Source organism: Marinobacterium sp. xm-d-530, from assembly GCF_013283365.1.
In the GTDB taxonomy this organism is placed as follows: Bacteria; Pseudomonadota; Gammaproteobacteria; order Pseudomonadales; family Balneatricaceae; genus Marinobacterium_E.
Map to the genome: position 1 here is coordinate 1 of NZ_WBYM01000002.1, position 115,343 is coordinate 115,343.

Consider the following 115,343-nt stretch of genomic DNA (forward strand, 5'->3'; position numbering starts at 1 on the left):
TCATGCTCTTTGATCGCCTTAATGATCTGTTCTTCGGTGTAACGCTTCTTCATATCGAGATCTCCATCCCTTTAGGTTAAATGGAAATCTCATCGAGGTCATGGTCTAGTTTTTGGGGGAGAGGTCAGCACTTAGGCGTCATTTGCAACGGAACGCCAGATGGCGGTTAAGCGCACATTCCTGACGTTAATCCAATGTAAAGATCGAAGGTATTTTCCCTGAAGCGGACATGACGCTTGTCAAGCGGAAGGGCAAAGTTCCCGGAATAGCTTCCTGGACTATCTCAAGCTTCATTTCTGGCGTGTAGCGACGCCGGGGTGGAAGTGTGGATTCGAGCACAATAAGTTCCCATTAAAATTTAGGGTAAGCGGATTAAATGGTTGATCTTACCTTTGCATGAGAGTGAGACAGACCGGCATCTCATCGGATTATCTGGTTGATGCTTCACCTACTGCTGGTGCATGTTTCCTTCGCTAATTCCAGCAAGAACCCCACACGCCTCAACTTCCCGGTCATCGTTGCAACTCGCTCTCAGTGAAACGAGTTGTTTCTCAAGCGCTTGCAGAGCGGTTATCTGCGACCGCACATGAGAGATGTGATCATCGAGCAAGGTGTTGACGGCGGTACAAGGCTGATGAGGGTCGTCCTGATAGCTCTGTAGTTCGTGAATCTCAGCCAGTGACAGGCCCAGGATTCTGCAGCGACGGATGAAGGCCAGCCCCTCACCATGCTTCTCGGTATAGACACGGTAACCGTTGTCCTGCCGATCAGGCGGCGGCAACAAGCCCTGCTGTTCATAGAAGCGGATCGTCTGTGTTTCGACCCCTACCAACTGCGCCAACTGACCAATGCGCATCAGCCTCCTCCCCAACGGATTCTTTACTCTATTGACCTTATAGTAGCTTTATAGTTTTAAATGGTACCACAACATTGTTCAAGTGGAGTCGTATCATGAGCAAATCCTGTGGTGGCGCCTGTGGCGGTGATGCAACGTCCGCAGCGGATACCGATATACAGGCCTCCTCCGAGGCGCCAGGGAGATGGGTCAGTGTTTATGCCGTGCCGAAGATGGACTGTCCATCAGAAGAACGAATGATTCGCCTAGCCCTGAACGGCTTTGAGGAGATTCGGGCGCTGTCCTTCGACTTGTCGAACCGCCGGCTGAAGGTCGTGCATGACGGCGAGGTCGAGCCCGTTACCTCGAAACTGAAGACCTTGGGGCTAGGCGCCTCGCTTCAGGAAACCGTCGCTGCAAATCCGGAGACCATCAAGGCCGCCGAGTTTTCGGCAGCATCTGCTAAGCAAGAATCCGGGACCCTGCGCTGGTTGCTCGGCATCAATGCACTTCTGTTCGTGGTGGAAATGACTGCCGGTCTGATCGCCCGGTCCACCGGCCTGATTGGAGAATCCCTGGACAATTTTGCCGATGCGGCGGTGTACGGGCTTGCCCTTTATGCGGTTGGACATAGCGTGAAAATGCAGGTACGTGCCGCGCATCTTGCTGGTGTACTGCAACTGATCTTGGCTGTGGGCGTGCTCGTAGAGGTGGTGAGACGCTTTGTATTCGGTAGTGAGCCTGAATCGCTGGTGATGATGGCTATCGCATTCGTCGCATTGATTGCCAATACCAGTTGTCTGCTGCTCATATCCAAACATCGGGAAGGCGGGGCGCACATGAAGGCAAGCTGGATATTCTCGGCCAACGACGTGGTGATCAACCTGGGGGTCATCACCGCCGGCGCCCTGGTCGCGTGGACCGGTTCCAATTATCCGGATCTGATTATCGGCACCATCGCGGGGGGCATTGTACTTAACGGTGCCAGACGCATTTTGGCGTTGAAGGGTTAAATAATGCTCATTATTGGCAAAAAGCTCTCGCCGTATGCCCTATTGTCCATATCGGGCCTGCTGGCAGCGTCTGATCAGGCTGTAAAGTGGCTGGTGCAGCAATCAATGGCCTATGGCGAGTATGTTTCGGTGACCCCGTTCTTTAACTGGGTGCACCTATGGAACACCGGTGCCGCATTCAGTCTTTTTGCGAATGGTGGAGGCTGGCAGCGCTACTTTTTTATCGGAATCGCGGTAGTGGTCACGATTTTTCTGATCAAGCTGATCCTTGAAAATCGTCATAAAGGAGAAGCCATCGCTTACAGTCTTATCCTCGGTGGCGCCATGGGCAACCTGATTGACCGGGTCTTTCGCGGCTATGTTGTGGATTCCTTTGATTTCTATTGGCGAGACTGGCATTGGCCGGCCTTCAACCTGGCTGATATTGCAATTGTCCTCGGTGCCTTACTTTTCGTTTCCAGCAGCTTGTTGGGTAAAAAAGCAAACACCAATGCCGAGCCGGATGGATCTGACTGACACCTACGCCTATACAACACCATGACCGAACTTCCCGACAACATCCTTCACCTGCCGCAATACCAAGTACTGGGCTGCAAATCAACCGACGACGAAATGCACTTCCAGGTGGACGTGCCCGATCCCATCGCCTGCGAGGAATGCGGCGTGCAGGGTGAGCTCGTACGGTTCGGCAAGCGTGACGTTCCCTATCGTGATCTGCCCATCCACGGCAAGCGGGTCACTCTCTGGGTGGTCCGCCGCCGATACACCTGCCGGGCCTGCAAGACAACATTCAGGCCCCAGCTACCGGAGATGGTGGACGGATTCCGTATGACACTGCGGCTGCATGAGTACGTGGAGAAGGAATCCTTCAACCACCCCTACACCTTTGTGGCGGCACAGACCGGCCTGGACGAGAAGACGGTGCGCGACATCTTCAACGCCCGCGCCGAGTTCCTGGGGCGCTGGCACCGCTTCGAGACGCCCCGCATCCTGGGCATTGACGAGCTATACCTGAACAAGCGCTACCGCTGCATTCTGACCAACATTGAGGAGCGAACCCTGCTCGACCTGCTGGCCACCCGCCGCCAGGACGTGGTGACCAACTACCTGATGAAGCTGAAAGACCGGCAGAAGGTCGAGATCGTCAGCATGGACATGTGGAACCCCTACCGGGCAGCGGTCAAGGCTGTGCTGCCCCAGGCCCGTATCGTGGTCGATAAGTTCCATGTGGTGCGCATGGCCAACGATGCCCTAGAGAAAGTGCGCAAGGGCCTCAGAAAGGAGCTGAAACCGTCCCAGAGCCGGACTCTCAAGGGAGACCGGAAAATCCTGCTGAAACGCGCTCACGAAGTCTCAGACCGGGAGCGCCTCATCATGGAGACCTGGACAGGCGCGTTCCCGCAACTGCTGGCCGCCTACGAGCACAAGGAGCGCTTCTACGGCATCTGGGACGCCACCACACGGCTCCAGGCAGAAGCCGCCCTGGACGAGTGGATAGCCACCATCCCGAAGGGCCAAAAGGAAGTCTGGAGCGATCTGGTCAGGGCAGTGGGAAACTGGCGCGAAGAGACCATGACCTACTTCGAGACGGACATGCCCGTCACCAACGCTTACACGGAGTCCATCAACCGACTGGCCAAGGACAAGAACCGTGAAGGGCGCGGTTACTCCTTCGAGGTGATGCGGGCACGAATGCTCTACACCACGAAGCACAAGAAGAAGGCACCGACTGCGAAGGTCTCTCCTTTCTACAAGAAAACCATCGGTTACGGACTGCCGGACTTCGCAGAGGAACTCAACTACGGAGTCGATCTATCAACCATCTGAGGGTGGTATCAGATTGATGGGGTGAAGGTGCCCCATCAACCATTAAATCCGTATACCCAAAATTGGGCTATTTTCAATTCTGAGCTTGGTCTTCTGATCTGCTGGACAGTGATAGTATATCGCTGTGATATACCGCTACTTCCAAAGAATCTATTCCAATTGCCAGAGCTTCAAAAAAGAGCTCACTACCTTCTCTACATGTAATCTGGTTTCCCCTTCGACGCTACGCGGAGGTATACGATGAAACGCCCGCACGATATCTAATCCAGTAATCATACTGAGAAACATCTCTGCTCCGAAGTCGGGATCCGCGCAGTTGATCAAACCTTCCTTGTGTTTCAGCGTCAACCATTCGCTTAACGCTTGGTGCGCGGCCATCACTCCGCCACTGTAGATATTATGGAGTATCTGCGTATGCTCCTCGGAGATAGATGCCATCATTCTCATCAGATTCATGTGCTCATGACTGACGATAAAATTAAGGAGCAATAATCCAAACTCTGATAAAGCATGGTGACAATCTTTATAGTCATTCGGTGACACTGTCAACGTGCCGTTTATCCTTTGCGACAGCTGTTGTATCACGGCATCAATTAATGTTTCTATGTCCGCGAAGCGCTTATAAAGCGTTACTTTCGACACACCTGCTTGCCGAGCTATCGCTTCCATTGACATCTTAGCTGGCCCCTTAGCGAACATAAGAGCGCAGGCTGCATCAAGAATCGCTGTATCTTTGGAGTGATCTAAAGGCCGGCCGACTCGACTATTGGTAATCAATTTATTTTCCGAATAACTTAATGTACGATACCGTACAGTAAATATTAATCAAATGAGAATAGCAAATATGCGCAAGGTTCTGCCGCCGCTTATACTAGCCCTTCTTCTCGTCGGCTGTGGCGACACCACTCCAACTGAAACGCCAACGACCGATGCACCTTGGGTACGCACGGTGGCGGTTAAGACGGACGACCACGACGAAATCAGAGCATCGGGAACCATTAGAGGGCATTATGAGACTCCTGTCTCTTTTCAGGTTTCTGGGCGCATTCTCAAGCGAGAGGTGGATGCTGGTCAGAAGGTAGCGAGTGGCGCTCTGCTTTTTGAACTCGATAAACGTGACTTAGAGGCTACTATGCAAGTTGCCAAAGCGGAACTTCGAACTGCACAGGTCGCCCTCGCGATCGCTCAAAATGAGCTCGACCGTCAACGCCAGTTAATTGAACGCAACTTTGTTAGCCGACAAACTCTAGAAGCATTTGAGCTCGCACTACAGAACGCGGAAAGCCGTCGTGATTCCGCCAAAGCTGTATTATCTCAAGCCCAAAACGGGCTTAGTTATGCTGAGCTACGTGCAGATAAATCCGGTGTATTAGCCGAGGTTACAGGTGAACCGGGAATGGTTGTTGGAGTGGGGCAACCTGTGGCACTCCTCGTAGAAGATGGTGATCTAGAGGTCGAAGTGTTCCTATCCGACGGCAACCAAGCTCCAGAATCAGGTGTATTAAAGCTACAAGAGCAAGATTTGCCGCTTCGTCTACGTGAGGTAGCTGGTGCAGCAGACCCAGAGAGTAGAAGCTGGAAAGCTAGGTACAGAATAGAAGCCGTGACAGAGGCGTTGAACATAGGGACTGTTGTGCAGGTTGCGCTTAACCGTAACACATCAGATGTCACCTTCGAGGTTCCCCTGGGCGCGCTTGATGAACGCAACCAGGGCCCTCAGATTTGGCAGGTTGTAGGCAATACAGCTCAACCAGTCTCAGTTGAAGTACTGGAATTGAAATTAGAGTATGCGACTATTCGCGCGCCACTAAACAGCGAAAGTCGCGTCATTGCCGTTGGCACCCATCTATTGGAACCTGGAATGGCGGTTAGGGAGCAGGCGCGATGAGTTTCCCCAACCTCTCAGCGCTTGCTGTACGTGAACGCTCAATTACTCTGTTTTTTATAATACTTTCTGTCCTGGCTGGTGTTTTTGCATTCTTCTCTTTGGGGCGCGCAGAAGATCCGGCTTTCACAGTGCGGGTTATGGTTGTCTCCGTTGTATGGCCAGGAGCTGAACCTGAGGTTTTACAAAATCAAGTCGTCGACCGCTTGGAGAAGCGAATCCAAGAGGTCGAATACTTAAGTAAGATCGAGACCACGGTTAGACCTGGTCGAGCAGACTTACAGATAGAGTTTGAGGATTTCTCACCTAGTGAAGTTGTGCCTGATCTTTTCTATCAAGTACGAAAAAGAATGCAGGATGAGGCGCACAACCTACCCTCAGGTGTCATAGGGCCGATAGTAAACGATGATTTCTCCGATGTGTACTTCTCCCTTATAGCTCTAACAGCTCCCGGCATGCCTATGAGGGATCTTAGTCGGGAAGCTGAGACAATCAGGGATCGGTTACAACAGCTCCCAGCCGTTCAAAAGGCGATGATACTTGGTGATCGACCTGAACGTGTGTTTATCGATTTCGATATGGACCGTTTAAATAACCTAGGAGTAACGCCCGAACAGATTTTTGCAGCGATCGATGCAAGTAACACACTCATTCCTGAGGGTTCTTTGGACCTAAACGGGCCGCGTGCCTATCTTCGTACACACTCTGATTTAAGCGACCCAGACAAGCTAGCAGACCTACCGCTCAGAGTTGGTAATGCATTGATACGCCTCTCCGACATCGCAGAGGTGAGTCGTGGATATGAAGATCCGCCAACCTATCTAGTGCGGGCCAATAGCGAAGATGCGATTCTGTTAGGCGTGGTCATGAACAAAGGTGAAAATGGCTTGGCCTTTGGTGAAAGCCTCGCAAACTTTCTCGATAAAGAGCGCTCCAACCTTCCTTTAGGTGTTTCGCTACAGGTGCTCACCAACCAAACGGATGCCATAAGCCAGGCTGTTGACCTTTTCCAGGTAAAATTTCTAGTGGCTGTACTTGTGGTGATGGCGGTCACTGTCATCGCTATTGGCTTCCGAGCAGGTCTTGTTGTCGGCATCGCAATACCGATCACTATCGGTCTGACGTTCCTCATCATGAAAATGGTTGATATCAACCTCGACAGGGTCACACTTGGTGCGTTGATTATCGCCTTGGGACTGCTAGTCGACGATGCAATTATCTCCATAGAGATGATGATCGTAAAAATGGAAGAGGGCTGGGATCGAATTCGTGCTGCAAGCCATGCATGGAATGTTACCGCAGCCCCTATGCTCTTTGGGACCCTAGTTACGACTGCTGGCTTTGTCCCTATCGGTTTTGCTCAATCGGGAGTCGGAGAATACGCCGGCAACATTTTCTGGGTACTGGCATTTTCACTGCTGATATCTTGGGTCGTCGCCGTCACCTTTATGCCCTACCTCGGGGTGAAGTTACTCCCTAACTATCAGAAACACGATGCAGCGAGCCTCTATCAAACCCCGATTTACACTAAACTACGGGCAATCATCACTTACTGTGTACGCTTTCGTAAGACAGTTATTCTAGTTACCGTTGCAGCGCTTGTTATGAGCGCAGCTGTGATGGCGATACTTGTTGATAAACAGTTCTTCCCAAGTTCTGACCGACCCGAGGTATTGGTTTCAGTCTATCTACCTCAAGGCAGTTCAATTAAAACAACGGATGCTACAGTACAAAAATTAGAGAGTGCGTTATCTGAGCTACCGGAGGTTAAGAGCCTCTCCTCTTACATCGGGGCGGGAGCTCCACGATTCTTCATTTCAGCAAACCCTGAGCAACCTGATCCATCCTTCGCTAAGATTATCGCAATAGGTGATGATGCAGCAGGACGCGATAGAATCATGGCCGCACTTAAGCAGAGAATTGCCAACGGCGAGTTTCCAGAAGCTCGAATCCGTGTAACAAGCCTGCTGTTCGGGCCACCGGTTGTCTGGCCTGTCAGCTTCCGTGTCGTAGGTCCTGATCAACAGATATTGCGCGACATTGCCTATAAAGTCAGAGATAAAATCGCATCTAACCCACACACTGTAATTCCGCACCTAGAGTGGGATGAGCGTGCTCCAAGCTTCCATCTTGATATGGATCTAGAGCGACTTCTATTAATGGGACTCACACCTAACGACGTGTCACAGCAACTTCAGTTTCAACTAAACGGAGTCGAAGTTGCCGAGGTACGACAGGATATAAGAAGTGTTCAAGTGGTCGCGCGTAGTTCACGCGACACTATACTCTTACCCGAACAGTTAGAAATCAAGACTCAGGATGGAAAGAAAATTCCGGTTAGGCAGTTGGGCAAACTCACCATTCAATACGAAGAACCTGTTATCAAACGCTACAATCGCGAACCCTTTCTAGCCGTGCATGCCGATGTCGAGGGGGCGCAGCCGCCTGATGTCACTAAAGCAATTTGGGATACGATGCAGCAGATTAGAGATGATTTGCCGGCCGGCTATCGAATTGATATTGGGGGATCAGTAGAGCAATCCGGCAAAGCCGATCAGTCTATCCAGAAGCTGCAACCGCTGATGCTCGCATTAATGCTGATATTTATTATGCTACAAATGCGATCGTTCTCTGGAACCTTCATGGTGTTTTTTACTGCACCGCTCGGGTTAATTGGTGCTGCTGTTGCACTCTTTATATTTGACCAACCCTTTGGCTTTACCGCCCTGTTAGGCTTGATCGGACTAGGCGGTATTTTGATGCGTAACACCATGATCCTGACTCAGCAGGTACAGGATAATTTAGAAGAAGGGTTGGCAGCAGGCAAGGCGATCATCGAGGCAACCGTCTCACGAGCTCGCCCCCTAATTCTGACAGCACTCGCGGCCATCTTCGCTTTTATCCCGCTTACATTCGACCTATTCTGGGGACCTCTGGCCTATGTATTAATTGGCGGGGTTATGATGGGGACATTTATAACACTGCTGTTTGTCCCAGCTATGTATGCATTGTGGTTTAAAGTTGAAGCACCAAAATATGATGATGCGCTTTAAACTGCGATTAAAACAGAGATTCAACGAGTCAACAGAATTGAACTTCAGGCTACTACCCCTAGTTGATTCATGAAGAATTAGAAATGAGGAACAGCTATCGCCTAATCAAAAGTGGAATTCGTAACTTACCAAACTAGATGTATAACGTATCAGCCATAAAATGTGGGAGTCCACCTTTCTCAAAATTTTGTCATTCAAAGCCTCTTTGATTGAATAAATTGAAGGTCCGGAAAGGGCCAAAACTAGCCATTTATGGTAATCCCGGAAATGGCAGAGAAGGGTCGTTAATTGCCAACCAAACTTAATGCACTAATAGTGGTGCATGAACACGTGCATATCGTTCTATCGAATTTTGTTGGCTATGCAAAGCTGTTTGATAAGCTAGTAAGCGCAGTGAGCTTCGTTTAATGGCTCTTAACGAGTAGTTACCCTTATCACTAAGAATAGCGATCTCTTTAGACATGGCTTCTTTAAGATCCTTAGCGTCCATCATCAGCGTTTCTAGTTCGAAGCTTGCTAAGTAATTTGAATCGTTTTGTGAAAGTTGCATACCAATCCCCTTTTTATTGTTGGTGTCATTGCTTGGATAAAGCAAAAGGTATGCCAACTTTTGCAAAAATAAAAAACCCGGCAAAAGCCGGGTTTTCAAATTAAACATCAATTAAGCGTGTTTCTTCCAGTGGTAGTGGTAGTAGACCACCGGAATAACCACTAGGGTCAGGATAGTTGAGATCATCAAACCGAAGATCAACGATACCGCTAGGCCACCAAAGATTGGATCGTCGATGATGAAGAAACCACCCATCATTGCAGCTACTGCCGTTAGTGCAATCGGTAACGAACGAACTGCAGCCGCATTAATCGTCGCTTCTTGGAAGTTCATACCCTCCCTCACCTGCTGCTGAATAAAGTCCACCAGCAGTATCGAGTTACGGACAATGATACCAGCGAGTGCGATCATGCCGATCATAGAGGGCGCTGTGAACTGCTGCCCAAGTATCGCGTGGCCCGGCATGATACCGATAATCGTCAATGGAATTGGTGCCATGATGATTAATGGAATACCGTACGAACGGAACTGAGCGACAACCAGTAGATAGATCATGATCAGACCGACTGAGTAGGCAATGCCCATATCACGGAAGGTTTCAAACGTGATCTGCCATTCGCCATCCCACTTCAAGCTCCACTCATACGGGTCTGAGGGTTCTGAGAAGAAGAAACGATCAATTGGGTTGCCGCTTGGTACGACCTCATCCAGCTTCGATTCAATCTCAAATAGACCATAAAGCGGGCTGTCAGTAGCACCTGCTACGTCACCCGTAACATAAACAACAGGCAGTAGATCCTTGTGATACACACTCTGTTCTACTTGTGTATCGATACGCTGAGTGACATCCGCTAAAGAGACCAAGGTACCTTTATTCGAACGAACCTGAATAGACTCAATCTTAGCGATATTGGCTTTATCTTGTTCACCCAGTTGTAGTGTTAGTGGCACGGGAACACGTGAGTGGTCATCATGCAGGTATCCCAGGCTTTCACCGCGGATCGCACTGTTTAGTGCCGCAACAATGGTCGCATCTGCTACACCAAAGTGCGCGGCACGAACGCGATCAATCGTGAAGATCTCTTTAGTCTGTTGGGCTTCAATGCTGTCATCGACATCGACTACCCCTTCGGTAGACTCAAATTGCGCGCGAACTTGTTTGGCTAGGTCAATTTGACCCTGCTTATCCAGACCATAGATCTCTGCCACTAGAGGTGCCATAACCGGAGGCCCTGGCGGCATCTCAACGACCTTCACGTTGGCGTTGAATTGCTTAGCCGTGTCGGCAAGCAGAGCGCGTGCTTCAAGTGCTATTTCGTGACTCTTACGATCACGCAACGCCTTATCACTTAGGTTGACTTGAATGTCACCCATATGAGGTGCCGAACGTAAGTAGTACTGTCGAACCAAGCCATTAAAGTTAATTGGCGAAGCAGAACCCGAGTAGATTTGGAAATCTTTCAGCTCAGGAAGTGCCTGTAGATCATCTGCCAACTCAGTCAAGACACGTTGAGTCTGCTCTAGAGAGGTTCCCTCTGGCATATCAACAATGACTTGGAATTCACTCTTGTTATCGAACGGTAGCATTTTCAGAATAACCGATTGATTAACCACCAAGTAAACGGAACCACCGATCATCGCCAGTATCGAAACCAGTAGAAGGTAACGATTCAATGCTCCTTTTCCTTGACGCAGCATCGGCGTGAGTAGTTTCACGAATAGACCTTTGAAGCGCGCTTCAGAGTGGCTATTCTCCGCTGAATGAGCTGATTCAACATGACGTCTAAACAGCTTTAAAAAGAGCCAAGGGGTCAAAATGAACGCGACAGCCAATGAGATCAACATGCCAGTTGAGGCGTTGATCGGAATGGGCAACATGTATGGCCCCATCAGACCGCTGACAAATGCCATTGGAAGCAGCGCTGCTATAACGGTAAACGTAGCCAAAATGGTTGGGCCGCCTACTTCATCGACTGCAAGTGGGATTGCTTCGCGAAGTGATTTGACCCCCATCGACATGTGTCGGTGAATGTTCTCTACCACCACGATTGCATCGTCGACCAGAATACCGATCGAGAAGATCAACGCAAACAGCGAGACACGGTTGAGTGTAAAGCCCCAAGCCCAAGAGGCAAAGAGTGTAATAGCCAAGGTTACGATGACCGCGATACCTACTACTATTGCTTCACGAACACCCAGTGCAAACAGCACTAGGACAATGACAGACAACGTAGCGAAGATCAGTTTTTTGATCAGCGTTTGAGCCTTGTCATCCGCCGTTTCACCATAGTTACGTGTAATGGTTGTATCAATATTATCTGGTACATAGATGCCTTGAATCGCATCAAATCGTTTGATCAATGCATCCGCGACTTCAACCGCGTTTTCACCCGGTTTCTTTGCCACCGCAATGGTGATTGCAGGGGTCAATGCAGTCTGATCTGCTGCAGCCTGCCCAGTACCAAAAGAGACGTATTGATTCGGTTGTTCTGGAGCATCGTAGATATTAGCAATGTCGCGAAGGTAAACCGGTGCGCCATTTCGAACGCTTATCACTAGGTTTTTAACCTCTGAGACATCCTGAAGTAGTTGACCTGCTTGAACTCGAATGGCGCTGTTCGCTTTGACGCGATCACCAGTATCGGCTGTCACATTAGCGTATTGCAACTTAGCGCGAACATCATCCAAAGTAACCGAGAGTGCCGCCATCTTGACTGGATCGAAGTCGATCTGAATGGCACGGTTAGCGCCGCCAATCACAGTGATATCGCGGGTTCCTTCAACTCGCTGAAGCTCAGACTGAATCGTATGAGCGACGTTCAATAGATCGGCACTGCTAACTGATTCATCACGACTCCATAAGGTCGCAGCTAGAACTGGTACATCATCAATGCCCTTAGGTTTGATGACCGGTTCACCAATACCCATATTCGGCGGGAAGATATCTCTGTTCGAGTAGAAGGCGTTATAGAGACGGACAATCGCATCGGTTCTTGGCTCGCCGACCTCAAAACGAACCGTCAACAGCGCCATGCCTGGGCTGGAAACAGAGTAGATGTTTTTGACGCCACTGATCTCTGACACCACCTGCTCTGCAGATGTGGTGATAAGCGACTCTACTTCAGCAACACTTGCGCCTGGAAAAGGAATCATCACGTTGGCAAAGGTGACGTTGATCTGTGGTTCCTCCTCACGCGGTGTCACCAGCGCGGCAAAAAGACCTAGCAGAAGACCCACGATCGCCAGTAGCGGGGTAATTTCAGTCGTTAAAAAACTCTTGGCAATTCGTCCCGATATGCCCAGTGTTTGAGTGTCATTACTCTGCACGATTCGCCTCCTTATAAATTGAGGCCGCTTTAATAGGATCAAGTGCTACGGTTTCGCCCTCTGCGAGACCAGAGATAATTTCTACCTGTTCACCAGCAGTTTGACCGGTTCTGATGTATCTAAATTGGAGAGCTGAATCGCCTGAAGCCACATAAACACCTTCCACTTCACCACGAGTCGCTATAGATGACTTAGGCAGAGTCAGCACAGGCTCTTCATCAATGGTAAATTGAACACGTGCTAACTCACCTGGAAGCGGCATTTGAGCAGGGTCACCCGCTGGTAACGTTAGAAGCAGTGTAAAGGTATGACTTAGTGGATCGGCTGTCGGAATTAAGCGTTGATCGACAGGTTCTACAACCTGATCACCCAACACAACATTAACAAACTGACTCTGTTTGGCATCGACCAGGTTGGCTTGCGGGATTTGAACTCGAACACGTAATCTATCCAGTGCAATCCCCTCTATCAATGGTGTACCTGGTTGTACCGTCTCCCCTTCAGAAACTAGCTTGTTAACCACTACACCTGAATAGGGCGCGATTACCTCAGTGTAATCAAAACGAGCACGGGCATTAGAAACCTGAGCTTTTGCTGCATCGAGTCTTGCTTTGGCTGCATCACGTTGTTGGCGAGCGCTGTCTACAGGCGCGATCGCGACCAATTTGCGCTCAAACAGTGCGGTTAAACGATCCAATTGACGAGTAGCTTCATCAAAAGCGGTTTGTGCTTCATTGAGAGAAGCTCTTGCAGCATCCAGCCCTGCGCGCTGTTCACTCTGTGTTAGGCGAGCTATCACACTGCCCTGCTCAACAAAATCGCCATAATCAAAAGGTAATTCTAGAATTCGACCAGAAGTTTGTGCGGCAACAATAGCTCGATTAACCGCTTCCACAGTCCCGTCGAATTCGACCTTGATCGGTTGCTGAATAATTTTGGTCTCAGTAAACGCTAGCTCTTGGGCTGAAGCCAGTTGCGTTAGTGAAATGGTTGTCACTAGGGTGCACGCGGTCACTGCTAGGTTAACGGCCTTTCTGATCTGCATATCAAACACTCTATTCGTTTATAAGGGTTAAGTTCCGGTAATAATATATTAGGCAAAACTAATATAAAAGATTTTTTAATATTTTCTGTACTTTCTGAATGCCCTGCTACACTGAATGAAATTCAATCTATTAACAGAGATTATGAAAGTACTGATTGCCGACGACGATAAAGTCTTAAGAATGCTGATGGAGCGCCAACTTGAGGGTTGGGGCTTTGACGTAATGACCGCGCAGGATGGTGAAGAGGCATTTGAAATTCTGACAACAGAAGCAGAACCTCCACGTATGCTCGTTCTTGATTGGGAGATGCCCAATCTGGATGGCATAGAGCTTTGTCGTAAAATCAGAGCGCTTGAGAGTAATGACCCACCCTACATTGTGTTGGTCACTGCACACTCCGATCAAGAGCACTTGGCAACTGCACTGCAAGCCGGAGCTAACGACTACATCAGCAAACCTACTAAACCCGTTGAGTTGCGCGCACGACTGGGCGTTGGTTTACGAACTTTAGAGCTGCAAAATCGACTCAATATTGCCAATGAGATGCTCGCCTACAAGGCAGAGCATGATGAGCTGACCGGTTTGCAAAATCGCGCCTCTCTGATCGAGCATCTTGATAATGAAATTGAACGAACTAAACGAACCGGTGAGCCATTAGCACTGGCCATTTGCGATATCGACTTTTTTAAACGGGTAAACGATACCTATGGACACCCCGTTGGCGACAGAGTGCTTAAAGAGTTTGCTGATCGAATGAAAGAGACATTTAGACCCTATGATCTAGTGTCACGATACGGCGGTGAAGAGTTTGTTGTCTGCTGTACGGCGCTTGAATCAGATCCTAAAGCGATTTTCGAGCGATTCAGAGAGGTGATTGAATCAACGACCTTCTTAGAGAGCGATCTTTCTTTAGGAGTAACCGTCAGTGTCGGAATTGCGACCTTTGATGGCATCAGCACAATGACAACAAAAGAGATCATGCTGGGGCTGATCAGCGATAGTGACAAAGCACTTTACGCAGCCAAACACTCAGGCCGAAATCAGGTCGTGATGTATGATTCTGTAATACACTCTGACTCTGAAAAATCTGAAGAAGCCCTTACCGATGGCCAGATTTGCTAAACAGTGCATCCCCCATCTGATCAATCGTCATTTTTGCTTTGTTCATGGTGACCTCTACACAGATCTCTTTTGATGCCATGCTGTCAGCACGAATAAACGGCTGTTCCAACCATTGGCCATCAATCTCCTTGGAGATCATGCCACCCACACCATAGCCGCCATCCACTTTTCTCGGTTTGACTGAAACCTTGAACCCTTTGTATTCAAACTCCGAAGCCACCGGCTCTTCAACAGGGTCTGAACGGAGAAGTTTTTTTATAAACTCAATCACTTGGATACCTCTACAGGGGTGACGACCCCCTCAAATTGGATTAAACGTTTAGATAACTCAGAGAGAGCCTCTCTGTCTCGTCCTGTGGTCAGTATCTCTAATTTACCCGCTTGATTGGAGAGAGAGAGTAATTTCTGTTCAGTTAAACGACGTTTAACTTCGAGCGCGATCGATTCCGATGTGTCGATCACCTTAACTGGATGACTGAACAACTCGCTGATCTCTTTCTCAACAAATCCATAATGCGTACATCCAAGCGCTAAGGTATCAATATCGGCTGCTTCAAACTGATCAATATAAGTGGTTAGTAGTGTGCTGAGTTGTTGATTGGTGGTGTTTGGGTTTTCAATTAATTCGACCAATCCAGGGCAGCCAAGTGCTGTAATCGACTCTGCTTGCTGTTTAAGCTGGGAGACCAATCGTTGGAACTTCTGACTCTCTACCGTGTATTGAGTTGCCAGAACGCCAACGCGTTTTGACTGACTCATCTTAATGGCAGGCTTTAGTCCGGGTTCAACACCAATGATCGGTAAGGAGAATAGCTCTCTGCACTCGTGAACAGCAGCAGCGGTTGCTGTATTACACGCGATCACAATCGCCTTGGCGCCCTTCTCAATGAGGTAAGAGACGATCTGAACCACCCTCTCACGGATCACTGCATCGCTCTTATCACCATAGGGTGCATAGCCACTGTCAGCGATATACAGGTAGGACTCATTGGGTAGGTTGTTAAGGCAAGCGGATAAGATACTTAACCCGCCCACTCCTGAATCAAAGACTCCAATCGGAGCGTGTTCATATGGATTCATTAATCGTCAAATACAGATCTAAAGTTACGAATAAGTTTAACGCAGAATGATATGAGATGGTCAGAATAATTATTTTTGTGCAATGCACAAAAAAGTGTTGATTGTTTTTTAGTCAATGTCTAATATGGCGTCAAATGTTGCAGTGCAACAAACTTTTTAGATAGAAACTTAAAGACCTCGGAGGTCACCATGTACAACGAAATGATGAACCAGTTCAAAGCACAGATGGCTCCTTTCACTAAAGCAGCTGAAATCAACAAACAAACTGCTGAAAAACTATTCGGCATGCAGCAAACTGTTGCTACAGAGATGCTAAACCGTGGTCTTGAGCATGTTAAAGCATTGACTGAATCAAAAGAGCCAAAAGCTGCTCTAGAACTTCAGGTTGCTTTCTTTAAAGAGATGGAAGCAAAACTAAACACTGTTGCTGAAGAAGAGATCTCTGCTCTAATGGCTGCAAAAGCTGAACTGACTGAAATCTTCGAAAAGTCTACTCAAGAGATGACAGAAGAAGCGATGGCTCAGTTCTCTAAGTTCGACCTAGCGAAATTCGATCTAGCACAGTTCGACCTTTCTAAATTCGACATGAAAAACTTTGATCTTTCAAACTTCATGCCTTCAGTTGAAGCGGCTAAACCAGCTGCAAAAACAACTCGTAAAGCGGCTGCTCCAAAAGCAACTGCTTAATCGATCAGTCGATACAAAAAAGCCGCTTGAGATACCTCAAGCGGCTTTTTTAGTTTTAGAGATTAGCTTGTTAAATTAGCTAAGCTGAGCTTTTGCCCACTCAACCACCACTGCTTCACCCTCATCCAAGTGAGGCTCGAGTTCGGACAAGCTTTCAACTAGTGCGGAAACAGTCGGTCTAACGATGTTGAGATGACCTACCTTACGACCAGGACGGATCTCTTTACCATACCAGTGCACATGAGCGCCCTGTACCGCCAGCCACTCTGCTTTCCAGTCTCGTCCAAGCAAGTTATACATCATAGAGACACCACGAAACTCAGGGGTGATCAAAGGTAAACCAGCAAGCGCTCTTAAGTGCAATTCAAACTGACTGACACTAGCACCCTCTTGGCTCCAGTGTCCGGAGTTATGGACACGTGGCGCTAACTCATTAACCAATAATTCACCATCGACAACAAAACACTCCATCGCCATGACGCCGATGTAGTCAAAGTCATCCATGATCGATCCCAGCCAACCTTCAGCACTTGCTTGCATCGCAGGGTCATTATCTAACCCAGGAATACTCGCACGCAAAATGCCGTCTTGATGCCAGTTACGCGTCAATGGGTAGAAGACCTTCTCACCCTGTGCATTTCGTGCGCCAACTAACGACACCTCATGTGAGAACGGGATCATCGCTTCAGCGATGGCAATGCCATCCCATTCAGCAAGAATCTCATCACCCTGCTTCCAGCGCCATTGACCACGCCCATCGTAACCACCCATACGAGCCTTTACGACGGCACGCTCACCCAGAGAGGATAGCGACTCGGCAATGGATGCATCGGCACTGTTTAAATCAACCCAAGGGGCCGTTGGGACATTAAGGCGATCTAAGGTCGATTTCTGACGAAAACGATCAATGACCTGATATAGAGCCGCATCGTTGCGAAAGTTTGGGTGGGATTTAAGCTGATTACCGACAGGGTTCTCAGGCCAGTGCTCAATCTCTACCGAGATAACGTCGTCGTCATTCAACTCGACCAGTTGATCACCTATCGGGTGAATAGGTTGTACTTCAAGCTGCAGGGGTGCACCTGCTTGCTGAAGCATTTGACCTAGTTGACCATTACCGGCAATGACAATACGTGGCAACTGCATGCTTAACCTCGTGGATCTGGATTATCTAGAACCGTTTGGCTCTGTTCATTACGCCAATTTTGCAGACGAACGGCGAGCTCTGCATCTGTTGTTGCTAGCATCTGAGAGGCCAGTAGCGCGGCATTAAATGCACCTGCTCCACCGATAGCCAGGGTTCCAACAGGAATACCACGTGGCATCTGAACAATGGATAGAAGACTGTCTTGGCCGCTCAATGCCTTGCTCTGCACAGGCACACCCAGCACAGGCACAATGGTTTTAGCAGCAATCATACCTGGGAGGTGAGCCGCACCACCAGCACCGGCAATAATAACTTTGATGCCATTGTCGGCAGCTTGTTCAGCAAAGCGGAACATCTTATCTGGGGTGCGATGTGCCGATACCACTTCAGCGGTGTACTCGACACCCAGTACATCTAGCATCTTGGCGGCTTCTTCCATGGTTGGCCAGTCTGATTTAGACCCCATAACTATTGCAACGGTGGCGCTCATTCATTTCTCCATATCGAGTTTGATCTCGAAAAATAGGCAGTCGGTATCGACAAAAAAATAAGCGTGAAATTATAGCAAGAAAGAGTCAGCCAGACCTACCCTTTTAAACCAGTGCTGACTGAAAGTTGAAGATCAACACCAGTATTACAAGGCTAACAGGAATACTGGTAATGGTAAGAGCGGCAATACGATCGACAGGACCGCCATATCGAACCGTTAGAACATAACTCATCACAGCAACCGGCATCGACATCTGAATAAGCAGTGAGAGCGCTGCAGTGGTATCGATAGTAATTAGGGATACAACCAGCCAGGCAATCAAAAAACCCGACAAGGGTCGGTAGATGGATAAACCTGCAATGATGCCAACCTGACGGGCACCCCCTATCTTTAAACGGGCTAATGAGCGGCCTAACAACATGACCATAATCGGTATGGCTATACCGGAGATAGAATCTAAAGCACGACTGATAGGCACAGGAATCGTCAAATCCATCGATACCACGATTGCACCTGACAAGAGTGCTAACAGAGGCATATTGGTGACCAGTGAGCGCCAATTGTATTGGCCTGACATGGCGGTGGTTCCTAATGTCCAGTGACTAAGCGTCACAGTTGTTGAAATGATGACCGCAGATGCCAGAGCCTCAGGCCCCAACAGTGCAAAGACCAGTGGAATACCTAAATTGCCCGTATTGGGGTTGACCAGTGTCGAGAGATAGAAGCGCGGTGAGGTGTTAAGCAGCTTGCAAAAAATGGCTATCAGAGTAGCACCGACCGCTAAGCAGAGAGCGGTCACTCCCATCAAATACCCCATCTCTGTGACGGGAACTTTCATCTGAGTCACCGAGGTAAACACCAGAGCGGGCAAGGCGATCTGGCTGGAGAGCATGGCCAAACCAGGGTGTTCTAGGTAGTCCGTTTTTCGTGCCAGAAAGAAACCAAGGACGGCGATCAAAAAAACCGGAGTAATAGCAGAGATAAAAGCTGTAAACATGGAGTCACTATCTTAATGTTGGATGATGATTATACAGTTGTCCGCAAATAGATAGGCAACTATCATTGAGCGATTCTTCTTTAAGCTGGATCAAACATGACTCAGAGACTCTCCCCTTCAACGATTTTCCTGATCGCCAGTGGCTGCCTATTATTGATGATCTCCTTTGGTATACGGTCGAGTTATGGTTTGTACATGCGTCCTATTGAGGCTTCAACCGACTGGGGGCGTGACATCATAGGCTTTGCCCTAGCCTTGCAAAACCTGAGCTGGGGAATTATGTCGGTTTTCACTGGCGGGCTTGCCGACCGTTTCGGAAATCGCAACGTCCTGTTTGGTGGCGCACTGGTCTATGCCCTAGGTGTTTATCTAACAGCTGGTGTGTCGGATCTTTTCACGCTTAATGCAGGATTAGGGTTTCTCGTGGGTGCTGGCGTCGCCGGCACTTCGTTTGGCATCGTTCTTCCTGCTTTAGTTCAATCCGTTCCACCAGAACGACGTGACTGGGTACTCGGTTTGGGCACCGCTTGTGGCTCTGCTGGTCAATTTGCGCTTGTTCCATTGGTTCAGATGTTTATCTCTGATTTTGGCTGGATCAACTCACTGCATATTCTAACGGCTATCGCCATATTGATGATGTTGTTAGCCATTCCTCTGAATGCCAAGAAGAGCTCTGTCATTACAGAGAGCGATCAAGGATTCGCTGAAACAGTGCGATTAGCCGCTGGTCACAAATCCTACTGGCTTCTGGTGTTTGGCTTTTTTGTTTGTGGCTTTCACGTTGCCTTTATTACGGCGCACATGCCGGCCTACTTATCAGATTTAGGCTTCGCGCATCAGGTCGGTGCTTGGTCTCTCTCATTGATTGGTCTGTTCAATATCGCTGGGGCGTTCTGGGCCGGCAATATCTGTCGCAAGCACTCACGATCGAAGCTACTTGTGGCAATCTACGGTGGAAGAACAATTGCTATCGCCCTATTCTTGATATTCCCTATCACGCTCACATCGGTACTTATCTTCAGTGCTGTGATGGGGCTTCTCTGGCTGGCCACTGTTCCTCCAACCTCCGGCATCGTTATGAACATGTTTGGTACACGATACATGGCCACCCTTTATGGCTTCGTATTCTTTAGCCACCAAGTGGGTAGCTTCTCTGGCGTCTGGTTAGGTGGCTATCTCTATGAAACCTATGGCCATTATGAGTACATCTGGTGGGCCGGTATCTTCTTTGGTTTGATGGCTGTACTACTTCACTGGCCAATTGATGAAAAACCACACCCCTCTTTCGTAACCAAAGAGAGTTAAAGTTCGGTTTTTAGGAACCACAAGGATGTATCTTTCGTGACGATAAAAAACAGAGGGAAATACTGATGAGCCACAGAATAGATTACTACCTATCACCGATCTCACCCTTTACCTGCCTAGCCGGTGATCTGTTGGATACACAAGCACCCGCTGAGGTCGTGTATCACCCATTCGATATTGGCCGTCTATTTGCTGCAACAGGGGGTGTGCCGGTTCCTCAGCGATCGCCTCAACGTCAAGCTTACCGTTTAGCTGAACTCGCTCGGATTCAAAAACAACGCGGAATCACCATTAATCTTAAGCCAAAGTTCTTCCCAGTGGATAGTCGTCCTGCCTCTAAACTACTACTTGCAGTTAGAGATGCAGGCTCGGATGTACCAGGTTTGGCTCGAGCACTCTTAAGTGCCGTATGGCAGAGAGATCTGAATATTGCAGAGGACGCTGTGTTAGGTCGACTTCTCGATGAACTGGGTATTGATTCAGCTCTATTAGAGCAATCAAAAGGCTTAGATGATCAGTTGGACAAAGAGACTGACGAAGCCATTGAGGCTGGTGTCTTTGGCAGCCCCTTCTACATCGTTGATGGAGAACCCTTCTGGGGACAGGATCGTCTAGAACAGGCGATCGAAAGAGCCAAAAGTTAAATTGTCGCGGTTTGCCCTTCGGGCAATTCGCTCCTACAAACGGAGCGTTAAATTGTAGGAGCGAATTGGAGCGCAGCGACAAACCGCGATCCATAGGGCCACACCTTCTATCAAGTAATAACGTCAGGTTCTGTGCGTCCTGTAAATTGCTTAATACCGATCAACTGATTCGCCAACTCGATTAAAGGTTTCAAAGCTGCTTGTGTGTCAGTAATCGACTCATCCTGAGTAAACTGATCAAGATAGACACGGAGCGTAGCACCGGCCGTGCCGGTTCCAGATAGCCGAACAACGATACGACCTCCGTTATCGAACAGCATTCTAACTCCTTGATTATGACTGACGGAGCCATCAACAGGGTCTGAGTAGCTGAATTGATCGGCCAGAGTCAGGGTAACGCCATCAAAGGTCTCTCCTGCAAGACTATCCAAAGAGGCTGTTAGCTGCTGCATCATATTGGCTGCACTGTCTGAATCGATTGATTCATAGTCATGGCGGGTAAATAGATCCCTTCCGAATAGAGACCAATGATCTTTAACCAGATCAGAGACCGATTGACCGGTCGCGGCCAGAATATTGATCCAGCATAGAACAGCCCAAAGTCCATCTTTCTCGCGAACATGATCTGAACTGGTACCAAAACTCTCCTCACCACAGAAGCTGATACGGCCATCATCCATCAGGTTGCCAAAAAATTTCCAACCGGTAGGAGTCTCATAACAGTTGATACCGAGTTTTTCAGCCACACGGTCAACTGCACGACTGGTTGGCATTGAGCGAGCGACACCCTTCAATCCATCTTCATAGGCGGGAATCTTTTGTGCGTTCGCGGCTAATACAGCCAAACTGTCACAAGGGTTTACATAAAAATGGTTGCCAATGATCATATTTCTATCGCCGTCCCCGTCCGAAGCGGCACCGAAATCTAACCCTTGTTCATTGACTTGTTTGACCAATTCGGCTGCATGTACAAGATTGGGGTCGGGGTGATGACCACCAAAATCCTCTTTTGGAATCGCGTTGATAACGCTCTCTTTTGGTGCGCCCAACCGGTTGATGAATATCTCTTGTACATAAGGCCCAGTCACGGCATGCATGGCATCGAAACGAAATGTGAAATTTGAACCGCTCAAGAGCTGTTTCATGATTTTAAAATCAAACAACTCCTCCATCAGATCGGCATAATCTGTGACAGGATCAATCACCTTAATCAGCGCATTTCCAATGCTAACCTCTCCAACACTATCAAGATCTACAGGTTCAGCATCAATCGTAAAGTATCGAGTAATGGTTTCCGTCGTTTGGTGAATACTGTCCGTCTGGGTCTCACTTGCAGGGCCACCGTTGGCACGATTAAATTTAATGCCAAAGTCTTCATCAGGGCCACCTGGGTTGTGACTGGCTGACAACACCAGTCCACCGACTGCACCATATTTACGGATCACACAGCTGGCTGCTGGCGTTGAAAGAATTCCTGCTTGACCCACGATTAAGGTTTCAAAGCCATTGGCGATCGCCATTTTAATAATGGTTTGAATTGCCTCACGGTTAAAATAACGACCGTCACCACCGATCACGAGTGATTGGCCTTGGCAGCTCTCTAAAGAGTCAAAAACAGCCTGAACAAAATTCTCTAAGTAGTTAGGTTGTTGAAATACTTTAACCTTTTTTCGAAGGCCAGACGTACCTGGTTTCTGACCAGAGTAAGGTGTTGTTGTGATGACTTTTCTATTCATTAAGACCACATATAGATTAGGTTTAAACCATTAACGATTGGAAAGAGTTAGATAAAAACTAGCAAGATATATGCCGCTTTTTAAACATCATCTTCAACTAATTCTAAGCCGTAATATTGAAGAAACTCAGTAGCCGGCATCGGTTTACCAAATAGGAACCCCTGCACCTGATCAACACCTAATTTAAGCAGTCTATCTGCCTCCGAGGCGTTCTCAACCCCTTCTGCTACGACTGTCAGCCCCTCCGCTTTGGACAAATATACGACCATTTTCGTTAAATGCTCAGACGAGGGGTTTAGATGAATGTCTTTGATAAAGGCTCTATCTAGTTTGATGGTATCGGCGGGTAGGTTTTGAAAATAGGCGAGTGAGCTCATACCGGTACCGAAATCATCCAAAGCGATTGAATAACCTAGCTCTTTCACGGCATCTAAGGAGCGCTTTAAGTTATCCAAAGAGACGTCTGTCTCCTGTTCAGATAGCTCAATCTGTAACTCTCCGGCCCTAAAACCGTACTTTTCTTGGACCTGACTCAACTCGTAGGTGACACGCAAATCCTGAAGATCATTAGCGCTTAAGTTAAATGAAACCGAGATCGGTAGACCCGACTGTTTCATTGTTTCACAAAAATGTGCGGATTGCTCAACGACACTGTTTATAAATGTAAGCCTGTATGGGGAGGACTCAAGAAGATCGACAAAATCTTTTGGTGTTAGCAAACCTTTCTCAGGGTGAATCCAGCGGACCAGTGCCTCCGCACCTACCAGTCTATTGTTATCTTTAATATCGACCTTAGGCTGAAAGAACATCTGTATCTCATGGTTAGCAAATGCCTGAGAGACTTCATAAGATTGAATATCTGTTTGGCCGTTAAGATGATCACGATCTTTCAAATTGAATCGAGCAAAATCTGTTTTCTCTTTGGTGGCACGCACAAATACTGTATCCAAGTTATGCAGTGCACTATCCAGATCAGTTGAGTCATTAGGGGTATCGGTTGAAACAACAATCGGCGAGAGATCCGTTGCCTCTTTTTTTAACTGACGAAGTCCACGCTCAAATGCGTCCCAAAACCGTCGCTCTGACATCAGAACGTAAACCCCATTATCAAGCCTGCCAATGGATGCACCTGCAGGACAAACTTCCCTTAACAACTGATTAAATTGAGTAACGCTCTCTTTAAATTCAATCGAACTTTCTGAACTTTTTCCTACATTATCCAAGATATTTTTAATGTAGACACCATAGACTCTTACAACACCGTCAGGATTCTTATTTTTGAGCCAATCAAAATGCTGATGAATTTGATAATTGTCTATAAATTCAGACGTTAAGTCGCTGTTTTCTTTACACTCTTTATAAAAAACAAGAGAGTAGATACGATTAAACAGCACCGCTACTGAACCATAGACCAGCAAGGAGTAAGAGAGCGTTATTAGATGGGTATAGAGCTCAGAAATCAGCTCCTCTTGTACTCGATAGGAGTCAATAAATAAGAGGAGAGAGAGCCAGATAGGTATGAAGAGTAATACCCATTTTTGAGCCAATACAAAGCGAAGCAATACTGGCAAAAGCGCACCTGACAAATAGGCTAATGCTATATCATCCGACACTAAGGCTAGCGATATTGAACCAGCTCCCATAGTAAGGAAAGCTACAGCTCCACCCCAGCTTAAATGAATACGGTGCACAAAATATTGGATGACTAACAAAGAGAGAGTGAGCGGGTAAAAGTAGGAGCCCGTCAATGAATCTGTGAAAAGCTGCTGAAGCAGAGATAAAAGTGAAAGTGCTAATGATATCAACAGCAACGCATTAATCAGCAACCTAAACAGGCTTCGACGGTTCTTGAACCAGTTACTGCGGTTGTAATCTCGAACTTGCATTAGCCATCACTTTTTCGAATAGATTATTGATTTTATGGTAATCAGGGGCGAATCGCTACCACCAAGTCTCAGGGCTCGATAAGATAGAACCTCTTTGATGACAGGTTTAGATGATGAACGTTCTCGGGATTACCGCACCGCTCTTTACGTTAATGGCTCTTGGGTTTTTAGCCGTTAAATATAACGCACTGTCTAAGGAGGCTATCCCTGGGATAGCCCGCTTTGTTTTGGTTTTTTGCATACCGGCGATCATTGTCGGCAATCTATCTAAGAATAGCCCTGCTGATATCTTTAATAGCGATTACGTATCGATTTATGCTATTGCCGCAGTCGCTACCTTCTTCATTTCGTTGGGTCTGATTCGGAGCGTCAGACAAGGTGATGCTAAACAGTCATCAGCATTAGCCATTGGGGCCGCTATGCCCAACAGTATTTTTGTTGGCTACCCTATTCTGCTGCAGGTCATGCCCGATATGGCCGCTCAAGTATTAGTTGTCTGTATACTGGTCGAAAACCTAGTGGTGCTTCCGTTAGCGCTCCTGACTACTGAGTACTTCTCAGCTGATCATAAAGACAAAACGCTGTTAGGCTCACTAAGCTCAATTTTTAAACGCCTGATCAACAACCCGATACTCATCGCAATAGCGGTTGGCTTAATTTTATCGTTGAGCGGCTTTCAACTGCCGTTGTTCATCGACGAAAGCTTAGGGGTGCTCGCAAAAGCGGCTGGTGGCGCAGCACTGATCGTTATTGGAGGATCTTTAGTAGGAAACTCTATTCGCGATGATTTGAGTACTTTAGGAATGATTGCAGGGGCAAAACTGTTGATTCAACCTGCTCTAGCCCTTCTGCTGATTACCCTCTGGTGGGACTTTGATCGACAATGGCAGATAGCTCTAATTGTCATCACCGCTTCACCCATGTTCACCATCTACCCTATTCTCGCTGCACCTTATGGCGCAGCAAAGACGGCTTCCAGCTCATTGCTGCTGACTACGGTCGCGTCTTACGCGACGCTAAACACTGTTTTGGCGTTTGTGTTGTAGGTTGGAGCGTAATTTGAGGGCGGATGACAGGCTGAAGCCAGTCACCGGTGCTTGCCTTGACATCTTCGTGCCAGTGACTGGCCTTCAGCCTGTCACCTGCTCTCTCAGCGTCTTCCAGTGAAGAAGACAACAAAAAGGCCGCTACAGCGGCCTTTTTAACGACAAGCCAACACTTAATCCAAAAGCTGTTCTAGCTGGTGTAGTGTCTCCATCGCAGGCAATACTTGCTGAACGCTTGAGTTTGGCTCGCGGCCTTCGCGAATTGCAGAAATGAACTCACGATCCTGAAGCTCGATGCCGTTGTTAGAAACAGCAACGCCAGAGAGATCAATTGGGTTCTCGTTACCATCAACCAAATCATCGTAACGGGCGATGTAGGTACCCTTGTCACAGATGTAACGGAAGAAAGTACCAAATGGACCGTCGTTATTGAAAGATAAAGAGAGTGTACACAGTGCACCGCTCTCTGATTTCATACCAATCGACATGTCCATTGCAATGTTAAGTTCTGGGTGAATCGGACCCTGCATCGCTTGTACTTTTGTACACTTCTCGCCAGTCTGGTACTGGAATAGATCCACGGTGTGACAAGCGTGGTGCCAAAGCAGGTGATCCGTCCATGAGCGCGCCTTACCCAGAGCGTTCTTGTTAGAACGACGGAAGAAGTAAGTTTGAACATCCATCTGTTGAATCTTAAGCTCACCCGCTTGGATTTTGTTATGAATCCACTGGTGGCTTGGGTTGAAGCGGCGAGTCTGACCCGACATGGCTACCAAACCCGTGCGCTTTTGTGCCTCCACCAGTTTGATTGAGTCTTCAATGTTATCCGCCATCGGAATCTCAACCATGACGTGCTTGCCTGCTTCAAGACACTGAATAGACTGAGAGGCGTGCATTTGAGTCGGTGTTGCAAGAATGACCGCATCCACATCATCGCGCGCAAGCGATTCAGCAAGATCTGTTGTTGCGTGAGCGATACCACGCTCTTTAGCAAACTCAGCAATGGCATCAGGTTTAGTACCAACGACTGACGTCACAACAACATCCTCAATGTTACTCAATGCATCTAAGTGTTTTAGACCAAATGCGCCCATAGCGCCTGCAACACAAACTCTCATTAGTGTCTCCCTAATTCGAATGGATAAATATTGTCCCTAAGATTATCAAAATGGATCTTTCATAGAACCGTTAAAAATTCTAGACGTCATTCAAAAATGTGAATGTAAGCTTAGACAAAACCGCTTCTAAGATACGGCCAGCCGCAGTAGATCAATAAATTTTTGCTGGGCATTAGTGGGGTTCCATGAGCTGCGACGGGTAATGCCGATTGGGCGTTTAGTGCCTGACATCTCAAAAGGAAGCACCGCCAAATCCCCTTTGGATAACTCAAATTCCAACTGATGCTGAGAGATTAATGTGAGTCGATCACCGCCAAGTAACAGCTCTCGAATCAGCACATGGGAACTGGTTTCGACGATGGATAGACCTTCCCTCTCCTCACCTTGCAGAATCAGTTCTTCAAATAGGTTGCGGGTTGGCGCCCCACTTCTTGGGATAACCCAACCGTAGTTAAGAAGGTCCTCTCGAGTAATCTGATCTATATTGAGAGCGGGATGCCCTTTGCGTGCCACAATTGCTAATGGAGGCGCTATGAGTTCTTCTTGAACAATATCACTGGTTGGGATCGGGAAACGCAACGCACCGACCAAGAGATCCACATCCCCCTGAAGGATATGGGCTAAAAGATCTTCATAGGGCCCATCAACCAACTCTAAAGTGATACCAGGATAAGCTTTGGTAAATTCATTAATCGCTTTGGGCAACAGAGAGGTGCGTGCTAGTGGCATGCTGCCGATGCGCATCCGTCCCACTTCACGACCATCACCAAGGCCTGACAACTCTTGAAGCCCCTGATGAATCTCTGAAATGGCCAACTTGGTTGATTTGGAGAACACTTTGGCCGCTCGTGTTGCCGCAATGCCAGTACTGGTCTTTTCGAACAGCGACAGCCCCATGAGTGACTCGAGCTCACGAGCTGATCGATGCAGTGAAGATTGTGATACACCCAGATTACGACCTGCAACGCTGTAGTTTTGCGCATCGGTAACCGCTACTAGTGCTTTTAATTGGGTCGTCGTCAGCTGCGTCATGATGCGCTCAATCGTCTCCATACGACGATTCGACATGGACGACAGTGCATCGGCCAGACCTAATCTTAGAATAGCAAAGGCGCTGTTGACCCTCGCTTCCCAGACGCCACCAGCTTCAGTCAGATACATCCCGCTGGACTGGCGTTCAAACAGCTTTACACCCAGCAAGCGTTCTAACTTCGCAATGGCTTGAGTCATCGCAGGTTGAGAGAGAAAGACACGCTCTGCAGCCTGACTTATACCTCCTGCATTGGAGACCTCAATGAATACCCGAAGATGTCGTATGTTAGGAAGATTCTTGAACATAAGGGTCATTGTAACCTGATGTGATTTAAATACCTATATCAAAAACAAATACCTAAAAAGTAAAAACTAAATAGCTTAAAAAAGGCGATATAGAGAGGATAGAAAAATAGAAATCCAATTCATTATAAAAGGACGTTTGAGACATGATTATCGATTGCCATGGTCACTACACAACCACACCTCCTGGTGTTGGCGCTTGGCGTGAAGCTCAAAAAGCAGAAGTAGAAAAGAATCCAGATTTTGTTGGTGAAAAAGGCGACTTTGGTGTTACTGATGATGAGATCCGCGAGTCGATCATCAACAATCAGTTAAAACTTCAGCAAGAGCGTGGCACTGATCTTACTATCTTCTCACCTCGTGCTAGCTGGATGGCTCACCATGTGGGTAATGAACACACCTCTAAATTCTGGACTGAAAACCAAAACGATCTCATTCGTCGTGTCTGTGACCTATTCCCAGAGAACTTTGTTCCTGTTGCTCAGCTGCCTCAATCTCCAGGTGTTGATCCAGCTAAATCTGTACCAGAGATCGTTCGTACCGTTGAAGAGATGGGTTTTATTGGTATTAACCTTAACCCAGATCCATCAGGTGGCCACTGGAATGGCAGCCGCCTTTCGGCTCGAGAGTTCTACCCTATTTACGAGAAGATGTGTGAATACGACATTCCAGCAATGATCCACGTATCAGCTGCCTGCAACCACAACTTCGATACGACAGGTTCACACTACCTAGGTGCTGATACCACGGCATTCCAGCAGTTGATGATGTCTGATGTATTTAAAGACTTCCCAACACTTAAGATCATCATCCCTCATGGTGGCGGTGCAGTTCCTTACCACTGGGGTCGTTTCCGCGGGATGGCATTGGATAAAGGTTTCGAACTTGAAGAGCGCGTATTGAATAACGTCTTCTTCGATACCTGTGTCTACCACCAGAAAGGTATCGACTGCCTTCTAGATGTCATCCCAACTGAAAACATCCTTTTCGCATCAGAGATGATCGGCGCGGTTCGTGGTATCGATCCAGAGACAGGTCACTACTTTGATGACACTAAACAATACATCGACGCGACAACTAAAGTGAATGCTGAGCAGAAAGAGATGATCTTCTCTGGCAATGCTCAACGTGTATTCAGTCGTTTGAAGGTTTAAGGAGAGGATTATGGCAGAGAACGTAGTTGTTCAACATATTGAACGTGCTGATTCAGAAGTAATCGCAGGTCTAGCTAAATTGGGCGTTGCAACCGTTCATGAAGCTCAGGGTCGTCGCGGTCTATTAGCGCACTACATGCGCCCAATCTACTCAGGTCGCTCTATTGCAGGCAGTGCAGTGACAATCTCTGGTGCTGCCGGTGATAACTGGATGATGCATGTTGCTATTGAGCAGTGTAAACCCGGCGACATCATGGTGTTTGCGCCAACTTCACCTTCTGTAGATGGCTTCTTTGGTGATCTACTGGCGACCTCAGCTAAATCGCGTGGCGTACAGGGCCTAATCATTGATGGCGGTGTTCGTGATACTGCTATCCTTAAAGAGATGGATTTCCCAGTCTGGTCTAAAGCTGTTTACGCCAAGGGCACCATCAAAGAGACTCTGGGCTCAGTGAACATCCCTCTGGTCTGTGCTGAAGCATTGATCTACCCAGGCGATATCATTGTTGCTGACGATGATGGCGTCTGTGTTGTTCGCCGCGATGAAGCCGAAGAGGTTCTTAAAGAGGCGCTAGCGCGTGAAGCTCGTGAAGAGGAGAAGCGTGTTCGCATGGCGAATGGTGAGCTAGGTCTTGATATCTACAACATGCGCCCTCGCCTTGAAGAGAAAGGCCTTAAGTATGTCTAATGGCATTCGCTGCATGTGGATGCGCGGCGGTACATCTAAAGGCGGTTACTTCCTAAAGAGCGACCTACCTTCAGATACTGCCTCACGAGACGCTTTTCTTCTTGGCATGATGGGTTCTCCAGATCCACGCCAGATTGATGGTCTCGGTGGTGCTGACCCACTGACCTCGAAAGTTGCCGTTGTTAGCGCTTCTGATCGTGACGACGCCGATGTCGATTACCTCTTTTTACAGGTATTTGTTGATCAAGCAATCGTTACCGATGCGCAGAACTGTGGCAATATCTTGGCAGGTATCGGTCCCTTCGCCATTGAGCGTGGCCTAGTTCAAGCAACGGGCAATGAGACTCAGGTTCGTATCTTTATGGAGAACACGGGCCAGATCGCTATCGCTACAGTAGCTACACCAAACGGCCAGGTTTCCTATAAAGGCGACTCAAAGATTGATGGCGTACCAGGCACTTCGGCTGCGGTCCCTCTAGAGTTCCTTGATACAGCGGGTTCATCTTGTGGCGCCCTTCTTCCTACCGGTAACGCAGTTGATCTGATCGACGGTGTTGAATGCACCCTGATCGATAACGGCATGCCAGTAGTCGTAATGCGGGCATCGGATATGGGTATTACAGGCAGTGAGTCTCGTGAAGAGTTAGAAGCTAATAGCGACCTTCGCGCCAAGCTTGAAGCCATTCGCTTACAAGCGGGTCCAATGATGAATCTCGGCGATGTGACTGAGAAGTCTGTACCTAAGATGAGTATGGTGAGCGAAGCAACCGATGGTGGTGCGCTATCTACACGTACATTCATCCCTCATCGCTGCCACGCCTCTATCGGTGTATTGGGTGCAGTCAGCGTTGCTACGGCAGCTATTTTGCCGAACTCACCTGCCGCTTCAGTGGCCACTCTACCTGAAGGCAATAGAAAAACCTTAGCCGTTGAGCACCCGATCGGAGAAATGACGGTCGTTATTGATATCGATCAGGATGGCCAACCGAAAAGCGCTGCACTATTACGCACAGCGCGAAAACTATTTGATGGCGAAGTTTTCGCTGAATAATTAGGAATAAAGAACATGGATGCAGATTACCGCCCGTTTCACGACAACCCTAAAAAGCCTGACTTTGTAGCGCCTGCTGGTGCAGTGGATGCACACTGCCACGTATTTGGTCCTGCGGATAAATTCCCATACCACCCCAAGCGTAAATACACACCTTGCGATGCATCTAAAGATCAACTCTTTGCTCTGCGTGATTACCTTGGTTTCAGTCGTAACGTGATCGTTCAGGCTTCTTGTCACGGCACAGACAATGCAGCACTGGTTGACGCACTTGAGACTGCAGGCGATCTAGCACGCGGTGTAGCGGTCGTTGACCCAGCGATCACGGTAGAAGAACTTGAAGCGATGGATAAAGCGGGTGTCCGCGGTGTTCGATTTAACTTCGTTAAACGTCTAGTCGATACAACCCCTAAAGAGGTATTCCTATCGATCGCTGAGAAGATCAAACCACTAGGCTGGCACATCGTTGTCTACTTTGAAGCGCCAGATCTAGAAGATCTAATCCCGTTCCTTAACGAGCTAAACACAACCATCGTGGTTGACCACATGGGTCGTCCAGACGTGGCTAATGGTGTTGATCACCCTGACTTCCAGCGTTTCATGAATCTTATGCGTAACAACGATAAGGTGTGGACGAAAGTCAGCTGTCCTGAGCGTTTGACGCTACAGGCACCGGACTACTCTGACGTTGTGCCGTTCATGCGTGCACTCGTTGAAGCTTTCCCAGATCGCGTACTTTGGGGTACAGACTGGCCGCACCCGAACATGAAATCACACACACCTGATGATGGTGCACTGGTTGACGTGATTCCACAGATTGCCGTAACTGAAGAGCTACAGCGTAAACTATTGATCGACAACCCAATGCGTTTGTACTGGGAACGATAAGGAGTTCTTATGATTGAACCGATCATTGAAGGAACATACAAATTTGATGGCGTAGCAGCAAAACTCGGCTACAACCTCAATAAGATGTGTTTCTCTTTCAACGAGGAGAGCTGTCGCGAAGAGTTTCGTCAAGACGAAGCGGCTTACTGCGATAAGTTTAAGCTGAACCCTGCACAGAAAGAGGCGATCCTAAAACGCGACATCATCGCTCTACTTCGTAATGGCGGCAGTATCTACTACCTTGCAAAATTTGCAGGCACGCTTGGGCTTAACGTACAGGACGTTGGCGGCATCATGACCGGCCAAACGACTGAAGAGTTCCAAGCATATTTAGACAGTCAGGGAGTGGGCAAAACGAATGGCTAAAATCTTAGGTGCTATCGGCACATCACACGTTCCTGCTATTGGTGTAGCAGTTGATCGCGGCATTGAGGACACCCCTTACTGGAAAGACCTATTCGCTGCTTATGTACCAGTTCGCGAATGGATCAACGAGAACAAGCCAGACATCGCTGTACTGTTCTACAACGATCACGGTCTTGAGATGTTCTTGGATAAGAAACCAACCTTCTCTATCGGCTGTGCAGACGAGTACTGCAACGCTGATGAGGGCTGGGGTATCAAACCAATTCCACCTCTAACGGGTGAAACAGATCTATCTTGGCACATCGTTAACCACCTGATCGAAAACGACTTTGATCCAACTGTCTGTCAGGACATCAAAGTGGATCACGGCGCGACAGTTCCTATGTCTGTCCTCTACCCAGGCCATACCTACAAAGGCACTAAGGTGATTCCCATCGCCATTAACTGTGAACGTCACCCTATGCCTAAACCATCACGCTCATATGCTTTTGGTAAAGCGATAGGTGATGCCATTCGCTCTTGGGATAGTGACCAGACAGTTGTTGTTCTGGGTACTGGCGGTCTATCGCACCAGCTAGATGGCGAGCGTGCAGGCTACCTAAATACTGAGTTCGACCAGATGTGTATGGATAAACTGGTCACTGATCCAGAGTCACTGACCCACTACACCAATGATGAACTCACGGAAATTGCCGGTGCACAGGGTGTCGAGCTCGCCATGTGGTTAGCAATGCGCGGTGCTTGTTCTGGCCCTGTTGATGAGTTGGTTAACGTCTTGATCGCTCCTATATCAAACACTGCGGCTGGTGTACAGCTTCTTGTGCCTAAAGATTGATTCTGCGTGATGGTCTAAAAAAGCGCCTGTTGGCGCTTTTTTCTTGCCGAAATGATTCGGATTAATTTCGCGGTCTCAGCTGGGCTGAGATCGCTCCTACAGTAGGACTTCGGAAAAAATTATCTACGTAGCTCTTCTGTAGAAGCGAATTGGAGCGAAGCGACAAACCGCGACTTGCTTTTACCGCTCTGGAAAGAGCGTATTCATCACCTTCTCATTGGATGAACGGATGTGCAGTCTAAGCAGTTCTGTAGCCGTTTTAATATCTCGCGCAAATGCGGCATTCATAAGCTCTTCGTGTTCATCTTTACCTGATGGTTGATTCAATGGCTGGCTGGTTAATGCCAAACGGCGAAAGCGTTCACCCTGATCATACAGCGTCGATATGAAGCGTAACTGCCACTCAGAGGGACAGGCGCTAATGAGTGCCATGTGAAAACGGCGATTCTCACGAGTACGCGCAAGTACCTGATCATCTTCTTGCCCAGCAGACTGTGACTTAACCGCTAATTCGCGGTGGCGTGCTCCTGCAATGGCCGCCTCCCAATCGAGATCACCTAGCTTGATCGACTGCTTAAAAGCATCCACTTCAAGCATTTCCCGCAGACGACTCACCTCAACAAACTCATCCGCTGAAATAGGTGCAGCCCAATAACCACGCTGACCACGACGAGTTACCAACCCCTCTGCGGCGAGCCTTGAGAGTGCCTCACGAACCGGAGCCGCACTGGATCCATAACGGTTAGCTAAGACAGCAATCGATAACTTCGATTCAGGCTCTATATTGCCCTCTAAAATATCGGTACGCAGTTGTTGGTAGGTTGACGGGGTTTCTTGGTTTTCCACCCTTAGGCTCCATTTGTATCTATTAGCCTATATTTTCTCTTATCTTGAAAATTAAAGCTATTGAGCATTTAACTGTTTAAGTAGGTCTTAATCTCTTAGATATGTAGAATTCTGCTCTTAATATTTACAAGCTAATCCCGTATCATTGCCAATATTAGAATTTACTAATTAATAGGCTTATCTATGTTTCCTAAAAAACGCGCTCCTCTTGTTCAATCAGTGTTAATGTCTCTGGTGATGGTAACGATCATGACCTTTGTGATTACCACGGTGAATACCGGTTTAGGTGAAGGTTTTATGGCTCGTTGGGGCTACGCTTATCTGGTTGCTTGGCCGATTGCCTTCTCTGTGATCCTAATTTTTGGTCGCCGAGTCGCTGCATTGACTCAAAAGCTTTGCACTAAGTAGGTTTTTAGATATCGTTGGCTGAACTCATTAAGGATTCGTGAATGGCCATTTACAACCTAGGCTCAGTCAACATAGATTACTTCTACTCACTGCCCCACCTAGTTAGGCCGGGTGAAACACTCGCAGCCAATAACTTTACACAGGGGTTGGGTGGCAAGGGTGCCAACCAGAGTGTTGCCATTGCTAAAGCGGGTGGTCGCGTTAAGCATATAGGTGCGATGCACCCTGCAGATAAACGATACTTCGACCAATTAGAAGCGTTAAATATCGATACGACCCACCTATTTATGTCGGAAACGCCAACAGGTCATGGCATTGTTATGGTCGATGAAGAGTCGGCTGAGAATCAAATCCTTGTCTACCCAGGTGCTAACTTTGCTATTACCGAACAGATGGTAGATGAGGGCTTAAAGGATGCAACCGCGTCTGATTGGGCGCTCTGTCAAAACGAGACCTCGCAAACTGAACACTTCATGAAATGCGCAAAGGCTAAAGGGATGAAGCTCTGCTATTCAGCAGCCCCCTTCGACGCAGATAAGACCCTAGTGATGCTCCCGTTAATCAATATGTTGGTCGTCAATGAGATTGAGGCCAAGGATTTAGAGCGCGCATTGAACCGCCCGATTAAAGAGTGCGGCGTTGATCATATTCTAGTGACACTGGGTAGTCGTGGTGTTCGATATATAGGCTCAGAGGATGAGTTTATACTGCCCTCACCCACTGTCGACGCCGTTGATACGACCGGGGCCGGTGACACATTTCTGGGGCTTTTCCTCGCGCGCTATGACCAAACCGGGGATCTTAAAGCATCACTTCACTTTGCGGTTACCGGTGCGGCGATACAGGTGACACGCCCAGGGACAGCGGATGCTATTCCCTCTTTAGAAGAGATTGAATTAGCCCTTTAATCGGTTAAGCGATGATAAAGCCCACTGGCTCTATCGGTCTGTGTACTGATTGTCTGCTGTGTCACACTGCTGTTCATCTCGATAAGAGTAAATTGTGAACTGGCACGTGTAATGGCGGTGTAGAGAAGCTCTCTACTCAGTACAGGATTCGCTCGACTAGGTGACAGATACGCAACGTGCTTGAACTCCGAGCCTTGTGATTTGTGCACCGTCATGGCGTAAGCCGTCTCTACCGACTCTAAACGAAGGGGGTCGATCCATCGTACCGCATCTCCGCATTCGTTGATAAACGCCACACTAGGCTTGCCCTCTCGCTCTAAACAGACACCCACATCTCCGTTCGCTAAACCTACCGCGTAATCATTGGCAGTAACCATTACTGGACGGCCGATATACCACTCTTGACTCAGATCGATTAGCCCTTTTCTGGCTAATAGGGTCTCACAAATATGGTTAAGCGATTCACCACCCTCTGGTCCGCGACGCAGAGGGGTCAATAACCTAAAGTGGTCAAACAGCCTAAGCACCTCAAGTGGGTCGCAACATGGCTGAGTGAGTTTTCCTAAGTAGCTCGTATAACCCGGTATCTGTGGATCGCTACTTAAGACTCGATCAGCGATCTGCTGACGCAGGTCAGCTCCCGTTTGATAGTGAATATCGCTGTAGGTCTGTCGCCAAACAGCTTGGTAGTCAGTTAAAGACCCCTGGTTGACGGCCTTGGCTAGCTGACCAATGCCAGACTCACTGTTGAAGCGGTGACTGATTTTAAGTTGGCTAACAAAGCCTTCTGGGTTTGTATCACTCTCAACACGGCAGAGGTCTGCCAAGACAGAGCCTGCCTCAACTGAGGCTAACTGATCCTTATCGCCTAATAGAATAAGCTGTGTGCGATCACTCAATGCATCAAGCAGCGCATCGAATAGCTCAATATCCAACATGGATGCTTCATCTACAATCAACAGATCAACCGCCAAAGTATGCCCCTTATGATAACGATTTCTTCGACCAGCCGAAGAGACACCAATGAGTCGGTGGACCGTATCAACCTGAGCGTGTAACCCCTCTCCAAAACCTTCTGGAAGGCGCTCAAGCGCACTCCCAATTGAGGATGACAAACGTGCCGCCGCTTTGCCTGTTGGCGCTGCAAGTGCAATATCAAAGGTATCACCTTGGTCATCCGCTAGACGTTTAAGTAGCGCCAGCAATTTAACCACTGTCGTCGTTTTACCGGTACCTGGACCACCGGTAATAACTGCAAAACGCTTAATTGCAGACTTTGCACAGGCCTCTCGCTGCCAATCAATGCTGGCATCATCGTTCGGAAACAGTTGGTTCAGATACTTTTCTAACGAGTCCGTGTTACTGGAGGGGTTCGATAGACGCTGTTTTAACCGCTCTGCAACACGAGACTCTACCTGCCACATGCGCCTTAAGTAGAGACGCTCATGTTCAAATACTAAGGGGGGATTCTCCTCAGGCAGACCCATCAACGGACTCTGATGAACTGCGGTAAGCCACTCACTCTTTGTTAGTCGCTTAAACAGCTCACTGGGTAAAGGTATACCGGCTAATTTTGCAAACTCCGGTGGAAGTGCTAGGTAACGATCGGGATCCTTATAGAGGGAGTGAACATCGACACAACTGTGTCCACGCCCTAGCTGATGACTGACTAAGACTAAGGCTAAACCCGCCCATGCCGATTGATTGTCATACAGTTCCGACAGGTGAAGTGCGAGTTCCATATCAATAGAACGAATCCAACCTGCTTCCAACCAAAGCTCTAAGATCTGATTTAGATTCAAATCAGTGTTGGAGTCAGACCATAAATCAACTTGCTGCACTGTCTGCTCCCTGTTTAAACAAACGATCCAAACGCTCGATCTGTTCATAGGTTGGCTTGATTGCTAAACACCCCTCTCCCTCTGGCACGCCACGAAGATAGAGGTAGAGCGCCCCGCCCACTTTCTCATTAAATCCTTTGACTGGATTCTCTCTATACTCAACATCGCGGGCCAGCAGCTGCCGATGCAGGGCGAGCAGGTAGATCATCAACTGCAGATCATAACGATGCTCCACCAGCGCCTCTTGCATCTTAGACTCATTGTAATAGGAGGCATCAGGTCCTAGCCAGTTGGATTTATAATCACATACCCAGTACTGCCCATTCACTTCAAATGTAAGATCAATGAACCCTTTTAACAGGCCATTGATCGTCTGCTGTTCCAATCTCGGCCGCTCTAACTCAGGATAGATTGACTCAATACAGAGCTGATCCAGTTCCGCGACAGAGAGATGATGGGCACTGAAGATAAACTCCATCTCAGCTTGGTAGTGAGATAAGCCTGCAAGTGTCAGCTCAAAGCCAAGATCAATGGGTGTGGTTAGCATCGATTCAAGCCATTGCTCTATCATCAATCCACTCTGATGCCATCGACTTGGCTGTTGCTCAATGCAAACAGCACTCTTTATGAGATCGGAATGGGTCGCGGTTTGAGAAAAACTCTGCTCTGCTGCTCGCTCTAATACCTCATGCAAAAAATTACCTGGAATCGCCCCACGCTCAAAGGCGTGAATGGTTCCGGGCTTGGCTTGATCAAAGCGGATTAAATGATCGAACGGCTCCGTTTCAGCAATCGATTGATCCAACAAATTCTCTTCGATCTTAGAGTCGACTGCATGAGATTGAGTGCAACTTGCGATGGCAGAGTAACTGGTCATCCACCAAGATTCGCGATTAACAGGTTGAGTTAATCGCTGACATTCAGGTGAGAACAGACGATCCGTTTTAACCTCTCTTTGTTCAACTTGATCAGAGACCGATTCCAGAAAAACCCCATCTCGCTGGGTCACATTGATAATGGCCTGACTGAGTGCGTCATAGAGATCCTCTTTGGACGGTTTTTTAGGAAGTGCCTCGTTGATTCCAAGAAGGCTTGCCATTGCGGATTTCTCAAAACCGTCAACAGCACCCAAGCCTATCCAACAGGCATATTTTGCGCGAGTGAGTGCGACGTACATCAGCCGCACCTCCTCTTCAAGCATCTCCCGTTCACTGAATGACTTCTCGTGTTTCTGGGTATCTTTATTCAGTTCTTGAACTTTTTGCCCATTAAGACGATAGGTTAAGCCCTTATCACTCACCTTTACGGACTGGCTGCTGACACCAAAGGGGATAAATACAATCGGATACTCTAGCCCTTTGGATTTGTGCATGGTGATGACTTGAACTCGCCCGGAATCCGATTCCATGCGAATGAGCTGCTCCTCACCTGTACCACTCGGATTGACGATCTGCTCGCCTAAGTAACGAATAATACCCAGCTCACCATCCACAACCGATACCTGTTTTTGAAGCAATTCAGCCAGGTGCAATAGATTCGTTAAACTTCTCTCTACCCTACTGCCTCGAGTCGCTCTCAATTTACGAGGTAGATCAAATTCGGTGATCAGAGCTCGAATGACGGCCGCAATATTAGTTCGCTTCCAGATCTGATTGAGCTCAACAAAGATCTGACTGATATCGACCCACTCAGACTCAGATTGATTCAGATGTAAGAGTTGGTCACGTGTTAGGCAGAGAACCGGCGAGGCTAACGCGGCCATGATTAAAGATTTTGACCGTGGATGTGCAATAGCATTTAGAATTCGCCAAAGATCTTCCGCCTCTTGTGACTCAAACACACTCTCTTTATCCGACAGATAGACTGAAGAGATACCTGATTGATCGAGTGCTGTTCTTACCACTTTAGCTTCAGTGAAATTTCTTACCAGCACGGCAATATCGTCAGGCTGGATAGGCTCATCACCCATTGATAGTTCGCCAGAATCTGACCGGTTCAGTAACGAGGCGATTTTGCTTGCGGTATGAGTGGCCAGCGCTTGATGATAACGAGGCTTATTCACGCACTCGCCATCGTCCAAGCAGATCAGATGTAGACCATCGAGCCTCTGATTATTTGAGGTTAGGCTGCTCTTTAAGCCGTTGGCGTTAACCGGATAAAACGGCAGATGATTCACACCACTGGCGTCTCTGAAGAGAAAAGCCCCCTTCTCTTTGAGATCAGCATCGACAAAGAGTCCATTAACCGCAGAAATAACCGATTCACTCGAACGATAGTTGGTGCCAAGGGTATAGAGTTTATCTTGGCTCCCCTCTCTCGCGTCGAGATAGGTATGAATATCAGCCCCCCTAAAACTGTAGATGGCCTGTTTTGGATCTCCAATCATGATCCACGCGCAACCATCGACATTTCGATAAAGCGTACTGAATATACTGAACTGCAATGGGTCGGTATCTTGAAACTCATCAATCAACGCGACTGGATACTGTGCACGCACTCTGGAAGCTAAGTTACTCCCTAGTGGCCCTTTAAGCCCCCTCTCTAGAAGGAGTAAAAGATCATCAAAATCGAGGGCACCTGTGCTCTCCTTGAGGATCGTAAAACGCTCTGATACCCAGTCTAAGGCGTGCAGTAAAATGGGTTCAAGTTTTGGGCGACGCTGAAGACGGTCTGTATAGGCAGAGAGTAGATCCACTGCTGGGTGATCAGGCAGAGGCTTGCCTTTGTTTAGTTTGCCTTCAAAGGTCAAATATTGAATCAGTGAATCCGGACTGTCAGGCACCTCACCATCAACGGCCCACTGTCGCATCGCCAGAAGCTGATCACTGAAACCAGGCTCTTTAACTCGCCCAGCATTAAAGTGTTTAGCCTCAAACTGGCCTCTCAGTGATGCTTCAATCTCATCAATATTGTCGCGCCAAATAGTCAGCAGTTTAGTGCTACAGCTCTCTAAGTCGTTAAGCCACTCATTGATGGACTGAGCGATAGTGCGAGGATCAACACTCTTAACAAGAGGTTCCCCTTTCCAGTGCAGTTTGGCATCGCTTGACAGTGATCGATAGATCCAACCGTAGAGAGCCTCTGGTGACTTCAAGAGCATCCCTATCTGTTCAGCCACTCTGGGCTCTAACACGGAACAGTGAATACGCCAGTAATCTCGACACGCCTCTTCGAGATGGGACAAGCCATCATCACCCAGTTGTAGATCAAACAGAGTGTTAGAGTCGAACGCATGCGCTGTCAGCATGCGTTGTGCCCAACCATGAATGGTGAAGATTGCCGCTTCATCCATCCAGTCAGCGGCGCGTTCCAATTTCAATGCGCAGCCTTCCCACTCCTCAGGGGGATAACTCTGGATTAATGCAGAGGTAAAGTGATCGTCACTCTGCTCTAGTTCCCTAAACACCCGTGCAGTCGTGCTTAACTTACTGCGAATACGGTCTCGCAACTCGAGTGTCGCGGCATTGGTAAAGGTTACGACCAAAATTTCGGGTGGTAGTAGCTCTCTTTGGAAAGCGCGCTCATCGCCATGACCAAGCACCAAGCGAACATAGAGGGCCGCCAAGGTATAGGTTTTACCAGTACCCGCACTCGCTTCGATCAAGGATCCGCCTGAGAATGGGAACTCTAGTGGGTTCAGTGGCATAGGGATCATCGACTACCCTCGCGCCAAATATCACTGTAATCAATCAGTGGCGAGTAGAGGCTCGCCGCGAATTCTGCTAATCCAGCCTCTTTGATCTGTTCAAAACTCTCCCAGAGTTGAGCCAATTCAGGCTCACGTTGCCGCTCATTAAAGGTGAACTCACCCTCAAACTGAGTGGCCGCCTGTGACTCGCCCTTATTTAACAGAGCCAGCGAGGTTCTAGCCGCGATCGGTTTGGGGCTTTCAAGCATCTCTCGACGCGCTTGATCTATGGCTTCAAGCAACCGGATCGCTTCATGAGACTCAACTACTCTAAGGTAGGTCACAGCATCAGGACCAATGAAATAAGTGGTCGTAGGCCCTAAGCAGGCATTTAAGAGAAGGTGTTTTGGCCAACTACCCAACATGCGATCCTGTTTGACAGCTCCTTTCTCAATGGCTGCTCCGCTAAGCTTAACCACAGTGGCCCACTGCTTTTCTAGCTGGTACAGAGCACCAGTTTCACCAGTAATGGTAGCACCACTCAACGCAAGATGAAGCTTAAGACTGTCCTGCTGCTGCCAATCGTATCGTTCGGTGAGCCAATCAAGATGTCGACAGATCGATCCAAGGTGGCTCTTTATGGCCCTAACTGGTTTTTCAGCATAACCACCCCAGGGCAAGGTGCCCAGATCTTTTAACCGATCGACAACAGACTCTATTTTGACCTTACGATCCTCTTTGTTGGGGTATCCGAGCAGTTCTAATGCCGACGACTTGAGCAGATGATCATCAAGCTTAGAGATCACGAAGGGTTCACTCTCCTGTGACTGCTCTTTCGGGAGTGGCAGTGAGGTCCCAATCAATGATTGGTAGTAGTATCGAGCAGGCGCTTTGTAAAAACGATTGAGCTCGTCAATGGATACTTGAAGATCTAGCTCAACCGATGCTGCAACCGAGCTCAGCTCTGAATCAGGCTGATGCACTGCTAGCCACTCATGAGCAAAGGTGTTTAAGGCAGAGTTTTGATCAAAATAGTCCTGTGCGAATGGCTGGAGAGGGTGTTTGTCGGTTAACAGGTCTAATACCTTGACTGCCTTGTCAGGATTGACCCAATGCGCATCAATAAAATCACGCAGCTGAGCCACCAAGACCGATGGGGGGCGTTCACTGTTGTCCACCGCACTGCGCCCTACCCAACTGATTGAAAGCGACTCCCTCGCTGATAGCAAGGCTTCAAGAAAGAGGTATCGATCATCGTCCCTGCGAGAACGATCACCCGGTCTAAAGAGTGACGAGCGAGCCATTAAATCAAAGTCGTTTCTAACCTGGGGTCGAGGGTAAGCGCCATCCTGCATACCCAGTAGATAGATTCGTTTAAAGGGAATCGCACGCATTGGCATGAGGGTCGCAAAAGTGACGCCGCCGGACATAAACCGACGGTTAAGATCTGGGGCATCCAAAGCATCAAGCAGAAGCTGACTGAACAGATGGAGCGGGACAGGTTCTGACACCTCAGCTGAAACAGCTCGCTCCTGTATCGCTTTAAGTTCAGTCAACAGCGACAACTCAATCACCTGCTCATCAGCTTCGATGCAATCGAATATCTGCGTCATCAGGCGCTCGATTCGTTCCACCCACAGATCAAGTGTATGGTGATTCTCGATAAAGCTGGCCCACTCAGAGAACACCCTTAACAGTTGCGCCAGCGATCCTACGGCATTGGCACTGACCCCTTTAACTGACGTCAGAGGTACCACGCCTTTGACCCCATCAGATTCGCCTAGTGCGTAACCGGTCAGCAATCGGCGCAGGCCAAACAACCAAGAGTTCTGCTCTATTCCAGTAGTGACACCCAATAGGGAGCGATGTTGTGCATTTAGTCCCCATCGAACACCCGCATCATTAATCCACTCTTGAAGTGTCGCTAAAGACTCAGTGTCAAATTGGAATTTGCGCCGTATTGCGGGCACATCTAACAACTCAAATAGGACCGTAACGCCCATGCGTTGGGTGTTTAGTGTCAATAGACGCTCGAGCGCACCGATCATGGAGTGGGTTGAAGAGCGACTTTGATCACTAATGCTAAAGGGGATGAAGCGCTCATCACTGGTTGAAAGTCGACCAAACACGCTTTCTATCTGAGCACGATAATCATCAACATTCGGTACCATCACCAAGATATCGCGTGGTCGCAAGCTTGGATCATCTCTCAACGCGCCGATCAATTGATCTTGCAGGATATCTACCTCACGTTGTGCGCTGTAAGCTTCAACAAAACGCAAGCTCTGATCACCACTGGTTAATACCCTAGGTTCGAACTGAGGTGACTCTAGCTCGAGTATGTCATGCTGTATTTGGTGCAACAAACTGTTAGGTGTGGCTTCATTTTCAAATAGATCGATTCGATTTAAACCAAACTGACTCTGGAAAGAGTGACTCTCATCATAGAGATCCAACAGACGAACAAAATCGCGCCCCTGTTTACCCCAGGCCGCTAGCAGTGGCTGGGATGGCTGTTCAATGGCGAATAGATCCTCTGCAGGTTTTTCTAACTGTCTTCGATTCTTAGCCGTTAACATGTCGCGACCATCAATGATATCGGCCCAGTAGTGCTTACAAGGATTAAGAACACAGAAAAGAATCTGGATATGCTGTGATAAGGCATCAATCGCCTCTAGGGCTTGTTTAGGCAGCGACGAGACGCCAAATATGATCAATCGTTTAGGCAGTTTTGTCCGATCAACATGACCTTCTGAGCAGCTTTGCAAAAAGCGTTGGTGTACAACAGGACGAGAGAGTGATTGCTCTGATCCCAAATCGTCACAGATGAGTTGCCATAAAAGCGACTGCCAGCAATCATCAGCCGCAAGGGGTAATGAACGATTTTGGGCGTCAGTAACCTGCTCACCACCCTCTGCCCAATGGTTCAGCCAATCGCCACGATAGATCTGATATTGATCGTAAAGATCCGCCAACTGCTGTGCCAACTGCCAACGCCTCTGTTGGTCAGAGTCGTCCCTCAGGAACTGATTGAGAGGTTCGAAAGGTGCGGTTTGAGGTAAGCGATTGAGTAATCTGAATAGACGCCAGCTTAAGCGTGGTTTATCAAATGGAGAGACTTTAGGAACGGCCTCTTCACCCAGTACCGCTCGATAGGCTCGCCAGATGAACATTGAGGGTAGAGAGAATTGGATGTTAGCGGCAATACCCACACCGCCCTGCTCTCTATCTTCAGCTAGGGCAAACTTAATCCACTGTCCAATACCGTTGCTTTGAACCAGCATCTCCTCTTTATCGAAAAGATCCAGTGGATGATTAGCAAGCCACTCAACCAAGACTGATTTCAGAGTCTCTTGACGGTTTGAGTGAAGCATAACCAAACCCGGTTCTGGTCGGTTTCGACTGGCGTATGATTGATCCATTCACTCTCCCTGATTAAGATCTCCCATTGTCTCAATCAGGATTGAAAAAACAAGCATTTAGATGATTTGTCTGACTCGTTTAGCGATGGTGTTTACAGCAAAGCCAGCACGTGAACTCAGCTCTTTAATCCGACTCTTCATCTGAGAGCTGCTAACATCAACGGGCCCGTTCGTCGCAAAAAGAACCCAGTTACCATCGCCCGTGGTACAACTAAAAAGAGAATCGAATCGTTCACGCAGCCTGTCTAAGATCTCCACTTCACGATGATCACTCCAGCAGTTAAGCACCAACCACCCCTTTTGACTCAATCGTGCCACTGCCGCATCGATAAACACCGCTTCAACTTGAATCTCATTTAATCCCTCAGAGGTGTATAAATCCGCAGTGATCAGATCAAACTTACGTTTCACTGGTCTTTGCAGATATTCATAGGCATCAGACACCTCAATGTTGATTCGCTTAGACCGAGGCAGATAGAAGTACCTGTGAGCAACCTCAACCACCTCAGGACTGATCTCAACAATCTCCTGTTTCACATTTGGCAAAATGGAGTGAAGCGCCCCATTCAGAGAGCCAGCTCCCAAACCTAGCGAGAGAGCACGGTTAGGAGAAAGATATAGAAGAGGATAGATCATCGCCCTTATAAAGGCATATTGAGGCACTTCTGGAGACTGTTTAAGGATACAGCTCTGCTCATCGGTTTCACCAAAGCTCAAATAGCGACAGTTTCCATCATCCAAGACAATGACAGTGCCAAACTCATCATGGCCGCGATAGATCTCTTTAGGCAGCATGACAACGATAGATCACGGTAGTACCTATGCCCAACTGACTGTCTAGCGTTAATTCAGCATTGTGTTGTCGTGCAATACCCTGAGCTAAACTCAATCCCAACCCTAATCCAGATCCAATAGATCGCGTGGTATAGAAGGGATCAAAGGCTCTCGCTCTCTGCTCATCACTCATGCCAACACCGCTGTCTTTAACCGATATCTCTATCTCACCACCCACTAAGCGACCTTGTATCCTGATCGTGCTCACCTCTTGAGACGCCAACACAGCGTTCTCTATTACAGCGGCAAACATCTTCTCTAACTGTTTTGGATCGGCCACAACAGATAAGGCTTCAGGAAGCGACAATGTAGCTCCTTTAGGTAGAAGCTGAATAAGCAAACCATTCAGATCAACAGTCTGTCGCTGCAAACCCTGTTCGGAGTTGAATCTGAGTAACCCCTCGACTATCGATTGTATTCTGGTTACCCCCTGCAGTGACTCACGGGAAACCTCTTCGAGCTCATCAAACAATTCAGAGAAGTGGTGCCTGTTAAACCAATCTCTTAACTGAGGCAAGCTGGTCTCAGAGGAGTTAAGCAGCTCATTCAGTGTTGATAATAGTGATGTTTGACTCGAAACATAATCCAAATTAGATCGCACGAACGCTAAGGGATTATTGATCTCATGTGCCGCCCCACTGGCTAGCTGTGCAACAGAGGCAAGCTTTTCAGCGGCAATGCGTTGCTCATTAATGGTTAGCAACTGCTGTCTAAGCAGAATATTTCGCTGCCCAACGGACAAGCGAGCCGCTAGCTCATCACGATTAATCGGTTTGGTTACGTAATCATCGGCCCCTGAAGAGAGACCATCAACAAGACTGGTTGTCTCGTCTCGACTGGTTACAAGAATGATATGAATTGCTAGATGGGGATAAGCTAAGCGTATCTTTTCACAGAGGTCTGGGCCTGACAGACCTGGCATCTCCCAATCTAGTAGTAGTAGAGAGGGAGTGAGCCCATGTGATTGAATGTGCTCCCACAACTGGTCACCGGTTTCAAAAACACTAGGGTTATGGCCAATTTGTCTAGCTACAAATTCAAGCTGCGCCCTAAACGTTGGGTTGTCATCAGCAATCAGAAGCTGCATGTGAAATCTCAATAGAGGGGCCGAAGCCCCTTAGCGTTAAGGGCGTAAGTAAGCATAACCCTCTTTCTGAAGCTCCATCAAACGCACGACGCCAGAGGGTACTTTTTTGGCTTCACTCAGCAACACCAAATCCTTGCCAGCTTTCTTGCTCATTTTTGTATAAGTGTTATTACACGCCGAAAACTTGAAACTCTCATCCATACCTAGAGTTTCCAAACGCTCTTTTACTGGCGAATTTTCAAGATACATGTTTAAACCAGGGCCATAAGCAACCAGTTCAACAATCACATCATCACCTTTCGCTGAATAGTAAGCTTTAACATTTTGCGCATTGTTTAGTGCTAAGTTCATTACTTTAGGATCGTTTTCATCAACATGAATTGCGAGACGTTGAGTGTCAGCGAACGCTGAAGTTGAAACTAAAGCTGCAGCGAGTAGAAGTGTTTTTTTCATGGTAAAACCCTGTTTTTTTTAGTTATAAAAAAGCCCCGGCACTGCCGAGGCTTTAATTTTTAGAATCATAGGGTTAATTAGTCAAGCACTAGTCAATAACCCTAATGATTGAAGTGATGATATCGTGCTCATGGGCATCAACCTCTTCACGTTTAGCAACGTCATGAACTTTGACGATTGAGCCATCTCGACGTTTGATCTTGTAGGTCATGTCCCAGCCTTGCGTCTCACTGTCCTTGTAGTGATTAGCGACACGCTCCCTATCACCATGATCAACGATATCGAGGAAGGTTTCAGAATCTCTTAAGAGAACATCAGAGTTACGCATTGTGATCTGCTCTAAGCGCTGAGATACATGCAGGATCTTTGCAAAGCCTGGTGCTAGGATCATAACGCCTTCTGAAATAACTTTACCGACCTCATTTAACATGGCATCTACGAGAGAGGCATGATCAATCGATTCACTCAATTTGGTGGTTTCGGTAAAGGTCAGTACAGCACCCGAAATAATTCCTTGATCACGGCGATATGGGCTGATGTTCATAAGGTATTTTTCACCCTTACTTTCCAACTCCCGGCGCACAGGAGAGCCTGACTGGATGACATTATCCAGAAGCTTTTCAAAATCTGGAACATCAATGTGACGAGGCAGCTTAGTCAACTTATGGCCTACATCGTCCGGCAAAATACCGAAGAGTCGAACGGCTTGCGGTGTGAATCGAGCGACGCGATGATCAGTATCCACCACGATCAAACCCATATCCAATGAGCGCTGAATATTCACTAAGGTTTCATTACTGTCAGTCAACAGAATCGATTTAGCCTGTAATTCGTCGTTAACGGTAGTTAACTCTTCGTTGGTGGCTTGCAACTCCTCGTTAGTCGTTTCCAACTCCTCATTAGAAGCCTGCAGCTCCTCGGTCGAAGCTTGCAACTCTTCGTTTAGAGCCTGAAGCTCTTCATTTGATGTCTCAAGCTCTTCAACAACAGCCTGAAGGTGATCGCGAGTACGTTGTAACTCCTCTTCTAGCTCTTCAACCACTCCTGCATCCGCAGAGGCCTTAGGTGGATTATCGGTGCTGACGGCAGGAGTCTCTAAAATACGGTTGAAACTCATGATGTAGGCCTGAGTTTCACTGATGTTATCAACCACGCGTTGAACCGAAATATTAACGGTAGAGGTGACATCATCAGGAAACTTAAATCGCACGATGTGATCAATTTTATCCTGCTCGCCACGGGAGACCCTATTGATCAAAGCGCGAACTTCGGTCTGTATCTGAGGATGTGACAGACTGACAATGTCAAAGTTAGCTTTACCTGGATTGATTTTCAGGTAGGGAGAGATATCCCCAAAGTACTTAATCGGTTGAAATTGATCACTTAACTGGATACTAGGAGGGGCAAAACTGTCGATCAGTGCTGAAAAGACCTTCTCCTCTATCCGGTGCGCTGGCGATGGATTATTGGTGTTTTTTAATGACTGAACCGTATTGTTAATACCTTTCGTCAATGCACCAGAGAAACGACCATAAGAGACGGCACCTGGTTTACGCTTGTAGAGCTTGTTCGATTTATCTACAAAATCGAACAGTTTGTCACCCGTTGAACCTATGGATTCAGACTTGCCTAAGAATAGGTAACCACCTGGGTTAAGAGCGTAGTGGAAATTATTAACCAACTGATCCTGAAGCGGGTTGTTCAAATAAATCATCAAGTTACGGCAGCTTACAAGATTCATTCTAAGGAAGGAAGGGTCTTTTACCAGATCGTGCTTAGCAAACATACACATGTCTCTAACCCACTTTTTAATCCGATATTTATTAGCCTCTAGATCAAAATAGGTACTTAGCATCGCAGGAGAGAGATTTTCTACCGCAGCATCGACATAGACACCCTGCCTAGCGATATCTAGATTGAGTTCATTGATATCCGTAGCAAAGATCTTAACGTCGAATCCTCTTAGAGTTGCCCCTAGACGCTCCGCCAACATAATGGCGATGGTGTAGACCTCTTCACCGGTAGCACAGGCGGGAATCCAAATACGAATAGAGCGACTCTGCTCTGCTTGTTTAATGATGTTATCAAGCACTTTACCCAGTGCATCAAACGCCTCTTCATCACGAAAGAAGCTGGTGACTGAGATCAGGAAGCTACGCTGAACCAACTCCAACTCATCCGGATCCTTGTCTACATGCGCAAAATAGTCGTCGATAGAGTTGAGCCTTAACGCTGACATACGGCGCTGAAGTTGACGCTCTAGCGTTGCGCGTTTGTATTGACGGAAATCCAAGCCAGTCTCTGTCAAAATGCGTTCAATAAGAGAGTCGACTGAGACTACAGTCTCTTCATCTTTTCCAACAGACTTCAACACCTCAGGACGGTGGTGACTGTCGGACAGGTAGTTAGCAATCTCTTCTGGGGATAGGATTAGATCAGCCAAACGCGCACGGATCGCTGAATTTGGCATGCCATCGTACTTAGCCGTATCCGGTTGTTGAGCGATGGTAATACCACCTGCATCACGCACTTCACGAAAACCCTGCGTACCATCAGAACCGGTACCCGAAAGAACCACTGCAATGGATCGGCTACCATAGTTGATGGCTAATGATTTAAACAGTTTGTCGATAGAGGGTTTAGCACCTACATCGTCAGAAGGTAAAGAAATATGGAATCGGCCATCAACCACTGAGATATCGGTATTGGGAGTGTTAACGTAGACGGTATTGGGTTTAATCTCGACGCCATCTTCAGCCCCAACTACTTCGTAATCACAGTTTTTAGAGAGCAACTCAACCAACAGACTGCGATGCTGAGGTGCCATATGCTGGGCAATAACAAAAGCTAAATGGCCATTAGGTTGGGAGCTTCTTAGTAGAGCTGTAATCGCCTCAAGGCCACCAGCAGATGCCCCCAAAGCCACAACAATTAAACCTTCAGACATCTCGGCAGGTAGCCGAGAATCATTCACATTATCCAAAACAGACCTCTAACATCAGTGTTTATAGATTCAGAATAGTTGAATCACGTAAAAAAGGAATAGTTAGAAAAAAATAATCTGCATCCAGCTGTTTTTCTACTTGCAGAATAAATTTCACACCATAAAATACCCAGCCAAATACGACCGTAGCTCAGTTGGTTAGAGCACTACCTTGACATGGTAGGGGTCGGCAGTTCGAATCTGCCCGGTCGTACCAGATATTAAGCCTCGCTTTTGCGGGGCTTTTTTGTGCTCTTCTGTTGGAGTCTTATCGAAGATGAGACGATACCCTATCGCGGCCTTTTCAAGACCGCTCCAACTTATACCCCATACAAAAGTTGAATATTGTTATAGACTTAAACAATCATAATTGTAACAGCAGTTATTTCTAATACTTGGCCTAATCTATTGGCCTTAGCTTTATCACAATAATTAATACTATTTCGTACAGAGGAATTTAGAGTGTCAGTCATTCTTAAAGAGAAATTCGAAGGCCCATCAGCTTGGAAAGGCAAAGATATAAAAGATGATGGATCTTGGATCTACCACTGGTCCGATGAGTCAATCGCCATTCTTGAAAAAGGACTTGCCGCAGTCAAAGCGAAAGGCCTAACTACACCTAACTTCACTAAAGAAGATTTCCCGATCACCGAGCTTGCGGAAGAGATCAACTACTTCAATACCGAGCTTGAGGATGGCAAAGGCTTCATACTTATCCGCGGCCTACCTATTGAGCGTTACACTGACGAAGAGACCGCAATTATCTACTACGGCCTTGGCCTTCATATGGGTATCCCTGTATCACAGAACATCAAAGGCGATATGATCGGCCACGTGAAAGATATCGGTGCAAAAGATCCTAAATCGGTCCGTGTTTATGAAACCAATGAGTATCTACCCTACCACGCAGACCTCTCTGACGTTGTCGGACTATTAAGTCTTCGCAAAGCCAAATCCGGCGGCATGAGCAGCTTGTCTAGCGCCATTACTCTTTTCAATGAGATTCTAGAAAACCATACCGAGTACCTTGGCCTGTTGCACCGCCATTTCCTAATGGAGCACATCAATAATGGTGATGCCGGCCCGGTACCAATTTTCAGTTACTACAAAGGCAAACTGAGTGCGATGCATCTGCGCCAGTACATTGAAATTGCACAAGAGAAAGCTGGACTGCCACTGTCACCAGTAGAGGTAGAAGCCTTTGATCTGGTTGATTCGATCTTGAATGACCCCGATATCCGCTTGGATATGATGATGGAACCGGGTGATATTCAGTTTGCTAATAACTATACAATTTTCCACTCTCGTACTGGCTTTGAAGATTACGAAGAGGAAGATAAGAAGCGTCATCTCCTACGACTTTGGCTGAAGATGCCGAACGCACGAGAGTGTGCACCTGACTTCCCTGGTAAAGAGGGTATCGCTAAGCGATAGTCGGTCTCTGTGTTATAAAAACCTCGCTTTTGCGGGGTTTTTTATTGGTTGTTGGAGTCTTGTCGAAGATGAGATGATTAACCCATCGCGGCCTTTGCAAGACCGCTCCAACAGATAATGCCGATCCAACAGATCGCTCCAAAAATATAGAGGCTAGTCTTGTCCGGTATCGATTGCCGAGTGCTTCAACTGCTCTAGCTGATCGCGCAACTGAGCCGCCTTCTCAAACTCCAAGTTCTTAGCGGCTTCATACATTTTATCTTCCAATGTCGACAACGCTTTAGAGAGCTCTTTAGGCGACATCGCTTTGGCAGAGAGTTGGTACTCTGGCGTTGGTTCAGCCGCTTTACGAGCTGACTGTTTACCCACCTTCTTACCAGGAATGGTTGCCCCTTCCATGATGTCAGCAACGGACTTCTGAATGCCTTTTGGCGTAATGCCGTGCTCTTCATTGAAAGCGATCTGCTTTTCACGACGGCGTGCGGTTTCATCCATCGCGCGCTGCATAGATCCGGTAATTCGGTCGGCATAGAGAATCGCACGACCATTTACATTACGCGCGGCCCGCCCAATGGTCTGAATCATAGAGGTATCCGATCGTAAGAAGCCCTCTTTATCGGCATCAAGAATCGTCACTAGAGAGACCTCCGGCATGTCGATACCCTCACGCAGCAGGTTGATACCGACCAAGACATCAAACTCCCCTATTCGCAGATCTCGTATGATCTCGACACGCTCTACGGTATCGATATCAGAGTGCAGGTAGCGCACTTTGACATCATGTTCCGCTAAATACTCTGTTAAATCCTCGGCCATCCGCTTAGTCAGCACAGTTACAATAACTCGCTCACCTTTAGCGACAGTTTTCCGTACCTCCCCAAGCAAGTCATCGACCTGCGTTTGAGCCGGCCTCACTTCAACCACTGGATCGACCAAGCCCGTTGGTCTAACCACCTGCTCAACAATCGCTTGAGCATTAGCCGCTTCATATTTGCTGGGCGTGGCAGAGACAAAAATCATTTGGGGCGCTAGATGCTCCCACTCTTCAAACTTAAGCGGTCGGTTATCCAGCGCTGAGGGTAAACGGAAACCGTACTCAACCAGCGTCTCTTTTCGTGAACGGTCACCACGATACATAGCACCCAACTGCGGAACGGTGACATGAGACTCATCGATCACCAACAACGCATTATCTGGAAGGTACTCGAACAGGGTCGGAGGCGGTGCACCGGCAGGCTTCCCTGACAGGTAACGCGAGTAGTTTTCAATACCTGAGCAGTAACCTAGCTCGAGGATCATCTCAATATCATAGAGCGTGCGTTGCTCTAACCGCTGCGCCTCCACCAACTTGTTGTTGTCGCGAAGCTGCTTGAGCCTCTCTCGCAACTCCTCTTTGATATGCTCGACCGCCTCAAGCAGTGTCTCGCGCGGAGTAACATAGTGGGTTTTAGGGTAGACCGTTGCACGCGGCACGCGACGCAATACTTCACCGGTTAACGGATCAAACCAGGCGAGCTCCTCAATCTCATCGTCAAACAGTTCAATGCGAAGCGCATCACGATCCGATTCTGCTGGGTAGATATCGATCACATCCCCTCGGACGCGATAGGTACCACGGTGCAAATCAATATCGTTTCGTGTGTATTGGAGCTCCGCCAGTCGACGCAGTAACCCGCGCTGATCAATTCGATCGCCCCGGTCCAAATGGAGCATCATCGCCAAGTAGGATTTAGGGTCACCCAATCCGTAAATGGCTGAGACGGTGGCCACGATGATGGCATCGTCTCGCTCTAACAGAGCCTTGGTTGCAGAGAGTCGCATCTGCTCAATGTGATCGTTAACCGACGCATCTTTCTCGATGAAGGTGTCCGACGATGGAACATAGGCCTCAGGTTGGTAGTAGTCGTAGTAGGAGACAAAATACTCTACCGAATTATTTGGAAAAAACTCCTTAAATTCACCGTATAGCTGGGCCGCTAGGGTTTTGTTGTGCGCCAATATGATCGTAGGTCGTTGAACTTCAGCAATGACGTTGGCAACGGTAAAGGTCTTACCCGAACCGGTCACACCCAATAGAGTCTGCGACGCAAGACCGGACTCCAAACCATCCACTAGGCCAGCAATCGCCGTTGGCTGATCCCCTGCAGGTTCAAATTTGGATGAGACTTTAAACGGAGTTTTCATTCATCAGACCTAAAATATTAAAAAACGCGGAGTTATAAGGGTTTCAGGGGATTATAACGGAACTCAAACTCCTATATAATGTGCAACGCTTTATAAAAGCCACACGAACATTTCGTTTTTTGAGGATATTTCGATTGGACGTTCGACTCTCTAACCGCGTCAACAACATTAAGCCGTCACCTACTCTGGCTGTCACTAACCGTGCTGCTGAGCTTCGTGCTGCTGGTCAAAACATTATTGGCCTAGGTGCAGGTGAACCTGACTTTGATACTCCTGAACACATCAAAGCCGCTGCTATTGCAGCCATTAACAAGGGTATGACCAAATACACCGCTGTCGATGGTACACCAGCGCTTAAAAAAGCGATTATTGAGAAGTTCTCAAAAGACAACGGTCTCTCTTACGAGCCAAACCAGATTCTAGTCTCATCAGGCGGTAAACAGAGCTTTTTCAACCTATCACTGGCACTGATCAATGAAGGTGATGAAGTGGTTATCCCAGCACCCTACTGGGTCTCTTACCCTGATATGGTTCTGGTCTCTGACGGTGTGCCGGTCATTGTTCCAACGACTCAGGAACAGCGTTTTAAAATGACTGCTGAGCAGTTAAAAGCGGCTCTAACGGACAAAACTCGTCTTGTTGTTATTAACAGCCCTTCAAACCCAACAGGCGTTGCTTACACGCTTGATGAGCTGAAAGCACTAGCTGACGTACTGAAAGAGTACCCAGAGGTTCTGATTGCGACGGATGATATGTATGAGCACATTCGTTTTAATGACCAACCTTTTGTGAACATTCTTAATGCAGCACCAGAGCTTTACGATCGCACCATCGTATTAAACGGTGTCTCTAAGGCCTACTCAATGACTGGCTGGCGTATCGGTTATGCCGCAGGTCCCGCTAAACTTATCGGTGCAATGAAAAAGGTGCAGTCGCAATCGACATCTAACCCTTGTTCGATTGCACAGGAAGCGGCCCGTGCTGCACTGGAAGGCGATCAGGGTTGTGTTGCTGAGATGGTTGTTGCTTTCAAAGAGCGCCATGAATTTGTCGTTTCAGAACTGAACAAAATCGAGGGTGTTGAGTGCATCCCTGCCGATGGCACTTTCTACGCATTCCCAAGCTTCCAAGGTGTCATCGATGCACGTTCAGACATCAACGATGATATTGAACTGGCTGAATACCTACTTCAGGAAGCCGGTGTCGCACTGGTACCTGGTTCTGCATTCGGCGCGCCGAGCAATATGCGCCTCTCCTTTGCAACTAGCAAAGAGATACTGGCCGATGCGATTGAGCGAATCGCGAAAGCACTCGCCTAATCAGGTCTAACTGAACTATACTAAACCGGATCTCGTATCCGGTTTTTTTATGTACAGACCTTTGTTATTAATTTAGAAGTTGCTAATATAGCCTTCATTGACTATTAAACGAATTTGACAGGATCTTTTATGAACGCTCGCTTTGCAAAGCAGTCACTTGCGATTTCGATTGCCACTCTGATTTCAGCGTCAACACAGGCTGGTGTTTTGACCGATCTTTACAACAGCGCCCTTAAAAATGACGCCTCTTATCAAGAGAGTCGAGCATTGGCTCTAGCGACCAATACCGATTACGACATAGCGCTGGCTGAGCTATATCCATCAGCCGCTATAGTTGGCACTTCTACTAAATCAGAACCATCCGGTACGACAACAAACGGTCTAGCTCTATCCATATCACAAGACCTCTTTAATATGAGTGCTTGGTACGGTTACAAAGCAGCAAAACAAATACCCGAGATCACGCAACTCTCTATAGAGGCTGCTGATCAGGGCTTGATGTTCCGCCTTGTCTCGACCTACCTTGGTGCTCTTAAAGCCAAAAACGGTTTAGAGGTTGCTGAAGCGCAGGAGCGAGCATTGAAACGCCGTCTAGATCAGGTCAACGCACAGTTCGAAGTGGGCTTGATTGCGATTACTGATGTGCTAGAGGCTCGTGCCTCTTACGATGATGCGCGCGCATCCCTATTTACAGCACAAAGTGGTGTTGAGAGCGCTCTCGATTCGCTAGAAAAAATGACGGGCGTTAGTGGCGTAGATCTTAAAAAGATTCAAGCTAATTACCCTATCGAGGGCATTACTGAAGGGTCAGAATCTGAGTGGGTAGAGAAAGCGTTAGCGGGTAATATTGCCCTTCGTCTGAAGAAGTTGTCTGAAATTTCAGCCGGTTACAAAGCAGAAGCCTATGCCTCTGCTCACTATCCAACAATAGAACTTTCTCATAGTGCTCTGAGTGGTGAAAAAGCCTATGAAAGAAACGGCAACGGGTCGACTGCTTTAACGTTAACAATTCCTATTTTCTCTGGCTTTGCGACCACTGCGAACCAAGACAAGTACGCCTACAAACACACAGAAGCACTATTCGCTTACGAAGGTGAAGTTAAAACGGTTAAAGCCGATACCCGTAAACTACTGCGTGACATCGAAGCGAGCGTCAAAACCGTTGAGGCTCGCAAAGTCGCACTGGAATCTCGTGAAAAAGCACTAGAGGCAACCTCTCAAGGGTTTGAAGTCGGTACACGTAACATCGTGGATGTGCTCAACGCTGAGACCGCTCTCTACGCTGCTAAAACAGACTACGCAGAAGCGCGTATCGATCACATCGCGCTTGTCACAGAAATGAAATCTACTCTAGGTACACTAAGTCCTGCAGACATTGAGTCTCTTGATAGCTGGCTAGAAGGTTAAGTGTATGAATGGTGCTGCCCGTCAGTACCTGCTAATTACGGGTAATTACTGGGCGTTCACCCTCACGGATGGCGCCCTTCGTATGTTGGTGGTGCTCTATTTCCACCAACTCGGTTACTCTCCTCTTCAGATCGCATTTCTATTCCTCTTCTACGAACTCTTTGGGGTCGTCACCAATCTAGTCGGTGGTTGGCTCGGAGCTCGTATTGGTCTTAATAGGACCATGAACATTGGGCTCGCCCTACAGATTGGCGCGCTAGCCATGCTGGCAGTACCTTCAGCCTATCTAACCATACCCTGGGTGATGGTCGCCCAAGCGCTTTCCGGCATTGCTAAAGACCTAAATAAAATGAGTGCGAAAAGTGCCATCAAGCAACTGGTTCCTGAAAACGCCGAAAGTTCTCTATTTAAGTGGGTCGCACTGCTTACAGGATCGAAAAACACGCTAAAAGGTGTGGGCTTCTTTATGGGAGGTGCCCTGCTGGTCTGGCTAGGGTTTCAAGGGGCGGTTACCGCGATGGCCGCGGTCTTACTGATTGTCTGGATCAGCTCTCTACTGCTTCTAAAAAAGGAGTTGGGCAAAGCGAGCTACAAACCTAAATTCAGAGAGATATTCTCTAAAAGTGACTCCGTTAATAGACTCTCAGCAGCCCGATTCTTTCTATTCGGTGCCCGAGATATCTGGTTTGTGATTGCACTACCCGTCTTTCTTGCTGAGACCCTTAACTGGGGCGAAGAGGCAACTGGGGCGTTTATGGCGATGTGGATTATTGGCTACGGCATTATTCAAGCGTCATCGCCAAAACTGCTTAATAACAGAGAGCACCCACCCAGTCGTGACCGAGCCGTCACGTTAGCAGCCCTGTTAACCCTAGTGCCAACCGCGATTGCCGCTCTACTCTTCGCAGAGGTCGAGCCCACCTGGGTCATAATGGTGGGTTTGGCGCTGTTTGCACTGATCTTTGCCCTCAACTCAGCCGTTCACAGCTATCTAATTGTTAGCTATGCCAAAGCAGACGGTGTCTCGTTAGATGTGGGGTTCTATTACATGGCTAATGCGATGGGGCGCTTGATCGGTACCCTGCTATCGGGTGCACTGTTTCAGTGGGCTGGATTGGGCGTTGGTGGGCTAGTGGCCTGCCTTGTTGGATCTGCGATTATGGTTTTAGCAGCGGCGCTGCTCAGCCGAAAACTACCAGTCTAGCCCAACCTTGTTAATGCAGTGTCGGTGGCTCTTCATCATCGACAAATAGAGGCTGACCTTCTGAATCCATTCCGATGGCGCCCTTTTCAATGGCATGATCCACCATTTGAGCGACCATCATCTCAGTCAGGTGTGCACTAAGAATCATGCCAGCAGGTGGATCTTGATTGAACATCTCGGGATCCACCAATCCATCGTTTCGTAACCCTAACATTAAAGGGTTTTCGGCCAACAGTGGTGCCAAATCATCTGGAGCAAAAACAGCATAGTCCGACGCAATTTTAAGACTGAGCTGATAGGCATCCATTGTCTCACTGCTCAGCGCACTTTCGAAGGCTGTTTCAGCCGCCGCGAACAGATCAGAGAGCTGACTTCGTCCAGTTTGCGGAACAAACTCTTTAGGTGTTTTTGTGTAATCGACACCTAAAACGGGTTTGCAGAGATCCAGTTCATGCGCATCAACCAACAGATCGCCATGCTCATCACGCTCTAACCAGTCGCGCTTGGTCGCAACCATCATTAGACCATCCATACCCGCCGCCACAAGATTGGCACTGATGATCGCTCCGATGGTCGGGTTTGCACCCTCCTCTTCACTCTCGATCAGATCACCGGCACGTGAAGCCAACAGGCGTGGCGCTGATAGAATGAGCTCTACTAACTCGTCAGCCGGTAAGGCTAAACGCCTATGAGCTAGCTGGTGAGCCGTTTTAAAAGGGTAGCTGTGGCCGTTAGCCTCCATCTCTTTGAGATAGGCTTCGCGAAGGTCATCAAGCAGTTCGGTCAGCTTGTCACTCATATCAGTGCAGATTGATACCAATGGGTTTAATGTCAGATTTAATCTGATCAAATTCAGATCTGAGCTGGGATAGCGGCGATAGTCCAAAATCACGTGGGCAGGCTGGAAGTTCATACCAATCCAAGGCCCAAATTCGGACCATGATCTCGTACTCACCAATCAGCGCATCCAGTAGAATCATGACTGCCTCAACTCGCGGATCCATATCGAGCACGGTCGGTGCATCTTCCATGTAGATGGCGAGCTCTAACTTGCCATTGATGGTGCGCAGTGAATACCAGTAGTCGTTGATCTCACAGAGCTCTCCGCCCAGATCGACGGTGCGTGGCACAGGGTCATGACGCTCATTGAAGGCGCGTACCTGGAAGCCATTAAGCTTGGGCGCAGCACCGACCAGTGTTAACACACTGTGAATCGACTCCGGGTAGCCATCACAACCAAAGACCAACTGAACAGGACCATCCTCTTGATTACGCTCAAAATGGAACGTCAGGTTAGAGTCGATCTCTTTCAGTGTCGGTCTGTAATCCATAAGCACACGCTCACCTTGCTCAGCGAGCTGCTCGAGCGTGGCGTGTTGAAGGGCATCTAGGGTAATCGCAAGATCATCCCAAAAGGCTTTAATACTATCGACTTGTTCTTGCATATTAAGTGCGTGGTAAGGTCACACCCGTTTGACCCTGGTATTTACCACCACGATCACCGTAGGAGACTTCACACACTTCATCACCGCCAATAAAGAGCATCTGAGCTACACCCTCGTTAGCATAGATCTTAGCAGGCAGCGGCGTGGTATTAGAGAACTCAAGTGTCACGTGACCTTCCCACTCTGGTTCGAGCGGTGTGACGTTCACAATGATGCCACAACGTGCGTAGGTACTTTTACCCAAGCAGATTGTTAGCACATCACGGGGGATCTTGAAGTATTCAACAGTGCGAGCCAGTGCAAAGGAGTTTGGCGGGATGATACAGACATCCGACTTCACATTAACAAAGCTCTCGCTGTTGAAGTCTTTAGGGTCGACAACCGATGAGTTGATGTTGGTGAAGATTTTAAACTCGTCAGCACAACGAACATCGTAGCCGTAGCTAGACGTACCGTATGAGACGATCTTTTCACCATTAACTTCACGAACCTGACCCGGCTCAAACGGATCAATCATCTGTTGCTGTTCCGCCATGCGACGGATCCACTTATCGGCTTTGATACCCATTACTTATCACCTAAAAAGAAAACCGCGAAATAATAGCAAAAAAGGCTCCGGAAATAGAGCCTTTTCTTTACACATCAATCATCCATGATGTTGATGAAAGGCGCCTCTGCCTGTGTGTGATTGGCAAGCACTTCACTGACGACAGCAGCAACCCTTTGATAGAGGTTGGCATACTCAGATTCAGGCTCAGCAAGAACGATGGGTGTACCAGAGTCGGCCTGCACGCGAATCGGCATTGCCAAAGGTAACTGACCCAAGAGCTTGGTTTGATACTGCTCTGCCATCTTATCACCGCCACCTTCCCCAAAAATGGGGTCAACATGACCGCAGTTTGAACAGACGTGAACGCTCATGTTTTCAATGATGCCTAGCACTGGAATATCGACCTTACGGAACATCTCAATGCCCTTCTTGGCATCAAGCAGCGCAATATCCTGAGGCGTGGTTACGACGATGGCACCATCGACCGGTACCTTTTGCGACAGCGTCAATTGAATGTCACCTGTACCAGGCGGCATATCGATCAGCAGAAGATCCAAATCATCCCATTGTGTCTGCATCAACAGCTGCTGAAGCGCACTACTGACCATAGGGCCGCGCCACACCATAGGTGTATCTTCATCGATCAGATAACTGATCGACATAGTCTGAATGCCGTGCGCGACGACAGGAATAAAGTACTTCTCTTCAGCTGTTTTAGGGCGAGTACCTGCAGGTACACCAAACATCATCGCCTGACTAGGACCGTAAATATCAGCATCCAACACGCCGATACGAAGACCCTGTGCCGAAAGAGCCGCTGCCAGGTTAGCTGTGACCGTCGACTTACCCACTCCGCCTTTACCAGAGGAGATCGCGACAATTTTTTTAACACCCGCAAGATTTTCAAGTTTCTGAGACACGGTACCACCCAAACATAATAACCAAGTAATTTAGTAGGATTATTTCAAAAAGAGGATCGATAAACTAGACCTTCTTAGTGAGGTATACGCCACATTCGACATGATGGGTGTATGGAAACTGATCAAACAGAGCAAAACGCTGCACGTCGTGAGTCTGAGACAGTATCTCTAAATTCTCTTTTAAGGTTTCAGGGTTACAGGAGATATAGACAATCGCCGGGTAGGTCTGCACTTGCTTAACGGTCTCTGCATCTAAACCTGCACGAGGCGGATCAACCAGTACGGTTTGAAAATCAAAGCTAGTCAGATCCAACCCTTCGGTTCTTCGAGAAGTACGAGTGCCTTGAAGTACCTCAGTAAACTCTTCTGAAGAGAGGCGCAAAATAGAGACGTTCTCAACACCATTCACCTCAATGTTGTACTGCGCACTGCGTACCGACTCTTTAGAGATCTCAGTACCTACAACTCGATCGAAGTTCTGCGCTAGCGGCAGACTGAAGTTACCGTTACCACAGTAGAACTCCACCAGGTCGCCTCTAGCATCTTGAGTTGCATCCAACGCCCACTCGATCATCTGTTCACACACCTTAGCGTTGGGCTGGGTGAAGCTGTTTTCGGTCTGTTTGTAGGTGAAGGGCTGACCATTGATCTGAATCGTTTCAATGACGAAATCACGATCCAATACAATCTTGTTCTTACGTGAACGGCCTACAATATCAATGCCAAACTCTTCACGAAGGGGTTTCGCCGCCTCAATCCACTCCTCTCCGATCGCGCGGTGGTAGAGCATGCTAACCAGTAGCTCCCCTTTTAAGGTCGCTAGGAAATCTATTTGAAATAGACGTTTACGCAGCTCAACGTCACCCTTTAAACGATCAAGGAAATTGAACATCATCGATTCGATGCGCGTATCGACCATTTTGCAGGCACTCAGTTTTACCGGCTTGCGCTTGTCACCCGGTTCAAACATAACGTAGTTGATCTCATCGCCATCATGCCAAACACGAAACTCTGCTCGCATACGGTAGTTCTCTGGTGGGGAGCGAAACAGCTCGAGCTCGGGAAGATCAAACCCTGAGAATAACTGCTGCATTGTTTCTGCTTTTTCAGCAAGTTGCTGTTCGTAGAGGGCAGGATCAATAACCGGTAAAGATGACATGCAATGGGTGCCTTTAAACGTCTAAAAAAAGTAATTGGGGCGCAGTGTAACAGTGCATTGAGTAGTGACCAAACCTGAGACCTTTAATCAATCGAAGTAAACGCGTAAAATCGACGCTCAATTTTTTCGTAGTAGATAGTGATTAACCTAGATGACTGATTCTAATCGCAAGATTCTTGTTACCAGTGCCCTGCCTTACGCTAATGGACCTATTCACCTAGGCCACCTAGTTGAATATATCCAAACCGATATTTGGGTTCGCTTCCAAAAGCAGCGCGGCCATCAATGTACATACGTCTGTGCAGATGATGCTCACGGTACACCGATCATGCTGAAAGCGGATCAGATGGGTATCTCACCTCAAGCGTTGATCGACAAAGTCAGTGCAGAGCACCAGCGTGACTTCTCAGGTTTTTTGGTCAACTTCGATAACTACTACTCGACGCACTCGGAAGAGAATAAGCAGTTTGCTGAACTGATCTACACGCGTCTACGAGATAAAGGTCACATTGCTCGTCGTACCATCACACAAGCGTACGACCCTGAAAAGGAGATGTTCCTTCCGGATCGTTTCATCAAAGGTGACTGTCCAAAATGTGGTGCGGAAGATCAGTACGGCGACTCGTGTGAAAAGTGTGGTGCAACCTATGCCCCGACTGAACTGAAAAATGCCTACTCTGCTGTATCAGGTGCAAAACCGATCGAGAAAGAGTCTGAACACTACTTCTTTAAGCTTGAAGATTTCGAATCATTCCTAAAAGGCTGGGTCGACACGCACGTTCAAGATCAGATGAAACACAAGTTGAATGAGTGGTTCGAATCTGGTCTTCAACAGTGGGATATCTCACGTGATGCGCCCTACTGGGGTTTTGAGATTCCTGACGCCCCTGGAAAATATTTCTACGTTTGGTTGGACGCTCCAATCGGCTACATGGCGAGCTTTAAAAATTGGGCGGATAAAAATGGTGTCGATTTCGATGAGTACTGGTCAGAAGATAGCAGCGCTGAACTCTACCACTTCATCGGTAAAGACATCGCCTACTTCCACACCCTATTCTGGCCTGCTGAACTGCATGGTGCTGGATTTAGAACACCGACAGGCGTGTTCTGCCATGGTTTCCTAACGGTCGATGGACAGAAGATGTCTAAGTCTCGTGGCACCTTTATTATGGCCGAGACCTACCTGAAACACCTACGTCCAGAGTATCTACGCTACTACTTTGCAGCGAAACTGGGCTCAGGTATTGATGACATCGACTTAAGCTTAGAGGACTTCCGTCTTCGTGTTAACGCCGATCTAGTGAACAAAGTCATCAACATTGCGAGCCGTTGTGCAGGATTTATCACTAAGAAATTTGATGGCCAACTGGATAGCACGTTGGCTGAACCAGAGCTCTATAACGAAGCGATTACCGCTGGTGAATCGATTGCAAATGCTTATGAAAAGCGCGAGTACGCCAAAGCGATGCGCGAAATCATGGCATTAGCCGATAAAGCCAACCAGTATATTGATGCAGCTGAGCCATGGGTATTGGCTAAGCAGGAAGGTAAAGAGGCAGAGGTTCAAGCCTGCTGTACCATGGGTATTAACCTATTCCGAGTGATCATCAGCTACTTAACTCCAGTTCTTCCAGAGGTATCTGAACAAGCTAAAGGCTTCCTTAATATTGAAAGCTTTGCTTGGGATGAGATTCAAACACCTCTACTGGACCATAAGATCAACAAGTTTAAGCCGCTTATGCAGCGTGTAGAGCCTGAAAAGATCGAGGCGGTCATCGAAGATTCAAAACAGAATCTACAAGCCGCTGCGCCTGTTAAAAAGGCTGAGCCTAGTAAAGAGCCCATTGCTGAGACCATCGAGTTTCCAGACTTTGCCAAAGTCGATCTTCGTGTCGCTCGCATCGCTAAAGCTGAGCATGTTGAAGGTGCTGACAAACTCCTTCGATTGACGCTTGATCTAGGCGATGAGACACGCAATGTCTTTGCAGGTATCAAATCGGCCTATGCTCCAGAAGATTTGGAAGGCAAACTGACCGTTATGGTCGCTAACCTTGCACCGCGTAAGATGAAGTTTGGAATGTCCGAGGGGATGGTACTAGCGGCTGGACCTGGCGGTAAGGATCTTTGGATATTAGAACCCCATGCCGGCGCTCAGCCAGGAATGCGCATCATGTAAGCCCTGTTTTCGAACAGTGCGTCTTTTTAAAAAGGAGCTTCGGCTCCTTTTTTATTACCTCTTGTTGATTAAATTACATCCCAATAAGAAGAGAATTAAGCTAAATCTTAAGCATCCTGAAAAATTTTAATAATCCGTATAAGTTAATTCAGTTTGGTTATTAATAACTTTCGTAGTAGATTATAAAGATTAGTTTTAGGTTAATTCTATTTAGTTATGGAATGGCCATATTATATAGGCTTAGCTTCTATGCTGAGCCAGGGTTATCAACAGCCATCCTCGGGTGGATACTATAAGAGAGGTGAAATCGATGAGAATCGGTGTACCCCGCGAGAACGAAGAAGGCGAAAAACGCGTCGCCCTCACTCCAGACGTTGCAGTTAAAATGCAAAAGCTGGGTTTCGACATCTCGATGGAAAGCGGCGCTGGCGCAGATGCTAGCTATGCGGACGAAGAGTATGAGAAAGCTGGTGTAGAGATCATTAAAGATCCTAAAGAGCTATGGGGTAATTCAGACATTATCCTGAAGGTTCGCCCACCTAAAGCCCACCCTGAACTTGGTTTCAATGGCGTAGAGTTGATGAAGAAGGATCAAACCATCATCAGCTTCCTATACCCAGCGATGAACCCTGAGATGCTCAAAGAGATGGCTGATCATGGTATCAATGCACTGGCTATGGACTCTGTACCACGTATTTCACGTGCACAGAAGATGGACGCCCTATCTTCAATGGCTAACATCGCGGGTTACCGTGCTGTTGTTGAAGCAGCGCAGCATTTCGGTCGCTTCTTCACTGGTCAGATCACCGCAGCAGGTCGAATCAACCCAGCTAAAGTACTGGTTATCGGTGCCGGTGTTGCCGGTCTTGCCGCTATCGGTGCTGCGAAAGGCATGGGTGCCATTGTTCGTGCATTTGATACTCGCCCTGAGGTTAAAGAGCAAGTTGAGTCGATGGATGCTGAATTCCTGATGCTCGATTTCGAAGATGACGAAGATGGCAGCGGTTCTGGCGGTTACGCTAAGACCATGAGCCCTGAGTTCATCAAAGCAGAGATGGATCTATTCGCGGCTCAGGCTGCAGAAGTGGATATCATTATCACTACCGCACTGATCCCTGGCAAAGAGGCACCTGAGCTGATCACTGAGCGTATGGTCGCTAACATGAAGCCTGGCTCTGTCATTGTTGACCTTGCAGCGGAAGCGGGTGGTAACTGTAAACTTACCGTCGCTAACGAAGTGGTTAAGAAGCACGATGTCACTATCATCGGCTACACCAACCTACCGAGCCGTCTTGCAGCGCAATCCTCTCAGCTCTATGCAACTAACATGTTGAACCTGTTGACTGAACTTTGCCCAGAGAAAAACGGCGAAATCGACATCAACATGGAAGACGAGGTGATTCGTGGTGCGACGGTTGTCAAAGAGGGCAACATCACTTGGCCACCACCAGCGCCTCGTATCTCGCTTGCACCTAAAGAGGACGTCGGCCTTAAAGCGAAGCAAGAGCTTGAGCCAGAGGTTGAAAAACCGGCTCACCCACTTGCGTTCCTGATCCCTCTACTGATCGCCGGTGGCGCTCTATTTGGATTGGGTTCTGTTGCTCCACCTGAGTTCATTGGCCACCTAACCGTATTCGTATTGTCATGTTTTATCGGATACATGGTTATCTGGGGCGTATCGCACTCACTGCACACACCATTGATGTCTGTCACCAACGCAATCAGTTCCATTATTGTGATTGGCGCTTTAATTCAGATCTCAAGTGACAATCCAGTGGTGATGGCGCTTGCCGGATTGGCTGTGTTCATTACCAGCATCAACATTGTGGGCGGTTTCGCCGTAACACAACGCATGCTTCGCATGTTTAGGAAGTAAGGAGATAATCGATGACTTCAGGAATTATTACAGCTTCCTACATTGCAGCCAGCGCCCTGTTTATCATGGCACTAGGCGGTCTTGCGCATCAGGAGTCTGCACGTCGCGGTAACTTCTATGGCATGCTGGGTATGGCGATTGCTGTCGGTGTTACCATCGTTGGCCTAGTCTCTAACAACTACGGACTTCTGGTCGGTGGTATTGTTGTCGGTGGTATCATTGGCTACATTCTGGCGCAACGTGTAGAAATGACCTCTATGCCTGAGCTAGTGGCGATTCTTCACAGCCTTGTGGGCCTAGCAGCCGTATTTGTGGGTTGGGCGAATGCTCTAGAGCATGCACCACTCACCGGTGTTGCTCAGTCGATTCACGCCGTTGAAACCTACCTTGGCATTCTGATCGGTGCGATGACCTTCTCTGGTTCCGTCATGGCTTACTTGAAACTAAGCGGGAAGATTGGCGGACGCCCTCTTCAACTACCAGGTCGTCACCTATTCAACATTGCACTCGGTGTGATCGCTTTATACTTCATGATTCAGTACATGGATACAGCGGCAACTGGCGGTGTCTTTGAATTGACGGTTATGACCATCATCGCACTGGTATTTGGTGTGCACATGGTGGCAGCGATCGGTGGTGCTGATATGCCTGTTGTAGTCTCAATGCTGAACAGCTACTCAGGTTGGGCTGCTGCAGCGATGGGCTTCATGCTAGGTAACGATCTACTCATCGTCGTCGGTGCTCTAGTCGGTTCAAGTGGTGCTATCCTCTCTTACATCATGTGTAAGGCGATGAACCGCAAGTTCCTAAACGTAATCTTTGGTGGTATTGGTCAGAAAGCTTCAAGCGGTGGTCCAGCAGGCCCTGCGGGTAATGCTGAAGACATTCGCTCGGTTGAATCGGATGAAGCGGCAGACATGCTTCTTAACGCTAAAGAGGTCATGATCCTACCAGGTTACGGTATGGCGGTTGCTCAGGCTCAACACACCGTATTCGAGATCACTAAGAAACTTCGCGACAAAGGCATCAACGTTCGCTTTGGTATTCACCCTGTAGCGGGTCGTATGCCTGGTCACATGAACGTACTGCTTGCTGAAGCGAAAGTACCTTATGACATCGTTTACGAGATGGAAGAGATCAACGAAGACTTCCCTAACGTTGACGTATCTATCGTTATCGGTGCCAACGACATCGTCAACCCTGCAGCACAGGAAGTACCAGACAGCCCTATCGCAGGTATGCCTGTACTTGAGCCTTGGAACGGTAAACAGACCATTGTCATGAAACGTTCTATGGGTACTGGTTATGCGGGTGTCGATAACCCACTCTTCTACAAAGAGAACACACGCATGCTATTCGGTGATGCTAAAGAGCGTTTGGATCAAATCCTTAAAGCGATTAGCTAATCCAGAGTTGATACTAAAACGGCACCCTCGGGTGCCGTTTTTTTTATGAGTAATCATTATCAGGAAGGCTGATATCAACCAGCAGAGGTTCAACCTTGTCGCCCTGCAACCCAATCATTTCGTCATAATAGGATTGATGCTCTAGCACCGCCCTTTCAACCCTTAATCCTTTGAACGGAATCTTGGCCGCTAGCTGAGATCGAAACACCTGAGGGCGCCCAGTGTCGTCAACTAGGGTTGATTGCCCAGTCTCAGTCGTTAATTGAACCAGATAGTGTTCACATTCAAAGGACTTCAATCTCAATTCAGATATAACCGGACGCTCACGATTGAGCTGCTCGATAGTTACTTTCATATGGCTTCCTTAAATCTACTTTTCAGGTTACGTCAGCTATACTCTTTCGGACCAAGCATTCATGCCAAACCTTCAAACCCAATATAAGTACAGAGACAAGACCTTGTGAATCCAATCTCTTTTATTGCTGTCGTTATACTGATTCTGCTGATACTCGGCTGGGTGAGATCTAAACCCAAAGAGCATCGACGCAGAGCTTGGCTTCAAGCCGGACTCATCACCCTAGCGCTGGTGATGCTCTTTTTAGCCATTACCGGCAGGATGCACTGGCTAGGCGCTCTGATTGCCGGCCTACTTCCCTTTGTTAAAAGTGCGTTTCCCTGGTTGCTGCGCCTACTCCCTTTTCTAAGGGCTCGACGCCAGCAACAAAAGAACAGCCCTAAACCCTCCGGAAACCCAAGCAAACAGGAGGCCTATGAAATATTGGGTCTTAAAGAGGGAGCATCAAAAGAGGAGATCCTTGCTGCGCATAAGCGATTGATGCAAAAAGCCCACCCTGATCGCGGTGGCAGTGATTGGCTTGCCTCTCGCATTAACTCGGCCAAAGAGACGCTTCTAAAGGACTAACCAGAGATGAAACTCGTCGACATCATCCGCTACCCGATCAAGTCGGGTCAGGCCGTGCATTTAGAGCAAGCGAACATAGAAACTAAAGGGATCGTTGGCGACCGTCGTTTCATGCTAGCGGAAGAGGATGGGCGGTTTATAACAGCTAGAAAAGATCCGATTCTGCTGGATCTGAACATCGAGTCAGACGGTCAGACTCTCTCTATCCTCTACAAAAACAAGATGATTGCGAAGGGTGATTTCAGCTCATCGGAGAGACTCAGCGTCACTGTTTGGAGTCGGATTACCTCAGTACAACGAATCAGGCTCAATAATAAGACGCTGGATTCCCTGTTCGAACGCAAAGTCTGCCTAGTGTTTAACGACAGTCAGGCAACAGAACTTGCAGAAAAGCGCTATGAGTGGGGCCCAATACTCAGTGATGGTTACCCTATTCTACTGACCAATACCGCCTCACTGGATGCACTTAACCATGCATCAGGCGGGCTGTTTGAAATGGCTCGATTTAGACCTAACCTTGTCATCGACAGTTCAATACCCTGGATTGAAGATAGCTGGAGTCGGTTTCAAATCGGAGAGGCCATATTTGAACGTCGCAAGCCATGCGAACGCTGTGTTTTAGTCACACGCGATCCCATCACTGGATTGAAAGATAGCCATCAGGAACCGCTCCGCACACTGCAGGCAATTCACTCTGGACCGAATGGGGAGATCAACTTTGGCCAAAATATTAGCTTGGTAAAGCCTGGAAAGGTCTCTCTTGGGGATAAAGTGACCCTAGTCGATGAACTGGGACACCCTATGTCGTAAAGCCTTGAGTTGATGCTTGTTCGGTTTAAGTTCAAGGTGACCAACCTCGTTATGCGCAACCCCCTTATCTAACAACTCAATCCAAGGTCTTACTAGTGTGAGTGGCGCACTGCCCTGAGCAAAGCGCTTTAAAGAGTCAATCTGATGAGACGATAAAGCTCTCTGCTCAAGCGTTTTAGGTAGAGCCTCAAAACCAACTGGCATTGCCGACCTCAACTCTCTCTCAATCTCAAATTGATAACGAGAAACTGCCTGCTCGCATAGAAACTGAATATCGTCTGTGGCGTTGGCGTTTAACGCTTTCATAACCAGCAATGCGGGCTCACCCGCCACCGGATCGATACGATCGCCCATACGAATCGCTCTGTAGCCAGAAGCGTTCCAAAACTGCCACACCTCTTGGTATCCAGCAAAGCTAGCTCCCATGAAGTCGATCTGAGACGCAATCGCTTTCGCTTCAATAGAACGGAGCATAGCTGCGGCAATGCCTGATCTTCTGAAATCTGGCACGACCGCAATACGTGCAATTCGCCAGAAGCGCTTGGTACCTAGTGTGACCATACCCTCAGAGAATATGAGTGTTTGCGGAAGTAGATTGCCATTTGGCCGTCGAACACCCTGAGCGATCGCCTCAGAGAGCTCAGCAGACAGCTCACCCTCTTCTGAAATCCACGCAACACCAACCAACACTCCGCCCTGCACTGTCACGAAAATAGATTGCCCTGGGGAGTCGAGTAGAACTCGTAGGTCGTTGGGTGAGGTTCGGTAGTGAGCTAGGTGTAGAAGCTGATAGATCGCCTGTAATCGATCAGGATGGCTAACAAGGCCATCGAGTTCTAAACCATACACGCAGTCATCAAAGCCTGAGAACGCCTTAGACGGCTCGCCTTCAGTCAGAAACAGCAGTTCATTGATCGTCTCTTCAAGCTGATCCCCTTGAGACCATCGAACCGGTTCAGCCAGCTGGGAGTAGTTAACACCCTCTCGCTGTAGACCCAAACGTTGTAGAAAACGAAGAGAGAAACCACGCCCAAATCCTTCATAGCCATTAACCGTTGTCGAGACTGCTAGATGATTGGCAATTTCAACCAGTTGATCAAGCAGAGGCGTTGCAATCGCGGCGGCTTCATCAATCACCAACAGTCGAATATCGGGGTTGGTACGCAGCTCCTGTAAGGCTTCAGCAGGATGGAGGAAGCGCGGCTGAAACTCATCGCTCTGCTGATAGAGAGAGTAAACGGCGCGCTTATCCGGTGCCGTCACAATGACCTGATTGGACTCCCAATCAGACTGTTTTAACGCATGGCCCAAAGCTGAGGATTTGCCGCGACCTCTGTCTGCTGTAATAACTCTGGTAGAGGTCGATAGAGACCAGTCATCAAGCAGGTTATCCACCACAGCCTGTTGGTCAGCAGTTAGGGCTATTGATTCAGATAATTGAGTGCTAGTTGTACTATTGAGCTCGACGGCGTCAATATCACAAATAATATTACTACTATGATTTAAACTATTGATTAATAATTGTATGTAGTTTGAATAATAACTTTCAGACTGCCCCAAGGCTTGTAAAAACGGATCAGCATAATTGGGCCAAACAGACGCTTTAGGAGTGATCAAAATCAGTACACCAGGAGCCCGAACAAGGCCCGCCCCTTGGGCCAGAGCATTAGGTGTGAAGCCGTCAAAAGCATTGAAGATAAGGTAGTCAATGGATTGACCAAGCTCTGTCGCTAATCGATCGGCTCTAATCGAACTAAAACCCTCTTGCGACTGACCGACTAACAACCCTTTCATAGAGTTGAGAGGGAGTTGATCCTTAAGCTGATTGATCGCCTGACCTGCCTCTACTTCTGACTCACACTGAAGCCAAACCAGTTTTCGATCGTTGATGGCCACTATCGATGACGCTCTAGATTGGCGAGGCGCTGCTCTTCATTCTTACGTAACAACAGATAGATCGCTGCAAGACCCCCATGCTGGGGCTGACAGCTATGAAAGGCTAACACCTCATCAATGTTTGGCAGCCAGAGTGTCAGTGCACTTTTCATCTTGTTCTGAGGTGCCTGCAGATGCTTGCCACGTCCATGGGTAATCATGACTGTGCGTAGACCCAATCGGTAACACTCCTTTACAAAATTAGGCACCTCTTCACAGGCCTCAGAGAGCGTTCTGTTAATCAAATCAAGGCGCGCATCGACAGTGTATTTACCCAAACGGAGATTGCGATAGACCCCCTCTTGAACGCCATCGCGTTTCCACTCGACAGGGTCCAAGGGGTTCAACAGTTGATTGTCAGTAAATCGAAAGCGCTCATCAACCCCTTCGGCCTCACGTCGACGCTGTTCAAGAGCCTGCATATCACCACGTCTTAAGTGCTCGCGCGCAGAGACCTTAGCCTCTGCCTTAATCGGTTTAACTCCTTCACCTAGCATTAACGATGTGAAATCGTTTGTAATCTCTTGATCAGACACACTCATTACCTCAAAACCGGCAGAAAGACTTTAAACCGGTCAATAAAGTGATTATTGTTGCTGTAATAACGAATAACAACCCTGATTCGAATCAGTCGCCTGTTAAGGACACACCACTATGCAACGCGTCATTATCGCTCTTATTCTGATTATCATTGCAGTATCGACTTACCTTTTCCTGAACAAACCGGAAATATCCACTGACTCCCAAACCGGCGAAAGTGTGCAACCACAAAGCACCCCCTCACAACAGCCCCTTGCAGAGACAGAAAAAGCGGCCAAAAAGGTCATTAAAACACTGACCGAAGAGACCAAAGATGAAGCGCTCGATATTAAACAAGCGAATAACTTTGTTACCGGTGATCAACTGCTAGAACTACCCAACATGAAGAGTGAGGCCGCTCAAGTAGAGACCATTCAGACAGCTATGGAGGCCGCTGATGAGGCTCAAACCCAGGGTGTACAAACCTCAACCCTTGTTGTGAAGCAGCCACTCGTCAGCAATGAATCGGTGAAGCCTGATCAGATGATGAAACTCATCTCTGAAGACAATGTTATCAATACCAAAACACTGTCACCCGGAGACAAAATTCGTCTTAAAGAGCTTCTATCTAATCCCGACATCGCTGCCGGCAGTGTCTTCTACATTCATGCGGTAACCCCCAACGACATGCAAGGGCTCTGGGGCATATTGCAGCGTGGCCTTACCAACACCTTCCGTGAAGGGATCAAGCTCAGTGGTGAGAACGGACAAACGCTCATCGCAGAGATTCCAGAACTTGCTGACGAAGTGCTTGAGAATCAACGCTCCTCTTTCTTAGGCGAGTTCCTCTACTCTAAGGTGAACGACATCTACATTTACAACTACCAACAGGGAATGCTGGGTCAGGATCCAGACCTGATTAAACCCGGTCAACAGTTGGTGATTGTTAGTTATAGTGAAGAGGAGCTGATTAAAATTTACCAACACTTCACACGAGGCTAATCAGATGATCGATTTCTACACCTGGGGCACACCAAACGGCCATAAGATCCGAATCATGCTTGAAGCCTGTGGTTTCGAATATCAACTCCATAGAGTCGATATTCTTAACGATGAACAGTTCAAACCTGAATTTCTAGCCATCAGTCCCAACAATAAGATACCCGCCATCGTTGATCATGATGGTCCTAATGGCGAGGCTATCTCCCTATTTGAAACCGGTGCTATCCTGCTCTATCTCGCCGAGAAAAGTGGCCAGTTTATGCCCACAGAACCTAAAGCCTACTGGCAAGTGATGCAGTGGCTAATGTGGCAGATGGGTGGATTTGGACCTATGCTTGGACAGGCACATCACTTCAATAAATTTGCACCGGAACCTATCCCCTACGCGGTTGATCGCTACTGCAAAGAGGCGCATCGTCTTTGGGGTGTTCTGGATAAACAATTGGAAGGACGCGACTTTGTTTGTGATCAACTGTCGATTGCTGACTTCGCAATCTTTCCATGGGCAAATCGCTTTGAATTTCAAAAAATAGAACCTGATCAATACCCCAATGTGGCCGCTTATATTGAGCGAATGAAGTCCTTTGACTTTGTCTCTAAAGGGCTAGAGATGCCTAGCACATAATGTTCAGGCCCGCTTTCATGGCGGGCCTTTTTGTTGTTTAAAAAATAAACAGCTGGCTTATTAGCCTAAAGTCTGTATAATTTGCGCCTCTTTCAACGATCCTCCACCTGCTTTTGACTTATGGGCCGCGGGTAACGGGATCCCCTAAAAGCAGGAAATCTGATGTCTGATACTGATCAGCCGATCACATTTAGTGATCTTGGCTTAAGCACGCCTATTCTCGACGCACTCTCTGACGTAGGCTATGAAACACCTTCTCCTATCCAAGCCGGCGCTATTCCAGCCCTTCTTGATGGCCGTGATATTCTAGGGCAAGCGCAAACGGGTACTGGTAAAACAGCCGCCTTCGCTCTGCCGCTTCTACAGAACGTCGATACTAGCAAGATCCACCCACAGGTATTGGTACTTGCTCCAACTCGCGAACTCGCCATTCAGGTAGCTGAAGCCTGCGAAAAGTACTCTAAGTACATCCCTGGTCTACGTACACTATCAATCTATGGTGGACAGGGTTACGACACACAACTTCGCTCTCTACGTAAGGGTGTGCATGTCATTATTGGTACACCAGGCCGTGTCATGGACCATGTTCGTCGCGGCACTCTTAGCCTAGACAAACTAAAGTGTTTGGTACTGGATGAGGCGGATGAGATGTTACGCATGGGTTTTATTGACGATGTAGAGTGGGTGCTTGAACACACGCCACCTACTCGTCAGATCGCACTCTTCTCGGCGACGATGCCACGTGAAATTAAAACGATCACTGAGCGTTACCTACAAAACCCTGTGCACGTAAAGATTCAAAGCAAGACTGAGACAGCCAGCACCATTCGCCAGCGCGTTTGGGAAGTTCGTGGCCTCTCTAAGTTCCAAGCGTTAACTCGCCTACTCGAAATGCATGAGCACGACGCAGCACTGATCTTTGTTAGAACTAAGACAGCGACTGAAGAGCTATCAGAACAGCTTATTCAGGCAGGCTTCTATGCAGCTGCACTGCACGGTGACATTCAGCAAGCACAACGTGAACGCGTTGTAGGCCGTCTAAAGTCTGGCAAACTTGATGTTGTCGTGGCGACCGATGTCGTAGCACGCGGTCTTGATGTTGAGCGTATTAGCCACGTTATTAACTTCGATATCCCTTACGATGTTGAGTCTTACGTACACCGAATTGGTCGTACAGGACGTGCAGGTCGTCAAGGTGATGCGGTTCTTTTTGTGACTCATCGTGAGCGCCGCTTGCTTAAGTCGATTGAACGCCACACGCGTTCAACACTTGAAACACTTGAACTTCCCGATGCTAAAGCTCTGAACCAATTGCGTTCACAGCGCCTAAAAGAGCGTCTTGTTAATGCGATTGATAAACCACAGACGGCTGACTTCCATAACCTGATCACTGAACTAGTGACAGAGAGCGGTATCACAGCCTCTGCCCTGGCCGCTGCTGCACTTCAGCTTATCTACAAAGATAAGCCCTTCTATCTTGATGAGAAAGAGCCCAGCTTTAAAGAGCGCCCACGTCGTGAACGCTCTGATCGTGGCGAGCGCGGTGAAAGAGGTGATCGTAAACCTCGTCGTGACTCTGGTGCAGACGAAGGTAAGACCCGTTACTGGATCGGCGTTGGCCACCAACAAGGCGTTAAGCCGGGTAACATCGTCGGTGCGATCGCAAACGAAGCGAATATCAGCAGCGATCTGATTGGACGAATCAGCATCAGTGAGAACTTCTCAACGATTGATCTTCCAAATGATCTTAAGCATGCACAATTGAAGAAAATTGCTGATGCTCGTGTCTGCGGCAAACAGTTGTCGATTCGCCCATGGCAGGATGAGATGTCAGGTAAACCAACGCGTCGTAAAGGACCACCGCGCGACCGCAACAGCAAACCTAAAGGCAATCGCAAACCACGCGCAGAAAAAGCCTAACGGTATCCGATACTCAGCCTAAGGGGCTGAGTATCCTCCTTTACCCAACTATAAGCTTATGCAAAACCAGTCTTAAAAACCGACCTAATACGTTGATTTATTAATAATCAAATCCAACTAAAGTAGTAAACTGACGATCCTTTAGAGGCACAGCTTTGCCAATATCTGATAAGGATTATCTATGCTCCACTACACTCTCATCGCTTTTGCTCTGATTGCACTGTTAGCCATTGTGTTTGAAGAGGTAATTCATCTGAACAAAGCGAAATCGACTCTGTTTCTAGGCACGCTCTCTTGGATATTGATCTTCCTGTTTCCTGAACAAGGTGTTACGCCTGAGCAACTCAGGGGTATGCTCAATGAAAACCTTTTAGATATCGCAGGGCTTTGGCTATTTTTAATGTCCGCGATGACCTTTGTCGCCTTTTTAAACCATCAAGGACTGATTGAGACGCTTATATATAGACTACTGCCCAGTCAAATCAGTGAACGCAAACTCATCTTTCTGGTCGGCATCTTCTCCTTTGTCTTTTCAAGTCTTTGTGACAACATCACAGCCACCCTGGTCTCCATTGCCTTGGTACTATCGCTAGGTTTAGAGAGACGAAAAACCCTTAGACTCTCTGTGCTGGTTGTATTTGCAGTCAACTCTGGTGGTGTATCGCTGATTACCGGCGATGTGACCACATTAATGGTATTTCTAGCCGGCAAGGTAGAGATTACTGACCTACTGCTACTTTCAGTACCAGCCTTCGTAAGCACCATGCTGTTAGCGGCCATGCTCTCTAAACCCTTGGTAGGTCAGGTGATTATTACCCCTACCCCACGCAAGGACGACAAGGTCGGTAAAGTCATTGCAGTTATATTTCTAGCAACCATTATTTCGACCATTATTCTCAATATTGTTGCGGGCATCCCACCGGTTTTGACCTTCCTTTTTGGACTATCCACCATGTTTCTGCTGGGCCGTTTTCTCTACGAAGAGGACACTCGTGAAAACCTGTTGGACTACGTTAGACGCATCGAGTTCGATACATTGATGTTCTTTTTGGGTATTTTGTTATTGGTGGGGATGCTCAAAGAGATTGGAACCCTAGACAGTTTAGTAGGCATCTATCAGGTCCTACCCATCACCGTTGCAAACTTTGCGATGGGTGTCTTCTCAGCCTTTGTCGATAACGTACCTTTGACAGCGGCACTGCTCAAATCTGGAGTAGAGATGTCAAAAGCCGACTGGTTATCCTTAACCTATTCTGTGGGTGTTGGGGGTTCGCTGCTGGCAATTGGGTCAGCAGCCGGCATCGTTGCAATGTCTAAAGTGGATATCCTAAATTTCGGAAGCTATGCACGTTACGTCGTCTATCTATCGATTGCATTTTTAGTTGGTTACCTGAGCAGTTATCTTTTAGGTAGCTATTTTGTTTAACGCGGAATGAAAACGGGCGACACTCTTACTGTTAACCATAACTTCTAAACAGTGAGTTGCCGCCCGCTTGGCCGAAAGCAATATTTCGACTCGTAATACCCTTCAAACCCGGGCCAGGCAAGCCAACTGCTGGATATCAGCTTCAGACTTTTCACTATTCAGTTTAGACCCATGGGTCTGGAGTTCAACTGAAAAAAATTCCATTCAGTTAGCTAAGATCATCCTAACTGACACGACCCTATTAATTGAGTTTTTTGCTGTAAAGTCATCCGCTTAATTGCGTATTCGCGCTGCGTGGCACTTGAACGATCTGCATGTTGCTCATGCCAGATAAGCTCCACAGGTCGTCTAGCTCGTGTGTATTTAGCGCCCCCAACCAGTTCACCATTGTGTTGACGGAGTCGTCTAGTGGGATCCGTGGTTACCCCTGTATAGAGGGTTTTATCGGAACAACGAACGACGTAAACAAACCAGTGAGACAAGCCAATCGCACTCAATAAAGATTAGAGCCTAGATCTAATCACACCCTTAGCTGTAACTGCAACAGAGCGTTTTGCAAAGATTCAGAGGTGATCGGTTTACCCATAACGACATCAGCGCCAGCCTTTAACAACAGATCTCGTTCGTTACCGACCGTTGCGGCGGTTACTCCTAACACCTTCACATCACTTCCTGTCGCACGAATCGCTTCGACCAACTCATAACCGTTCATCTCCGGCATAAAGATATCCGTTATGATCAGATCCCATTTCTGTTCATTAAACAGATCTAGAGCCAGTTGGCCATTTTCCACAAGAACAGGGTTAGCCCCCAATTTTTGCAGTAAGTTTTCACTAAGCTTTCTGAGCATCAAATTGTCTTCTGCCATCAAAACACTCAATCCCTCGAGTGAAACCATCGATGCTGTCTCATCCGGGGTTGCTGACTGCTTAGGCTCAACCGGCATATTGATTGTGAAGCAAGCACCTCCTAGCGCCTCACTCTCTTTTACATTCAGAGTTCCGCCATTCGCTTGAATGATCTCACGACAGATTGAGAGCCCTAATCCGGTTCCATCCGCATCTGTATCGCCTCTTTCAAAGGGTTCAAAAATCGACTCATACTGAGAGGTAGGAATACCACGACCATCATCTTCAACAGAGATACGAAGCTGATGCATAGCCCCCTCATCGGCTGATGAAGGAGTAATTACTTCGACCTGAACTTGAACCATACCTCCTTGCCCGTGCACAACGGAATTCTTAACCAAGTTGGTTAAAACCTGTCGAATACCCCGCTGATCGAGATTGAATTGATGACCTGCCATATCATTCGATTTAACCGAGCATCGAATCTGTTGATTATCGAGCATCGTTTTAAGTGGTGTCAGTGATCGCTCTACTATCTCTATAGGACGAGCATTAGAGAGCTCTCTCTCTTGAATCAGTTCTGGTTCAACCACCGATCGTAAATCATCCAATACCGCTAGCAGATGCTGACTGGTAGAGCGAATATCACCAAGTGACTCTGTAATCGCCGCATTGTCCGCTTCCAACATCATATTCAGTGCCGCAGCCGGTGTTCGAAGTTCATGACCAATAACAGCAAACATCTGTTTCTGTTTTTGCAGCGTCTCTTCTAACCGTTTAACAGCGAGGCTGCGCTCAGTAAGCGTAACCTCCAGTTGATGCCTTAGCAGAACATCATCTGTACGATTGATGACTGCGCCGCTAAACCCCTGCAACACACCCTCTTTCACTTCAGGGCGGGCATTCAACTCAAGGTAACGCCTCTCTCCAGAGGGGAGTAACAACTCTCTCTGAATCTTTTGAAAGTTGTTTGATTGCCAATTGAGGAGTCGATTTTTAAGCTGATCCTCTCCACTATCCGCAGCGATACGTGTGTTGATATCCTCTTGAGTAATTGTTGGATACTGATCTTTAGGGAGATCATAAAGGGATCTAAAGACATCATTCGCCGTTACGACACCGTTAATCAAGTCACTGTGAAAGAGTCCTATATCACCATATTCAGAAACATCGTTAAGCTGCTGCAGTACTTTTTCAGTCCGTTAGACCGACTCTGCAAGTGCCAGCTCCTTCTCTTTAATATCCGTTACATCCTGTGACAGCTGAATTCGAATCAGTTCACCCTTTGCATTGGTGTGCTCCGCAATCGTCGAATTTCTAACCCATTTAGTTCTATTCAACGCCTCTATGAAGAGCGGGTACTCAACGACCGATCCTATTTGAGTAAGCGCTTCTGTAATTTGATTGCGATATCTAGGCTCAGTAGCATTTAATCTAGCCTTACCGACCAATGGAGCAACATTCTCATTAGGGGGTTCAATTATCCAATGAGCCGTCTGATGATTAACGTTCTCCTCTATTAGCGCTAATTTAGAGGTGGTTAATGCTAAATGGAGTTGTCTGTCTAGAGCCTCTATCTTGGATAGCTGACGATTTCGAACGGTTAACTGACGCCAAATCCACCAGGCAAACAGAGCTGACAACAGTGCAACAATCAATAAGAGTAAGCCGATGTATGTCTGAACGTGTCTCTCGGTAAATATAGAGAGAGGCTCATTGATGATTGTGACTGGCCCCTTAAGATTGGACGTATCAGCCTGCCAACGCTCTAGCTCGTTGTAATCTAGAATGAAGCGCTTTTTAGGTGGTTCATAACCTTCAGATTGACCATAAGCCAATAGTGCTATCTTTTGACCCAGCTCTTTAGAAAGGGTCATATAGCCACCTAAACCACCGGCCTTAAGGCTTGAACTCTGCATCGATATCAAAGGGGCTACATCAAGATCAACGATCGGTTTAATTAGCTGTACCGGCAATCCATCATCCGAGACCGAACCAGCACCACGCCCTACCCATAAAATGACTCGATCTGCAGGAAGCTGTTTTAATCTGGATAGGGTCTCATCAAAACTTAACGACTCATCAAGTAGGGTTAAATCAAACTGATCAGCAAAGTTAAAATCCCATAGATCTTCAACCTCTACTCTACGTGAGGCTGGGGCAAGAACAACCAACTCTTTGATGTTTGGAAATAGCCTTGGGATTGAATCCAGCGTTTTCTCTAGATCAAACAGCTCCCCTTTCGAAAAACCGGGAAGTGCAGACATGTTGGTGTTAACACTAACAACGTCAATTGCATTGGGTTGCTTACTGGAGAGACCCTGAGCGACTCGCAGGGCAAAATTGCCTTCGGCGATGATCGTCGCGGGTAGTTTAGGGTAATTTTTATAAAGGGAATCGATATTGTGACGAAGGTAATCCGGCTCACTTCTGAAAGCATCCAATCGGTGGATGTAAACCTCTTTTTTGAATAACTCAGATTGATCAAACAGCAGCTGATACTGCTCATCAATAAATCCCTGAAAAACCTCTTGCTGAAAAGGGATCTGTTCGTGGCCAGTAAACAGAATCATTATCCGATTAGGATCCACTGGCTTATGGGACGCCGAAGTCGCTGTTAATGGGATTGAGATCAGTAGAGAGAACAACAACTGGGATTTAGCTTTTGCAAAATATTTGCAAAACGCGACGCATAAATAAAAACAATAGTTCAGCATGAATAATCCAACACCTAACCTAAACAGTTTCGAGCATCATTAACTTTGATGCCTATCTACTGTGGGTTAAGCAAAAGCCATGCCAACCTACAAACTATTAAGCGGAAAGTTGCTGTACCTGCTCTAAAGCATGATTAGCCTCTTGATGAACCTCACCAAACCAGGCCAGTTCTGAGTGAAGCTTAACCACCTCGCCGACGATGATGATGGATGGCGCGGGAAGTTGGGCACTCTCTTGTAGATCGGATATTGTCGATAGTGTACCGGTTAACACTCTTTGATCCTTACAGGTACCACGAGAGACAATGGCGACCGGTGTAGAGGCTGAACGACCCGCACCCATCAATCCCGCAGAGATTTCTGGCAAAGTGTGCAATCCCATATAGAAGACCAGCGTCTCATTCGTAGCTAATAGATCTGAGAAATCTAATTCTGCTTGTCGGCTCTTTAACTGCCCGGTTACAAATCGAACGGATTGAGCAAAATCGCGGTGAGTTAAAGGAATACCCGAGTAACTACTGCAGGCACTGGCCGCTGTAATGCCTGGCACTACCTGAAAAGGCACTCCCTGCTCTGACAAGGTTTGAAGCTCTTCACCGCCACGGCCGAAGATGAACGGATCCCCCCCTTTTAGGCGGACCACTCGCTTACCCTGTTTCGCATGTTTGACTAGCAGCTCGTTAATCCCCTCTTGTGGCAAGGTATGTTGATCACGGCGTTTACCCACAAAGATTAAATCGGCATCTCGACGACAAAGATCCACCACCTCCGGTGAGACCAAGGCGTCATACAACACCACATCGGCCTGCTGCATCAAACGCAGTGCTTTAAAGGTCAGTAGTTCAGGATCCCCTGGCCCTGCGCCGACCAGATAGACTTCACCCATTGGTGCTTTATCTTCGGCCGCTTCAATCGCTGACCTAAGTAACTGCTCAGCCTCATCTTGCTGTTCTGCAAATACCTTTTCGGCGACAGGGCCTGACAGTATCTTCTCCCAAAATAGGCGACGACCATCAACGGTGGAAAATTTCTGTTTCACCTGCTGTCTAAACCGTCCCACCAATGCACCTAAGTCGGCATAGCCTTGAGGGATGAGAGTCTCCAGTCGTGCTCGAAGATTTCTCGCTAAGACCGGTGCTTTACCCGCCGAAGAGATACCGACAACGATTGGGGATCGATCGACAATAGCCGGAAAGATAAACGTACAGAGTGCAGGACTGTCTACAACGTTGACCGGAACATTAGCAGAACGCGCGTCAAAAGAGATCGACTCATTGAGCGACTGATAATCGGTCGCGGCGACGACCAAGACTCTGCCTTGCAGTAGAGATTTACGATACTTACCTAGCTCAACCTGACCACCCTTCTGCTCAACCAGCATTTTCACCTCTTCACACACCTCTGGTGCTATAAGATGAATGAGCGCGCCAGCACGTGTTAATAGCCGTGCTTTACGCAAAGCCACGTCGCCGCCACCTACCAGTAGAACAGGTCGGTTTTTAAGATCAAAAAAGAGCGGTAAATATTCCATAAGAGTGGCTCTACAGTTGCGTATGAAGCCCGCACTCACGGGTCTCTAGCGCTTTAGTTGGATCAAAATAGTCATGCTCATTCGGCAAATTGTGTTCTAGCAGATAGGACTCAAGTTGAGCCTCTGTCAGCTCAAACAGTGGCGCCACCTTCAGCACACCATCTTTTGATTGGCTTAAGACGTCCAGTGACTGTCTAAACTCAGTCTGATCTTTTCGAATGGCGTTAAACCAGACGTCCGGCTTCAGATCAGTAAGAGCCCGCTGAAATGGCTCGATTTTGACCTGCTGTGTAAAGGTTTCATGCAGTGGGCTATCCACGTCAGGGATGCCACCCATGACCACATTACGATGCGCTGCTGTTTGTGCTGGCACATAGGTAATCACATTCAGATTTAGGTCTTGGATTAGCTTTTCGGCGAAGCGGTAGGTCGCCGAGGTGTTGTAACCTGAGTCAACCCAAAGCACTTTAATATCCGGTTTAATGGAGGTCACTAGATGCAGAATGACCGACTCATAGGGACGAAAATTGGTCGTAATAATCGGGTTATCACCCTGCTCTAGTGCCCACTCGACAATCGCTTGAGGGGTTGCACCGGCGAGTTGTTGATTAGCCTTTTTAATATCTAAGCTCATAATGTCTGCCTATAGATGGGTTGGTCGTTTCGCGCATCAGCCTGATAGTGCACGGAAATTTCTTGATAGGCTGTTTGGGCTTGTTCAGCATCGATCGGAGCCTGCAACAGCACTGAGTCAAAGCCACACCGATAGAGATAATCCAGTCGATCACGGCTCACCTCACCGCTGGCACGTATCTCACCCTGGAAACCTTCACGACGTAACAGGCGAGCAAAACTGAAGCCTCTACCGTCGCGTAGCGCTTCAAAATAGATTTCAACCAGCGATACCTGATTTAAACGTGGAATCAGATCATCCAGTGACTCCTCACTGCTGAGTCTGACGCCCAATCGTTCCTGAGGTTGTGCAATCGTCACTTGCTGAAGAAGCTGAGTGAATGGCACAACGATGGATGACTCTGTAACGTCTGAAAACTCTTCCTGAAAAACCCAAGGATCATCACTGACTAAGGTTTTATGCTTAAGCAACGGCATAGACTCTCTCCTTAAACGGCTCAACACCTAGTCGGCGCACGCAATCGATAAACAGCTCATCACCCTTTCGTAGTTCCACATAGGTTTCTAGAAGACGTTTTAACGTATCGGCCACCTCATCAGCAGCGACAGCTCGTCCCAGCACTTTACCCAGTGATGCATCGGCTTCGCTCGATCCACCCAGTGTGATTTGATACCAATCCTCACCCTTCTTATCGACACCTAGGATACCGATATGGCCCACATGGTGATGGGCACAGGCATTAATACATCCCGACATATTGAGGCGTATATCACCAAGATCATGCAGATAATCAACATCATCAAAGGCATCATTAATCTGCTGAGCAATGTTCAGGGTTTTTGCATTGGCCAAAGAACAGAAATCAAACCCAGGGCAGACAATCATATCGGTTAACGTACCGATATTGGCACGAGCTAAATTTGCATCACTGAGCGCTAGCCAAACGGAGTACAAGTTTCTCTGTTCAACATCGGCCAATAGAAGATTTTGATGATGCGTTGAGCGTATCTGTCCAAAGGAGTAACGATCCGCCAACTCTGCCACCAGATCCATCTGCAAGGCTGTGATATCCCCCGGCGCTCCCAACTGCGGCTTAAGGGAGACAGTCACTGCACGATAGCCAGGCACTTTGTGCTGATGTGTATTTCTCTGATACCAATGTTTAAACTCTGAATTGGTCTCTAGATAGTGATCCAATGTCGTGTCAGCAGCAGCTTCAGTGTTGTAGTCATGTGGCGTGAAAAAGTCACTGACCCGTTCAATCTCCTCTTGAGTAATTTGCAAATCACTCCCTTTGAGATGCAGCCACTCCTCTTCGACAAGATCACGAAACGCATCAGCACCCAGCGCATCAACTAATATCTTGATTCGAGCTTTATACTTGTTATCACGACGCCCCTTTAAGTTATAAACCCTCAGGATTGCCTCCAAGTAAGAGATCACCTCATTAGCGGGTAAGAACTGACGAATCACTTTACCTATCTTCGGTGTACGCCCTAAACCACCGCCAACTAATACCTCGAAGCCTAGCTCGCCCTGAGCGTTCTTGATGAGGTGCAAGCCAACGTCATGAACTTGAGTAGCTGCACGGTCTTCTGGCCCTGAGGTAATAGCGATCTTAAATTTTCGTGGAAGATAGGCAAATTCAGGATGCAGAGTCGACCACTGACGAATCAGCTCACACCATGGCCTAGGATCCGAAACTTCAGTTGCGGAAACGCCAGCAAAGTGATCAGTGGTCGTATTTCGAATACAGTTGCCTGAAGTCTGGATCGCATGCAGTTGAACCTTAGCGAGATCCGTCAAAATATCAGGCACCTCTTCAAGTTTTGGCCAGTTAAATTGAATATTGGTACGCGTCGTAAAGTGACCATAGCCTCTGTCATATTTTCTAGAGATCGCAGCCAAAGCTCTTAACTGAGTCGAGGTCATCGTTCCATAGGGAATAGCTACCCTAAGCATAGGTGCCTGTCTCTGGATATAGAGACCATTCATCAGACGGAGTGCTAGAAACTCGTCATCACTCAAGTTCCCTTCTAGGTACCGCTTGGTTTGATCGCGATACTGTTCAACACGCTCATCAACGATCTTTTGATCAACGTCGTTATAGATATACATCGTCTACCCTAACCCTTTACTGAAATATTCTTTTAAACCGCTAAAACGAAACGGATACCTATCGCCATTAACAGACTGCCGATAATCGGCTGCATCAATTTAGGAGATAGATTCGCCCCTAATCGACTGCCTAACCAAACCCCGGGCAGTGAGCCCACTAATAGGTAGGCCAAAAGCTCCAAATCCACTGTACCCATCTGCATGTGACCAAACCCTGAGAAAGCCGTGAGCACGACGGCATGGACTAAGTCCGTTCCAACGATCGTACCCATTGAAAAACGCGGATAGAGCAAGATCAGCATGGCGGTTCCTAGCGCACCTGCCCCTACTGATGAAAGTGTGACCAACCCACCCAAAAAGAGACCACATAGCACCGTTAGATAGGGACGCAACTTTACAAGTGTTTGCGCAAAAGTCGTATCGGACTGCTTGTCTGAAAAACGACGAATTGCCTCACGAAAGAAGACTGCAATAGAGGTGAGTAACAGAGAGATCCCAAGCGTTAAGTTGATGGTTGATTCGAGAGTTGCCACCGAATCAACCTGACTGAGAAGAATCAGCGTCAAAAATGAGCTTGGCAAACTCCCCAACAACAGCAGTGCCGCTACACGCCACTCGACCAACTGTCTCTTTGCGTAATTAATGATGCCACCCGCTTTAGTAAATGCGGCGTATAGAAGATCCGTACTCACAGCCACTATTAAAGGCACACCAAAACCGACAATTAATATAGGCGTCATCAACGCGCCACCACCTATACCGGTTAAACCAATAACGAAACCAACCAAAAGGCCAGCAAAAGAGTATCCAAATTCCATGTGGTTGCTCCGTTATAAAGATAAGAATATAAATTACGAAATGGAATATATATACCTTTCTATATAACTCAAAATAATATTTAGTCGTAATATTATCCGAATCAGTTATATAGCTAATATTTATAGATGATAATTTTTATATAACCAAAACTGCTATCTTAATTTTTATATATTCTTTTGGGTTATATAAATTGGTATGCATAATGCGTTTTCGAAATTAAGGAGGCGCTATGAATCTTATTAGCTCGGATCGTTTGACCCATCTCAAACAGCTTGAAGCAGAGAGCATTCACATCATTCGTGAAGTGGCTGCTGAGTTTAATAACCCTGTTATGCTCTACTCTATCGGTAAAGATTCATCAGTCATGCTGCACTTAGCCCGTAAGGCTTTTTACCCTGGCAATCCTCCTTTTCCACTGCTTCATGTCGATACCACTTGGAAATTCCGAGAGATGATCGAGTTTAGAGATCAGATGGCAAAAGATGCGGGTATGGAGCTGTTGGTTCATATCAATCAGGAGGGCGTCGATATGAACATCAACCCCTTTGTCCATGGGTCCGCAAAACATACTGACATCATGAAGACTCAAGGCCTTAAGCAGGCTCTAAATAAGTATCAGTTTGATGCCGCATTTGGGGGTGCTCGTCGTGATGAAGAGGCGTCTCGCGCCAAGGAACGCGTCTTCTCATTTAGGGACCAAAACCACCGTTGGGATCCAAAAAACCAGAGGCCAGAGCTGTGGAATATCTACAACACTGAGATCAATAAAGGCGAGAGCATTCGTGTCTTTCCTTTATCGAACTGGACAGAGCTAGATATCTGGCAATACATATACTTAGAGAATATTTCTTTAGTACCACTTTACTTTTCTAAGCCGCGTCCAGTGGTTCAGAGAGATGGCATGACCATCATGGTCGATGATGAGCGTTTACCACTTAATGACGGTGAAGTACCTGAACAAAAATCGGTCCGTTTTAGAACCCTAGGCTGCTATCCATTAACGGGCGCCGTTGAATCTACAGCCACAACACTGCCTGAGATCATTCAAGAGATGCTATTGGCTACCACCTCTGAAAGGCAGGGCCGCGCTATAGACCATGACGGTGCAGGGTCCATGGAACAGAAGAAAATCGAAGGATATTTCTAGGATAGATATTATGAGTCATCAATCATCCCTTATTGCCAGTGATATTAACGCATACCTTGAGCAGCACGAGAATAAAGAGCTGCTCCGTTTTATCACCTGTGGCAGCGTCGATGACGGCAAGTCCACTTTGATTGGCCGCCTGCTTCACGACTCTAAAATGATCTATGAGGACCAACTTGCTGCCATCAATAAAGAGAGTAAGCGTGTTGGCACAACCGGCGATCAACCTGATCTAGCGCTGTTGGTCGATGGCCTTCAGGCCGAGCGTGAACAAGGCATCACCATTGATGTCGCTTATCGTTATTTCTCTACTGCAAAACGTAAGTTCATCATTGCCGACACACCCGGTCATGAGCAGTACACACGAAACATGGCGACCGGCGCATCAACAGCGGATTTGGCGATTATTCTGGTCGATGCCCGATACGGCGTTCAGACACAGACACGTCGCCACAGCTACATCGTTTCCCTACTGGGTATTAAACACATTGTCGTCGCGATCAACAAAATGGATCTCGTAGAGTTCGATCAGAATCGTTTTAACGAGATTCAGGCAGAGTATCTCGCTTTGGCCGATAAACTGGGCTTATCTGATATTCACTTCTGCCCTATATCTGCACTGCAGGGTGATAATGTTGTCGATCCATCCATCAACACTCCCTGGTACTCAGGTCCAACCCTTATGGAGTTGCTAGAGGATGTAGATACTGGACGTGCAACGTCTGAGGCTTTTCGCTACCCCGTACAGTATGTCAGTCGCCCTAACTTAAACTTCCGTGGCTATGCAGGAACCATCGCATCAGGCTCCATAGAGGTAGGTCAAGAGGTCAAAGTCCTTCCCAGTAATAAGCAATCCAAGGTTAAATCGATCGTTACGATGGATGGGAATCTTGAACGTGCTTTCGCTCCGATGGCCGTCACGCTGACGCTTGAAGATGAAATCGATATCTCACGAGGTGACACTCTGGTGCTGGCGAATGATGAGGTCGAGCCCATTAACGCCTTTAGAGCCAAACTGATCTGGATGGACCAATCTCCCCTTAAGGTAGGCAACAACCTTCTCATTAAAACAACAGCAGCGAAATCCTCTGGTCGAGTCACTGATATTCATTTCAAAGTGGATGTGAATAGCCAAGAGGCCTTGCCTGCAGATTCATTGACGCTTAATGAGATTGCAGAAGTCAGTCTGCAACTCGATCGCGCGATTCAGATGGATCCCTACCTAGAAAATGGTTCGACCGGATCCTTTGTTGTTATTGACCGCTTAACCAATAGAACCATTGCCGCGGGCATGATGGTTGACGCTGAGCAGCCGATTGAGAACAACGAAATACACTCTGAAACGGTGGTTGATGCTAGCCTTCGAGCTCGTCGCCTAGGCCATAACGCTCTGATTGTTGGACTACCGAATGTCACAAATTCGGTGCTGTTCACTCTGGAGAAACGTCTCTTCGATAGAGGCCTTCTACCGGCGGTGAGCAGCCGACTAGACGATGCAGTACTGTTAAAAGAGGCAGGACTCGTTGTTCTCAGTACTATCGAGGATGGAAGTGATATTGTCATTGGACCGCATGCAAACGCTGAGGTTTATCTCGATATCACCCTACCGACCGAAAAACAGGTAGATTTGATTCTGCAGTCACTGACTGAACTAAAGTTACTTTAGCGACGTCTAATTGACCTGAAACAACCGTTGATACTGGGTTATAGAGGCGGTTTAGGGTACACTCTAAACCGTTTTTATTAAGCTTCTTTTTGCTTTCAACGCCATAGCGATAGACGATGACTGAGTTTCTATTAATTTTAATCAGTACCGTACTGGTGAATAACTTTGTACTGGTTCAATTTCTAGGCTTGTGCCCCTTCATGGGGGTATCCAACAAGCTAGAGACCGCCATGGGGATGTCGCTCGCGACCACCTTCGTACTGACGCTCTCTTCTGTCTGCAGCTACTTGGTCTACACCTATCTGCTACTGCCATTTGATCTGATCTATCTACAGACGGTCAGTTTCATTCTCGTGATCGCTGTGGTTGTGCAGTTCACGGAGATGGTCGTACATAAAACCAGTCCACTGCTCTACAAGCTACTGGGTATCTTCCTGCCACTGATTACCACCAACTGTGCGGTATTGGGTGTAGCACTGTTGAACATTCGCAAACAGAACGACTTTATCGAATCCATTGGTTATGGTTTTGGTGCTGCAGTTGGCTTTTCGTTGGCACTGATTCTTTTCTCGGCGCTGCGTGAGCGCATTGCTGTTGCTGAGGTGCCAGTTGCCTTTAAAGGTCCAGCCATCGGTATGATTACGGCTGGCCTTATGTCACTCGCCTTCATGGGCTTTGCTGGCCTGGTTCAGTTCTAAGGTGGCTGCATGAGTAGCGTTGCACTAGCCATTCTTGTTCTCGCCATTCTGGCACTGATTTTTGGTGTCATTCTTGGCTTCGCAGCCGTCCGCTTCAAAGTGGAGGGTGACCCGATTGTTGATCAAATTGACGCCCTGTTACCACAAACTCAATGTGGCCAATGTGGTCACCCTGGCTGCCGCCCTTACGCTGAAGGTATCGCAGCAGGTGAAGCGATCAATAAGTGTCCACCTGGTGGGCAGACCACCATTGACCAATTGGCCGAGTTGCTTAACGTTGATTCTATTCCTCTGGACTCAGAGCACGGGGTCGAGGATGTTCGCAAGATCGCTTACATTCGTGAAGATGAGTGCATTGGCTGTACTAAGTGTATTCAAGCCTGCCCAGTCGATGCCATTTTAGGTGCAGCAAAACAGATGCACACCGTCATTGTCGATGAGTGTACCGGTTGTGATCTCTGTGTTGAGCCCTGTCCTGTCGACTGTATTGATATGTTGCCAGTGGCGACGACAACACTGAACTGGAAGTGGCCAGAACCACCTCAAACCAATAATCTGATTGCGACGGATAGACAGCCTCGCTTTGAGGAGAATCCATCGTGAAGGTATTCAGTTTTCACGGCGGCATTCACCCGCCAGAAAATAAGAAGCAGTCTACTCGCGCTTCAGTGCGGACCATGCCCATTCCTAAAAGCTTGGTCATTCCAACCCAGCAACACCTTGGCCTAGCCGCTGACCCTGTTGTCTCTGTTGGAGATAAAGTACTTAAAGGACAAATCATCGCTGAACCCGTAGGTCGTATTAGTGCGTCGTTGCATGCACCAACCTCCGGCACCGTTACCGCGATCGAAGCACAACCCGTGCCGCACGCGTCGGGTCTAACCGCTGAATGTATTGTGATTGAATCAGATGGCCTAGATCAGTGGATTGAACATCAGGCAATTGATTATAAGGGCATAGAGCGTTCTGCACTGGTTAACCAGATTCGCCAAATGGGTATTGCAGGTATGGGTGGTGCAGGCTTCCCAACCGATGTGAAATTGAACTTGGGTTCAGATCACATTGTCACCACCTTGATTATCAATGCGGCTGAGTGTGAGCCCTACATTACTGCTGACGATATGCTGATGCGTGAGCACGCCTCTGAAATATTAGAAGGTATTAAAATCATTCAGCATCTGTTGGAGCCAACTCATACCCTAATTGGTATAGAGGATAACAAGCCCAACGCGATTCGCGCCCTCAATGAGGCGCTCGCTGAAACTGATATCGATGTGGATCTCGTCGTGGTTCCGACCAAATACCCTTCCGGTGGTGAACGCCAATTGATTCAGCTTTTAACCGGTGTAGAAGTACCGAGTGGCAAAATACCGGCTGACATTGGCATTGTGGTGCAAAACGTTGGGACGGCTCAGGCGCTGCATCGCGCGATCAATCACGGGGAGCCATTAATACAACGTATTGTGACGGTAACCGGTGAGGCAGTTGAGCACCCTGGGAACTTCTGGACACTGATCGGAACACCTTTTTCAGAACTGCTTTCGGCGGCTGATCTAAAACCGGGCGCCATGCATCGTCTGGTGATGGGCGGTCCAATGATGGGGGTTGCCGCAGAAACCGATTCAATTCCGGTCATCAAAACAACCAACTGTCTGATCGCGGCGACCGATAGCGAGATGCCCGAAGCGCCTGCGGCACAGCCCTGTATCCGATGTGGAATGTGTGAACAGGCCTGCCCTGCACAACTGCTTCCGCAGCAGCTCTACTGGTTTGCAAAAGGCAAAGAGTTTGAGAAGGCGAAAAACCATAACCTGTTTGACTGTATAGAGTGCGGAGCTTGCGCCTACGTCTGCCCTAGCAGCATTCCTCTGGTGCAATTCTACCGTTTTACCAAATCTGAGATCCGTGCAGAGGAACTTGAACAACGCAAAGCTGACCATGCTCGTGAGCGATTCGAAGCGAGACAAGCTCGCCTAGAACGCGAGGCAATCGAGAAAGCGGAACGACGTAAAGCACGCGCGGCTGAAGCGGCTAAAGCTCAAGCAGAACGTAAGAAACAGTCCAGCAGTGAAACTGCGCAAGATGACACAGCGGCACTGAAAACAGCTGCGGCCGTTGCCAGAACCAAATTGAAGAAAGCCGAAATCGCCCTCAAAAATGCCCAAGATAAAGGTCTGGATGGCGTTGAAACTCTGCAAGCGACTGTCGATAAACTTAAACAGGCAGCGACTGAGGCTGAACAGGCCCTTCAGAACAGCTCTACAACGGAAGCAGTCCAATCAACGCCAACTAAGAGCGAACCGAAAGAGGCTAAACCGGATCTAAAAGCGCTGAAGCAGCAAGTTTCGATCATGCGCACCAAGTTGAAGAAGGCAGAAGCCGCCGAAGAGAAAGACGAAAGCGAAATCGAAGCGTTGAAGTCTCGCCTAGAAGAGGCAAGCAAAGCCCATACTGATGCTGACAATGCTCTGATTGAACTGGCCCAGAGCGCAGGAATTGATCTTAAACAGCTGCGCATTGATGTTGCCATGGCGAAGGTTGCCATAACCAAGATTGAACGTGCGATCAGCAAGAGTGATGACGAGACAGAGCAAGAAGCTCTGAAAACCGATCTTGAGTCAGCCAAAAGTCATTTCGCTCAACTTGAATCACAACTTAAACCGTACGAGTAGGATTAACAGATGTCACTGATACGGATGAGTTCACCCCACGTTACCCGCAGCAATACCAGCTCTGGTGTCATGCAGCTAGTCATTCTGGCGATGATTCCAGGCATACTCGCGCTGACCCTCTTCTTCGGTTGGGGTACTTTGATTCAGGTTGCGATCTGCCTAGCCTCAGGGCTCGCGTTTGAAGCGCTTGCTCTGAAGATGCGCGGACTGCCCATTTCACGCTACCTAGGTGATTATTCCGCCACGGTAACGGCACTTCTATTAGCAGTCTCTATACCGCCCTCAGCACCGCTCTGGATCGGTATTGTTGGGATGTTTGTTGCGATTCTATTTGCTAAACAGGTTTATGGCGGCATTGGTAATAATCCCTTTAATCCAGCCATGGTCGCCTACGCCCTACTGCTGGTCTCATTCCCGGTTCAGATGACCAGTTGGAACCTTCCCTACGTATTAAGTGGCAGTGAGGGTTGGTCCATTCCAGCTATATCGGAGTCACTGTCACTGATCTTTGCCGGATCATCACAGATGATGGATGCCTACACCGGGGCGACCCCTTTGGATATTCTGCGCAACCGTGATGGTTTTACGACAGAAGAGATGTGGCGCAGCAATCAAACCTTGATTGAGGGTGCCGCAGCCTATCACGCCCTTTCGGCCGCATGGTTTATGGGTGGCATCTACCTGATCTACAAAAAGGTATTCACTTGGCATACCCCTGTCAGCATTCTTGTCACCTTAGGCTTTGTGAGTGCCATCGCTTATGGTGTCGATCCCAGTAATTTTGTTGACCCGTTTAACCACCTAACACTGGGCGCCACCATGTTAGCAGCGTTTTTTATCGCTACAGATCCGGTCTCATCCGCTACCAGTAACCGCGGACGAATCGTTTTTGGTATGGGTATCGGATTGTTAATTTTCATTATTCGAACCTGGGGTAACTACCCTGATGCTGTTGCTTTTTCGGTACTTCTAATGAATCTAGCGGCGCCCATGATCGACCACTACACCCAACCGCGTAGTTACGGCCATAAACGTGCACGCCTTGGACCTAAAGGAGAGTGAGTATGGAGATCAATGAGAACCCTACCACCACTCAATCCATCTCTAAGAGCGCGGTTGGTATTGGTCTGTTTGCCGTTTTGTCGGCCGCTGTGATAGCCATTACTCAAGTGACGACGGTCGATCGTATTGATGCCAACGTTCGTGAAGCTGAATCGAAGGCACTCTATGAGATCTTCCCTGCGAGCATTGATGAACAACTGTATGACCATCGCATTGAACTGGATGCAGGACAGCTGAACGTCGAAACTGGGATCACTGGGTACCAAGCGATACAAAACAATCAGGTAGTGGGGGTTATTTTACCGGTCACCTCCTCTCAGGGTTACTCTGGTGACATCGATCTGATTGTCGGAATCAATGCGGACAGCTCCATTGCCGGTGTGCGAGTCATCTCCCACAAAGAGACCCCAGGGCTTGGCGATAAAATCGATAGAGCTAAATCAGATTGGATAGAAAGCTTCAGAGGGACTCGTCGACAGGGTCAAGATGATTCAAACTGGGCCGTGAAAAAAGATGGCGGCCAGTTTGATCAATTTACCGGTGCAACGATCACACCCAGGGCTGTCGTCAAAGCAACCAGCGTTGCGTTAGACTACTTTGAGTCCCACAAGAATCTGTTATTGTCACCCGCGAATCGTGAGAAGAGCTATGCAGAGTGAAACACAGACACTGATTAAGAATGGGCTTTGGACCAACAACCCAGCCCTGGTTCAACTACTTGGACTCTGTCCGCTACTCGCCGTCACCAACTCGGTGGTTAACGCGCTAGGACTTGGATTGGCGACACTGGTCGTCCTGACCGGCAGCAACTTGACGGTATCACTGTTCCGCAAGCTAACACCTGAAACGGTTCGCCTACCCATATTCGTAATGATTATTGCCGCCTTTGTCACCGCCATCGAATTATTGATGCAAGCCTTCACTTATGAGCTCTATACCATTCTGGGTATTTTCATTCCGCTCATCGTCACCAACTGTGTGATTATGGGGCGTGCCGATGCCTTTGCCTCTCGAAATGCGATCAAAGAGTCGTTTATCGACGGCTTCTTTATGTCGATTGGTTTTATGCTGGTCTTGGTCATTCTTGGCGCGATGCGTGAACTACTGGGCACAGGTGCTCTGTTTGCCAACATGGATCTTCTATTCGGAGAGATGGCAACGAACTGGCATATTACTTTGGCAGATGACTATCCTAACTTCCTATTTGCCATTCTACCGCCGGGCGCATTCCTAGGTTTGGGCCTTTTGATCGCACTGAAAAACCTGATTGATCAGCGAATCAAAGAGCGACAACCAATCCCTGAGCCAACCGAAGCTCCGGTAAGTACGGGTTCAAAGCGGGTCCGCGTAACAGGCTAAGCGATGAACAAACAAAAACGCACCGAGATCTTCGAGCGACTGAAAGCGGACAATCCACATCCAACAACCGAACTTGAATACAGTTCGCCGTTTGAGCTGCTGGCAGCCGTACTTCTATCGGCTCAGGCTACTGACGTTGGAGTGAACAAAGCGACTCGTAAGCTATTCCCTATCGCCAACACACCGCAAGCAATCATTGACTTGGGCATTGACGGGCTTAAAGAGAAAATTAAGACCATCGGCCTATTCAATACCAAGGCTGAGAATCTGATGAAGACCTGCCATATGCTGGTCGATCTTCATAACTCAGTGGTTCCAGACAACCGAGAAGATCTTGAAGCGCTTCCGGGTGTTGGACGTAAGACCGCCAATGTAATTCTAAATACCGCCTTTGGCCAACCCACCATGGCAGTTGATACCCATATATTCCGTGTCTCCAACCGGACTGGGATCGCCCCTGGTAAAAATGTATTAGAGGTCGAGAAGCGACTGCTGCGCCTTGTGCCAAAGGAGTATTTAATCGATGCCCACCATTGGTTGATACTGCATGGCCGCTATGTCTGCGTCGCTAGAAAGCCTCGATGTGGCGCCTGTAACATTGAAGATTTGTGTGAATTCAAAAAGAAAACAGACTACTAGGATCCATTATGAGCAACGATGACAACAAGCCCTACCAAGGTGAAACCAACCAGACCAAAAATGGCTTTTTAACACTGATGTCTCGTTTAGTGATTGATGAAAAGTTGCCGGTACGTTTTATGTACAAAACCGTGCCAGAGCATCTAAATGACACCGGCTGGCGACTATTCACTGGGTATGAAGATGATGAGTTTCTAGCCAACGAACAGGTGAATATGATTCCCATGCCTTTAGAGAAAGTCGTGAAAATAGACCCCTCTCTAGAACCCCTGCTTGAGTACAATGCCGGCACGGTCTGGGAGCGCGCACCTGAATCCGAAGGCTGGGAGCGTGTCTACGACTATAAGATCCCAAGTGCTAACGTCGATGTCGAGATCACCAATGATGTGGATCAGTTCGGTAACGAAACAACCCACTGATCAATCCCTACTAATCGCGACCGCCACTTAAGGGTCGCGATTCCAGTTTAATTACGCCCTTGAATTTTCTATTTACTATCCCCAAATTATTTATGTAGGCAGTGACCATGAGGTGCTGCACATCTTAACCACGCCGATTGGGTGGTTTAACTTTGAACTACATATTGCTTAATTTGAGGATATGACCATGCGTAATTTTGACCTAACACCCCTATACCGTTCAGCCATTGGCTTCGATCGCCTAGCCAACATGATTGATACCGCTAACCGAAGCGAACAATCAGCTTACCCTCCGTACAATATCGAAGCGACCGGAGAGAACTCTTACCGCATTACTATGGCTGTAGCCGGCTTTACTCGCGAAGAGATTGAGATTACCAGCGAGAGCGGCAACCTAGTGATTCGTGGTAACAAAGCGGAAGATCAAGTAGAGCGTACCTACCTCTACCAAGGCATCGCAGCCCGTAACTTTGAGCGCAGATTCCAACTAGCCGATCACGTCCGCGTTGAAAATGCGTCGATGGAAAATGGACTGCTTCACGTTGAATTGATCCGTGAAATTCCAGAAGCGATGAAAGCTCGTCGGATTGAGATTAGCTAAGAATAGACTTAAAAAAACGCGGCATTTGCCGCGTTTTTTAACCGTGACTGGCCTTCAGCCTGTCATCGACCCTTGCCGCTTCTTCCAGAAGATAGAGCAAAATCTACCAGCGGATGACAGGCTGAAAGCCAGTCACCGTCACGAGATGTAGGAGCGAATTAGCGCGAAGCGATAAACCGCGATCTGTTATGAAAGCCAAAACTGATTACTGGAGTCGGCTTTTAAGAACATCCCCAATCTTCACAGCATCCCGCTCTGTTCTGAGCTCTTGGAATAGCTCTTTAGCTTGCGGATAGTGCCAGCCCAGCATATTGCACCACTGTTTAATACGACCATGCACGTGTCGCTCTTCGATTAACGAGAAGACATCATTATAAAATTCAAGGATATTCGGCTTAAGCAGCTGCCAACACTCATCCAAATCGGCCGGGTAGCTTCTATCTTTAATCTGAAGCGGTAGCAGTGGGTTAGCAACCCAGCCTCGCCCTATCATGACATCGTCACACCCACTGACCTCTCGGCAACGGTCATAGTCTTCAACGTTCCAGACTTCGCCATTGGCAATCACTGGAATTGAGACTGCATTTCGAATCTTGGCGATCCACTCCCAGTGTGCCGGCGGTTTGTACCCCTCTACCTTCGTGCGGGCATGCACCGTCAAATAGCTTGCACCAGCCGCTTCGATCGCCTGCGCATTATCGATTGCCAATGATTTGTCTTCATACCCTAGGCGCATTTTAGCACTGACTTCGATATGGCTAGGAACCGCATCACGCACCGCTTTAACGGCATCATGAACGATCTTGGGCTCCTTAAGGAGAATCGATCCACCCCTACTCTTATTAACGGTTTTGGCGGGGCATCCGAAGTTCATATCAATCGCAGGCGCGCCCAACTCAAGTGCAATTAAAGCATTGTTGGCCAGGGATACAGGATCAGAACCCAATAACTGAACAACCAGAGGGGTATCGCCGTAACCGCAATAATCCTGTTTCAGTTCTGGGATCAGTTTATGAAAGACTTTAGGGGGAAGCAGCGTGTCGTTAACGCGCACAAACTCGGAGACCATCTGATCGGCGCCGCCCACTCGAGCGATGAGGCGACGCATGCTGTAATCAACAACGCCCTCCATCGGGGCAACAATCAGACGCATAAAAAATCGATTTTAAATGGCGTCTAAGCCACGCTGTAGATCGCGCTTGAGATCATCAACGTTCTCTAGGCCGACAGAGAGACGAATCAAGCTATCTTGAATACCCGCTTCTGCACGAGCTTCAGCTGACATACGTCCGTGAGTCGTCGTTGCAGGGTGAGTAATCGTGCTCTTAACATCACCTAGATTACCGGTTATCGAGATGACTTCAGTTGCATCGATAAACGACCAAGCCGCCTCTTGCTGGCTCAGGGTATCGCTCGCAACTTCAAACCCAAGTACCGCACCAAATCCCGATTGCTGACGAGCAGCCAGTTCATGTTGTGGATGCGAAGCGAGACCTGAGTAGTAGACTCTCGCTACTTTCGGCTGGCTTTCTAGCCACTGTGCAATCTCTAGTGCAGCTTCTGAGTGCGCTCTCATTCGCAGTGGAAGTGTCTCTAAGCCTTTTTGGAAAACCCATGCATTGAATGGACTCAGACAGGAGCCCGCTGTACGGATAAACCCGAACACCTCTTCCATATCAGCATCTGAACCAACCACAACGCCACCGACAACACGACCCTGTCCATCAAGGTGTTTGGTGGCCGAGTGCATGACAATATCCGCGCCGAGCGACAGCGGCTTTTGCAAAGCAGGAGTTAAGAAACAGTTATCCACTACCAACTTTGCGCCCGCAGCATGTGCCACGTCAGCAACGGCCTGTATGTCCGTCACCTCGGCTAGAGGGTTACTGGGCGTCTCTAAGAAGAACATACGGGTTGTTGGACGCACAGCCGATTGCCATGCGTTCAAATCTTTAGGATCAACAAAGGTCGTTTCGATCCCTGCTCGACTCACGTACTTTTCAAACAGTGATACGGTTGAACCAAACACAGAGCGAGAACAGACCACATGATCGCCATGTTTCATTAATGACAAACAGAGACTCATAATGCCCGCCATCCCTGAACTGGTCGCTATGGCGCGCTCCCCACCCTCTAGCGCCGCAATACGACGCTCAAAGGCCTGAACCGTCGGGTTGGTGAAACGTGAGTAGACATTGCCTTCGATGTTGCCGGCAAAGGTATCAGCAGCCTCTTTTGCTGAGCTGTAGACAAAACTAGAGGTTGGGAAGATTGCGTCGGAGTGTTCACCCTCTTCACTACGCCACTGACCCGCTCTAACTGCGAGCGTCTCTACCGCGTAGTGATCATCGCTGAACTGAATCCTTTCAGGTCGTTCGAACTGCTTACTTCCCATGCTTCATCCTTAAAAAGCTTTATGTAGGTTGGTAGACTCGTTTCCTTCGGTCTGTTCATCATCGGCACTCGCCTTAGCACCGTCGTTGCGCTTAGCATCGATGTTATCAAGGTAACTGCTGGTCACTGTTCCAGTGACATACTCGCCATTGAAGACACAGGTATCGAACTGAGTAATGGCAGGGTTAAGTTCTGTGACACAGGCTTTTAGATCATCAAGATCTTGGTAGAGCATCCAATCACAACCGATCTCTTTACCCACCTCTTCCGCAGTACGACCATGTGCAATCAACTCACTGGCACTGGGCATGTCGATACCGAATACGTTGGGGTAACGAACTTCAGGGGCTGCTGAGGCAAAGTAGACTTTACGCGCACCTGCATCACGTGCCATTTCAACAATCTGAGCGGACGTAGTACCACGTACAATAGAGTCATCAACCAGCATAACCACTTTGTCTTTAAACTCAGATTGAATCGGGTTCAGTTTTTGACGAACCGACTTCTTACGCAGAGTCTGCCCAGGCATGATGAAGGTACGGCCGATGTAACGGTTTTTGATAAAGCCTTCGCGGTAGGTCACTTTCAGGCTTTTCGCCATCTCAAGTGCCGCTGTACGGCTGGTATCAGGGATTGGAATGATGACGTCGATATCGTGCTCTGGGAACTCACGGCGCACCTTATCCGCCAATTTCACACCCATCGCCATGCGCGCGTTGTGAACCGGTGTCTCATCAATGATCGAGTCAGGACGAGCTAGGTAGACATACTCAAACAGACAAGGAGCAAGCACGGGTGTTTCAACACACTGCTTGGTAAAGATCTCACCCTGTTGAGTAATGAAGATCGCTTCACCAGGCGCCACATCACGAACCATCTCGAAGCCTGCAGTATCCAGCGCAACACTCTCTGAGGCCACCATGTATTCAACGCCTGCTTCGGTTTCTCGCTTACCGTAAACCAGTGGGCGAATACCAAAAGGATCACGAAAAGCGGCTAGGCCAAGACCGGTGATGATCGCAACAACGGCATAACCACCCTGACAACGCTTATGGACCGTTTCCACTACGTTGAAGATATCTTCAGAGGTTGGGTGTAACTTGCCCAACAATTGAAGCTCATGGGCAAAAACGTTCAATAACACTTCTGAATCAGAGGTGGTATTGATGTGGCGAAGATCAGAACGGAACACCTCATCAGCCAACTGCTCAGAGTTAGTTAGGTTACCGTTGTGTGCCAACGCAATACCGTAAGGTGAGTTGACATAGAATGGCTGAGCTTCTGCTGAGCTTGAGCTACCGGCAGTTGGGTAGCGCACGTGGCCAATACCCATTTCGCCATTCAGTTTTTTCATGTGTCGTGTACGGAAGACTTCGTTGACTAAGCCATTATCCTTACGAAGATAAAAGCGGTTACCTTCACAAGTAACCATACCCGCAGCATCTTGACCACGGTGTTGCAGGACTGTTAACGCATCAAAAATTGTCTGGTTAACATAGGTTTTGGCTACGATGCCAACTATTCCACACATCCGATCTACCTATATCGAACTAATTCACGGCACTGGCGCTGGCTGGATCACTGCTGAGTGTCCAGATTACACCACCTATCTCTTTTGCAGTCTCTTTGGTCCACTCCTCCATCAAAACGAAGTGAGGAATGAGCTGAGAATCTTTCCACCATTGATCCTCAACGGCTGGGGTTAGCCCCAACAGAGCAACAATGACAACAACAACCAGACCGCCACGAACGGCACCAAAGCCCATTCCAAGGATACGATCGGTTGCAGACAAACCAGTAGCACTGATCAAAGCGGTAATCAATTTACCGACAAGAGCACCCACGATCAGTGTTAATACAAATAGAGCGGCAAAGGCTGCCAACATACGGAGGGATGGGGTCTCGATGTAATCAACCAGATAGGCACTCAGACTGGTTGAAAACAGGCGCGCCACTATAAAAGCACTGACCCAAGTGACAAGTGATAGAGCTTCTCGCACGAATCCACGCTTGAGGCTTAATAGACTGGACACGGCAACGATGCCGATAATTAGCCAATCAGTCCAGATCATCTTCTCTATCCAAAGTTAAAAACAGCTGCATTTTATCAGAGTGGATCGGTTTACCCAATGAACTCTTGATCTATTTATCATCGCTTACTGAGTTGTAAAGCGCACAATCATACCATCCAATGAGTACTGCTCTTTGATCGACTCTTTTAGCGACTCTAAACGGGTACGTTGCATTTCTGGCCCGATGTAGACACGAACTAGGTCGTTGGCACGACGGATATAGACCTTGTATCCCGCTTTTGTCAGATCAGCGCGAAGAGACTTAGCATTTCGCTCATCTTTGAAACTTGCTAACTGCAAAGACCAGGCCGCCGGAATTCCGTTCTCATCCAAAGCTGGCATATCTTCTGCCGGCGAGACCTCTTCAGGAGCACGTTGCTTCATCTTTTCGACCACCTCTACTGGCGGTGCTTTGATCACAACGGGCTGAGCCACTGGCGCTGGCTCGTTAATCACCTCGGGTTCGTTGATTGTCTCATCCAAAACAACCGCTGGAGCCGCTTCCATAACGGGCGGCAAGGTCGGTGCAGGAGGAATACGATCCACAATTTTACGCTCTTTATAGCCTGCGGCATCGAAGATCAGCGGAGCGATAGAGAGTGAGATTACCAAGAGCGCTCCCAACCCTAACAATCGACGGCGAATACTTGCCTGAATTAATGCGTCTTGAGCCAACTAAGGGCCTCCGTAACGGTTAGAAAAGAGCCGCAGATCAGAACCTGCTCACTCTCTGAAGTAGAGTTTGATAATTGATCAAGCGCCTCGGATACAGACGCGAAACATTGATGAGGGTTGTTTGCCCCAACCAGATTCACAAGCTCTTCAGCTTGACTGGCGCGCGGTCCTTGTAGTGAAACCAAGTACCACTCATCGGTGATCGGCCTCAGTGCCTCAATCACACCCTGTCGATCTTTATCATTAAGCATACCCAGCACTAGGGTTCGTTTCGACGGCTTAGTCTGTTGCTGCAATCGATCCGCTAAGTACTCAGCCGCTTGCGGATTGTGTGCCACATCAAGAAGACACTCGGTTACACCGATTGTTTCACTCTGCATGCGACCGGTGAGTTGTACACTCTCTAATCCACTAGCGATCGACTCAATGGAAACGTCAGGAGCAATCAACGTCAATACTTGCAGAACAGTTGCAGCATTAATCAGTGGCAAAGGAGGCACTTGCAGATCAAAGTAAGCGATATGCTCACCCTTCAGATCGACACCCGACCAGTTCCAGACCTTCTGAGCGTCATCTAATCGATAATCTTGGTTAAATTGGTAGAGCGGAGCATTCAGTTCAGCCGAGTGTTGAACAATTGATCGAGCTGCCGGTGACATCGCACAGACCGCTGGTTTATTAGGTCGAAAAATACCCGCTTTTTCGCGCGCGATGGACTCGATGTCGTCGCCCAACCAATCAATATGGTCCAACGCAATGGAGGTAATCACAGCGATATCAGCATCGACAATATTAACGGCATCCAATCGCCCGCCGAGCCCAACTTCTAAAATCACATAATCAAGAGCCAGGTCTGAAAAGATGATCAGCGCAGCCAGTGTGCCGTACTCAAAGTAGGTTAAAGAGATCTCTTCTCGAGCTTGATCTATCCGACAAAATGCATCAACAATGACTTCATCAGATGAATCTAATCCGTTGATCTTTATCCGTTCATTGTAGTTTAAAAAATGAGGGGAGCTGTAGACACCGGTGGTAAAATCTGATGCGCGAAGAATAGAATCCAACATCGCGCAGGTTGAACCCTTACCGTTGGTACCCGCTACAGTGATGACTTTACTGCGAGAAAAATCCAGATTTAGGCGATGGGCCACTTCAGCAACACGATCTAAACCCAAATCAATCTCAGACGGATGAGCGGCCTCAATGACTTCGAGCCACTCTTCCAAACTGTTAGTTGAGCTCAATTTGCTCATAACCCAATCGTCTTCTGAGCGCTTAGTCGGCGAGTTGTTGAGCAGGCTGGCCCTGCATTTGACGAAGCATTTTAGCAAGACGGCTACGCATCTCACCGCGCTCAATAATCATATCAACTTGCCCATGCTCTAGAAGGAACTCACTGCGCTGGAACCCTTCAGGAAGTTTTTCACGAACGGTCTGCTCGATAACACGTGGACCTGCAAAGCCAACCAGTGCACGAGGCTCAGCAACGTTCAAATCACCCAGCATAGCAAGGCTGGCAGAGACACCGCCGTAGACAGGGTCAGTTAACACAGAGATGAAAGGGATACCTTTGACTCGCATCTCTTCAAGTACAGCCGATGTACGAGCCATTTGAAAAAGGGAGAATAGCGCTTCTTGCATACGAGCACCGCCTGAAGCAGAGAAGCAGACCAGAGGAATACCCTCAGCCAATGAGACTTCAGCAGCACGTACAAAGCGCTCACCTACAACTGTACCCATTGAACCACCCATGAAACGGAACTCGAAAGCGACCGCAGCAACTGGGTTGCCCTCTAAGGTACCCTTCATCGCAACCAATGCGTCTTTCTCGCCGGTATCGCGCTGAGCAGCCGTTAGACGATCTTTGTATTTCTTAGAGTCTTTGAACTTAAGACGATCGATTGGCTCAATATCAGCTGCAATCTCTTTCGTTGACCCTTCATCAAGGAAGTAGTTCAAACGCTGACGGGCGCCAATACGTAGGTGATGATCACATTTAGGGCAGACATGTAAGGTCTTATCTAACTCTGGCTTGTACAGCACACTTTCACACTTTGGACACTTCTCCCAAAGCCCTTCTGGAATGCTGTTGCGTTTTTTCTCATCATTACGTGCCAGTGACGGTACGATCTTTTCCAACCAGTTACTCATGGTACTCCCTAAATGATCGACTTAAGCGTCGATCGCTTGACGCATTTCTTTAACTATACCTGCAACTGCAGCAGGAATCTTCCCTGGCGTGTTTGCCAGTTCTGCAATTTGATTAACCAGCACGGAACCGACAATGGCACCATCGGATACTTTAGAGACGGCTGCAGCAGACTGACCATCACGGATACCGAAGCCTACACAGATCGGCAGATCTGTATCCTGGCGCATATCGCTGATGTAGGCCCCTACTTCATCTACATTCAATGCTTTTGATCCAGTCACACCTTTAACGGATACATAGTAGAGATAACCACTGCCCTGCTCACAGATCGCCTTACGACGTTTTGGAGAGGTTGTCGGTGCAATGAGGAAGATGATATCAAGTGACTCAGCCTTCATTGCCGCCATTAGGCCAGCAGACTCAACCGGTGGCATATCGACCACTAGCACACCATCGACACCTGCCGCTTTAGCGTTTTTAGAAAAGGTTTCGTAGCCCATCACTTCGATAGGGTTAAGGTAGCCCATTAGAACCACCGGTGTTGTCTGATCCTGTTCACGGAACTGAGCAACCATTGCCAATACATCGGTCAAACTGGTGCCGTGCTCAAGGGCACGCTCACAGGCTAACTGAATCACGGGGCCATCGGCCATTGGATCCGAGAAAGGCACACCCAACTCAATGACATCCGCTCCCGCTTCAACTAGTGCATGCATTAGAGGCACGGTAACGCTTGGGTTTGAATCACCACCGGTTACATAAGGGACAATCGCTTTACGTCCCTCTGCCTTCATGGCAGCAAAGCAGGCTTCAATACGACTCATTTAACTCTCCAATTACATCTCAATGCCGTCGATGCCTGCGACGGTATGTATATCTTTATCACCACGACCCGATAGGTTTACAACAATCACTTGATCTGGACTCATCTCTTTTGCCATCTTCATGGCGTAAGCAACCGCGTGAGAGGATTCAAGTGCTGGCATGATACCTTCAACCTGCGTCAACGTACGGAATGCATCGAGTGCCTCGTCATCATTGATCGCAACGTACTCTGCACGGTTAATATCTTTCAAGTAGCTGTGCTCAGGACCTACACCTGGGTAATCAAGACCGGCCGAGACAGAGTGTGTACCGATAATCTGGCCGTTATCATCTTCCATCAGGTAGGTACGCATTCCATGCAGTACGCCTGGACGACCATCACTTAGCGGTGCTGCGTGTTCACCCGTTTCAAGACCGTGACCACCCGCTTCAACACCGATCATACGAACCGACTCATCTTCAATGAATGGGTGGAACATACCGATGGCGTTCGAGCCACCGCCTACACAAGCCACAACAGCATCCGGTAGACGACCAATCTGATTCATACACTGCTGTTTTGTTTCACGCCCGATGACGCACTGAAAATCACGCACAAGCATTGGATAGGGGTGCGGACCTGCAGCAGTTCCAATGATGTAGAAGGTATTATCGACATTGGTTACCCAATCACGCATCGCTTCGTTCATCGCATCTTTAAGCGTTTTAGTGCCCGAAGTAACTGGAATCACTTCAGCACCCAACAGCTTCATGCGGTAGACGTTTAGCGCTTGTCGGCGAACATCCTCTTCACCCATGTAGACCTTACACTCAAGACCCAGACGAGCAGCAACCGTTGCCGAGGCAACACCGTGCTGACCAGCACCTGTCTCAGCGATAACACGCGGCTTACCCATGAACTTAGCCAGAAGTGCCTGACCAATGGTGTTGTTCACCTTGTGTGCACCGGTATGGTTAAGATCTTCACGTTTCAAGTAGATTTTAGCACCGCCCACTTTTTCTGTGAGGCGCTCAGCAAAATAGAGTGGCGAGGGACGACCCACGTAGTGAGCGAGGTCTTTATCAAACTCCTCTTGGAAGTTTGGGTCGTTAGAGAGTTTTTTGTAAACTTCTTCAAGCTCTTCCAGAGCACCCATTAACGTTTCAGAGACAAATCGACCACCGAATTGGCCAAAGTGTCCATTCTCATCGGGTAGCTGCACCTGTGTATTATCTGTTGTTGGCACGGTAAACCTCGTTCATAAAATCTGTCATTTTATTTGAATCTTTAATCCCTTTAGATGCCTCAACACCCCCACTCACATCAACAGCGTAGGGAGACACCTGAGCGATGGCTTCAGCAACATTCTCTGCCGACAAGCCACCCGCCAAAATAATCTTGGTTGCCAGTTCAGTTGGTATTCTGGACCAGTCGAACATTTCACCAGTACCCCCAGGTATCCCAGGGGTATAAGCATCCAAAAGAATCCCTTGTGAGGATGCGTACGTCTCAAACTGAGCCGTTAGATCTAACTCCGGCTTCATGCGAAGCGCTTTGATGTAAGGTCGAGAGAATCTGGAACAAAACTCAGCACTCTCATCACCGTGAAACTGCAATAGATCAACACCTGCTGTGGCGATAACCTGATTAACGACCTCAGCAGATTCATTCACAAACAGAGCCACACTGGTAACGAACGCAGGCAGCTTGGAAATAATTTCAGCAGCCTGTTCTGGAGTAACAGCTCGCGGACTTTTAGCGTAAAAAACAAAGCCAAGCGCATCACACCCAGCATCAACGGCCGATAGCGCGTCATCTATATTGGTGATACCACAAATTTTTACACGAGTTCGCACAATAGAGGCTCTAAATTAGGTCGTTAAAGACAACTGAGTTGATCACTCAATTTATCGGTTGGAAAGTCTACCAAAACAGAGAGAGTTAGTCAGTCTAATGGCCCAAGAAATATGGCCCTGTACCACCCTTCGGCAGTGCAAACTCTTCAGGGTATTCAACATCACAAAAATAGAGTCCCCAAGGCGGAGCGGTCACCCCACCTTTGCGACGATCTTTGGCCTCTAGCACCTCAGCCGCCCACTCTACCTCAGCCTCTCCAGAACCAATTTTCATTAACACACCGGCAATATTTCGAACCATATGGTGTAAAAAAGCATTGGCTTGAATATCGATCACAATGATCTCACCGCTTTTATAAACCTGCAGATCATGCACCGTACGAACGGGACTGTTCGCCTGACAGGCAACCGCTCGATAAGAGCTGAAATCATGCTCACCGATCAGACAACGACTTGCCGATTGCATTCGCCCAACATCAAGACTCTTGTGAGTCCAAGTAACCCCTCTAGAGAGAATCGCCGGTTTAACAGGTGCCGAGTAGATCAGATAGCGGTAGCGTCTTGCTTGAGCAGAAAAACGGGCGTGAAATTGATCCGACACCGGTTTTGCCCAAAGCACCGCAATGTCATCAGGGAGGTGTCGATTCGTACCCATCACCCAGGCACGATCGATTCGCTGATTGGGTGTATCAAAGTGAACAACTTGATAACAGCCATTCACCCCGGTATCGGTGCGGCCAGCACAGACCAGATGCACATCGTGATTCGCAATCTTTGCTAACGCCTGCTGCAGACGTTCCTGAACCGTGACAACCCCTTCATCTGCCTGAATCTGCCAGCCATGATAGTTTGCACCAGCGTACTCAATCCCAAGGGCGTAACGAAAAAGGGCGACTTCCGTCGCCCCTTTGATGTTTTCAATATCGCTCATTAACTAAGCTTTATCCAATTGATCCAAGAGGTTTGCGACCTCCTGCTGCTGAGCAGAAGAGCCTTTGTCTTTCATACTGACAAGGATATCACGAGCAGCCTCATAATCATCCATTTCAATGTAAGCTCTTGCTAGATCTAATCGGGTTTCGTTTTCATCTGCACCACTGTAGAAGTGGGTATCAAAATCTTCTGACTCTGCGGTGTCATTAATCTCTTCTACCACCTCTAGATCGCCATCAACTTCATCGAAAATCTTTTCGATCTCCCCGTCCAGCGCCCCAGAATCACTCTCTTCTACGACAAATTCCCAATGATCGTCAGACTGTCCGTCAGCTTCAACATCTTGATCCACCTCGATATCAAATGCCTCATCGGGAACGCTGGCATCGCCCATCATTGCCTCTAGAGCGACCAGGTCCTCATCAATGGAGTCAGTGTGCGCTGGTTCATCCGTTGAGTCTGCTTGCGGCATATCAACGCCCGGAATTTGGCTCTCTTGTGGTTCTTCGTCAGATTCTGAATCAAACGGCTCGATAACAAAATCGAGGTCTTGCAGCTCTGCACTCTCCTCTTCTACAGGCTCCACAATCGATTCAACCGAATCGGCATCTGCCAGTGAGGCTTCTAGCTCAGAGTCAAGAAACTCCTCTAAATCATCATCTTCCGGCTGCGACTCATCGGCTTCGTTAACCATCGCCTCTTGCTCTTCAGGTGATGACATAGCTGCATTAGCTCTGGAGAGGAAATCATCAGCGTCAGAACTTGTTTCTGTTTCTGTTTCCAGTTCATTATCATCAATGACCTCAGGCTGAGGTTCAACTGAAGCGAGATCACCTGTATTTGATGATTCATCAACGGATTCATTTGGCGGTGACTCTTCAGCAACCTCATCGCTGATCGCTTCCATCTCAGCTTGGGCCGCCTGCTCACTGGCACGAGCTCGAAGCACCTCATCGATCATCGACTGAATCTCAGCTTCAGCCTTAGCGATACTCTCTGAATCAGAATCAGGCTTTGGATCGATGACTGGCTCAATCGACGTTTCCAAAGCGGGTTCAACAGCTGATGGCTCAACGACAGCCATAGTTGGGGTCGACGATGCTGAAGGTACTAGAGGCGCTTCAGAGATAACCTCATCCTCTTTTGCCGCACTGCTCGCGGGTTCACGATAAGGCGCAGGCTTTCTTGAAGATCGTATTAACAACAGCAGCAACAATAGAAAGGCTACAGCACTGCCACCAACGATTTCAGGATTCATTCGAACATAGTCGATCACAGCAGCGACTGGGTCCTCATTACGCTGTTGAGCTAGCTGCATCTGCTGTTCCAACTGCTGTTGCAGTTGCGCAACCTGTTGATCTTTTAGCTCAATTAGACGCTGCATGGTCTGTAGCTGCTCATCTATAGAGTCCAATTTTGCAGAGAGATCAGCATTGTCACGTTCAACTTTCTCGACACTCTCCTGAGTTACAAGCAGCTGATTTTCCAAGTCTCGATTGAGTGCTTGAAGCTCCTGTTCGCGAGGCGTTGATTCAACGGGCGTAGCAACAGAATCTTGATCTAAAGAGAGAGAAGCTCCCTCCTCTTCAGTTTCAACCACAGAGTTAGAGGGTTCGCTATCAGCTCGGACCTCTACTGAATCTGATACCGTCTGACTAGCCTCAGCTTCTGAACTGCTGGTTGATAGAGGTTGATCTTGTGTCTCGTCAACAGAGACCAACTTCAATTTAGCCTCTGATGGATTAACCACTTCAGAGGTTTGAGCCGAGGGAGCTTCACTCTCTGGTTTAGCAACTGGAGTAACGTCCGCTTTCTCAATAGCTGCAGAAGCGGAGGAACGTCTGCCATTTTTCCAATCTTCATACTGCTTGCGAACTTCGATAGCCGCTTGCCTAACTGATAGCTCATTCGCTTGCGCACTATTGGGCAGCGTGACGACCGTACCGGCTTTAAGAACATTGATATTGTTGGTCGGAAAGCTACTAGGGTTTAGACGCTGAATCGCCAGCATCATCTGGTTGACCGAGACGGATTCATCAGGAAGATTACTTTGAGCCAATGCAAACAGGGTATCATTTACATCGACATAAACCTGATTCGCTGATGAGGTCTCAGTTCTCAGTGTGGTTTGGACAGTTTGCGCCGGGTTCGCTTTTAAAACCTTTTCCGGTTCAGCCTTAAGACCCTCTTTCTGAAGTGAGTCAGTTACTGGAGTGGACGGCACGGATATGGGTGTCGGTTGAGCTGCAGCCTCTACAAACAGAGGAGGATCCAACAACAGGGTGTACTCTCGAACAAGACGACCATTGGGCCAATTCACTTCCATCAAGAAGCTGATAAAGGGCTCACGAACAGGGGTGTCCGAACTAATGACGACTTTAGCACCACCCTGGGCATTGAGCTCAACGTCAAAATCAACCGAACTCAACACGCCAGATCGGCTTAAGCCAGCCAGACTGAAGGCGTCATCATCAGCCAATTTAGGACGAATATCGGATGCTTTTAAATCACGAACTTGTAGCAGTTGAATTTCAGCCTGAAGCGGCTCGTTCAATGCAGATTTTACATTGAGTTCACCTAGGCCTAGGGCATTAGCCTGACTGGCTAACAATGCGGATGAAACGGCAATACTGAGTGCTAAACGACGCACAATAACTTCACTCCACTCTATTAATCCGAAAGGATTAATCTCTCTCTATTGAATGAAGTATTGTTGCTACCCGGTAATGGGTCAAGTTTACCGGGCAGATTTTTTAAATTAGTGCTTAGTTACCAATGTAGCAAGCAGCTCTAAAAGTGCTGAGGCACGGCCGAAACGGTTCTCATCAAACATCAGGGTAGCTTGAATCGTCTGGTACACACGTGCATCGACACGCAGGCGCGATACCAAACACTCAGTCTGCCCAATCATCGATTGAGTAGAGGCGTTGGGGCTGTGACTGAAACGCAACGCATTATCTCGATCAATGAGCGCTACTAGATCAGAGACCGATTGGTCCGCTTGTGTCTCAACCATCAGCATTGCAGAGGTACCGTGGAACATCGGCACTTGAACGGTTGATACCGTTACTTCGGCATCGTCAAACAGTGCATCAGCACCCTCAGCAATACGACGCTCTAACCCTGATTCACCTTGTTCGTCCAATACAAACGGCTGAGCCAATGCATTAAAGGCTAGGGTTGCATCTAAAAACTGCTCTGTCGCTTCACGACCATTAAGCAGTGCGGCTGTTTCACGTGCTAAAGCCTCAGCGCCTTTGCGATCATGAACACTGGCAGGCAAAGTCGCGGCAATGTGCATACGAAGAGGCTCAACTTTAGCGCTAATCGCCTGGCAGAACTTGTAGACTGCTACTAGCACAGGCTCAGCGAGCTGATACCACTCGCCAGACTCCAGACGGTCACGACCCGCGACGGCCAACTGAGACGATTCAGCAGACAGGTTAGAGTAGAGATCGATCAATGTAGCACCCAAGGAAGCGCGCTCCAAAAGATCTGCACTCGCCTCAGGTTGAGCCAGAATAACCACAGACGCTTCAGCAAACGGAGCTTGATCAACGGGACGCACCAGTGTGGAGTGCCCGTTAATCATCAATGAACGACCCGCTTCGCTCTCGTCATCCCATAAAGAGAGCTCAATTTCGCTCGCTAGAGGGTGATCTTCGAAGAGTTCAAAAAACTGGTCGGCTACTAGAGATGAGACACCAACAAAAAATAGTTTCATAGCTTTTCCAAAAAGATCGGCCCGCAAATGAGCGGGCCGTTAATTGATTCGTTACGCTTATTGAGCCAGAAGTATACGAAGCATTCGGCGAAGAGGCTCTGCAGCACCCCAAAGCAACTGATCACCCACACTGAATGCGTTTAGGTACTGTTTGCCCATCTTCATTTTACGAAGACGACCCACAGGGATACTCAATGTACCGGTCACTTTGGTTGGTGATAGCTCTTCCATAGTGATCTGACGATCATTAGGCACCACTTTCACCCAGTCGTTCGCCTCAGCAACCATCTGCTCGATCTCATCCATTGGAAGATCTTTATTCAGTTTGATTGTAAATGCCTGGCTGTGACAGCGCATTGCACCGATACGAACACAGGTACCATCGATAGCAATCGGGTTAGAGTTACGGCCAAGAATCTTGTTTGTTTCAACATAGCCCTTCCACTCTTCCTTAGACTGACCATCGGCAACAGGTACATCGATCCAAGGGATCAACGAGCCCGCAAGCGGCACACCAAAGTTATCAACGGCTAGATCGTTACGCATGGTGCTAACAACCTGACGATCAATATCAAGAATTGCCGATGCAGGGTCATTCAGAAGCGCTTCTGAACCATCGCGAATCTGCCCCATTTGAGTGATCAACTCACGCATATTGCGTGCGCCAGCACCTGATGCAGCCTGATAAGTCATTGAAGAGACCCACTCAACGTGACCCGCTTTAAATAGACCACCTAGACCCATCAACATGAGAGAGACAGTACAGTTACCGCCAACGTAAGTTTTGATCCCTTTCGCTAGACCCTTCTCAATTACATCGCTATTGACTGGATCCAGAACAATGATCGCTTCATCATCCATTCGCAGAGCAGAAGCAGCGTCAATCCAGTAGCCATTCCAGCCAGCAGCACGAAGCTTAGGGTAAACCTCTTTCGTGTAGTCGCCACCTTGGCAGGTAATAATCGCGTCCATCTCTTTTAGCGCATCAATATCAGATGCATCTTTAAGTGGAGCAATCTCTTTACCAATGTCTGGACCAGCAGCACCTACCTGAGAAGTGGTGAAAAATACCGGTTCAACGATCTGATCGAAGTCACGCTCTTCCTGCATACGCTGCATAAGAACGGAACCCACCATACCGCGCCAGCCAACAAAACCTACACGATTCATATTTACCCTCAAAAAACTTTTTCGCTATTCAATAGCTCTATCAAAAAAGGCCGGATCTAACCGGCCTTCTCGGTTAACGTTTGATTATGCGCTTAGCGCAGCAATCACCGCGTCACCCATTTCAGTTGTCGAAACCTTCGTCATGCCTTCAGAGAAGATATCGGCAGTACGCAGGTTTTGATCCAAAACCTTACTTACCGCGGCTTCGATTCGATCCGCAGTTTCGCCCTTATCAAGCGAGTAGCGCAACATCATAGCGGCAGACAGGATGGTTGCCAATGGATTTGCAATGTTTTGACCCGCAATATCCGGAGCAGAACCGTGACAAGGTTCAAACATACCCTGACCCTTCACGTTCATAGACGATGAAGGCAGCATACCGATGGAACCCGTCAGCATTGCAGCAGCATCTGAAAGGATGTCGCCAAACATGTTACCTGTTACCACCACATCGAACTGCTTAGGTGCACGTACTAGCTGCATTGCAGCGTTATCTACGTACATGTGGCTTAGTTCAACTTCAGGGTACTCAGCGCTCAACTCTTCCATCACTTCACGCCAAAGCACCGTCACTTCTAGTACGTTTGCTTTGTCGACAGAGCAGAGTTTCTTACCACGTGCCATTGCCGCTTCAAAAGCGACACGACCGATACGCTTGATCTCATCTTCGTTGTATACGTAAGTGTTGTAACCTTCACGTAGGCCATCTTCAGTGGTGCGAATGCCGCGTGGCTGACCGAAGTAGATACCACCCGTTAGTTCACGAACGATAAGAATATCTAGATCTGAAACCACTTCTGGCTTCAAAGTAGACGCGTGAGCTAACTGTGGGTAAAGAATCGCTGGGCGCAGGTTACCGAACAATCCAAGCTGAGTACGAAGACCTAGAAGCCCCTTCTCTGGGCGAATCTGAAAATCAGGGTTTGTATCCCACTTAGGACCACCCACAGCACCCAAAAGGATGCCTTTGGAGTCATGCGCCTTAGCTAGGGTCTCTTCTGGAAGAGGTACACCTGTCGCATCGATCGCAGCACCACCAACGTGTGCTTCATCAAATTCAAGACCAAGGTTATCTTGATCGTTAACCAGTTCAAGCACACGACGCGCCTGAGCAACAATCTCAGGACCAATGCCATCACCTGGCAAAATCAAAACTTTGTTTTCGTTCATTTTTCTATTCCTTATTTACCGTGTCTGGCTTTCAGCCTGACACGACTCTCTCAGCGTCTTCCAGACTACCGAGCGTAAATTAATAGCGGATGACAGGCTAAAGCCAGTCACCATCAATAGCCGCGAACAAATCAATTATTTAATCGCGTCGAACAACCAAGGCGCTTCGGCACGGCGTTTCGCTTCGTACGCACGGATATCATCAGCATGCTCAAGCGTTAAGCCGATATCATCCAAACCGTTTAGCAGACAGTGCTTGCGGAAGTCATCAACTTCGAAGCTATACTCTTTGCCGTCTGGGCTAACCACTTTCTGATTTTCAAGATCAACCGTTAGGCTCATACCGGGTGCTGCAGCAACGGCTTGGAAAAGCTCTTCCACTTCATCCTCTGTAAGAATGATCGGTAATAGACCATTCTTGAAACAGTTATTGAAGAAGATATCGGCATAGCTTGGTGCAATCACTGCACGGAAACCGTAGTCATCTAATGCCCAAGGAGCGTGCTCGCGGCTAGAACCACAACCAAAGTTGTTGCGTGCTAACAGAATGCTAGAACCAGCGTACTCTGGTTTGTTTAGAACAAAGTCTGGGTTGATAGGACGTCCAGAACAGTCTTGATCTGGCTGACCTTCATCAAGGTAACGAAGTTCATCAAATAGATTAGGACCAAAGCCAGAGCGCTTAATCGATTTAAGGAACTGCTTTGGAATGATCATATCGGTATCAACGTTGACGCGATCAAGCGGAGCAACAACACCGGTGTGAGTCGTAAACTTTTTCATATCTCTATCTCCGCCCTAACTTAAGAGTTCAACTCAAAATCGCGCACATCAACGAAGTGGCCTGTAATCGCAGCAGCCGCCGCCATTGCTGGGCTCACTAGATGGGTACGACCACCGAAGCCCTGACGGCCTTCGAAGTTACGGTTAGAGGTTGATGCACAGTGCTCACCATTACCCAACTTATCTGGGTTCATCGCAAGACACATTGAACAGCCCGGTTCACGCCACTCAAGACCCGCTTCAACAAAGATCTTATCCAAACCTTCCGCTTCTGCCTGCGCTTTTACAAGACCAGAACCAGGAACAACAAGCGCCTGCTTCACTGTGCTTGCAACCTTACGGCCTTTAACAACTGCAGCGGCAGCGCGCATATCTTCGATACGGCTGTTAGTACAAGAACCGATAAAGACACGATCAAGTTTGATATCGGTAATCGCCTGGTCCGCGTTCAAGCCCATGTACTCAAGCGCACGAGTAATAGAGTTCGCTTCATCTGCATCTTTAGCGTTCGCTGGATTTGGCACAGTGCCATCGACAGCAACCACCATCTCTGGCGAGGTACCCCAAGTCACCTGAGGTTTGATATCAGCGGCGTTGATCTCAACGACCTTATCGAACTGAGCATCATCATCAGAGACTAGATTTTTCCAGTTTGCTACAGCCGCTTCCCACTGATCCGCAGTTGGTGAGAATGGACGACCTTTAAAGTACTCAATCGTCTTATCATCAACCGCTACAAGACCTACACGAGCACCCGCTTCGATCGCCATGTTACAGATAGTCATACGACCCTCAACAGAGAGCGAGCGTATTGCAGAACCCCCGAACTCCATCGCAAAACCTGTACCACCGGCCGTACCGATAACACCAATCACGTGAAGTACAACGTCTTTAGCGGTGACACCAACACCAAGATCACCCTCTACTTTAATCAATAGGTTCTTCATCTTCTTAGCGATCAGACACTGAGTCGCAAGAACGTGCTCAACCTCAGAAGTACCAATACCATGCGCTAGCGCACCGAAAGCACCGTGGGTAGAGGTATGCGAGTCACCACAGACAACGGTAGAACCTGGCAGAGTCATACCCTGCTCTGGGCCCACAACGTGAACGATACCCTGACGCTCATCAAGCATCTTGAACTCGACAATGCCGTACTCGTCACAGTTCTCATCCAGTGTTTTTACCTGAATACGAGAAACAGGATCGACAATCTGATCGACGCCACCAGCACGTTCAGTGGTGGGTACGTTGTGATCAGGTGTTGCTAGGTTAGCGTCGATACGCCAAGGTTTACGACCCGCCATACGCAGGCCTTCAAAAGCCTGAGGTGAAGTGACCTCATGAAGAATTTGACGATCGATGTAGATTAATGAACTGCCATCTTCGTTCTGACGCACCAAATGGGCATCCCATAATTTGTCATAGAGTGTTTTACCAGCCATCTCTCTCTCCTGGTTGGTGACCTATCCGTAAGGATTTAAAAGTGGCTAAATTTTATCCACACCTCTTTCAATAGACAAACTCTTATTATTTATAATTTCCATTCCAAATAAGAATAGTTAAATTTTTTGAAAAAAATTAATCTTTTTTTTGTAAAGTTCAAAATATGGTCTACATTTCATTGGTAACACAAAAAACAGATTAACTTTTCCTAAGAAGGGACTCTTATCCATGCTTGTACTTACACGTAACGTCGGCGAAAAATTGATTATTGATGGCAACATTGAAGTAATGGTGGTTGAAGCAGGTGGCGGCAGTGTTCGTCTCGGCATTGAAGCACCAAAAGATGTGCACATTGTTCGCGAAGAGCTACTAGAAGAAGACGAATCCTGAGATAAGTCTTTGATCAAAAAGCACCCTCTGTGGTGCTTTTTTTATGCCTATTTCAACCGCTCTCTTGTAAGCTTAGGCTTATGGATACCTCTACCCTACAGGCTTTTGTTGAAACCGCTCAGCTAGGCAGTTTCTCCCAAGCATCACAGCGACTGTTTATAACTCAATCAGCAGTCAGCAAACGCGTGGCTCAGCTAGAAGAGCAGGTTGGAGCTCGGCTGTTTGATCGAATTGGTCGAACCATAGCATTGACCGATGCCGGTAAAGCACTGCTCCCCCAGGCACGTCGCATTCTGGCGGAGTTAGAAGACGCCAAGCGCGTCGTTGAAAATATAAAGGGTGATATCTCAGGTCGCCTGTCGGTCGCAGCAAGCCACCATATTAGCCTTCACCGACTTCCCAACACACTGCGCACCTTCACCACCCAATTCCCTGACGCAGAGCTAGATCTGCGCTTTTATGAGTCAGAAGTGGCTTATGAGGCGGTATTGCATGGTGACATTGAACTGGCACTGATCACACTCTCGCCAGAGTCAGACCCACGTCTCCACTCAGAAGTATTGTGGTTAGATCGACTCTTTTACTGTGTCTCCAACGACCACCCTATCGCTCAGCATGGCACAACCGATTTTGAAACGTTGAACCAGTATCCAGGTATTCTGCCAGCACCTAATACCTTCACCTCTCTGATTGTGCACGAACAGTTAGCCCAGCGAGGTCTAACACCCAATTTAGGTATCAGCACCAACTACCTTGATACCATTCGTATGATGGTCAGTGTTGGTTTAGGCTGGAGCCTACTTCCAGAGTCGATGATTGATAACAGCCTGCATAAGGTGGTGATCGACAGTGACGCCATTGAACGCCCACTTGGGTTTATCTACCACCGTGACAGAACACTCTCTAATGCGGCGGGTAAACTGCTCAATCTACTAAAAGAGGATGCGCAGAAGGGTTCATAACTGAATCAGGGTGAATTACTATGATTCAAAGAGTAAATAAGGGCTTAGCGTGAACCATCCGCTTCTAGATCAGTTCAATCAATGGCTGCAGCAGTTCGAGCAGACGGGATCTGTTATCGAT

General features: G+C 48.0%; 101 protein-coding genes and 1 tRNA gene (1 of these 102 running past the window's edge). 46 read left to right on the forward strand and 56 right to left on the reverse strand.

Annotated elements, in window-relative coordinates; all coding sequences use genetic code 11:
- Positions 1-448: 448 nt before the first annotated feature.
- Positions 449-856, reverse strand: a complete 408-nt coding sequence (gene cadR / locus XMD530_RS03360) for a Cd(II)/Pb(II)-responsive transcriptional regulator (protein ID WP_007148576.1) — start codon at positions 854-856, stop codon at positions 449-451.
- A gap of 95 nt (positions 857-951) precedes the next feature.
- On the opposite strand from cadR, the gene XMD530_RS03365 reads away from it, so the two are divergent.
- Genes XMD530_RS03365 through XMD530_RS03375 form a run of 3 tightly spaced genes read left to right on the forward strand, consistent with a single transcriptional unit; the run spans position 952 to position 3,675 of the window.
- Positions 952-1,848, forward strand: coding sequence for a cation transporter (locus XMD530_RS03365; protein WP_004364974.1), 897 nt, complete (start codon positions 952-954; stop codon positions 1,846-1,848).
- Positions 1,849-1,851: 3 nt separating this feature from the next.
- Complete coding sequence (gene lspA, locus XMD530_RS03370; RefSeq protein WP_173480186.1) at positions 1,852-2,364, forward strand: signal peptidase II; 513 nt, start codon at positions 1,852-1,854, stop codon at positions 2,362-2,364.
- A gap of 21 nt (positions 2,365-2,385) precedes the next feature.
- Positions 2,386-3,675 (forward strand): ISL3-like element ISPpu12 family transposase, encoded by a 1,290-nt coding sequence (locus tag XMD530_RS03375; RefSeq protein WP_010548535.1) that lies wholly within the window; start codon positions 2,386-2,388, stop codon positions 3,673-3,675.
- Between the two features lie 150 nt (positions 3,676-3,825).
- On the opposite strand, the gene XMD530_RS03380 is transcribed toward XMD530_RS03375, so the two are convergent.
- Positions 3,826-4,452 (reverse strand): TetR/AcrR family transcriptional regulator, encoded by a 627-nt coding sequence (locus tag XMD530_RS03380; RefSeq protein ID WP_173482550.1) that lies wholly within the window; start codon positions 4,450-4,452, stop codon positions 3,826-3,828.
- Positions 4,453-4,519: 67 nt separating this feature from the next.
- Between XMD530_RS03380 and XMD530_RS03385 the strand changes: the two genes are divergently transcribed.
- Together XMD530_RS03385 and XMD530_RS03390 are read left to right on the forward strand one after the other, a co-directional pair.
- Positions 4,520-5,563 (forward strand): efflux RND transporter periplasmic adaptor subunit, encoded by a 1,044-nt coding sequence (locus XMD530_RS03385; protein WP_173506731.1) that lies wholly within the window; start codon positions 4,520-4,522, stop codon positions 5,561-5,563.
- Positions 5,560-8,613 carry an efflux RND transporter permease subunit gene (locus XMD530_RS03390; RefSeq protein WP_173480189.1) on the forward strand — a complete coding sequence of 1,018 codons (3,054 nt, stop codon included), beginning with the start codon at positions 5,560-5,562 and terminating at the stop codon, positions 8,611-8,613. Before XMD530_RS03385 ends, XMD530_RS03390 begins: the two co-directional genes overlap by 4 nt.
- Before the next feature lie 301 nt (positions 8,614-8,914).
- Here the strand turns inward: XMD530_RS03390 and XMD530_RS03395 are convergent, their stop codons facing one another.
- The 3 genes from XMD530_RS03395 to XMD530_RS03405 form a co-directional block, all read right to left on the reverse strand.
- Positions 8,915-9,163, reverse strand: a complete 249-nt coding sequence (locus XMD530_RS03395; RefSeq protein ID WP_173480915.1) for a hypothetical protein — start codon at positions 9,161-9,163, stop codon at positions 8,915-8,917.
- 111 nt (positions 9,164-9,274) lie between these two features.
- The gene (locus tag XMD530_RS03400) at positions 9,275-12,490 is read right to left on the reverse strand and encodes an efflux RND transporter permease subunit (RefSeq protein WP_173506732.1); all 3,216 of its coding nucleotides are present in this window, start codon (positions 12,488-12,490) and stop codon (positions 9,275-9,277) included.
- Positions 12,480-13,535, reverse strand: coding sequence for an efflux RND transporter periplasmic adaptor subunit (locus XMD530_RS03405; protein ID WP_173480913.1), 1,056 nt, complete (start codon positions 13,533-13,535; stop codon positions 12,480-12,482). The genes XMD530_RS03400 and XMD530_RS03405 overlap by 11 nt, the downstream gene beginning before the upstream one ends.
- A 142-nt stretch (positions 13,536-13,677) precedes the next feature.
- On the opposite strand from XMD530_RS03405, the gene XMD530_RS03410 reads away from it, so the two are divergent.
- Positions 13,678-14,658, forward strand: a complete 981-nt coding sequence (locus XMD530_RS03410; RefSeq protein ID WP_173488875.1) for a diguanylate cyclase — start codon at positions 13,678-13,680, stop codon at positions 14,656-14,658.
- Here XMD530_RS03410 and XMD530_RS03415 read toward each other — a convergent pair.
- Together XMD530_RS03415 and murI are read right to left on the reverse strand one after the other, a co-directional pair.
- Positions 14,636-14,929 (reverse strand): HlyU family transcriptional regulator, encoded by a 294-nt coding sequence (locus tag XMD530_RS03415; protein WP_173480911.1) that lies wholly within the window; start codon positions 14,927-14,929, stop codon positions 14,636-14,638. The two genes, XMD530_RS03410 and XMD530_RS03415, sit on opposite strands and share 23 nt — an antisense overlap.
- Positions 14,926-15,738 carry a glutamate racemase gene (murI, locus tag XMD530_RS03420; RefSeq protein ID WP_173480910.1) on the reverse strand — a complete coding sequence of 271 codons (813 nt, stop codon included), beginning with the start codon at positions 15,736-15,738 and terminating at the stop codon, positions 14,926-14,928. The genes XMD530_RS03415 and murI overlap by 4 nt, the downstream gene beginning before the upstream one ends.
- Positions 15,739-15,927: 189 nt before the next feature.
- Between murI and XMD530_RS03425 the strand changes: the two genes are divergently transcribed.
- Positions 15,928-16,425: a phasin family protein gene (locus XMD530_RS03425; RefSeq protein WP_173480909.1), complete on the forward strand. Its 498-nt coding sequence runs from the start codon at positions 15,928-15,930 to the stop codon at positions 16,423-16,425.
- 75 nt (positions 16,426-16,500) lie between these two features.
- Here the strand turns inward: XMD530_RS03425 and purK are convergent, their stop codons facing one another.
- The 3 genes from purK to XMD530_RS03440 all read right to left on the reverse strand — a co-directional run bounded on the left by purK (position 16,501) and on the right by XMD530_RS03440 (position 19,059).
- Positions 16,501-17,571: a 5-(carboxyamino)imidazole ribonucleotide synthase gene (gene purK / locus XMD530_RS03430; RefSeq protein WP_217363654.1), complete on the reverse strand. Its 1,071-nt coding sequence runs from the start codon at positions 17,569-17,571 to the stop codon at positions 16,501-16,503.
- Between the two features lie 2 nt (positions 17,572-17,573).
- Entirely contained in the window at positions 17,574-18,062 is a 489-nt protein-coding gene (purE, locus tag XMD530_RS03435; RefSeq protein ID WP_173482473.1) for a 5-(carboxyamino)imidazole ribonucleotide mutase, read from the reverse strand.
- A 103-nt stretch (positions 18,063-18,165) separates the two neighbouring features.
- Positions 18,166-19,059: an AEC family transporter gene (locus tag XMD530_RS03440; RefSeq protein ID WP_173480907.1), complete on the reverse strand. Its 894-nt coding sequence runs from the start codon at positions 19,057-19,059 to the stop codon at positions 18,166-18,168.
- A gap of 96 nt (positions 19,060-19,155) precedes the next feature.
- Here XMD530_RS03440 and XMD530_RS03445 point away from each other — a divergent pair, with 96 nt between their 5' ends.
- Both XMD530_RS03445 and XMD530_RS03450 read left to right on the forward strand, forming a co-directional pair.
- Entirely contained in the window at positions 19,156-20,364 is a 1,209-nt protein-coding gene (locus XMD530_RS03445; protein WP_173506733.1) for an MFS transporter, read from the forward strand.
- 65 nt (positions 20,365-20,429) lie between these two features.
- On the forward strand, positions 20,430-21,008 hold the full coding sequence (locus XMD530_RS03450; protein ID WP_173506734.1) for a 2-hydroxychromene-2-carboxylate isomerase: 579 nt from the start codon (positions 20,430-20,432) through the stop codon (positions 21,006-21,008).
- 110 nt (positions 21,009-21,118) lie between these two features.
- Here XMD530_RS03450 and XMD530_RS03455 read toward each other — a convergent pair whose 3' ends face one another.
- Together XMD530_RS03455 and XMD530_RS03460 are read right to left on the reverse strand one after the other, a co-directional pair.
- Complete coding sequence (locus tag XMD530_RS03455; RefSeq protein WP_173506735.1) at positions 21,119-22,744, reverse strand: alpha-D-glucose phosphate-specific phosphoglucomutase; 1,626 nt, start codon at positions 22,742-22,744, stop codon at positions 21,119-21,121.
- An 80-nt stretch (positions 22,745-22,824) separates the two neighbouring features.
- Entirely contained in the window at positions 22,825-24,630 is a 1,806-nt protein-coding gene (locus XMD530_RS03460; RefSeq protein ID WP_173506736.1) for an EAL domain-containing protein, read from the reverse strand.
- A 110-nt stretch (positions 24,631-24,740) separates the two neighbouring features.
- Here XMD530_RS03460 and XMD530_RS03465 point away from each other — a divergent pair, with 110 nt between their 5' ends.
- A complete protein-coding gene (locus XMD530_RS03465) occupies positions 24,741-25,676 on the forward strand; it encodes an AEC family transporter (protein ID WP_173480902.1) in 936 nt (311 codons plus the stop codon).
- A gap of 173 nt (positions 25,677-25,849) precedes the next feature.
- Here XMD530_RS03465 and XMD530_RS03470 read toward each other — a convergent pair whose 3' ends face one another.
- Together XMD530_RS03470 and XMD530_RS03475 are read right to left on the reverse strand one after the other, a co-directional pair.
- Complete coding sequence (locus XMD530_RS03470; RefSeq protein ID WP_173480901.1) at positions 25,850-26,794, reverse strand: Gfo/Idh/MocA family oxidoreductase; 945 nt, start codon at positions 26,792-26,794, stop codon at positions 25,850-25,852.
- A 126-nt stretch (positions 26,795-26,920) separates the two neighbouring features.
- Positions 26,921-28,132, reverse strand: a complete 1,212-nt coding sequence (locus tag XMD530_RS03475) for a LysR family transcriptional regulator (RefSeq protein ID WP_173480900.1) — start codon at positions 28,130-28,132, stop codon at positions 26,921-26,923.
- A gap of 143 nt (positions 28,133-28,275) precedes the next feature.
- Here XMD530_RS03475 and XMD530_RS03480 point away from each other — a divergent pair, with 143 nt between their 5' ends.
- The 6 genes from XMD530_RS03480 to XMD530_RS03505 are packed head-to-tail and all read left to right on the forward strand — an operon-like array spanning position 28,276 to position 33,111.
- Positions 28,276-29,283: an amidohydrolase family protein gene (locus XMD530_RS03480; RefSeq protein ID WP_173480899.1), complete on the forward strand. Its 1,008-nt coding sequence runs from the start codon at positions 28,276-28,278 to the stop codon at positions 29,281-29,283.
- A gap of 10 nt (positions 29,284-29,293) precedes the next feature.
- Positions 29,294-29,971, forward strand: coding sequence for a 4-carboxy-4-hydroxy-2-oxoadipate aldolase/oxaloacetate decarboxylase (locus XMD530_RS03485; protein ID WP_173480898.1), 678 nt, complete (start codon positions 29,294-29,296; stop codon positions 29,969-29,971).
- Positions 29,964-31,022, forward strand: coding sequence for a 4-oxalomesaconate tautomerase (locus XMD530_RS03490; RefSeq protein WP_173506737.1), 1,059 nt, complete (start codon positions 29,964-29,966; stop codon positions 31,020-31,022). The genes XMD530_RS03485 and XMD530_RS03490 overlap by 8 nt, the downstream gene beginning before the upstream one ends.
- 15 nt (positions 31,023-31,037) lie before the next feature.
- On the forward strand, positions 31,038-31,910 hold the full coding sequence (locus XMD530_RS03495) for an amidohydrolase family protein (RefSeq protein ID WP_173480896.1): 873 nt from the start codon (positions 31,038-31,040) through the stop codon (positions 31,908-31,910).
- A 9-nt stretch (positions 31,911-31,919) separates the two neighbouring features.
- Complete coding sequence (locus XMD530_RS03500) at positions 31,920-32,276, forward strand: protocatechuate 3,4-dioxygenase (protein ID WP_173480895.1); 357 nt, start codon at positions 31,920-31,922, stop codon at positions 32,274-32,276.
- Positions 32,269-33,111, forward strand: a complete 843-nt coding sequence (locus tag XMD530_RS03505; protein WP_173480894.1) for a class III extradiol dioxygenase family protein — start codon at positions 32,269-32,271, stop codon at positions 33,109-33,111. The genes XMD530_RS03500 and XMD530_RS03505 overlap by 8 nt, the downstream gene beginning before the upstream one ends.
- A gap of 180 nt (positions 33,112-33,291) precedes the next feature.
- Here the strand turns inward: XMD530_RS03505 and XMD530_RS03510 are convergent, their stop codons facing one another.
- Positions 33,292-33,957 carry a GntR family transcriptional regulator gene (locus tag XMD530_RS03510; RefSeq protein WP_173488885.1) on the reverse strand — a complete coding sequence of 222 codons (666 nt, stop codon included), beginning with the start codon at positions 33,955-33,957 and terminating at the stop codon, positions 33,292-33,294.
- Positions 33,958-34,140: 183 nt separating this feature from the next.
- On the opposite strand from XMD530_RS03510, the gene XMD530_RS03515 reads away from it, so the two are divergent.
- Both XMD530_RS03515 and XMD530_RS03520 read left to right on the forward strand, forming a co-directional pair.
- Positions 34,141-34,365, forward strand: coding sequence for a DUF2798 domain-containing protein (locus tag XMD530_RS03515; protein WP_173506738.1), 225 nt, complete (start codon positions 34,141-34,143; stop codon positions 34,363-34,365).
- A 41-nt stretch (positions 34,366-34,406) separates the two neighbouring features.
- Positions 34,407-35,273 carry a ribokinase gene (locus XMD530_RS03520; RefSeq protein ID WP_173484506.1) on the forward strand — a complete coding sequence of 289 codons (867 nt, stop codon included), beginning with the start codon at positions 34,407-34,409 and terminating at the stop codon, positions 35,271-35,273.
- Here XMD530_RS03520 and recD read toward each other — a convergent pair.
- The 7 genes from recD to XMD530_RS03555 form a co-directional block, all read right to left on the reverse strand.
- Positions 35,270-37,114: an exodeoxyribonuclease V subunit alpha gene (recD, locus tag XMD530_RS03525; protein WP_173506739.1), complete on the reverse strand. Its 1,845-nt coding sequence runs from the start codon at positions 37,112-37,114 to the stop codon at positions 35,270-35,272. The genes XMD530_RS03520 and recD overlap by 4 nt on opposite strands.
- Entirely contained in the window at positions 37,101-40,769 is a 3,669-nt protein-coding gene (recB, locus tag XMD530_RS03530; protein WP_173506740.1) for an exodeoxyribonuclease V subunit beta, read from the reverse strand. The genes recD and recB overlap by 14 nt, the downstream gene beginning before the upstream one ends.
- Positions 40,766-44,164: an exodeoxyribonuclease V subunit gamma gene (gene recC, locus XMD530_RS03535; RefSeq protein ID WP_173506741.1), complete on the reverse strand. Its 3,399-nt coding sequence runs from the start codon at positions 44,162-44,164 to the stop codon at positions 40,766-40,768. The genes recB and recC overlap by 4 nt, the downstream gene beginning before the upstream one ends.
- Before the next feature lie 57 nt (positions 44,165-44,221).
- Positions 44,222-44,959: a spermidine synthase gene (locus XMD530_RS03540; protein ID WP_173506742.1), complete on the reverse strand. Its 738-nt coding sequence runs from the start codon at positions 44,957-44,959 to the stop codon at positions 44,222-44,224.
- The gene (locus XMD530_RS03545) at positions 44,949-46,085 is read right to left on the reverse strand and encodes a sensor histidine kinase (protein ID WP_173506743.1); all 1,137 of its coding nucleotides are present in this window, start codon (positions 46,083-46,085) and stop codon (positions 44,949-44,951) included. Before XMD530_RS03545 ends, XMD530_RS03540 begins: the two co-directional genes overlap by 11 nt.
- A 36-nt stretch (positions 46,086-46,121) precedes the next feature.
- Positions 46,122-46,538: a DsrE family protein gene (locus XMD530_RS03550; protein ID WP_173484500.1), complete on the reverse strand. Its 417-nt coding sequence runs from the start codon at positions 46,536-46,538 to the stop codon at positions 46,122-46,124.
- Positions 46,539-46,626: 88 nt separating this feature from the next.
- The gene (locus XMD530_RS03555; RefSeq protein ID WP_173506744.1) at positions 46,627-49,512 is read right to left on the reverse strand and encodes a chemotaxis protein CheB; all 2,886 of its coding nucleotides are present in this window, start codon (positions 49,510-49,512) and stop codon (positions 46,627-46,629) included.
- A gap of 149 nt (positions 49,513-49,661) precedes the next feature.
- On the opposite strand from XMD530_RS03555, the gene XMD530_RS03560 reads away from it, so the two are divergent.
- Both XMD530_RS03560 and XMD530_RS03565 read left to right on the forward strand, forming a co-directional pair.
- Positions 49,662-49,738, forward strand: a tRNA-Val gene (locus tag XMD530_RS03560).
- A gap of 245 nt (positions 49,739-49,983) precedes the next feature.
- Positions 49,984-50,955 (forward strand): TauD/TfdA family dioxygenase, encoded by a 972-nt coding sequence (locus XMD530_RS03565; RefSeq protein WP_173495540.1) that lies wholly within the window; start codon positions 49,984-49,986, stop codon positions 50,953-50,955.
- Between the two features lie 153 nt (positions 50,956-51,108).
- On the opposite strand, the gene uvrB is transcribed toward XMD530_RS03565, so the two are convergent.
- Positions 51,109-53,139: an excinuclease ABC subunit UvrB gene (gene uvrB / locus XMD530_RS03570; protein ID WP_173482455.1), complete on the reverse strand. Its 2,031-nt coding sequence runs from the start codon at positions 53,137-53,139 to the stop codon at positions 51,109-51,111.
- Positions 53,140-53,273: 134 nt separating this feature from the next.
- Between uvrB and XMD530_RS03575 the strand changes: the two genes are divergently transcribed.
- The 3 genes from XMD530_RS03575 (at position 53,274) to arsJ (ending at position 57,069) form a co-directional block, all read left to right on the forward strand.
- Positions 53,274-54,458 carry a pyridoxal phosphate-dependent aminotransferase gene (locus tag XMD530_RS03575; protein ID WP_173506745.1) on the forward strand — a complete coding sequence of 395 codons (1,185 nt, stop codon included), beginning with the start codon at positions 53,274-53,276 and terminating at the stop codon, positions 54,456-54,458.
- A 129-nt stretch (positions 54,459-54,587) separates the two neighbouring features.
- Positions 54,588-55,865, forward strand: coding sequence for a TolC family outer membrane protein (locus XMD530_RS03580; protein WP_173506746.1), 1,278 nt, complete (start codon positions 54,588-54,590; stop codon positions 55,863-55,865).
- A gap of 4 nt (positions 55,866-55,869) precedes the next feature.
- Positions 55,870-57,069, forward strand: coding sequence for an organoarsenical effux MFS transporter ArsJ (gene arsJ, locus XMD530_RS03585; protein WP_173506747.1), 1,200 nt, complete (start codon positions 55,870-55,872; stop codon positions 57,067-57,069).
- A gap of 10 nt (positions 57,070-57,079) precedes the next feature.
- Here the strand turns inward: arsJ and XMD530_RS03590 are convergent, their stop codons facing one another.
- From XMD530_RS03590 to trmA, 5 genes are all read right to left on the reverse strand, one after another.
- Positions 57,080-57,868, reverse strand: a complete 789-nt coding sequence (locus tag XMD530_RS03590) for a hypothetical protein (protein WP_173488897.1) — start codon at positions 57,866-57,868, stop codon at positions 57,080-57,082.
- A gap of 1 nt (position 57,869) precedes the next feature.
- The gene (locus XMD530_RS03595; protein WP_173480877.1) at positions 57,870-58,514 is read right to left on the reverse strand and encodes a hypothetical protein; all 645 of its coding nucleotides are present in this window, start codon (positions 58,512-58,514) and stop codon (positions 57,870-57,872) included.
- A gap of 1 nt (position 58,515) precedes the next feature.
- A complete protein-coding gene (dcd, locus tag XMD530_RS03600) occupies positions 58,516-59,082 on the reverse strand; it encodes a dCTP deaminase (RefSeq protein ID WP_173480876.1) in 567 nt (188 codons plus the stop codon).
- Between the two features lie 74 nt (positions 59,083-59,156).
- Positions 59,157-59,984, reverse strand: a complete 828-nt coding sequence (gene apbC, locus XMD530_RS03605; protein ID WP_371731691.1) for an iron-sulfur cluster carrier protein ApbC — start codon at positions 59,982-59,984, stop codon at positions 59,157-59,159.
- 64 nt (positions 59,985-60,048) lie between these two features.
- A complete protein-coding gene (trmA, locus tag XMD530_RS03610; RefSeq protein WP_173506748.1) occupies positions 60,049-61,143 on the reverse strand; it encodes a tRNA (uridine(54)-C5)-methyltransferase TrmA in 1,095 nt (364 codons plus the stop codon).
- Between the two features lie 151 nt (positions 61,144-61,294).
- Between trmA and metG the strand changes: the two genes are divergently transcribed.
- From metG to XMD530_RS03625, 3 genes are all read left to right on the forward strand, one after another.
- Positions 61,295-63,319, forward strand: coding sequence for a methionine--tRNA ligase (gene metG / locus XMD530_RS03615; protein WP_173498064.1), 2,025 nt, complete (start codon positions 61,295-61,297; stop codon positions 63,317-63,319).
- Between the two features lie 310 nt (positions 63,320-63,629).
- Positions 63,630-65,195, forward strand: coding sequence for a Re/Si-specific NAD(P)(+) transhydrogenase subunit alpha (locus XMD530_RS03620; RefSeq protein ID WP_173480873.1), 1,566 nt, complete (start codon positions 63,630-63,632; stop codon positions 65,193-65,195).
- 11 nt (positions 65,196-65,206) lie between these two features.
- Positions 65,207-66,601: an NAD(P)(+) transhydrogenase (Re/Si-specific) subunit beta gene (locus XMD530_RS03625; protein WP_173480872.1), complete on the forward strand. Its 1,395-nt coding sequence runs from the start codon at positions 65,207-65,209 to the stop codon at positions 66,599-66,601.
- Between the two features lie 43 nt (positions 66,602-66,644).
- Here the strand turns inward: XMD530_RS03625 and XMD530_RS03630 are convergent, their stop codons facing one another.
- Entirely contained in the window at positions 66,645-66,956 is a 312-nt protein-coding gene (locus XMD530_RS03630) for a DUF6482 family protein (RefSeq protein WP_173480871.1), read from the reverse strand.
- Positions 66,957-67,061: 105 nt separating this feature from the next.
- Between XMD530_RS03630 and XMD530_RS03635 the strand changes: the two genes are divergently transcribed.
- Entirely contained in the window at positions 67,062-67,523 is a 462-nt protein-coding gene (locus XMD530_RS03635) for a DnaJ domain-containing protein (protein ID WP_173480870.1), read from the forward strand.
- 6 nt (positions 67,524-67,529) lie between these two features.
- Positions 67,530-68,333 carry an MOSC domain-containing protein gene (locus tag XMD530_RS03640; RefSeq protein WP_173480869.1) on the forward strand — a complete coding sequence of 268 codons (804 nt, stop codon included), beginning with the start codon at positions 67,530-67,532 and terminating at the stop codon, positions 68,331-68,333.
- On the opposite strand, the gene XMD530_RS03645 is transcribed toward XMD530_RS03640, so the two are convergent.
- Positions 68,301-70,229, reverse strand: a complete 1,929-nt coding sequence (locus XMD530_RS03645) for a GNAT family N-acetyltransferase (RefSeq protein ID WP_173506749.1) — start codon at positions 70,227-70,229, stop codon at positions 68,301-68,303. The genes XMD530_RS03640 and XMD530_RS03645 overlap by 33 nt on opposite strands.
- Entirely contained in the window at positions 70,229-70,804 is a 576-nt protein-coding gene (smrA, locus tag XMD530_RS03650; protein ID WP_217363561.1) for a DNA endonuclease SmrA, read from the reverse strand. Before smrA ends, XMD530_RS03645 begins: the two co-directional genes overlap by 1 nt.
- Positions 70,805-70,922: 118 nt before the next feature.
- Between smrA and XMD530_RS03655 the strand changes: the two genes are divergently transcribed.
- The 4 genes from XMD530_RS03655 to nhaD all read left to right on the forward strand — a co-directional run bounded on the left by XMD530_RS03655 (position 70,923) and on the right by nhaD (position 75,760).
- Positions 70,923-71,789 carry a hypothetical protein gene (locus XMD530_RS03655; protein WP_173480866.1) on the forward strand — a complete coding sequence of 289 codons (867 nt, stop codon included), beginning with the start codon at positions 70,923-70,925 and terminating at the stop codon, positions 71,787-71,789.
- 4 nt (positions 71,790-71,793) lie between these two features.
- Positions 71,794-72,414 carry a glutathione S-transferase family protein gene (locus XMD530_RS03660; protein ID WP_173480865.1) on the forward strand — a complete coding sequence of 207 codons (621 nt, stop codon included), beginning with the start codon at positions 71,794-71,796 and terminating at the stop codon, positions 72,412-72,414.
- A gap of 162 nt (positions 72,415-72,576) precedes the next feature.
- Complete coding sequence (locus tag XMD530_RS03665) at positions 72,577-74,334, forward strand: DEAD/DEAH box helicase (RefSeq protein ID WP_173480864.1); 1,758 nt, start codon at positions 72,577-72,579, stop codon at positions 74,332-74,334.
- A 181-nt stretch (positions 74,335-74,515) separates the two neighbouring features.
- Complete coding sequence (gene nhaD / locus XMD530_RS03670) at positions 74,516-75,760, forward strand: sodium:proton antiporter NhaD (protein WP_173506750.1); 1,245 nt, start codon at positions 74,516-74,518, stop codon at positions 75,758-75,760.
- A gap of 218 nt (positions 75,761-75,978) precedes the next feature.
- On the opposite strand, the gene XMD530_RS03675 is transcribed toward nhaD, so the two are convergent.
- The 8 genes from XMD530_RS03675 to XMD530_RS03710 all read right to left on the reverse strand — a co-directional run bounded on the left by XMD530_RS03675 (position 75,979) and on the right by XMD530_RS03710 (position 84,426).
- Entirely contained in the window at positions 75,979-76,257 is a 279-nt protein-coding gene (locus tag XMD530_RS03675) for a GIY-YIG nuclease family protein (RefSeq protein ID WP_371731695.1), read from the reverse strand.
- Between the two features lie 23 nt (positions 76,258-76,280).
- Entirely contained in the window at positions 76,281-77,738 is a 1,458-nt protein-coding gene (locus XMD530_RS03680) for a hybrid sensor histidine kinase/response regulator (RefSeq protein ID WP_173506751.1), read from the reverse strand.
- 72 nt (positions 77,739-77,810) lie between these two features.
- A complete protein-coding gene (locus XMD530_RS03685; RefSeq protein WP_173506752.1) occupies positions 77,811-79,181 on the reverse strand; it encodes a hypothetical protein in 1,371 nt (456 codons plus the stop codon).
- Between the two features lie 241 nt (positions 79,182-79,422).
- A complete protein-coding gene (gene cysG / locus XMD530_RS03690; protein ID WP_173480860.1) occupies positions 79,423-80,856 on the reverse strand; it encodes a siroheme synthase CysG in 1,434 nt (477 codons plus the stop codon).
- A gap of 10 nt (positions 80,857-80,866) precedes the next feature.
- Positions 80,867-81,490 carry a phosphoadenosine phosphosulfate reductase family protein gene (locus tag XMD530_RS03695; protein ID WP_173480859.1) on the reverse strand — a complete coding sequence of 208 codons (624 nt, stop codon included), beginning with the start codon at positions 81,488-81,490 and terminating at the stop codon, positions 80,867-80,869.
- Positions 81,487-81,966 (reverse strand): DUF934 domain-containing protein, encoded by a 480-nt coding sequence (locus XMD530_RS03700; protein WP_173484492.1) that lies wholly within the window; start codon positions 81,964-81,966, stop codon positions 81,487-81,489. The genes XMD530_RS03695 and XMD530_RS03700 overlap by 4 nt, the downstream gene beginning before the upstream one ends.
- Positions 81,953-83,608, reverse strand: a complete 1,656-nt coding sequence (locus XMD530_RS03705; RefSeq protein WP_173506753.1) for a nitrite/sulfite reductase — start codon at positions 83,606-83,608, stop codon at positions 81,953-81,955. Before XMD530_RS03705 ends, XMD530_RS03700 begins: the two co-directional genes overlap by 14 nt.
- Before the next feature lie 32 nt (positions 83,609-83,640).
- Positions 83,641-84,426, reverse strand: a complete 786-nt coding sequence (locus XMD530_RS03710) for a sulfite exporter TauE/SafE family protein (protein ID WP_173480856.1) — start codon at positions 84,424-84,426, stop codon at positions 83,641-83,643.
- Between the two features lie 230 nt (positions 84,427-84,656).
- Here XMD530_RS03710 and cysD point away from each other — a divergent pair, with 230 nt between their 5' ends.
- From cysD to XMD530_RS03765, 11 genes are all read left to right on the forward strand, one after another.
- Positions 84,657-85,574, forward strand: coding sequence for a sulfate adenylyltransferase subunit CysD (cysD, locus tag XMD530_RS03715; protein ID WP_173480855.1), 918 nt, complete (start codon positions 84,657-84,659; stop codon positions 85,572-85,574).
- A gap of 10 nt (positions 85,575-85,584) precedes the next feature.
- Complete coding sequence (gene cysN, locus XMD530_RS03720; protein WP_173480854.1) at positions 85,585-87,240, forward strand: sulfate adenylyltransferase subunit CysN; 1,656 nt, start codon at positions 85,585-85,587, stop codon at positions 87,238-87,240.
- Between the two features lie 116 nt (positions 87,241-87,356).
- The gene (rsxA, locus tag XMD530_RS03725) at positions 87,357-87,938 is read left to right on the forward strand and encodes an electron transport complex subunit RsxA (RefSeq protein ID WP_173480853.1); all 582 of its coding nucleotides are present in this window, start codon (positions 87,357-87,359) and stop codon (positions 87,936-87,938) included.
- 9 nt (positions 87,939-87,947) lie between these two features.
- Complete coding sequence (gene rsxB, locus XMD530_RS03730; protein WP_173482437.1) at positions 87,948-88,541, forward strand: electron transport complex subunit RsxB; 594 nt, start codon at positions 87,948-87,950, stop codon at positions 88,539-88,541.
- The gene (gene rsxC / locus XMD530_RS03735) at positions 88,538-90,610 is read left to right on the forward strand and encodes an electron transport complex subunit RsxC (protein WP_371731700.1); all 2,073 of its coding nucleotides are present in this window, start codon (positions 88,538-88,540) and stop codon (positions 90,608-90,610) included. Before rsxB ends, rsxC begins: the two co-directional genes overlap by 4 nt.
- A 9-nt stretch (positions 90,611-90,619) precedes the next feature.
- The gene (locus XMD530_RS03740; protein ID WP_173506754.1) at positions 90,620-91,672 is read left to right on the forward strand and encodes an RnfABCDGE type electron transport complex subunit D; all 1,053 of its coding nucleotides are present in this window, start codon (positions 90,620-90,622) and stop codon (positions 91,670-91,672) included.
- 2 nt (positions 91,673-91,674) lie between these two features.
- The gene (gene rsxG / locus XMD530_RS03745; RefSeq protein ID WP_173506755.1) at positions 91,675-92,331 is read left to right on the forward strand and encodes an electron transport complex subunit RsxG; all 657 of its coding nucleotides are present in this window, start codon (positions 91,675-91,677) and stop codon (positions 92,329-92,331) included.
- Positions 92,321-93,031 carry an electron transport complex subunit E gene (locus XMD530_RS03750; protein ID WP_173480849.1) on the forward strand — a complete coding sequence of 237 codons (711 nt, stop codon included), beginning with the start codon at positions 92,321-92,323 and terminating at the stop codon, positions 93,029-93,031. Before rsxG ends, XMD530_RS03750 begins: the two co-directional genes overlap by 11 nt.
- Positions 93,032-93,034: 3 nt before the next feature.
- The gene (gene nth, locus XMD530_RS03755; RefSeq protein ID WP_173506756.1) at positions 93,035-93,670 is read left to right on the forward strand and encodes an endonuclease III; all 636 of its coding nucleotides are present in this window, start codon (positions 93,035-93,037) and stop codon (positions 93,668-93,670) included.
- Positions 93,671-93,678: 8 nt separating this feature from the next.
- Positions 93,679-94,089: a DUF2185 domain-containing protein gene (locus XMD530_RS03760; protein ID WP_173506757.1), complete on the forward strand. Its 411-nt coding sequence runs from the start codon at positions 93,679-93,681 to the stop codon at positions 94,087-94,089.
- A 187-nt stretch (positions 94,090-94,276) separates the two neighbouring features.
- Positions 94,277-94,690 carry an Hsp20 family protein gene (locus XMD530_RS03765; RefSeq protein WP_173480846.1) on the forward strand — a complete coding sequence of 138 codons (414 nt, stop codon included), beginning with the start codon at positions 94,277-94,279 and terminating at the stop codon, positions 94,688-94,690.
- A gap of 205 nt (positions 94,691-94,895) precedes the next feature.
- On the opposite strand, the gene XMD530_RS03770 is transcribed toward XMD530_RS03765, so the two are convergent.
- The 17 genes from XMD530_RS03770 to leuC form a co-directional block, all read right to left on the reverse strand.
- Complete coding sequence (locus XMD530_RS03770; protein WP_173506758.1) at positions 94,896-95,843, reverse strand: tRNA-dihydrouridine synthase; 948 nt, start codon at positions 95,841-95,843, stop codon at positions 94,896-94,898.
- Between the two features lie 12 nt (positions 95,844-95,855).
- A complete protein-coding gene (locus tag XMD530_RS03775; RefSeq protein WP_173506759.1) occupies positions 95,856-97,085 on the reverse strand; it encodes an O-succinylhomoserine sulfhydrylase in 1,230 nt (409 codons plus the stop codon).
- 9 nt (positions 97,086-97,094) lie between these two features.
- Positions 97,095-98,615: an amidophosphoribosyltransferase gene (purF, locus tag XMD530_RS03780; protein WP_173506760.1), complete on the reverse strand. Its 1,521-nt coding sequence runs from the start codon at positions 98,613-98,615 to the stop codon at positions 97,095-97,097.
- Between the two features lie 19 nt (positions 98,616-98,634).
- Entirely contained in the window at positions 98,635-99,156 is a 522-nt protein-coding gene (locus tag XMD530_RS03785; protein WP_173482434.1) for a CvpA family protein, read from the reverse strand.
- An 84-nt stretch (positions 99,157-99,240) separates the two neighbouring features.
- Positions 99,241-99,831, reverse strand: a complete 591-nt coding sequence (locus XMD530_RS03790) for an SPOR domain-containing protein (protein ID WP_217363888.1) — start codon at positions 99,829-99,831, stop codon at positions 99,241-99,243.
- Positions 99,813-101,084 (reverse strand): bifunctional tetrahydrofolate synthase/dihydrofolate synthase, encoded by a 1,272-nt coding sequence (folC, locus tag XMD530_RS03795; RefSeq protein ID WP_173506761.1) that lies wholly within the window; start codon positions 101,082-101,084, stop codon positions 99,813-99,815. Before folC ends, XMD530_RS03790 begins: the two co-directional genes overlap by 19 nt.
- Positions 101,085-101,106: 22 nt before the next feature.
- Positions 101,107-101,982 carry an acetyl-CoA carboxylase, carboxyltransferase subunit beta gene (gene accD / locus XMD530_RS03800; protein WP_173495524.1) on the reverse strand — a complete coding sequence of 292 codons (876 nt, stop codon included), beginning with the start codon at positions 101,980-101,982 and terminating at the stop codon, positions 101,107-101,109.
- 21 nt (positions 101,983-102,003) lie between these two features.
- Complete coding sequence (gene trpA / locus XMD530_RS03805; protein WP_173484486.1) at positions 102,004-102,807, reverse strand: tryptophan synthase subunit alpha; 804 nt, start codon at positions 102,805-102,807, stop codon at positions 102,004-102,006.
- 12 nt (positions 102,808-102,819) lie between these two features.
- Positions 102,820-104,034: a tryptophan synthase subunit beta gene (gene trpB, locus XMD530_RS03810; RefSeq protein ID WP_173494411.1), complete on the reverse strand. Its 1,215-nt coding sequence runs from the start codon at positions 104,032-104,034 to the stop codon at positions 102,820-102,822.
- Positions 104,018-104,644, reverse strand: coding sequence for a phosphoribosylanthranilate isomerase (locus XMD530_RS03815; protein ID WP_371731704.1), 627 nt, complete (start codon positions 104,642-104,644; stop codon positions 104,018-104,020). The genes trpB and XMD530_RS03815 overlap by 17 nt, the downstream gene beginning before the upstream one ends.
- A gap of 94 nt (positions 104,645-104,738) precedes the next feature.
- Positions 104,739-105,575, reverse strand: a complete 837-nt coding sequence (truA, locus tag XMD530_RS03820) for a tRNA pseudouridine(38-40) synthase TruA (protein ID WP_173480837.1) — start codon at positions 105,573-105,575, stop codon at positions 104,739-104,741.
- Positions 105,576-105,578: 3 nt separating this feature from the next.
- Positions 105,579-108,227: a FimV/HubP family polar landmark protein gene (locus tag XMD530_RS03825; RefSeq protein ID WP_173506762.1), complete on the reverse strand. Its 2,649-nt coding sequence runs from the start codon at positions 108,225-108,227 to the stop codon at positions 105,579-105,581.
- A gap of 108 nt (positions 108,228-108,335) precedes the next feature.
- A complete protein-coding gene (locus XMD530_RS03830) occupies positions 108,336-109,301 on the reverse strand; it encodes an Asd/ArgC dimerization domain-containing protein (RefSeq protein ID WP_173506763.1) in 966 nt (321 codons plus the stop codon).
- Positions 109,302-109,358: 57 nt separating this feature from the next.
- On the reverse strand, positions 109,359-110,471 hold the full coding sequence (gene asd, locus XMD530_RS03835) for an aspartate-semialdehyde dehydrogenase (protein ID WP_173482429.1): 1,113 nt from the start codon (positions 110,469-110,471) through the stop codon (positions 109,359-109,361).
- Between the two features lie 84 nt (positions 110,472-110,555).
- Positions 110,556-111,641 carry a 3-isopropylmalate dehydrogenase gene (leuB, locus tag XMD530_RS03840; protein WP_173480833.1) on the reverse strand — a complete coding sequence of 362 codons (1,086 nt, stop codon included), beginning with the start codon at positions 111,639-111,641 and terminating at the stop codon, positions 110,556-110,558.
- A 135-nt stretch (positions 111,642-111,776) separates the two neighbouring features.
- Positions 111,777-112,424: a 3-isopropylmalate dehydratase small subunit gene (gene leuD, locus XMD530_RS03845; RefSeq protein ID WP_173482428.1), complete on the reverse strand. Its 648-nt coding sequence runs from the start codon at positions 112,422-112,424 to the stop codon at positions 111,777-111,779.
- A gap of 20 nt (positions 112,425-112,444) precedes the next feature.
- The gene (leuC, locus tag XMD530_RS03850; RefSeq protein ID WP_173506764.1) at positions 112,445-113,869 is read right to left on the reverse strand and encodes a 3-isopropylmalate dehydratase large subunit; all 1,425 of its coding nucleotides are present in this window, start codon (positions 113,867-113,869) and stop codon (positions 112,445-112,447) included.
- 229 nt (positions 113,870-114,098) lie between these two features.
- On the opposite strand from leuC, the gene XMD530_RS03855 reads away from it, so the two are divergent.
- From XMD530_RS03855 to XMD530_RS03865, 3 genes are all read left to right on the forward strand, one after another.
- Positions 114,099-114,260 carry a carbon storage regulator gene (locus XMD530_RS03855; protein ID WP_173480830.1) on the forward strand — a complete coding sequence of 54 codons (162 nt, stop codon included), beginning with the start codon at positions 114,099-114,101 and terminating at the stop codon, positions 114,258-114,260.
- Positions 114,261-114,340: 80 nt separating this feature from the next.
- Entirely contained in the window at positions 114,341-115,222 is an 882-nt protein-coding gene (locus tag XMD530_RS03860; protein ID WP_173506765.1) for a LysR family transcriptional regulator, read from the forward strand.
- Between the two features lie 49 nt (positions 115,223-115,271).
- A protein-coding gene (locus tag XMD530_RS03865; RefSeq protein ID WP_173498941.1) for a hypothetical protein crosses the window boundary here: on the forward strand, positions 115,272-115,343 show its 5' portion. It continues 762 nt past the right edge of the window; the window shows 72 of its 834 coding nt (coding positions 1-72); its start codon is at positions 115,272-115,274; its stop codon lies off the right edge, out of view.

Bases quoted from the DNA above. Each gene is read 5' to 3' on its own strand.
- XMD530_RS03700 (WP_173484492.1), bottom strand. From the start codon at position 81,966: ATGCCGTTGCTTAAGCATAAAACCTTAGTCAGTGATGATCCTTGGGTT.
- trpA (WP_173484486.1), bottom strand. From the start codon at position 102,807: ATGAGTCGTATTGAAGCCTGCTTTGCTGCCATGAAGGCAGAGGGACGT.
- XMD530_RS03580 (WP_173506746.1), top strand. From the start codon at position 54,588: ATGAACGCTCGCTTTGCAAAGCAGTCACTTGCGATTTCGATTGCCACT.
- murI (WP_173480910.1), bottom strand. From the start codon at position 15,738: ATGAATCCATATGAACACGCTCCGATTGGAGTCTTTGATTCAGGAGTG.
- XMD530_RS03830 (WP_173506763.1), bottom strand. From the start codon at position 109,301: ATGAAACTATTTTTTGTTGGTGTCTCATCTCTAGTAGCCGACCAGTTT.
- uvrB (WP_173482455.1), bottom strand. From the start codon at position 53,139: ATGAAAACTCCGTTTAAAGTCTCATCCAAATTTGAACCTGCAGGGGAT.
- XMD530_RS03620 (WP_173480873.1), top strand. From the start codon at position 63,630: ATGAGAATCGGTGTACCCCGCGAGAACGAAGAAGGCGAAAAACGCGTC.
- XMD530_RS03405 (WP_173480913.1), bottom strand. From the start codon at position 13,535: ATGCAGATCAGAAAGGCCGTTAACCTAGCAGTGACCGCGTGCACCCTA.
- cysG (WP_173480860.1), bottom strand. From the start codon at position 80,856: ATGGAATATTTACCGCTCTTTTTTGATCTTAAAAACCGACCTGTTCTA.
- XMD530_RS03630 (WP_173480871.1), bottom strand. From the start codon at position 66,956: ATGAAAGTAACTATCGAGCAGCTCAATCGTGAGCGTCCGGTTATATCT.
- XMD530_RS03685 (WP_173506752.1), bottom strand. From the start codon at position 79,181: ATGATTCTGTTTACTGGCCACGAACAGATCCCTTTTCAGCAAGAGGTT.
- XMD530_RS03445 (WP_173506733.1), top strand. From the start codon at position 19,156: ATGACTCAGAGACTCTCCCCTTCAACGATTTTCCTGATCGCCAGTGGC.
- arsJ (WP_173506747.1), top strand. From the start codon at position 55,870: ATGAATGGTGCTGCCCGTCAGTACCTGCTAATTACGGGTAATTACTGG.
- folC (WP_173506761.1), bottom strand. From the start codon at position 101,084: ATGAGCAAATTGAGCTCAACTAACAGTTTGGAAGAGTGGCTCGAAGTC.
- lspA (WP_173480186.1), top strand. From the start codon at position 1,852: ATGCTCATTATTGGCAAAAAGCTCTCGCCGTATGCCCTATTGTCCATA.
- XMD530_RS03390 (WP_173480189.1), top strand. From the start codon at position 5,560: ATGAGTTTCCCCAACCTCTCAGCGCTTGCTGTACGTGAACGCTCAATT.
- XMD530_RS03455 (WP_173506735.1), bottom strand. From the start codon at position 22,744: ATGAATAGAAAAGTCATCACAACAACACCTTACTCTGGTCAGAAACCA.
- purE (WP_173482473.1), bottom strand. From the start codon at position 18,062: ATGAGCGCCACCGTTGCAATAGTTATGGGGTCTAAATCAGACTGGCCA.
- leuD (WP_173482428.1), bottom strand. From the start codon at position 112,424: ATGAAAAAGTTTACGACTCACACCGGTGTTGTTGCTCCGCTTGATCGC.
- rsxG (WP_173506755.1), top strand. From the start codon at position 91,675: ATGGAGATCAATGAGAACCCTACCACCACTCAATCCATCTCTAAGAGC.
- XMD530_RS03740 (WP_173506754.1), top strand. From the start codon at position 90,620: ATGTCACTGATACGGATGAGTTCACCCCACGTTACCCGCAGCAATACC.
- XMD530_RS03595 (WP_173480877.1), bottom strand. From the start codon at position 58,514: ATGCAAGAACAAGTCGATAGTATTAAAGCCTTTTGGGATGATCTTGCG.
- XMD530_RS03485 (WP_173480898.1), top strand. From the start codon at position 29,294: ATGGCAGAGAACGTAGTTGTTCAACATATTGAACGTGCTGATTCAGAA.
- XMD530_RS03520 (WP_173484506.1), top strand. From the start codon at position 34,407: ATGGCCATTTACAACCTAGGCTCAGTCAACATAGATTACTTCTACTCA.
- recB (WP_173506740.1), bottom strand. From the start codon at position 40,769: ATGATCCCTATGCCACTGAACCCACTAGAGTTCCCATTCTCAGGCGGA.
- leuB (WP_173480833.1), bottom strand. From the start codon at position 111,641: ATGAACGAAAACAAAGTTTTGATTTTGCCAGGTGATGGCATTGGTCCT.
- XMD530_RS03545 (WP_173506743.1), bottom strand. From the start codon at position 46,085: ATGCAGCTTCTGATTGCTGATGACAACCCAACGTTTAGGGCGCAGCTT.
- XMD530_RS03665 (WP_173480864.1), top strand. From the start codon at position 72,577: ATGTCTGATACTGATCAGCCGATCACATTTAGTGATCTTGGCTTAAGC.
- nth (WP_173506756.1), top strand. From the start codon at position 93,035: ATGAACAAACAAAAACGCACCGAGATCTTCGAGCGACTGAAAGCGGAC.
- XMD530_RS03765 (WP_173480846.1), top strand. From the start codon at position 94,277: ATGCGTAATTTTGACCTAACACCCCTATACCGTTCAGCCATTGGCTTC.
- XMD530_RS03625 (WP_173480872.1), top strand. From the start codon at position 65,207: ATGACTTCAGGAATTATTACAGCTTCCTACATTGCAGCCAGCGCCCTG.
- cysN (WP_173480854.1), top strand. From the start codon at position 85,585: ATGAGTCATCAATCATCCCTTATTGCCAGTGATATTAACGCATACCTT.
- XMD530_RS03540 (WP_173506742.1), bottom strand. From the start codon at position 44,959: ATGCTGCCTAAAGAGATCTATCGCGGCCATGATGAGTTTGGCACTGTC.
- XMD530_RS03760 (WP_173506757.1), top strand. From the start codon at position 93,679: ATGAGCAACGATGACAACAAGCCCTACCAAGGTGAAACCAACCAGACC.
- truA (WP_173480837.1), bottom strand. From the start codon at position 105,575: ATGAGCGATATTGAAAACATCAAAGGGGCGACGGAAGTCGCCCTTTTT.
- leuC (WP_173506764.1), bottom strand. From the start codon at position 113,869: ATGGCTGGTAAAACACTCTATGACAAATTATGGGATGCCCATTTGGTG.
- rsxA (WP_173480853.1), top strand. From the start codon at position 87,357: ATGACTGAGTTTCTATTAATTTTAATCAGTACCGTACTGGTGAATAAC.
- XMD530_RS03410 (WP_173488875.1), top strand. From the start codon at position 13,678: ATGAAAGTACTGATTGCCGACGACGATAAAGTCTTAAGAATGCTGATG.
- trmA (WP_173506748.1), bottom strand. From the start codon at position 61,143: ATGTCATCTTTACCGGTTATTGATCCTGCCCTCTACGAACAGCAACTT.
- XMD530_RS03490 (WP_173506737.1), top strand. From the start codon at position 29,964: ATGTCTAATGGCATTCGCTGCATGTGGATGCGCGGCGGTACATCTAAA.
- metG (WP_173498064.1), top strand. From the start codon at position 61,295: ATGACTGATTCTAATCGCAAGATTCTTGTTACCAGTGCCCTGCCTTAC.
- XMD530_RS03860 (WP_173506765.1), top strand. From the start codon at position 114,341: ATGGATACCTCTACCCTACAGGCTTTTGTTGAAACCGCTCAGCTAGGC.
- accD (WP_173495524.1), bottom strand. From the start codon at position 101,982: ATGAGTAACTGGTTGGAAAAGATCGTACCGTCACTGGCACGTAATGAT.
- cadR (WP_007148576.1), bottom strand. From the start codon at position 856: ATGCGCATTGGTCAGTTGGCGCAGTTGGTAGGGGTCGAAACACAGACG.
- XMD530_RS03660 (WP_173480865.1), top strand. From the start codon at position 71,794: ATGATCGATTTCTACACCTGGGGCACACCAAACGGCCATAAGATCCGA.
- XMD530_RS03495 (WP_173480896.1), top strand. From the start codon at position 31,038: ATGGATGCAGATTACCGCCCGTTTCACGACAACCCTAAAAAGCCTGAC.
- XMD530_RS03705 (WP_173506753.1), bottom strand. From the start codon at position 83,608: ATGTATATCTATAACGACGTTGATCAAAAGATCGTTGATGAGCGTGTT.
- XMD530_RS03695 (WP_173480859.1), bottom strand. From the start codon at position 81,490: ATGAGCTTAGATATTAAAAAGGCTAATCAACAACTCGCCGGTGCAACC.
- XMD530_RS03500 (WP_173480895.1), top strand. From the start codon at position 31,920: ATGATTGAACCGATCATTGAAGGAACATACAAATTTGATGGCGTAGCA.
- XMD530_RS03450 (WP_173506734.1), top strand. From the start codon at position 20,430: ATGAGCCACAGAATAGATTACTACCTATCACCGATCTCACCCTTTACC.
- recC (WP_173506741.1), bottom strand. From the start codon at position 44,164: ATGGATCAATCATACGCCAGTCGAAACCGACCAGAACCGGGTTTGGTT.
- XMD530_RS03480 (WP_173480899.1), top strand. From the start codon at position 28,276: ATGATTATCGATTGCCATGGTCACTACACAACCACACCTCCTGGTGTT.
- XMD530_RS03750 (WP_173480849.1), top strand. From the start codon at position 92,321: ATGCAGAGTGAAACACAGACACTGATTAAGAATGGGCTTTGGACCAAC.
- dcd (WP_173480876.1), bottom strand. From the start codon at position 59,082: ATGGGTATCAAAGCCGATAAGTGGATCCGTCGCATGGCGGAACAGCAA.
- purK (WP_217363654.1), bottom strand. From the start codon at position 17,571: ATGCAGTTGCCACGTATTGTCATTGCCGGTAATGGTCAACTAGGTCAA.
- XMD530_RS03385 (WP_173506731.1), top strand. From the start codon at position 4,520: ATGCGCAAGGTTCTGCCGCCGCTTATACTAGCCCTTCTTCTCGTCGGC.
- XMD530_RS03375 (WP_010548535.1), top strand. From the start codon at position 2,386: ATGACCGAACTTCCCGACAACATCCTTCACCTGCCGCAATACCAAGTA.
- XMD530_RS03425 (WP_173480909.1), top strand. From the start codon at position 15,928: ATGTACAACGAAATGATGAACCAGTTCAAAGCACAGATGGCTCCTTTC.
- asd (WP_173482429.1), bottom strand. From the start codon at position 110,471: ATGAATCGTGTAGGTTTTGTTGGCTGGCGCGGTATGGTGGGTTCCGTT.
- rsxB (WP_173482437.1), top strand. From the start codon at position 87,948: ATGAGTAGCGTTGCACTAGCCATTCTTGTTCTCGCCATTCTGGCACTG.
- XMD530_RS03505 (WP_173480894.1), top strand. From the start codon at position 32,269: ATGGCTAAAATCTTAGGTGCTATCGGCACATCACACGTTCCTGCTATT.
- XMD530_RS03395 (WP_173480915.1), bottom strand. From the start codon at position 9,163: ATGCAACTTTCACAAAACGATTCAAATTACTTAGCAAGCTTCGAACTA.
- XMD530_RS03590 (WP_173488897.1), bottom strand. From the start codon at position 57,868: ATGAGTGACAAGCTGACCGAACTGCTTGATGACCTTCGCGAAGCCTAT.
- XMD530_RS03440 (WP_173480907.1), bottom strand. From the start codon at position 19,059: ATGTTTACAGCTTTTATCTCTGCTATTACTCCGGTTTTTTTGATCGCC.
- XMD530_RS03475 (WP_173480900.1), bottom strand. From the start codon at position 28,132: ATGTTCAAGAATCTTCCTAACATACGACATCTTCGGGTATTCATTGAG.
- XMD530_RS03775 (WP_173506759.1), bottom strand. From the start codon at position 97,085: ATGGGAAGTAAGCAGTTCGAACGACCTGAAAGGATTCAGTTCAGCGAT.
- cysD (WP_173480855.1), top strand. From the start codon at position 84,657: ATGAATCTTATTAGCTCGGATCGTTTGACCCATCTCAAACAGCTTGAA.
- XMD530_RS03465 (WP_173480902.1), top strand. From the start codon at position 24,741: ATGATGAACGTTCTCGGGATTACCGCACCGCTCTTTACGTTAATGGCT.
- XMD530_RS03460 (WP_173506736.1), bottom strand. From the start codon at position 24,630: ATGCAAGTTCGAGATTACAACCGCAGTAACTGGTTCAAGAACCGTCGA.
- XMD530_RS03640 (WP_173480869.1), top strand. From the start codon at position 67,530: ATGAAACTCGTCGACATCATCCGCTACCCGATCAAGTCGGGTCAGGCC.
- XMD530_RS03550 (WP_173484500.1), bottom strand. From the start codon at position 46,538: ATGAAAAAAACACTTCTACTCGCTGCAGCTTTAGTTTCAACTTCAGCG.
- XMD530_RS03655 (WP_173480866.1), top strand. From the start codon at position 70,923: ATGCAACGCGTCATTATCGCTCTTATTCTGATTATCATTGCAGTATCG.
- nhaD (WP_173506750.1), top strand. From the start codon at position 74,516: ATGCTCCACTACACTCTCATCGCTTTTGCTCTGATTGCACTGTTAGCC.
- XMD530_RS03785 (WP_173482434.1), bottom strand. From the start codon at position 99,156: ATGATCTGGACTGATTGGCTAATTATCGGCATCGTTGCCGTGTCCAGT.
- XMD530_RS03470 (WP_173480901.1), bottom strand. From the start codon at position 26,794: ATGAGAGTTTGTGTTGCAGGCGCTATGGGCGCATTTGGTCTAAAACAC.
- purF (WP_173506760.1), bottom strand. From the start codon at position 98,615: ATGTGTGGAATAGTTGGCATCGTAGCCAAAACCTATGTTAACCAGACA.
- XMD530_RS03855 (WP_173480830.1), top strand. From the start codon at position 114,099: ATGCTTGTACTTACACGTAACGTCGGCGAAAAATTGATTATTGATGGC.
- XMD530_RS03770 (WP_173506758.1), bottom strand. From the start codon at position 95,843: ATGCGTCTGATTGTTGCCCCGATGGAGGGCGTTGTTGATTACAGCATG.
- XMD530_RS03365 (WP_004364974.1), top strand. From the start codon at position 952: ATGAGCAAATCCTGTGGTGGCGCCTGTGGCGGTGATGCAACGTCCGCA.
- XMD530_RS03710 (WP_173480856.1), bottom strand. From the start codon at position 84,426: ATGGAATTTGGATACTCTTTTGCTGGCCTTTTGGTTGGTTTCGTTATT.
- XMD530_RS03515 (WP_173506738.1), top strand. From the start codon at position 34,141: ATGTTTCCTAAAAAACGCGCTCCTCTTGTTCAATCAGTGTTAATGTCT.